At 65.2% G+C, this 94,318-nt stretch carries 83 protein-coding genes, 2 tRNA genes and 1 other RNA gene (1 of these 86 running past the window's edge); 44 read left to right on the top strand and 42 right to left on the bottom strand.

Annotated features, from left to right (window positions below):
• Positions 1-624: EF-Tu C-terminal domain-related protein (locus J6595_RS05175; protein ID WP_245197615.1), on the top strand; the 624-nt coding region annotated here is incomplete at its 5' end.
• A 277-nt stretch (positions 625-901) separates the two neighbouring features.
• Positions 902-1,792: a glycosyltransferase family 2 protein gene (locus tag J6595_RS05170; protein ID WP_342453094.1), complete on the top strand. Its 891-nt coding sequence runs from the start codon at positions 902-904 to the stop codon at positions 1,790-1,792.
• Positions 1,793-1,958: 166 nt separating this feature from the next.
• On the opposite strand, the gene J6595_RS05165 is transcribed toward J6595_RS05170, so the two are convergent.
• The 3 genes from J6595_RS05165 to J6595_RS05155 form a co-directional block, all read right to left on the bottom strand.
• Positions 1,959-2,513 carry a hypothetical protein gene (locus tag J6595_RS05165; RefSeq protein WP_209593360.1) on the bottom strand — a complete coding sequence of 185 codons (555 nt, stop codon included), beginning with the start codon at positions 2,511-2,513 and terminating at the stop codon, positions 1,959-1,961.
• 247 nt (positions 2,514-2,760) lie between these two features.
• The gene (locus tag J6595_RS05160) at positions 2,761-3,420 is read right to left on the bottom strand and encodes a hypothetical protein (protein WP_209593359.1); all 660 of its coding nucleotides are present in this window, start codon (positions 3,418-3,420) and stop codon (positions 2,761-2,763) included.
• 12 nt (positions 3,421-3,432) lie between these two features.
• Positions 3,433-4,326: a hypothetical protein gene (locus tag J6595_RS05155; RefSeq protein ID WP_209593358.1), complete on the bottom strand. Its 894-nt coding sequence runs from the start codon at positions 4,324-4,326 to the stop codon at positions 3,433-3,435.
• A 256-nt stretch (positions 4,327-4,582) separates the two neighbouring features.
• Between J6595_RS05155 and J6595_RS05150 the strand changes: the two genes are divergently transcribed.
• From J6595_RS05150 to J6595_RS05140, 3 genes are all read left to right on the top strand, one after another.
• Entirely contained in the window at positions 4,583-5,272 is a 690-nt protein-coding gene (locus tag J6595_RS05150) for a glycosyltransferase family protein (RefSeq protein WP_209593357.1), read from the top strand.
• Between the two features lie 192 nt (positions 5,273-5,464).
• A complete protein-coding gene (locus tag J6595_RS05145; RefSeq protein WP_209593356.1) occupies positions 5,465-6,298 on the top strand; it encodes a 3-deoxy-manno-octulosonate cytidylyltransferase in 834 nt (277 codons plus the stop codon).
• A 209-nt stretch (positions 6,299-6,507) separates the two neighbouring features.
• Positions 6,508-7,710 carry a DUF3095 domain-containing protein gene (locus J6595_RS05140; protein ID WP_209593355.1) on the top strand — a complete coding sequence of 401 codons (1,203 nt, stop codon included), beginning with the start codon at positions 6,508-6,510 and terminating at the stop codon, positions 7,708-7,710.
• A gap of 16 nt (positions 7,711-7,726) precedes the next feature.
• Here the strand turns inward: J6595_RS05140 and J6595_RS05135 are convergent, their stop codons facing one another.
• The gene (locus tag J6595_RS05135) at positions 7,727-8,260 is read right to left on the bottom strand and encodes a disulfide bond formation protein B (RefSeq protein WP_209593354.1); all 534 of its coding nucleotides are present in this window, start codon (positions 8,258-8,260) and stop codon (positions 7,727-7,729) included.
• Positions 8,261-8,270: 10 nt separating this feature from the next.
• A complete protein-coding gene (locus J6595_RS05130) occupies positions 8,271-8,852 on the bottom strand; it encodes a YqaA family protein (RefSeq protein WP_209593353.1) in 582 nt (193 codons plus the stop codon).
• A 254-nt stretch (positions 8,853-9,106) separates the two neighbouring features.
• Between J6595_RS05130 and J6595_RS05125 the strand changes: the two genes are divergently transcribed.
• A tRNA-Leu gene (locus J6595_RS05125) sits at positions 9,107-9,193 on the top strand.
• Positions 9,194-9,268: 75 nt separating this feature from the next.
• Here the strand turns inward: J6595_RS05125 and J6595_RS05120 are convergent.
• Together J6595_RS05120 and J6595_RS05115 are read right to left on the bottom strand one after the other, a co-directional pair.
• Entirely contained in the window at positions 9,269-9,829 is a 561-nt protein-coding gene (locus tag J6595_RS05120) for an HNH endonuclease (protein ID WP_209593352.1), read from the bottom strand.
• A gap of 95 nt (positions 9,830-9,924) precedes the next feature.
• Positions 9,925-10,689, bottom strand: coding sequence for a DNA-3-methyladenine glycosylase family protein (locus J6595_RS05115; protein WP_209593351.1), 765 nt, complete (start codon positions 10,687-10,689; stop codon positions 9,925-9,927).
• Between the two features lie 141 nt (positions 10,690-10,830).
• Between J6595_RS05115 and gluQRS the strand changes: the two genes are divergently transcribed.
• Positions 10,831-11,730, top strand: a complete 900-nt coding sequence (gene gluQRS / locus J6595_RS05110) for a tRNA glutamyl-Q(34) synthetase GluQRS (protein WP_209593350.1) — start codon at positions 10,831-10,833, stop codon at positions 11,728-11,730.
• A gap of 7 nt (positions 11,731-11,737) precedes the next feature.
• Here gluQRS and J6595_RS05105 read toward each other — a convergent pair whose 3' ends face one another.
• From J6595_RS05105 to leuB, 5 genes are all read right to left on the bottom strand, one after another.
• Positions 11,738-12,703 (bottom strand): AEC family transporter, encoded by a 966-nt coding sequence (locus tag J6595_RS05105; RefSeq protein WP_209593349.1) that lies wholly within the window; start codon positions 12,701-12,703, stop codon positions 11,738-11,740.
• Between the two features lie 217 nt (positions 12,704-12,920).
• Entirely contained in the window at positions 12,921-14,975 is a 2,055-nt protein-coding gene (gene glgX, locus J6595_RS05100) for a glycogen debranching protein GlgX (RefSeq protein ID WP_209593348.1), read from the bottom strand.
• A gap of 181 nt (positions 14,976-15,156) precedes the next feature.
• Entirely contained in the window at positions 15,157-16,332 is a 1,176-nt protein-coding gene (locus J6595_RS05095; protein ID WP_209593347.1) for a BaiN/RdsA family NAD(P)/FAD-dependent oxidoreductase, read from the bottom strand.
• Between the two features lie 61 nt (positions 16,333-16,393).
• The gene (locus J6595_RS05090) at positions 16,394-17,287 is read right to left on the bottom strand and encodes a DMT family transporter (RefSeq protein WP_209593346.1); all 894 of its coding nucleotides are present in this window, start codon (positions 17,285-17,287) and stop codon (positions 16,394-16,396) included.
• A 71-nt stretch (positions 17,288-17,358) separates the two neighbouring features.
• Positions 17,359-18,474, bottom strand: coding sequence for a 3-isopropylmalate dehydrogenase (gene leuB / locus J6595_RS05085; RefSeq protein ID WP_209593345.1), 1,116 nt, complete (start codon positions 18,472-18,474; stop codon positions 17,359-17,361).
• Between the two features lie 77 nt (positions 18,475-18,551).
• Here leuB and J6595_RS05080 point away from each other — a divergent pair, with 77 nt between their 5' ends.
• Both J6595_RS05080 and J6595_RS05075 read left to right on the top strand, forming a co-directional pair.
• The gene (locus tag J6595_RS05080; RefSeq protein ID WP_209593344.1) at positions 18,552-19,556 is read left to right on the top strand and encodes a M23 family metallopeptidase; all 1,005 of its coding nucleotides are present in this window, start codon (positions 18,552-18,554) and stop codon (positions 19,554-19,556) included.
• Positions 19,557-19,800: 244 nt separating this feature from the next.
• Entirely contained in the window at positions 19,801-20,742 is a 942-nt protein-coding gene (locus J6595_RS05075) for a mechanosensitive ion channel family protein (RefSeq protein WP_209593343.1), read from the top strand.
• Positions 20,743-20,749: 7 nt separating this feature from the next.
• On the opposite strand, the gene J6595_RS05070 is transcribed toward J6595_RS05075, so the two are convergent.
• Positions 20,750-21,238 carry a thioesterase family protein gene (locus J6595_RS05070; protein ID WP_209593342.1) on the bottom strand — a complete coding sequence of 163 codons (489 nt, stop codon included), beginning with the start codon at positions 21,236-21,238 and terminating at the stop codon, positions 20,750-20,752.
• A 286-nt stretch (positions 21,239-21,524) separates the two neighbouring features.
• Between J6595_RS05070 and J6595_RS05065 the strand changes: the two genes are divergently transcribed.
• Both J6595_RS05065 and J6595_RS05060 read left to right on the top strand, forming a co-directional pair.
• Positions 21,525-22,937, top strand: coding sequence for an FAD-binding oxidoreductase (locus J6595_RS05065; protein WP_209593341.1), 1,413 nt, complete (start codon positions 21,525-21,527; stop codon positions 22,935-22,937).
• Positions 22,938-23,161: 224 nt separating this feature from the next.
• Positions 23,162-27,046, top strand: coding sequence for an AsmA family protein (locus J6595_RS05060; protein WP_280890354.1), 3,885 nt, complete (start codon positions 23,162-23,164; stop codon positions 27,044-27,046).
• On the opposite strand, the gene J6595_RS05055 is transcribed toward J6595_RS05060, so the two are convergent.
• The 4 genes from J6595_RS05055 to ssrA form a co-directional block, all read right to left on the bottom strand.
• Positions 27,024-27,287 carry a ribbon-helix-helix domain-containing protein gene (locus tag J6595_RS05055; RefSeq protein WP_209593339.1) on the bottom strand — a complete coding sequence of 88 codons (264 nt, stop codon included), beginning with the start codon at positions 27,285-27,287 and terminating at the stop codon, positions 27,024-27,026. The two genes, J6595_RS05060 and J6595_RS05055, sit on opposite strands and share 23 nt — an antisense overlap.
• Positions 27,284-27,487 carry a DUF4169 family protein gene (locus J6595_RS05050; RefSeq protein ID WP_209593338.1) on the bottom strand — a complete coding sequence of 68 codons (204 nt, stop codon included), beginning with the start codon at positions 27,485-27,487 and terminating at the stop codon, positions 27,284-27,286. The genes J6595_RS05055 and J6595_RS05050 overlap by 4 nt, the downstream gene beginning before the upstream one ends.
• Positions 27,488-27,515: 28 nt before the next feature.
• The gene (locus J6595_RS05045) at positions 27,516-28,085 is read right to left on the bottom strand and encodes an SspB family protein (protein WP_209593337.1); all 570 of its coding nucleotides are present in this window, start codon (positions 28,083-28,085) and stop codon (positions 27,516-27,518) included.
• 71 nt (positions 28,086-28,156) lie between these two features.
• Positions 28,157-28,524, bottom strand: a transfer-messenger RNA (tmRNA) gene (ssrA, locus tag J6595_RS05040).
• A 264-nt stretch (positions 28,525-28,788) separates the two neighbouring features.
• Here ssrA and J6595_RS05035 point away from each other — a divergent pair.
• From J6595_RS05035 to J6595_RS05010, 6 genes are all read left to right on the top strand, one after another.
• A complete protein-coding gene (locus J6595_RS05035; RefSeq protein WP_209593336.1) occupies positions 28,789-29,583 on the top strand; it encodes a thymidylate synthase in 795 nt (264 codons plus the stop codon).
• A 2-nt stretch (positions 29,584-29,585) separates the two neighbouring features.
• Positions 29,586-30,107 carry a dihydrofolate reductase gene (locus J6595_RS05030; protein ID WP_342453092.1) on the top strand — a complete coding sequence of 174 codons (522 nt, stop codon included), beginning with the start codon at positions 29,586-29,588 and terminating at the stop codon, positions 30,105-30,107.
• A 190-nt stretch (positions 30,108-30,297) separates the two neighbouring features.
• Positions 30,298-31,452 carry an FtsH protease activity modulator HflK gene (hflK, locus tag J6595_RS05025; RefSeq protein ID WP_209593334.1) on the top strand — a complete coding sequence of 385 codons (1,155 nt, stop codon included), beginning with the start codon at positions 30,298-30,300 and terminating at the stop codon, positions 31,450-31,452.
• Positions 31,452-32,732 (top strand): protease modulator HflC, encoded by a 1,281-nt coding sequence (gene hflC / locus J6595_RS05020; protein WP_209593333.1) that lies wholly within the window; start codon positions 31,452-31,454, stop codon positions 32,730-32,732. The genes hflK and hflC overlap by 1 nt, the downstream gene beginning before the upstream one ends.
• 15 nt (positions 32,733-32,747) lie before the next feature.
• Positions 32,748-32,933: a DUF2065 domain-containing protein gene (locus J6595_RS05015; RefSeq protein ID WP_209593332.1), complete on the top strand. Its 186-nt coding sequence runs from the start codon at positions 32,748-32,750 to the stop codon at positions 32,931-32,933.
• A 196-nt stretch (positions 32,934-33,129) separates the two neighbouring features.
• Positions 33,130-34,824: a Do family serine endopeptidase gene (locus J6595_RS05010; protein WP_209593331.1), complete on the top strand. Its 1,695-nt coding sequence runs from the start codon at positions 33,130-33,132 to the stop codon at positions 34,822-34,824.
• Positions 34,825-34,977: 153 nt separating this feature from the next.
• Here J6595_RS05010 and J6595_RS05005 read toward each other — a convergent pair whose 3' ends face one another.
• The gene (locus J6595_RS05005; protein ID WP_209593330.1) at positions 34,978-36,018 is read right to left on the bottom strand and encodes a glutamine synthetase beta-grasp domain-containing protein; all 1,041 of its coding nucleotides are present in this window, start codon (positions 36,016-36,018) and stop codon (positions 34,978-34,980) included.
• A 379-nt stretch (positions 36,019-36,397) separates the two neighbouring features.
• Here J6595_RS05005 and J6595_RS05000 point away from each other — a divergent pair, with 379 nt between their 5' ends.
• From J6595_RS05000 to J6595_RS04985, 4 genes are all read left to right on the top strand, one after another.
• Positions 36,398-36,592: a DUF2735 domain-containing protein gene (locus J6595_RS05000; protein ID WP_209593329.1), complete on the top strand. Its 195-nt coding sequence runs from the start codon at positions 36,398-36,400 to the stop codon at positions 36,590-36,592.
• 156 nt (positions 36,593-36,748) lie between these two features.
• Positions 36,749-37,510, top strand: a complete 762-nt coding sequence (locus tag J6595_RS04995) for a TlyA family RNA methyltransferase (protein WP_209593328.1) — start codon at positions 36,749-36,751, stop codon at positions 37,508-37,510.
• Positions 37,510-38,736: a class I SAM-dependent RNA methyltransferase gene (locus J6595_RS04990; RefSeq protein ID WP_209593327.1), complete on the top strand. Its 1,227-nt coding sequence runs from the start codon at positions 37,510-37,512 to the stop codon at positions 38,734-38,736. The genes J6595_RS04995 and J6595_RS04990 overlap by 1 nt, the downstream gene beginning before the upstream one ends.
• Before the next feature lie 106 nt (positions 38,737-38,842).
• Positions 38,843-39,475, top strand: coding sequence for a DedA family protein (locus J6595_RS04985; protein ID WP_209593326.1), 633 nt, complete (start codon positions 38,843-38,845; stop codon positions 39,473-39,475).
• A gap of 46 nt (positions 39,476-39,521) precedes the next feature.
• Here the strand turns inward: J6595_RS04985 and J6595_RS04980 are convergent, their stop codons facing one another.
• From J6595_RS04980 to J6595_RS04970, 3 genes are all read right to left on the bottom strand, one after another.
• Complete coding sequence (locus J6595_RS04980; protein ID WP_209593325.1) at positions 39,522-40,559, bottom strand: YeiH family protein; 1,038 nt, start codon at positions 40,557-40,559, stop codon at positions 39,522-39,524.
• A gap of 183 nt (positions 40,560-40,742) precedes the next feature.
• Positions 40,743-41,606, bottom strand: a complete 864-nt coding sequence (locus tag J6595_RS04975; protein ID WP_245197644.1) for a bifunctional helix-turn-helix domain-containing protein/methylated-DNA--[protein]-cysteine S-methyltransferase — start codon at positions 41,604-41,606, stop codon at positions 40,743-40,745.
• Positions 41,607-41,846: 240 nt separating this feature from the next.
• On the bottom strand, positions 41,847-42,389 hold the full coding sequence (locus tag J6595_RS04970; RefSeq protein WP_209593323.1) for a DUF2244 domain-containing protein: 543 nt from the start codon (positions 42,387-42,389) through the stop codon (positions 41,847-41,849).
• A gap of 25 nt (positions 42,390-42,414) precedes the next feature.
• Between J6595_RS04970 and nth the strand changes: the two genes are divergently transcribed.
• Positions 42,415-43,227 (top strand): endonuclease III, encoded by an 813-nt coding sequence (gene nth / locus J6595_RS04965; protein WP_209593322.1) that lies wholly within the window; start codon positions 42,415-42,417, stop codon positions 43,225-43,227.
• Here the strand turns inward: nth and J6595_RS04960 are convergent.
• From J6595_RS04960 to thpR, 4 genes are all read right to left on the bottom strand, one after another.
• Positions 43,181-43,954 carry a sulfate transporter family protein gene (locus J6595_RS04960; protein WP_209593321.1) on the bottom strand — a complete coding sequence of 258 codons (774 nt, stop codon included), beginning with the start codon at positions 43,952-43,954 and terminating at the stop codon, positions 43,181-43,183. The genes nth and J6595_RS04960 overlap by 47 nt on opposite strands.
• Before the next feature lie 220 nt (positions 43,955-44,174).
• Positions 44,175-44,681: an invasion associated locus B family protein gene (locus J6595_RS04955; RefSeq protein ID WP_209593320.1), complete on the bottom strand. Its 507-nt coding sequence runs from the start codon at positions 44,679-44,681 to the stop codon at positions 44,175-44,177.
• A 341-nt stretch (positions 44,682-45,022) separates the two neighbouring features.
• Positions 45,023-45,403: a YkvA family protein gene (locus tag J6595_RS04950; protein WP_209593405.1), complete on the bottom strand. Its 381-nt coding sequence runs from the start codon at positions 45,401-45,403 to the stop codon at positions 45,023-45,025.
• Positions 45,404-45,537: 134 nt separating this feature from the next.
• Entirely contained in the window at positions 45,538-46,134 is a 597-nt protein-coding gene (thpR, locus tag J6595_RS04945; protein WP_209593319.1) for an RNA 2',3'-cyclic phosphodiesterase, read from the bottom strand.
• A 393-nt stretch (positions 46,135-46,527) separates the two neighbouring features.
• Here thpR and J6595_RS04940 point away from each other — a divergent pair, with 393 nt between their 5' ends.
• Complete coding sequence (locus tag J6595_RS04940) at positions 46,528-47,148, top strand: GNAT family N-acetyltransferase (protein ID WP_209593318.1); 621 nt, start codon at positions 46,528-46,530, stop codon at positions 47,146-47,148.
• Here J6595_RS04940 and J6595_RS04935 read toward each other — a convergent pair.
• Positions 47,123-47,818, bottom strand: coding sequence for an arylesterase (locus J6595_RS04935; protein ID WP_209593317.1), 696 nt, complete (start codon positions 47,816-47,818; stop codon positions 47,123-47,125). The genes J6595_RS04940 and J6595_RS04935 overlap by 26 nt on opposite strands.
• Before the next feature lie 98 nt (positions 47,819-47,916).
• On the opposite strand from J6595_RS04935, the gene J6595_RS04930 reads away from it, so the two are divergent.
• The 3 genes from J6595_RS04930 (at position 47,917) to J6595_RS04920 (ending at position 52,397) form a co-directional block, all read left to right on the top strand.
• Positions 47,917-48,687: an ABC transporter ATP-binding protein gene (locus tag J6595_RS04930; RefSeq protein WP_209593316.1), complete on the top strand. Its 771-nt coding sequence runs from the start codon at positions 47,917-47,919 to the stop codon at positions 48,685-48,687.
• Positions 48,684-51,281, top strand: coding sequence for an ABC transporter permease (locus tag J6595_RS04925; protein WP_209593315.1), 2,598 nt, complete (start codon positions 48,684-48,686; stop codon positions 51,279-51,281). The genes J6595_RS04930 and J6595_RS04925 overlap by 4 nt, the downstream gene beginning before the upstream one ends.
• A 342-nt stretch (positions 51,282-51,623) precedes the next feature.
• Positions 51,624-52,397: a Bax inhibitor-1/YccA family protein gene (locus J6595_RS04920; protein WP_209593314.1), complete on the top strand. Its 774-nt coding sequence runs from the start codon at positions 51,624-51,626 to the stop codon at positions 52,395-52,397.
• 119 nt (positions 52,398-52,516) lie between these two features.
• On the opposite strand, the gene fabI is transcribed toward J6595_RS04920, so the two are convergent.
• From fabI to fabA, 3 genes are all read right to left on the bottom strand, one after another.
• Positions 52,517-53,359, bottom strand: coding sequence for an enoyl-ACP reductase FabI (gene fabI, locus J6595_RS04915; protein WP_209593313.1), 843 nt, complete (start codon positions 53,357-53,359; stop codon positions 52,517-52,519).
• A 17-nt stretch (positions 53,360-53,376) separates the two neighbouring features.
• Positions 53,377-54,606 (bottom strand): beta-ketoacyl-ACP synthase I, encoded by a 1,230-nt coding sequence (gene fabB / locus J6595_RS04910; RefSeq protein WP_209593312.1) that lies wholly within the window; start codon positions 54,604-54,606, stop codon positions 53,377-53,379.
• A 120-nt stretch (positions 54,607-54,726) separates the two neighbouring features.
• Entirely contained in the window at positions 54,727-55,257 is a 531-nt protein-coding gene (fabA, locus tag J6595_RS04905) for a 3-hydroxyacyl-[acyl-carrier-protein] dehydratase FabA (RefSeq protein WP_209593311.1), read from the bottom strand.
• A 275-nt stretch (positions 55,258-55,532) separates the two neighbouring features.
• Here fabA and J6595_RS04900 point away from each other — a divergent pair, with 275 nt between their 5' ends.
• On the top strand, positions 55,533-56,006 hold the full coding sequence (locus tag J6595_RS04900; RefSeq protein ID WP_209593310.1) for a hypothetical protein: 474 nt from the start codon (positions 55,533-55,535) through the stop codon (positions 56,004-56,006).
• Between the two features lie 159 nt (positions 56,007-56,165).
• Complete coding sequence (irrA, locus tag J6595_RS04895; protein ID WP_280890314.1) at positions 56,166-56,630, top strand: iron response transcriptional regulator IrrA; 465 nt, start codon at positions 56,166-56,168, stop codon at positions 56,628-56,630.
• Positions 56,631-56,883: 253 nt separating this feature from the next.
• Here the strand turns inward: irrA and J6595_RS04890 are convergent, their stop codons facing one another.
• Together J6595_RS04890 and aceA are read right to left on the bottom strand one after the other, a co-directional pair.
• Positions 56,884-57,141: an SMc00767 family acetate metabolism repressor gene (locus J6595_RS04890; RefSeq protein ID WP_209593309.1), complete on the bottom strand. Its 258-nt coding sequence runs from the start codon at positions 57,139-57,141 to the stop codon at positions 56,884-56,886.
• Between the two features lie 202 nt (positions 57,142-57,343).
• A complete protein-coding gene (gene aceA / locus J6595_RS04885; protein ID WP_209593308.1) occupies positions 57,344-58,651 on the bottom strand; it encodes an isocitrate lyase in 1,308 nt (435 codons plus the stop codon).
• Positions 58,652-59,080: 429 nt separating this feature from the next.
• Here aceA and J6595_RS04880 point away from each other — a divergent pair, with 429 nt between their 5' ends.
• From J6595_RS04880 to J6595_RS04845, 8 genes are all read left to right on the top strand, one after another.
• Positions 59,081-59,221, top strand: a complete 141-nt coding sequence (locus J6595_RS04880; protein ID WP_209593307.1) for a hypothetical protein — start codon at positions 59,081-59,083, stop codon at positions 59,219-59,221.
• 96 nt (positions 59,222-59,317) lie between these two features.
• Positions 59,318-60,739, top strand: a complete 1,422-nt coding sequence (locus tag J6595_RS04875) for a helix-turn-helix domain-containing protein (RefSeq protein WP_209593306.1) — start codon at positions 59,318-59,320, stop codon at positions 60,737-60,739.
• Positions 60,740-60,894: 155 nt separating this feature from the next.
• Positions 60,895-61,689: an aspartyl/asparaginyl beta-hydroxylase domain-containing protein gene (locus J6595_RS04870; RefSeq protein WP_209593305.1), complete on the top strand. Its 795-nt coding sequence runs from the start codon at positions 60,895-60,897 to the stop codon at positions 61,687-61,689.
• Between the two features lie 37 nt (positions 61,690-61,726).
• On the top strand, positions 61,727-62,257 hold the full coding sequence (locus J6595_RS04865) for a GNAT family N-acetyltransferase (RefSeq protein ID WP_342453090.1): 531 nt from the start codon (positions 61,727-61,729) through the stop codon (positions 62,255-62,257).
• A gap of 123 nt (positions 62,258-62,380) precedes the next feature.
• Positions 62,381-63,487, top strand: coding sequence for a polyamine ABC transporter substrate-binding protein (locus J6595_RS04860; RefSeq protein WP_209593304.1), 1,107 nt, complete (start codon positions 62,381-62,383; stop codon positions 63,485-63,487).
• Between the two features lie 67 nt (positions 63,488-63,554).
• Positions 63,555-64,691, top strand: a complete 1,137-nt coding sequence (locus tag J6595_RS04855; RefSeq protein ID WP_209593303.1) for an ABC transporter ATP-binding protein — start codon at positions 63,555-63,557, stop codon at positions 64,689-64,691.
• Positions 64,692-64,700: 9 nt separating this feature from the next.
• Complete coding sequence (locus tag J6595_RS04850) at positions 64,701-65,660, top strand: ABC transporter permease subunit (protein WP_209593302.1); 960 nt, start codon at positions 64,701-64,703, stop codon at positions 65,658-65,660.
• Complete coding sequence (locus J6595_RS04845; RefSeq protein WP_209593301.1) at positions 65,660-66,478, top strand: ABC transporter permease; 819 nt, start codon at positions 65,660-65,662, stop codon at positions 66,476-66,478. Before J6595_RS04850 ends, J6595_RS04845 begins: the two co-directional genes overlap by 1 nt.
• A 30-nt stretch (positions 66,479-66,508) precedes the next feature.
• On the opposite strand, the gene J6595_RS04840 is transcribed toward J6595_RS04845, so the two are convergent.
• Together J6595_RS04840 and J6595_RS22825 are read right to left on the bottom strand one after the other, a co-directional pair.
• Positions 66,509-67,810 carry a hypothetical protein gene (locus tag J6595_RS04840; RefSeq protein WP_209593300.1) on the bottom strand — a complete coding sequence of 434 codons (1,302 nt, stop codon included), beginning with the start codon at positions 67,808-67,810 and terminating at the stop codon, positions 66,509-66,511.
• Between the two features lie 149 nt (positions 67,811-67,959).
• Complete coding sequence (locus tag J6595_RS22825; protein ID WP_209593299.1) at positions 67,960-69,801, bottom strand: AsmA family protein; 1,842 nt, start codon at positions 69,799-69,801, stop codon at positions 67,960-67,962.
• A 188-nt stretch (positions 69,802-69,989) separates the two neighbouring features.
• On the opposite strand from J6595_RS22825, the gene J6595_RS04830 reads away from it, so the two are divergent.
• Positions 69,990-71,942: an acetoacetate--CoA ligase gene (locus J6595_RS04830; protein ID WP_209593298.1), complete on the top strand. Its 1,953-nt coding sequence runs from the start codon at positions 69,990-69,992 to the stop codon at positions 71,940-71,942.
• 91 nt (positions 71,943-72,033) lie between these two features.
• Here J6595_RS04830 and J6595_RS04825 read toward each other — a convergent pair whose 3' ends face one another.
• The 8 genes from J6595_RS04825 to J6595_RS04790 all read right to left on the bottom strand — a co-directional run bounded on the left by J6595_RS04825 (position 72,034) and on the right by J6595_RS04790 (position 84,454).
• On the bottom strand, positions 72,034-72,798 hold the full coding sequence (locus J6595_RS04825) for a class I SAM-dependent methyltransferase (protein WP_209593297.1): 765 nt from the start codon (positions 72,796-72,798) through the stop codon (positions 72,034-72,036).
• On the bottom strand, positions 72,795-73,490 hold the full coding sequence (locus J6595_RS04820) for a YbhB/YbcL family Raf kinase inhibitor-like protein (RefSeq protein ID WP_209593296.1): 696 nt from the start codon (positions 73,488-73,490) through the stop codon (positions 72,795-72,797). Before J6595_RS04820 ends, J6595_RS04825 begins: the two co-directional genes overlap by 4 nt.
• Before the next feature lie 93 nt (positions 73,491-73,583).
• A complete protein-coding gene (locus J6595_RS04815) occupies positions 73,584-74,486 on the bottom strand; it encodes a helix-turn-helix transcriptional regulator (RefSeq protein WP_209593295.1) in 903 nt (300 codons plus the stop codon).
• A 222-nt stretch (positions 74,487-74,708) separates the two neighbouring features.
• The gene (locus J6595_RS04810) at positions 74,709-76,952 is read right to left on the bottom strand and encodes a pyrroloquinoline quinone-dependent dehydrogenase (RefSeq protein ID WP_209593294.1); all 2,244 of its coding nucleotides are present in this window, start codon (positions 76,950-76,952) and stop codon (positions 74,709-74,711) included.
• Between the two features lie 68 nt (positions 76,953-77,020).
• Positions 77,021-77,386 carry a hypothetical protein gene (locus J6595_RS04805; protein ID WP_209593293.1) on the bottom strand — a complete coding sequence of 122 codons (366 nt, stop codon included), beginning with the start codon at positions 77,384-77,386 and terminating at the stop codon, positions 77,021-77,023.
• A gap of 143 nt (positions 77,387-77,529) precedes the next feature.
• Positions 77,530-79,221, bottom strand: coding sequence for an ABC transporter permease (locus tag J6595_RS04800; protein ID WP_209593292.1), 1,692 nt, complete (start codon positions 79,219-79,221; stop codon positions 77,530-77,532).
• Positions 79,222-79,259: 38 nt separating this feature from the next.
• Positions 79,260-80,309 carry a Fe(3+) ABC transporter substrate-binding protein gene (locus J6595_RS04795; protein WP_425342122.1) on the bottom strand — a complete coding sequence of 350 codons (1,050 nt, stop codon included), beginning with the start codon at positions 80,307-80,309 and terminating at the stop codon, positions 79,260-79,262.
• A gap of 389 nt (positions 80,310-80,698) precedes the next feature.
• Positions 80,699-84,454: an ATP-binding protein gene (locus J6595_RS04790; RefSeq protein WP_209593291.1), complete on the bottom strand. Its 3,756-nt coding sequence runs from the start codon at positions 84,452-84,454 to the stop codon at positions 80,699-80,701.
• Positions 84,455-84,730: 276 nt separating this feature from the next.
• Here J6595_RS04790 and J6595_RS04785 point away from each other — a divergent pair, with 276 nt between their 5' ends.
• From J6595_RS04785 to queC, 3 genes are all read left to right on the top strand, one after another.
• On the top strand, positions 84,731-85,183 hold the full coding sequence (locus J6595_RS04785; protein ID WP_209593290.1) for a phasin: 453 nt from the start codon (positions 84,731-84,733) through the stop codon (positions 85,181-85,183).
• Between the two features lie 306 nt (positions 85,184-85,489).
• Positions 85,490-85,566: transfer RNA gene (locus tag J6595_RS04780), tRNA-His, on the top strand.
• A 183-nt stretch (positions 85,567-85,749) separates the two neighbouring features.
• Positions 85,750-86,472 (top strand): 7-cyano-7-deazaguanine synthase QueC, encoded by a 723-nt coding sequence (gene queC, locus J6595_RS04775; protein WP_245197613.1) that lies wholly within the window; start codon positions 85,750-85,752, stop codon positions 86,470-86,472.
• Positions 86,473-86,527: 55 nt separating this feature from the next.
• Here the strand turns inward: queC and J6595_RS04770 are convergent, their stop codons facing one another.
• A complete protein-coding gene (locus J6595_RS04770) occupies positions 86,528-88,351 on the bottom strand; it encodes a cyclic nucleotide-binding and patatin-like phospholipase domain-containing protein (protein ID WP_209593288.1) in 1,824 nt (607 codons plus the stop codon).
• 424 nt (positions 88,352-88,775) lie between these two features.
• Here J6595_RS04770 and J6595_RS04765 point away from each other — a divergent pair, with 424 nt between their 5' ends.
• The 4 genes from J6595_RS04765 to J6595_RS04750 all read left to right on the top strand — a co-directional run.
• Positions 88,776-90,965, top strand: a complete 2,190-nt coding sequence (locus tag J6595_RS04765; RefSeq protein ID WP_209593287.1) for an anthranilate synthase — start codon at positions 88,776-88,778, stop codon at positions 90,963-90,965.
• A gap of 23 nt (positions 90,966-90,988) precedes the next feature.
• A complete protein-coding gene (locus J6595_RS04760) occupies positions 90,989-91,891 on the top strand; it encodes a cation diffusion facilitator family transporter (RefSeq protein ID WP_209593286.1) in 903 nt (300 codons plus the stop codon).
• Positions 91,892-92,250: 359 nt separating this feature from the next.
• Positions 92,251-93,972, top strand: a complete 1,722-nt coding sequence (leuA, locus tag J6595_RS04755; protein ID WP_245197640.1) for a 2-isopropylmalate synthase — start codon at positions 92,251-92,253, stop codon at positions 93,970-93,972.
• 7 nt (positions 93,973-93,979) lie between these two features.
• Positions 93,980-94,318, top strand: the beginning of a protein-coding gene (locus J6595_RS04750) for an alpha/beta fold hydrolase (RefSeq protein WP_209593284.1). The gene runs 435 nt beyond the window's last position; only the first 339 of its 774 coding nucleotides appear in the window; the start codon lies at positions 93,980-93,982; its stop codon lies beyond the right edge, outside the window.

Below are 94,318 nucleotides of genomic sequence, written 5' to 3'. Positions count from 1 at the left end.
GCCGTCCGCGCGCTGATGAAGGAAGTCGACGCCTATATCCCGACGCCCGAGCGTCCGGTCGACCAGCCCTTCCTGATGCCGATCGAGGACGTGTTCTCGATCTCGGGCCGCGGCACGGTCGTCACCGGCCGCGTCGAGCGCGGCATCGTCAAGGTCGGCGAGGAAGTTGAGATCGTCGGCATCCGCGACACCCGCAAGACCACGGTCACGGGCGTCGAGATGTTCCGCAAGCTGCTCGACCAGGGCCAGGCCGGCGACAATATCGGCGCGCTGATCCGCGGCGTCGACCGCGAGGGCGTGGAGCGTGGCCAGGTGCTGTGCAAGCCGGGTTCGGTGAAGCCGCACACCAAGTTCAAGGCCGAGGCCTACATCCTGACCAAGGAAGAGGGCGGTCGCCACACCCCGTTCTTCACCAACTACCGCCCGCAGTTCTACTTCCGCACGACGGACGTGACCGGCGTTTGCACGCTGCCCGAGGGCACCGAGATGGTGATGCCGGGCGACAACGTGACCATGGACGTCACGCTGATCGTGCCGATCGCGATGGAAGAGCGCCTGCGCTTCGCCATCCGTGAAGGCGGCCGCACCGTCGGCGCCGGCATCGTCGCGGCGATCGTCGAGTAAGCCTGAACATTCTTCGGGCGAAAAGGCGTCTCTCGGATGCGAGGGGCGCCTTTTCTGTTCCAGTATCGCTGCCCTAAATACGACAGGCCAGCTCGATGTCTCGCCTGTTTGATTCGGATCATGGTTGGTTAGCGAAATGGAGTATCCCCTTCGAAACGCCACGGATTGGGGGCAGATCGGAAAGCTCAGGGGCTTTCGGGCTCGGCTGAGCGTTACACGGCGTACGTGGAAACGGGCGAAAAAGGCAAAGTCCTTCAAGCCCACGGACCTTCAGTTGGTGAAATCCGCGGAACGGACACTCACGCCAGACGGCGTTGTGCTTCTCTGTGTGGAGCGGAACGCCGCAAAGCTTCTGCCCTCTTTTTTGTCCCATTACCGGGCTTTGGGGATTGCCAGATTCGGATTTGTCGATGACGGGTCCGATGACGGTTCTTTGGAATTTCTCAAGGCTCAGGACGACGTCGACGTCTTCCTGTCATCGGCCGACTTCCGGCGGAGCGCGGGTGGCCTGATCTGGAGAGACATGCTGCTCCGCCACTACGGTCGCGGGCGGTGGTATGTCAGCGTCGACAGCGACGAATACCTGATCTATCCGGGTTTCGAAAACCGCAGCCTCATCAACTTTATCGCGGACCTGGAAGCGCGGAATCTCAAGCGTTGCCATGCTCCGATGATCGATATCTATCCCGATGGCCCCATCGGCAGCGTTTCATCTGATGTGACGCAGATGCCATACGATACCTCGCCGCTCTTCGACGGGGCCGGCTATGAAATCGCCGAGGAGCATCTCGGCACGGCAGTGCGAGGCGGGCCGCGCAGGCGTTTGTTCGGGACAGATATGCGCCTCAGCAAGTTTCCGCTGCTCTATGGTGATCGCTGGACACGGTTTTCGGGGGGGACTCATCACGGGCCACTGCCCTTGTGGCGAAACCACGCCCCTGTCACCGCTCTGCTTCTGCATCACAAATACCCCGCGGGCGCGGTAGAGGACTTCAAATCCGTCATCGATCGGGGCATGCATGCCGGCGGTGCGAAATTCTACAAGGCAATCGTCGGCAGTGAGGACTTCGGGCCCGAGACCGATTTTCGTCATGCCGGCTCTATTCGCTTCGAGGGCTCGATGGATCTGGTACAGCGCGGATTTATGCAGGACATCCGCTCGGTCTAGAACGTTTTCGGCGCACATTTGGCTCCCTGGAAGCGATCGACCTTCTTGGCGAGCCGGATCGTTCTGGCGCGAAAGCTATAGCGGCTTTCATCGGATCAGATTCTGTTGTTTCCCGGTGCAGCGGTTTTCATCTCACCTACGGGATCTGGCCTCGTCGCTTGCGCAATCAGTCCCCGGCGGCCGCACGATAGAGCGGTAAGCCGGTCGCTTGCGAAAGGCTGGGTTCCGTCGTCTTGACATGGGGATGCAGTGCGGCGACGGCACGCAATGCGTCGCGATCCTCCGGACCGTGTTTGCGCTCCATATTGAGATCATTGTATTCGTGCCCGGTCTGGTCGAGGGACATGCCGGCAATGACGATCTCGGGAATCTCATGCACGATCGCGAAGGCAATCATCGAGAGCGCGCTCGAAGGCCGCAAATGCTCTCCGACGCCCCGGAAGCGGGACTTCATGGCTTCGAGAACGTAATCGTCTCTTTCGTGGCTCAACAAGTCGCATTCCTGGTCCGATTGCTTGCTGGCAAGACGCGTCAAAAGAACCTTCCAGGATGACTTGTTGCGGACCCGCAGGACCAGAGAAACGTTCAGGTCGCTCCAGCGTGCCTTGTCGAAGGAAGTCGCGAGAGTCACGTCTGCGTCCGGAAAACCGTGCTGTCTTGCGCTTCGCCCGGCAAATTTGACATAGGCGTGAACGGTGTCCGCAGGGAGATCTTCGGGCATGCTCGGCTTCGGCGCGGAGCCTAGAATGAACCAGGGGCGGCCGCTCAACCCGTGAGCATCAAGCCACTTCTGGTTTGATCGAACTGTATGCCTGAATGCGGGAGAGACCTTTAAGGCGTCGAGACCTCCGAAGAGAGCGGGCAGGGAATTAATGATTTTCATTGTTCACTTCATAGCAATGGGAGCTTTGATTCTTGCAGCTGGTAGAAATCGACGCTGGCGGTGGACGCCCGTCGTTTTGTAGGGATCAACCGTCCTGTAATGAGATCCCGACATCCGCGGCAAGGTCCGCCTCGCTCGTTGCCAGTCGAGGGTTGCCTGCAAGTGCGGTGAGAACGGCACGGTCTTCTTGCACTTGTCGACGCCGACGACCGAGTTGGTCGTAAGAGTGCCCGACCTTCGACAATGACACACCAGCCAAGACGACTTTCGGAACACCCAGCAGGAGGCCATAGCAGGCAATCGCAACGCCGTTGGTGACCTTGCCAAGATCGCCGATCGATTCGAGTGAGATGCCGCTGACTTCGAGCACGATCTGTTCGCGATCGCGACGACGCAGTGGGCGGACTTTGCCGATGTGATCATAGGGCTTGCCGATCAGCAGCAGTGGAAGCAGCGGTCCAGGGACCGTATGAATCCATAGCAGAAGCCTCGTATCCGTATGGGGATGCTCCTCCCAAGACTTCTTCTTCGCGCGCACCGTTAAATCGGCGCGGCCAAGACCCATCGTCTGTGCCGTGCGTCCGGCATTGTTGACGTCAATACGCGCATGGCTGCCCAACAATTCCGTTGGGACCGTCGGGTCGGGGGCAGAGCCAAGGACCAACCAGGGTTTTTCCAGAATGCCCAGCGGCTTCAGCCACCTCTTGTGGGTGGCGACGAATTCGGAAAGATCTGGCTGAGGCATCGTGAAAGGACGTCACTTCTCTGCAAAGGCGCCGTTTACCGCACCTTTGGCGTTTATAAAAGCTTCGGAGTTCTTGCGCTGCCAGCTTTTCGCCGTCCAGATGATGGAATCATCGTCAAATTCGTGGTCGGCAAAACTCAGCGGCATCTGTGCGGTCTCAAGCTCTCCTTTGGCTTCCATAGCCTCCACGATCCGAACGATGGCAATCTGGTCGATATGATAGCGCGGGCGCATCTTCAGGATGGTCGCGATCGACCGGCCGAGACGATCGGCAAAACGCCTGCCTGCCTTTGTCGGCCGGATCGACAGCGCACTCGCCAGAACACGCCGGACCGACTTTTGACCCGGCCGCTTGATCAGGCGGACATCCTCGCTTCCCGCCAGTTCCTCGAAGCCTGCCGTAATCGAACGGCGAGCGATACCGTCGATGTCGAGGCAGAGCACGGTCGAGTTGCTGGCCTCGATGATTATTGGCGCGATCAGGAAGCGCACTGCGGCGTAGTAGATGGTCGGATAGACTGGCAAGGTGGCATTCTCTCCCTGGTCCCATGTCCAGGTTAGATCGATACTGGGAAGCGAGGCGGCCAGCACTTCGACGTCGCGCAAAGCGTCGCTCGATGGCTCGCAAAGATGCAGGTGAAAGCGCTCGGGCGCACCGATCGATTCAATCGAGCGCAGAAACGTCCGGGCGAACTCCCAGTAGTAGAGCTCATTGCAGGCCGCGTGCAGGATGGGCGGGCCGGAGCGGGAGGGAAGCGATCCTTGTACGGTGCGTCGGAAGGCCTCGAATTCAGCGGCATGGGACGTCTCTTTGCGCACGATCCGGTCGATCACGCGTTCGATCCGCCACCGGAAAAGAAACGAATGGCGCTTCTTTTTTATGACGACCGGGGGGGACTGGTTCATTCTCGGCTCTCGTGCAATCTCGACGGCGTATCGTTACCTCTGGCGGCAAGAAGGCCTAGCAGCAAAAAAAACCGGGAGCCATCGAGGATGGTCGATTTGGCGCCAGGGTGCATCGAGTTTTTCGGGTCTTGAAATCATTCGTCACGCAACGCCCCGGCGGCGCCACATCCTAAGGGCAGCCCTTTGCTAAGCCGGGCTTCAAGTCGCCTGCTCTTCTTGCTAGTGCATGCTCAAACGGAAAAGGGAAAACACGCAAATGTCCATCGATACCGCTCGCGTCTTCATCGGCTTCGACACCAAGGAGGCCGTTGCCTATCACGTCCTCTCGCAGAGCATTCTGGAGAAATCCTCGATGCCGGTGGAGTTTGCGCCGCTCGTCCTGACGAATCTCGAAGGCACCTTCACGCGCGAGCGTAATAACCTGCAGTCGACCGAGTTTTCCTTCTCCCGCTTCCTTGTCCCGGCGCTTTCGAAGTTCGAAGGCTGGAGCCTGTTCATGGATTGCGACATGCTGATGCGCACCGACATCGCCGAACTGTGGAAGCTGCGCGACGATCGTTATGCGGCCATGTGCGTCAAGCACGACTATGTGCCGAAGGTCGAGACGAAGTTCCTCGGCCAGACCCAGACCAAATACGAGAAGAAGAACTGGTCGAGCGTCATCCTGTTCAACAATGCCAAGTGCCGCGCGCTGACGCCCGACTACGTCAACACCGCCACGGGCCTTCAGCTTCACCAGTTCAAGTGGCTGGAGAACGACGATCTCATCGGCGAGCTGCCACGCGAGTGGAACTGGCTGGTCAACGAATATGAATACAATGCCGACGCCAAGAACGTCCATTACACCGATGGCGGGCCCTATTTCGACGACTACAAGGACTGTGACTACGCCGACGAGTGGTTCGCCGCCCGCGAGCGCACGCTCTTCGTCCAGCAACGCGGCTGAGAAGAGCGGAGGCGCCGCGCGTCGATCCGGACGCGCCAGGGGCGCTCGAACGCCTGAAACCTTCGCATCGTGCCTGCCGGGCTTCGTTTCGGACTGGTGCCGGAGGGGCGTGAAACGGTCCGGCGGCAACGCTCGCTTTTTCCGCCGGCTGCCGTGATATGCGGGGGCCGGCGAGGCATTTGAGGACCATCGATGTTGGAACCGACGCAAGCGCTGCCGCAGGATGCCGCCGGCTGGACCAGCTTCTTTTCGGCGTTCGAGACCGTCGTCTTCGTCGCCAACAGCGACGCTTCGGATGTCCCGGCCCTGCGCGCGCGCTTTCGCGGCCGCGTTCTCTTCGTCTTCTTCAACAAGGTCTACAAGGTCCTGAGCGAGCCCTTCGACGGGCCGAGCCTTCTCGTCGCGCGCTCGAGCCCGGCCGGGGCGAATATCGTCCATCGCCGCGAGATCGAGACCGTCTGCGGATACTTCGGCCGCCCCGGCTTCCACGGCATCCTGAACCTCAAGGCGATCGCCGCCGAGAGATTGAGCGAGGGGCGCGACTTCGGCGACAGGCCCGTCGGCCACATCGATCTTTCCGATCACTTCGCCGGCTTTTATCCGGACGACTATGCTCCGACGACGGGGTTTGCGCTGGCGGTCTGGATGTCGGAAGCCTGTCCGGGGGTGGAGCTCGTTCTCGCCGGCTTTTCCGCCGAGCGTTCCGATCGCTGGAAGCTCTTTCACGATCACGACTGGACCTTCGAGCAGATCGTCCTGCGGCTGCTTGCGCGATCGGGGCGCCTGAAGACGGCGGGAACGCGCTCAACGACGCCGCTCGACATGATCGCCCGGCGATTTCCCGACATCGATCCGCGCGAGGTGGCGCTCGTCGCGACCGAGGTGCTCGCCGCCCGTCAGGAAGGCACCAACCGCTCGGTCGATCGCCTGTTCTCGATCGTCAAGCCGCTGACGGGCCTCGACGCGGCCTTCCGCCGGCTGAAGCCGAAGACCCGCAAGCAGAAGCTCGCCGACGCCGGCAAGTGACGCCGGCGAGTGACGCCGGAAAGCGCGGCGCGCTGCGTCCTCACCGAGATCACGCAAACGTAAAGTCCCAGCCGGTCGGAACGGTCGTAGCTAAAGGACCGTCGACGCGCGATGACGTCTGATGCGGAATCGGGCGCCGGCGATGGGTCGGGCTGACACCGAGATCGGGCCGGGGGAGGGTGTTGCATGGCAGGACGGGCTGGAGCGCGATGACGACCGGGGATGACCTGCGGGCATCGGGGGCCTCGCTCGCCTTTTTCGAAGCCTTGCCGGTGGAAACCGATTTCGCCCGGCTTGCCGATCCCTCCGTCTACCACCGGCTCCCGGACGACTGGGTGGTGGGGCTTGCGGATATCGAAGGCTCGACGATCGCCATCGAGAAGGGGCTCTACAAGGCGGTGAACACCGTCGCGGCCGCCGTGATCGCCTCCGTCGCCAACCAGCTTGTCGAGCGCGACTTTCCCTTCGTGTTCGGCGGCGACGGGGCGAGCTTCGCGCTGCCGCCGCAATATGCCGGGCTATGCCGTTCGGCGCTCGCCGCAGTCGCCGGCTGGGCGCGGGACGCCTTCGGCTTCCGGCTGCGCGCGGCGATGCTGTCGGTTGCCGAGATCCGTGCGCGCGGCCACGACGTCGCGGTGGCCCGGTTCGCGGCGTCACCGGACGTTGCCTATACGATGTTTTCCGGTGGCGGGCTGGCTTTTGCCGAGGCGCGGATGAAGGCGGGCGAGTTTGCCGTCGAGCCTGCGACGGGCGAGGCGGCGCGGCCCGACCTCACAGGGCTGTCCTGCCGGTTCTCGCCGATTGGGGCGCGCCATGGCGTCATTCTCTCACTCATCGTGCTGCCCGTCGAAGGCGTCGCCCCGTCACGATTTTCTGCCGTTGCCGCCGACATCCTGGCGCTCGCGACGAGCGGCGCGGATACCGGCCGGCCGGTGCCGGAAACGGGGCCGCGACAAAGCTGGCCGACGCCGGGGCTGATGCTGGAGGCCCGCACCGCGGCGGCGCGGTCCGGGCGGCCGCTGTGGCTTTCGACCATCGCGGTCGCCATCCGCTCCCTGCTCGCTCACCTCACCTTCGTGACCGGCATGAAGGTCGGTGATTTCGAGCCGGCCCGCTATCGCGCCGAACTCGTGCGCAACACCGATTTTCGCAAGTTCGACGACGGCCTGAGGCTGACCCTAGACTGCTCGCCACAGGCTGCGGCGGAGATTTCAGAGCGCGTCGGCAAGGCGGAGGCGGACGGGATCGTCCATGCCGGCCTCCACCGGCAGGAGGCGGCGCTGATGACCTGCTTCGTGCCGGCGGCGAGCCGCTCCGATCATGTCCATTTCGTCGATGGCGCCATGGGCGGCTATGCGGCGGCGGCCGCTGCCGCATTCGCCAAACGGGGGCGAAAGGTCGCCGCCGTGTGAGCCCGGCGGGGCCGCTTCAGGCGAAGCGGTCGGCCTTGGCGAAAGCCGAGCGGAGGGCGATGGCTGCGAACAACGCCGAAACGACAGCGTTCCAGCCGGCGAAGGACAGGCCGAGAAACCGGCCCGCCGCGGCATCGCAGGAGGGCGGCTTGATGGCGTCGATGTCGGCGAGGAGATCGCCCGAGGACAGATCGCCGCCACCGACCTGCGCGCAGCCGCTCGGTCCCGGCCAGAAATGCCATTCGACACCGGCGTGATAGACGCCGAGCGCCAGCGAAACCAGCATGATGAGGCCGATGAGAAGGATCAGCCCCCGCGTCAGCGGCGCCGGCGCCCGTCCGGCCGCGGCGACGAAGGCGACAAGGGCCACCGGCACGGCGACATAGTAGGGGATCCGCTCGGTCAGGCAGAGCGCGCAGGGGATGTAGCCGCCGACATACTGGAACAGGAGGGCCGCGCCGACCGTGATTGCCATGCCGGCGAGGAGAAAACCCGAGGCCAGCACCTGACGGAAGCCGGTCGGCCGGCGGAAAAGCTCTGAAACTGCCATTGTCGATGCCTCAGAAGAGATAACGGACCGCGACGAAACCGCCGATCAGGAGGATCGTGAACAGGGTGAAGAGAAGACCGAGATTCTTCTCGATGAAGCCCTGGATCGGCGCGCCGTAACGATTGAGCAGAAAGGCGATCAGAAAAAACCGGGCGCCGCGTCCGACGATCGACACGAGGGTGAAGACGACGAGATTGAGCCCGGAGACGCCGGAGAAAATCGTGATCACCTTGTAGGGAAAAGGCGTCAAGGCCGCGAAGAGAACGGCCCATCCGCCCCATGCATTGTAGCGCGCGGTGAGTTCGTCGAAGGCCTCGGCCTTGCCGTAGAAATCGAGGATCGGCCGGCCGATCACGTCGAAGAACAGGGCACCGATCGCATAGCCGAGAAACGCGCCGAGCACCGAGCCGATGGTCGAGATCAGTGCGATTCGCACCCATTTCCGCCGCTCGGCGATCACCATCGGAATGATCAGCGCATCCGGGGGGATCGGAAAGACCGAACTCTCGATAAATGCGATGGCGGCCAGGGCTCGCTCGGCATGGCGGGTCGCGGCGAGCGACATGACCCAGTCGTAGAGGCGGCGCAGCATGGGGATGGGTCGGTCCGGGCTCTGGCGACTTCAATTGGGAAGGACGGTTGAGCCACTGCGATTAGGCGGAAGTGCCGGCAATGGCAATCCCGAAGGGTGAAAGGGCAGGCGAGGACCCGTCATGAGGCGGCGCGAAAAATCCAAGAACCGGCGGCATTATCGATCCGGGCCATCTTTACGCAGAGGCCGGCCATGTGCCATTGAGACGCCGTGGTCGTCACGGATCGCGGCACATCGACGTGCCGAATCCTCATGCGGGTGTGGCGGAACCGGTAGACGCGACGGACTCAAAATCCGTTTCTGGTGACAGAGTGTCGGTTCGAGTCCGACCACCCGCACCACATTTTCTCGAGCGCTCGTTCCCTCGACCTCCGAGAACCGTTCTCGCCATTTCGCTGGGCGCATTTCGGTTTCGCTCACTCCGGATCGAGTTCGGAATCCCAGTAGAGATAGTCGAGCCAGCTTTCGTGCAGAAAATTCGGCGGGAACAGGCGGCCGTTGTTGTGGAGATCGTGGACCGACGGCTGATAGGGCGTCTGGTGCGGGATCATGCCGGCGGCCTTCGGCATCAGGCCGCCTTTCTTCAGATTGCAGGGAGAGCAGGCGGCGACGACGTTTTCCCAGGTGGTGAGGCCCCCCTTGGAGCGGGGAATGACGTGGTCGAATGTCAGTTCATGGGGCGAGCCGCAGTACTGGCACTGGAATCTGTCGCGGAGAAAGACGTTGAACCGGGTGAAGGCGGGGTGTCGGGCGGGTTTGACGTAGGTCTTGAGGCAGACGACGGAGGGAAGGCGCATTGAGAAGGTCGGACTTCGCACCGCCCGGTCGTATTCCGCCAGGATCGTCACCCGGTCGAGGAAAACCGCCTTTATCGCGTCCTGCCAGGACCAGAGCGAAAGCGGATAGTAGCTCAGCGGCCGGAAATCGGCGTTGAGGACGAGGGTGGGGGATAAGTCCTGACTTACCGCAATCGTCACCGCATTCTCCTTCGGCTGACGCCTTCATAAGAGTTGCCTGCGTCGGCTGGGACTATCGTGCTCTATCATGTCGCCTTTGTGAAGCCTTAAGCCAGTCATGACAGGGGCTTGGCGGATCGGCGACGCTGTCCGGGCGGGGCCGGCTCCGTTTTTTGCCTGGAAACCTGCTTGGCGCCGGGCGTCTTCGCTTCGGCGGCGGGGACGATCTCCCTCCTGTGGATAGCGCTGTAATAGGCCCAGAACAGCCTTGCTGCGACCGATCGATGCGGCTGCCAGGCGAGGGCAATATCGCCGAGCTGCCTGGCCGTCGGCCGGGTTTCGTGGCCGAGCGCGTGACCGACGGCGGCCTGCAATGCGAGATCGCCGCAGGGAAACACGTCGCGATGGCCGGCGCAGAACAGGAGATAGCATTCGGCCGTCCACGGGCCGATGCCACGGACGGCGACGAGTTCGGCAATCGCCGCTTCGGCCGTCGCCGCTTCGCAGCGCGGCAGATCGACCTTGCCCGCGGCGATGGCCTCCGCGATGGCGCGCACGGTCTCATGCTTGGGCCGCGACAGGCCCGCGGTCCGAAACACCGCCTCATCGGCGGCCAGAATCGCCTCGGCCCTGGTCAGATCGACGCTGCTTGAAAGACGTGAGAAGATCGCATCGGCGCTGGCCTTCGAAACCTGCTGGGCGACCACGATCGCGATCAGCCCTTCGAGCCCCGAGCGGGACCGGCGCAGCGGCACCGTGCCGGCTGTCCGGAGCACCGGCGCCAGCCGGTGGTCCTGTTCGCTCAGCGCCTCAAGCGCTTCGAGGACGTCCGCGTCTGTTCGAATCATGCGCTTCCGCCCCGCGTCATTTTCCCCTCGCATTCGAACAATAGCACGGCCCCGACACCCCGATGAGCCACAGGCAGATTCGCTTCCTTCACCGCCGCAATCGACGACAATGATCAACCGGAACGGCGAGCATTCGGCACCGGGCCGTCCGTTCCGACGAGGACAATGCCGACCATGTCATGCAACGCCGCCGTCTTCCGCTTCGCGCCAAGCCCCAATGGCGAGCTTCATCTCGGTCACGCCTATTCGGCGATGGTCAATCACGACCTCGCGCGGTCGTCAGGCGGCACATTTCTCTTGCGCCACGAGGACATCGATACTGCACGCTGCACGCCGGCCTTCGAGCGACAGGTGGAAGAGGATCTCGGCTTTCTCGGCATCGAATGGGACGAGCCACCGCGCCGCCAGTCGGCCCATATGCACGACTATGCCGCGGCGCTCGAAGCACTGGCGGCGGAAGACCTCGTCTATCCGGGTTTCATGACGCGCGGCGAGATCAAGGCCTATGTCGAGCGATACGAGGAGGACGAGGGCAAGCCCTGGCCGCGCGATCCCGATGGCGCGCCGCTCTATCCCGGGCTTGATCGGCACGCCAGTTCGCAGGAGCGCGAGCGCCGGATGAGCGAGGGCGAGCGCTTCGCCTGGCGTCTCGACGTGGAGCGGGCGATCGAGATGGTGCCGGCGCTGACATGGGAGGAGCATGGCGCCTCGCCCCTCGGCGAGAGCGGCACCATCGTCGCGCGGCCGCTGGAATGGGGCGACGTCGTTCTCGGCCGGATGGACATCCCGACGAGCTATCACCTGTCGGTCGTCGTCGACGACGCGATCCAGAATGTGAGCGACGTCGTGCGCGGGCGCGACCTGTTCTATGCGACGAGCATCCATCGTCTGCTGCAGGCGCTGCTGGGCCTGCCGGACCCGCGCTATCATCACCACGAGCTGATTCTCGGCGACGACGGACGCAAGCTGTCCAAGAGCGCGCAGGATACCTCGCTGCGGTCGCTCCGCGAGGCGGGGATGACGGCGGAGGACATTCGCCGGATGGTCGGACTGCCGGGGCGCCCGCCCGCCTGATCCGGGCTCAGACCCCGAGGAATTTCAGCCACAGGCTGAGCGTCACCACCGAGGCGATGGTCGAGATCATGATGGTGGTCGCCGCGAGCTTTTCGCCGGCCTTGAAATAGGTCGCCAGAAGATAGGCGTTGATGCCGGCCGGTGCCGCGGCGGTCAGGACGGCGCCCTTCAGCCAGAGCGGCGGCAGCCCGGCTTCCCTGGCGAACAGCCAGACGACGAAGGGCATCACGACCAGCGACAGGACGGTGATGAGCGAGGAAGAAACGAGATCGCCGCGCAGGCCGTAGCGTGTCAACGACATGCCGAGCGCGAAGAGGGCAAGGCCACCGGCCGTGCCGCCGAGAAGCCGCGTCACTTCGTCGAGCGGGCCTTCGAGCGGCAGGGCAAATGCGCGCCAGCATAGCCCCAAGACGATGCCGACGACGATCGGGTTGGTGGCGAGATTGACCGACAGGCGCCGCATCAGCCGGCTGAGCGGGATCGGCTCGCGTACGACGTCCGCTCCGACGGCGGCGTCGAGCGAGGCGGCGCGTTCGACGAGCAGGGTCGAGGCGATCATCATGACCGGCAGGTGGATCGAGATGATGATCAGGAGCGGTTCGAGGCCTGCGTCACCAAACGCCCGCTGCAGGGTGGGGATGGCGACGAAGACGGTGTTGGCGAAGCTCGAGGAGATGCCAGCGATGACGCCCGTGCGATGGTCGGCGCCGGCGATCTTGCGGATGGCGAGGGTGCCGAGCGTCCAGGCGATCGCGACGCCGCCGAAATAGGCAAGCCACAACACGAGAGGATTGGCGTTGCCGAAACTCATCGTCGCCAGGGTGCGGAACAGGAGCGCCGGCACGGCGATGACGAAGACGAAGCGCGCGAGCCCTTCGCCGACCGCTGCCGAGAGGAGGCCCGTGCGCGCGGCGGCGTAGCCGAGCGCGATCAGGCTGAAGATCGGGACGATGATGGCGAGAATGGTTTGCATGGGAGGCGGGGCGGAAAAGCGCCCAAAACTTTGAAGCGAAATGACGGGGTCGGGCGCTTCAGGCCGCGAGGCAGACCGCGGGACGACCTGACGCGACATCGGGTGGTACGCTTCTGTGCTACGATGCGACGTCTTGCCGGGCAAGCCCCTGTCTTGCCCGGCAAGTCCCTGCGGGTCGAGACAGAAGTTCCCCGGGCGGCTCAGGATCGGCCGATGATCAGTCCGCCGGCCTCTCGATCAGTACGAATACCGCTCGTCCGGCCATTTCCAACGTTTCTCCGGCGCCGAAGTCCCGGGGCGGCGCCTGCGGCTCGTCCGAGCGAAGGGCCAGCCGAAAGCCATGGCCTGCTCGCGGCGGCGGCAGTGAGACATCGACCGCGCCGCGTCCCGCATTCAGATAGACGATCGCCCGCTGGCTTCCCTTCAATTGCGGCCGGCTCGGCGCGTAGAGGCTCATACCGAGCAGCCGGCGCGAGGGATCGTGCCACTCGGCCTCGCTCATCGGCGTTGCGGCCTCCGTCAGCCAGACGACATCCTCGATCTCGCCGTCTTCCACGATGCCGCCGGTGAGGAACCGGTCTGCCGACAGGGCCGGCTCTTCGCGCCGAAGCTTCGCCAGCGCGGCGACGAAGCCCGACAGCGTTTCGTCGGCGCTTGCCCAGTCGAGCCACAGCGTCTCGTTGTCCTGGCAATAGGCGTTGTTGTTGCCATGCTGGGTCCGGCCGATCTCGTCGCCGGCGACGATCATCAGGCTGCCGCGCGAGACGAACAGCGTCGCCAGCAAGGCGCGGATGTCGCGCCCGCGCGCCTCGATTACCGCCGGATCGTCGCTGGCGCCCTCGGCGCCGTTGTTCCAGCTGAAGTTCTCGCCGTGGCCGTCGCGGTTCTCTTCGCCGTTGGCCTCGTTGTGCTTGGCCTCGTACATGGTGATGTCGGCGAGGGCGAAGCCGTCATGGGGCGCGATCATGTTGACGCCGGTGGAGGGGCGGCGGCCCTTGCCGCCGAAGATATCCTCGGACCCCGCCAGCCGCGTCGCGAGATCGCCGATGCGATCCTCATCGCCGCGCCAGAACCGCCGGACATCGTCGCGGAACTTGTCCTGCCATTCGAAGAAGGGCTGTGGAAACGCGCCGACCTGATAGCCGCCCGGTCCGATATCCCAGGATTCGGCGACATGGATCCGGTCCTTCAGGAGCGGATCCTCGGCAATCGCCTTCAACAGCGGCGCATCGGGTGAAAATCCCGAGCCGTCCCGTCCCATGACCGGGGCGAGATCGTAGCGGAAGCCGTCGATCCCCATCGTCTTGACGTAGTGGCGAAGCGTATCGAGGATCAGCCGGATGACCGGCTCGCGGTCGCAGGCAAATGTGTTGCCGGTGCCCGTGTCGTTGATGAGCGAGCCATCCTCGGCGTGGCGATAGTAGAGTGCATTGTCGAGGCCGCGATAGGAAAGGGTCGGCCCCTCGACCGGGCCCTCGCCGGAGTGGTTGAACACGACGTCGAGGAGGACACGGATCCCGCGGGCGTGAAATGCCTCGACCACCCGGCGCATGTTGGCGAGCCCGCCCGGCGCAAGGCGCGGGTCGAGCGCCATGTGGGTGATCGGGTTGTAGCCCCAGGCATTGGTGAGGCCGAGTTCGCTGAGGTGCCGCTCGTCGATCCATGCGGCGACGGGCATCAGCTCGACCGTGTCGACGCCGAGACCCTCGATGTGATCGAGCAGCGCCGGCTCGGCCAGCGCCGCGAGCGTACCGCGGAGCCTGTCGGGCACGCCTGGATGACGCTGGGAAAAGCCCCGGACATGCAGCTCGTAGATGAATCCCGGCGCGGCGAAGGGCAAGGGTTCGCCGGCACGGCCCGGATCGCCGATGACGATCGCGCGCGGAACGAAGGGGCCGCTGTCGAGGCGCTGTTCGCGAGGGGCGACGAGCGAGGGGTGGTAGACGAAGGGCCGGTCGAGACGCAGCGCGTAAGGATCAACGAGAAGCTTGGAGGGATCGAAGCGGTGGCCGGCGGCCGGATCATACGGGCCATGCGCCCGTAGCCCGTAGCGCGCGCCGGGCTTGAGCTCCGGCACGAAGCCGTAGCGGATCCCGTTTTCTTCGCCGGGCAGGGGCAGGCGCTGAACCTCCCGCGTGCCGCTTTCGTCGAACAGGCAAAGCTCGACGCGGTCGGCATTGTGGGACGTCACGGCGAAATTGACGCCGCGTTTCCTCGATGTCGCGCCGAGCCGCTTGGGAAGGCCGCGCTCCGATGTGATCTGAAAGCTCATGGCAGCGAAGGTAGCGCGACGGGTCTTGCCTTGTCATCACGACATTCGTCGCGAAACTGTTTCGCGCCAGGACATCGCCCTCGCGGTCAGGCAGCATTTTTCAGACGGGGGAGCGGCCGGCGCAAGTCAGGTCGTTCCCGCCCCATCGTGATCGCAAGCGCACCGAATGGCAGCCAGCCGTTCAAGCCGGTTTCGACGCAGCCCCGATCGCCCGGCCGGCGGCGACGCCGGACGACCACGCCCATTGAAAATTGTAGCCGCCCAGCCAGCCGGTCACGTCGACGGCCTCGCCGATGGCGTAAAGGCCCGGCAGCTTGCGCGCTTCCATGGTCTTGGAGGAGAGCTCGGCGGTGTCGATGCCGCCGGCGGTCACCTCCGCCTTGGCGTAGCCTTCCGTGCCGGTCGGGCGGAAGGTGAGGCGGGTCAGCGTCTCGCCCGCCTGATCGAGCACGGCGTCGGGAAGATTGCCGAGTTCGGCGGTGAGACCGATCTTTTCGGCCAAAGCTTCGGCGAGGCGGTTGGGCAGATGCTCGGCGAGCGCGGCCTTCAGATGCGCCCGAGGCATTTTGCGCTTGGCGGCGCGCAGACGACTGGCGGCATCGGTAAGAACGGTGAGGGCGATTGCCTCGCCCGGCGACCAGTAGGACGAGATCTGCAGGATTGCCGGGCCGGACAGGCCCTTGTGCGTGAAAAGCGCCGCCTCTTCGAAGGAGGCACCGCCGGCCCGCGCCACGACCGGGCAGGCGACGCCGGAGATTTCCTTGAACAATCGTTCCTCGCCGCCGAGTGTCAGCGGCACGAGAGCCGGCCGGGGCGGAACGACGTTCAGGCCGAACTGTTCGGCGATGGCATAGGCTCTCCCGGTCGCCCCCATTTTGGGGATCGAGGGGCCGCCTGTTGCGATGACGAGGTTCGGCGCACTGTCCCGGCCGACCCGGAACTGCCCGTCAAAATGGCGGATGTCGCCGATCGGAGTCGACAGCCGGATCTCGACGCCGCCCCGCCGGCACTCCTCCAGCAGCATCTCGACGATCTGCCGGGCCGAGCCGTCGCAGAACAGCTGGCCGAGGGTCTTCTCATGCCAGGCGATGCCATGGGCTTCGACGAGGCCGAGAAAATCCCACTGGGTGTAGCGCTTCAGCGCGGACTTCACGAAGTGCGGGTTTTCCGACAGGAAGCAGCCCGGCTCGATGCCCATATTGGTGAAGTTGCAGCGCCCGCCGCCGGAGATCAGGATCTTCTTGCCCGGCTCGCTGGCGTGATCGACGACGAGGACGCGGGCGCCGGCCTGTCCGGCCGTCGCTGCGGCGAGAAGGCCCGCACCGCCGGCACCGAGGATGATCGCGTCATAGGTCATGAGGGTTTGAGGTTTCCGGCATTCGAAATCGCAGCCGAGCTGTAGCTGTTTTGATTTGCGGTCACACTGGGCGGGGAGCGGTCAAGCGCAATCCCACCAGGAGCAGAGCGACGCCGACGGCCAGGGTCGGAACGAGCGGTTGGTCGAAGAGGACGATCCCGATGAGGGTGCCGGAGATGACGGCGATGTAGTTTGCCTGGGTGGCATAGCCGCCGCCGATTGTTCGTGCGATCTGGAACAGGCAGAGCAGCGCCAGCACCTCGGATAGAATGATCAGCCCGAAGGCCGGGCTGCGAACGACCTCCAGCACGCCCGTCATTCCACTCCCAGTGACCAACCAGATGACGGTGAAACACAAGGCTGCGGCGAGGCCCTGACCCTGGGCGCTGCGAAGATTGTCGAGATCGGTCGGCCAGATCTTCGCGACATAGAGCATGTAGCTGGCGTAAAGCGCCGGAATTGAGAACGACGCCAGCAACCACGTGGGTTCGATGGCGATTGATTCCCCTTCGGTCTCTGGCGCCGAGGACAGGATCACGACGAGGGTCGCCACGAAGCCGATCAAGATTCCCGAGACCCTCGCCACGGTCAGCCTTTCGAGGCGAAAGGCGAGTGCGAAAAGCAGCGCCCACAGCGGCACGCTGGTCGCGATCACCACGAAAAGGACCGGAGGCAGATGCGGCGCGATGAGAATTTCAAGCAGGAACGGCAGGCCGAAACCGATGACGCCGGACAGAGCGTAAAATCGCAGGTGCGGAGCGCCGACAGGTAGCCGGCCTGACCTTGCAGCATTCAGCAGGGTCGTCAGAGCCGCTATGCCCCAGGATGCCGCAAAAGCGACGTCGATGCCGCTCGGCTGCCCGCTCGCCGTCGCCTTGATGGACAGGAGCCGGACGGACCAGCTGACGCCGAGGCCGAGAAGCAGGGCCAGCGGAACAAGGCGATAGTGTTGCATCTTTCGCCCTTCCACTGGCTTCCACCACCAGGCGATGGTCGTCGGCGAGGCCCGTCTGGCATCACATCGCGTCAGGCGGTAAGCTTCGCCCGAAAGCGCTCGGCCACCGCGTCGCCCATGCCGGTGGTGCCGACTTCAGAGCAGCCCGGCGCCATGACGTCGACGGTGCGGATGCCGGCTTCCAGCGTCTCGGCAATGGCGGCCTCCAGCGCGTCGGCTTCCCTGATCATCTCGAAGGAATAGCGAAGGCCCATGGAGAGCGAGGCGATCATGGCGAGGGGATTGGCCTTGCCGGTGCCGGCGATGTCCGGCGCCGAGCCGTGCACCGGCTCATAGAGCGCCTTGCGCTTGCCGGTCTTGGCATCCACGGCGCCGAGGGAGGCCGAGGGCAGCATGCCGAGCGAGCCGGTGAGCATCGCGGCGATGTCCGACAGCATGTCGCCGAAGAGATTGTCGGTGACGATGACGTCGAACTGCTTGGGCGCCTTGACGAGCTTCATTCCGCCGGCGTCGGCGAGTTCGTGCTCCAGCGTCATCTCCGGATACTCGTCCTTGTGGATGCGCGTGACGACCTCGTTCCAGAAGACGCCGGACTTCATCACATTGCGCTTTTCCATCGAGGTGACCTTGCCCGACCGCGTCTTGGCGAGATCGAAGGCAGCCCTTGCGATGCGCTCGATCTCGTAGGTCTCGTAGACCTGCGTGTCGATCGCCCGCTTCTGGCCGTTGGGAAGATCGATGATCTCCTTGGGCTCGCCGAAATAGACGCCGCCGGTGAGCTCGCGCAGGATCAGGATGTCGAGACCCTCGATGATCTCGCGCTTCAAAGACGAGGCGTCGGCGAGCGCCGGATAGCAGATGGCGGGCCTCAGATTGGCGAAGAGCTCCATCTCCTTGCGCAGGCGCAGAAGCCCGGCCTCGGGCCGCTTGTCGTAAGGCACGCCGTCCCATTTCGGCCCGCCGACCGAGCCGAACAGAACCGCATCGGCGGCCTGCGCGAGCGTCATGGTCGCATCCGAGACCGGCGCGCCCTCCGCGTCGTAGGCGGAACCGCCGACGAGAGCTTTCTCGGTCTCGAACCCGGCGTTCGAAACGTCGTTCAGAATCGCAATCTGCTTTTCGACCTCGACCATGATTTCAGTGCCGATGCCGTCGCCGGGAAGGAGCAGGAGCGTCTTCGATGCCATGATGGTCTCGATCGTGTAAGTTGGAATGAAGGCTGACTGACGTGCGGGAATAGGATTTGCGACAAGGCTTGGCAAGGATGATGCGGTTTCGAACGGCGGCGATCGCGTGTCTTTTGCTGGGTGGCGGGGCGTCTGGCGCCACGGCGCAGGAGGCCGGGCAGCTCGGCATCCCGCTCGATTGCGATGCGGGGCGAGACTGCTTCGTCCAGCAATATCCCGATTTCGATCCCGGGCCCGGCGCCGCCGATCCCTTCTGCGGGACCAAGACCTATGACGGCCACGACGGAACCGACATTCGCGTTCTTTCGATGGCGGATGTGACGCGCGGGGTGAAGGTTCTGGCGCTTGGCGAGGGAAGGGTCCTGCGCGCCCGCGACGGCCTCGCCGATCGTCTCCTCAAAACGCCTGATGATCGCGCCGCGGTCGCCGGGCGTGAATGCGGCAACGGGCTGGTCATCGCGCTTTCCTCCGGCCTCGAGGCGCAGTACTGCCATTTGAAACGGGGATCGATCGCCGTCAGGTCCGGCGATGTGCTGCAACAAGGCGATACGGTCGGCCTGGTCGGCGCCTCGGGCGCTGCTGCCTTCCCCCATGTCCACATCACGCTTCGAAAAGCCGGGACGGTCGTCGATCCGGCGACCGGTCGGTCGCTTTCCACTGGTTGCACGCCTACCACCGACCAGGCCGCGTCGCTCTGGAGCGCGGAAGCCCGGCAATGGCTTGCAGATGCCGATGCGCCGATCCTGGCGATCGGACTGGCGGGTGCGCCTCCGAGCTATGACGACCTCGTCGAAAGCGGTCCGCCGCCTGAGCTGAAGGCGGGCGACGGGGCGACGGTCGGATGGGGCTGGTTCGCCAATCTTCAGGCCGGCGACCAGACCCGCATCGTCATCACCGCTCCCGATGGCCGGGTCTTCAGCGACACGACGAGCGAGCAGCTGCCGCGATCGAAGGCGGCGTCGATGCAGTTCGGCGGGCGCAGCCGCGCGCCGGTGTCAGGCGTCTATAGGCTTCGCGTCGAGGTCCTGCGTGACGGCGAAGTGGCTGCCGCTCGTGATGCGAGCGTCGATGTCGGCGGCTGAGCCAGATGGCTTTCGGGCGAATGCCGGGAGGGCGGCGTGTTCGCAATCGGTTTGGCGAAGACCGGATCGCCGGATAGATGCTCGGCGGAGGCGCCAGGGCGATCGATCCTGTCGCGAAAACTCCTCCAAATGACCACATTCGGTAAAGCTCCGCTTAACCGTATCGGCGTCATATGCGGGTAAGTTCAAACCGATCTAGCCAAGCCGAGCCTTCGCCAGAGACCCCGCTCCGGGGAGTCTCGCGATGGTGGCGGGAGCTTTCGCCTTGCATTTCTTCATTCCCTCCCAGATCGCCGATAACATCACGGTCACGCTGGCGCTCTTCATCGCGCTCGTTGCCTGCCGGATGGTCGGCGAGTGGGTTTTGTCGCGCCGTTCCGACCCCGCCATGGTGCGCCGTCGCAAATTCACAATCCGCACGATCTGCAACGTCGTCTTCGCCATCGGTCTCCTGGTGATCTGGCTCTCCCAGATCCAGGACATGCTCCTGTCCCTGACGGCCGTTCTCGTCGCCTTCGTCGTTGCGGCGAAGGAGCTCATCATGTGCGCGGCGGGGTCGATGCTGCGGCTGAGCGGCCATCTCTTCAAGGTCGGCGACCGGATCGAGCTTGGCGGCATTCATGGCGAGGTGATCGACCATGGCCTGTTCTCCACGACCATCGCCGAGCTGCCCTCGGCCAGCCGCGGCGCGACGGGAACCGGGCGGACGGTCATGCTGCCGAATTCGGTGCTTCTGACCGGGATCGTGCGGGTCGAGGCGCAGCCCCGCCACTACGCGCCCCATCGCTTCACGCTGACGCTCGAACATCCGCTCGCGCCGGGCCGCGTCGTCGCTGCGATCGAGGCTGCGGCGGAAGCCGCGCTCACCGTCGATCGTGAGCTTGCCGCGCGGTTCCATCAGTTCGCCGCGCGCAAGGGCGGCTTCGATACGGCCGGGCCGGAGACCGAGGTTTCGGTCGCGACCAGCGAACTGGGCAAGCTGCAGTTTCACGTCATGATCTATTGCCTGGCCAAGGACGCGCGCGCCCTCGAACAGTCGATCGTCCTTCAGACCCTCGACGAACTCGGCATCGGCACGGACAAGACGCCGCAGGCGCGGCCGGCGGAAGCGATGCTTTCGGAACTCGCCCGCCAGATGCGCGAGATGCCGAGGAAAGACCCGAAGGACGCCGCAAGGGCGGCCTGACGGACGATCAGCCGATTGGCCGGATGTGCCGGTAGAGATCCTGTGGGCGGGCCAATGCCGCGTGAGCGTCGAAACCGGCTTTGACACGCTCGAAGGTCTCTGCCGGAAAGGCCGCCACCTTCGGGCTTTCGCCGCGCTGGTCGATCGACAGGCTGAGGCTTTCCAGTGTCGCGGCCAGCCAGCCGTCGACATGGAACATCTCCTGAAAGACATGCAGCCTCTTCGCGTCGAGGCCGACGATCCGGCTCGACACGACCACCGTCGAGCCCGGCGGCACCTCTTTGAGATATCGCACATGGGCTTCGGCCGTGTAGGTCGTGAAGCCGCTCTGTGCCCGGTATCTCTCGCCAAGCCCGATGGCATCGAAGAGTTCGTCGATGCCGCGGTCGAAGAGGACGTGGTAATAAGCGAGATTGAGATGGCCGTTATAGTCGATCCAGCCGGCCTCGACAGCGAGCTCCCGCGAGCGGAACGGGGCGGGGATGGTGTCGGGCATGCCGGCAGTCTCCTTTTCCAGAGCGCCTGAGTTCGCGCGGTCGCAGCCAAAGTCAATCGGCGCGTTTTCGCAGCTTTGCCCGGGGCCCCGAACGCGTCCCGGCGCGATCCCGCTTTGCCAGACCGTGGGCTTTGTGGCAGACCGGCGGTATCAAATGGCGGCGCGGCGCCCGATCGGCAAGGCTTTGATGTCGCTGCCCTTGCGAGGGGCATGGTCCGCCCTGGTCGGCCATCGCGCCATTTCGCCCGAACGGGCGATGCCGCGGCCCTGAAAGGAGACATCTGGCATGGCGCTTCGAGACATTCTGGCGGAGAAGAGGGCTCCGCGAGCCGGCACTTCCGCCGCGGTGGCGAGCCTCAGGGAGGCTTTCGGCGAGCGAATCGTCACGGGCGAGGACGTGCGCCGGGCCCATGCCCACACCATGACCTATCTGCCAACCCAGTCGCCGGACGCGGTGGTCTTCGCGCAGACCGAGGAGGACGTCCAGCGAGTCGTCGCCATCTGCGCGGCGAACGACACGCCGATCATTCCCTTCGGGATCGGTTCCTCGCTGGAGGGGCATGTCAACGCGCCTTTGGGCGGCATCTCGCTCGATCTCTCGCGCATGGACAAGGTGCTCGCCATCAACGCCGAAGACCTCGATTGCGTCGTCGAGCCCGGCGTCACCCGCGAGGCGCTGAACGCGCATCTGCGCGACACCGGCCTGTTCTTTCCGATCGACCCCGGCGCCAATGCCAGCCTCGGCGGCATGGCATCGACGCGGGCGTCGGGCACCAACGCCGTCAGATACGGCACGATGCGCGACAACGTCATCGCGGTGACCGCCGTCATGGCCGATGGCCGCATCATCCGCACGGCGCGGCGGGCGAAGAAGACCTCCGCGGGCTACGACATGACCCGGCTCCTGGTCGGATCTGAGGGAACGCTCGGCATCATCACCAAGCTGAACCTGAAGCTCTACGGCATTCCCGAGGCGATCCTGTCCGGCGTCTGTCCGTTCCCGAGCGTCCGCGATGCGGTCAATACGGTGATCCAGACGGTGCAGACCGGCATTCCGGTGGCGCGGATCGAGCTGCTCGACGCCCAGTCGATGGAGGCGGCCAACGCCTATGCCAAGCTGGACCTCAAGCCGCAGCCCTCGCTCTTCGTGGAATTTCACGGCTCGCCGGCCTCGGTCGCAGAACAGGCCGAGACCTTCGGCATGCTGGCGGAAGAGAATGGCGGCGGCGCGCTGGAGGCATCGACCCGGCCGGAAGAGCGCAGCAAGCTCTGGAAGGTCCGGCACGACATGTACTGGGCTTCGGTCGCCCTGCGGCCCGGCTGCCGCGCCATCGCCACCGACGTTTGCGTGCCCGTCTCGCGGCTGGCCGACTGTATCGGCGAGACCCAGGCCGATCTCGAAGCGAATGGCCTGATCGGCCCGATCATCGGCCATGTCGGCGACGGCAACTTCCACGTCACCCTCCTGCTCGACATGGAGGACACCCGCGAGATCGACGCGGCCGAGGCCTTCATGGCCCGGCTGGCGGCGCGCGCGGTGGATATGGACGGCACCTGCACCGGCGAGCACGGCGTCGGCCAGGGCAAGCGCGGCTATCTTTCGGCCGAACTGGGCGACACCGTCGATTTCATGCGGGCGATCAAGCATGCTCTCGATCCGAAGGGAATCATGAACCCCGGCAAGATCTTCATGCTGTAACGCAACATGCCCCTCGACATTCCGGGTCTGTTCTGGCCTATCCTGCCTGGGCCCGGTCTGGATCGGTACGGCCAAAAGATCACGGAGCAGACAGGCCGCTGGCGCTCGTGAATAAAATCGCAAGCAAGGCGGCGCATCTTCGGCTGGCGGATGCCGGCGGTCATGACGGGTCGCACGATGCATCCGCGCAAGGGATGGTCGTTAGACGGTAGGGAGAAAGGAAGCTGGTCAGAGCATTCGTCCTCGTCGGTGGATTGCTCGTTCTGGCGCTCCTCGCGGCGCTGGTGGCGCCTTACTTCGTCGACTGGACCGCCTACCGGGCTGATTTCGAGCGCGAGGCCTCGCAGATTCTGGGACGCAAGGTCATCGTCAGGGGCGAGGCCTCGGCGCGGCTTTTGCCGTTTCCCTCCGTCACCTTCAGCGACGTCGAGGTCGAGGACGACGACGGATCCTCGCTGATGACGATCGGCCGCTTCCGCATGGACGCGGAACTCGCGCCCTATCTCTCCGGCGAAATCTACATTTATTCCATGACGCTGGACCGGCCGGTGATGCGCCTGCCGCTGCGCTCCGACGACAGCGTGCGCTGGGTGGTCGATGATCCAAAGATCCCGACCGGCGCGAGGGTCGTTCTTCAGAACGTCGCGATCAACAATGGCACAGTGGTCATCGAGGACGAGGCGGCCGGCCGCACCAAGACCCTCACCGACCTCGAGGCGACGTTATCGGCCGGCTCGCTTGCCGGGCCGTTCGATGGCGCCGGCTCGTTCCGCGTCGACGGCGAGACCGTGGATTTCGACCTCTCGGCCGGCGTTCCCGCAGACGACGGGACGATGCCCTTGCGGGTGACCGCCAGCAATGCCGGCCTCGATGCCCAGATCGTCCTCGACGGACGGGCGACGGCCGCCGGCGATGTTCCGTCGTTTTCGGGCAATGTCAGCCTGGTCCGGCCGGCGCCGAAGCTTGCCGATGCGGCCGCCGACGACGCAAGTCCGTTCGAATCTCTCGATGTCGACGAGGAAGGCCGCTTCACGGACGCCGCCGAGGCGGCAACGGTCCCGATCCGCGCGAGCGGGACCATCGCCCTGTCGTCCGAGGAGGCGAGCGTCACGGACATGCGGGTCGAGGCCGGCGGCGGAGCGCAGCCCTATGTCCTGACCGGAAGTGGCAGTCTTGCCTATGGCGCCGAAACGCGCTTCTCGCTGACGCTCGAAGGCGAGCAGATCGATGTCGATGCCCTCGGCAAGGGGGCGAATGGCCGCTCGGCAGACGGGACGAGGGCGGGCGGCGAGCCATCGGGTACGGCGCCTCAGCAGAGCCTTGCCCGCCGCGTCGAGGCGATGCGCGCCGTTCTGGCGGACGTGCCGCGGCCGACGATCGACGGCAAGGTCACGATTTCGCTGCCCGTGGTCACCGCCGGAGACACCACGATCCGCGACGTCGCTTTCGTCGCCGAGCCCATGCCCGCCGGCTGGAAGCTCGACAGCTTCGTCGCGGAGGTGCCGGGGCGCACCCGCGTCGAAGCTTCCGGCGATCTCGGGCTCGACGAAGGCTTGGTCTTCACCGGCAATCTCCTCGTCGCCTCGCAGCAGCCTTCGGGGTTCTCCGACTGGCTGAGCGGCCGTGTCGATCCGGCCGTGAGATCGCTGTCACGGGCGGGGTTTTCCGCCCGCACGACGCTGACGCCGACACGCCAGATCTTCGATTCCCTGGAAATGGACATGGGCGGAGACGTCATCACCGGCCGCATCGCCCGGGAGGAGGCGGGCGGCGAAACCACGATGAGCGCCAGGTTGAACGGCGGCAACGTCGATTTCGACGCGCTGCTGGCGCTGTCGAGACTGTTCACCGGCCAGGATCATTCGATCGCCGATGCCGACCGCTTCGATCTCGCCCTGAAGGCGGGGCCCGTCACCTATGCCGGTGCGAAAGCCGACAGGCTCGACGCCGATCTCGCCTTCGATGGCGATTCGCTCAACGTCGATCACCTGAAGATCGACGGACTTGCCGGGGCCGACATCTCCTCGTCCGGCAAGCTTACGGACCTCAGTGGCGGCGATGCGACGGGTAAGCTCGACGTCGAACTCGGTTCCGCCGATCCGCAACGGTTTTTCGCCTTCCTCCAACGGCTGCGCCCCGGAATTCCCCTGATCGAAGTGCTGGAGCCCCGCGCCGCCCGGCTGGCGCCGCTCAAGCTTTCCGGCCAGATCGAGGTCATCAAGGGGACGACCGGCAAGAAGCCGACGCTCCTGGTGCGGCTCGACGGTTCGGCGGACGGAACCAGGATCGACGTCGATTCGGCCGTGGAGAACGGCATCTATGCGGCGGTGCAGAGCGGTCGCTTCGGCCTCGACCTGCGGCTGGAGAACGATCGCCCGACGGTGCTGATGCGCCAGCTCGGCATCGGGGCGGTCGATCTCGCGCCGCCGTCGCCGCTCGAGGTGGAGCTCTCTGTCTCCGCGGCCGAAACCGGGCCAGCGGTCGCCAGCGCGACGATCCGCGCGCCCGGCAGCGAGATCAGTCTCGACGGCAGCGTCGATGCCGCGCCCGGCGGCATCGTGGGCGCCGACCTTGCGTTCTATCTCAATAGCGGGGACGTCGCGCCCTGGCTGCGTGCGTTCGCCATCGATCTCGGCCAGTCCTTCGCGACGGTTCCCACCGATCTGAATGCCGGCCTGCGGTTCGAGAACGGAACCTGGCAAGTCTCCGGGCTGAACGGGAGCATCGCCGGGATCGACGTCGATGGCGATCTCGGCAAGCAGGCCGGCCAGCCGATAAGGGGCACGGTGACGCTTTCGGAACTGTCGCTGCCCTGGCTTGCCAATCTCGTCTACGGACGGCCGCTTCTGGGGCCGGACGGCGCCGTTTCCTGGTCGAAGGACGCCTTCGCCGCGAGCCTTCTGCCGCCCTGGAGTTCGACGCTCGACCTTTCCGCCGGCCGGTTGGATCTTGCCGGCGGCACGGCGCTTTCCAACGTATCCGCAAGCCTTGAACTGTCGCCGACATCGGCTGCGCTTCGCAACATGCGGGCGAAATTGGGGGGCGCGGAAACGACGGGCACGATGGTGATGCGCAACACCGGCGGGCTCGCCGGATTTTCGCTGGCCGCCTATGCCGACGGGGTCGACGTTTCGGCCCTTGCGCCGGGGCTCTCGGGCGGGGAGGGGCCGGCGCGTCTCGATGGCGAGATCCGGCTCGATTCCAGCGGCCAGTCCTATCAGGCGTTGATATCCGCGCTCTCCGGCGCTGGCGGCTTGACGCTGGTGAATGCGAAAATTCCAGGCGTGCCGGAGGCGATCCTGAAACCGCTGCTCGCCGCGGCGGACGCGCCGGACTTCAAGCCCCAGGGTGACACGGCGGCGACGTTCCAGGCCCTCAGTCGCGGGACGGCCTTCGAGATCCCGACGGCGTCGACGGACTTTGCCGTGACGGGCGGAACGCTGCGGCTTTCGCCGGTGGAGCTTGCCGGAAAGGATACGCAGCTCACCATCGACGCCAGTCTCGGGCTCGAGAATCTGGATCTTCGCGGCGACATGAGGCTGGCGATCGATCCGGGGCTCGACCGGGTTCAGGGCGCCGACCCGGTGGTGACCTACGATCTGCAAGGCACGCTCGAAGCGCCCCGGCTTTCGGTGGATGCGACGGCGCTCACCAATTACCTGTCCGTGCGTGCGCTGGAGCGCGAGCAGGCCAGGGTCGAGGCCATGCAGGAGAGCCTCGAGGAGAAGCTGAGGCTGCGGCGCGAGGGGCGCTTCTATCGCTGGCGCGAGGCCGCCGCAAAAGATCGCGCCGACGAGGCTGCCGCCCGGGCGAGGGCCGCGGCGGACGCGGCGCGGGCGCTGGAGGAAGAGGAGGCGCGGCGCAAGGCCGCCGAGGAACAGGCGGCGAAGGAACAGGCTGCCAGGGAGCGGGCCGCGGAAGCGGCACGGCGCGAGACGCAGCGCCAAAACAGTCGGCCGCAGCCGAGCACCCTGGCCCCTTCGAGCGCGCAGAATGAGACGGCTTCCCCGGCTTTGACATTCGAACAGCCACTGCCCGATGCCAATAGAGCCAAGCAGGCGCCGACGTTTCAGTCCCTGCCGGGTGTCAGCAATCCTCTGGATTTCTGACGCCGCTGATTGGCGTCGTCGAACAAGTCGCGCGTGCGAGGGCGTCCTCGAGCACGTAGACGCGGATCGCTGAGGAGAGATTGCCGCCCGGATCGCGCGCTCTGTCGATTTCGCCGATCAGGCGGGCGAGGGATGTCCCGTCCCGAGCCGCAATCGCTCGGAGACATTCCCAGAAGCGCTCTTCGATGCTGATCGAGGTCGAGTGGCCGCTGATCGAGACGGAGCGTTTGACGACGGTCACCTGAAATCGGGATCGGCGCTGTCGTCCCGCTCGATCCAGGCTCCATCGAGGGCTGTCTCGCTGCGCTTGCGCTCTGCCCGCTCCAGCGCTTTTTCCGCCTTATCGCGCCCGCTTCGGGCACGATTTTCGGCGGCGCTGCGCTCCTTGTCGTCGCGCAGACGTCGTTTGCGAAACTGCCGCAGATTGACGCGATCGCCCATCAGGATCTCAGGCTCGCATTGGCTGTGATCAGGTCTTCTTACGGAAGGCGTCGAGCGAAACGACCTCGGCGTCCTTACGGTCGCCCTCCGCGAGGGCGGCGTCGCTCTCGCCGCTGCCGTCCCGTGCCGCCCTTGCTTTTTCCTTGCCCGTGTCGGCGCCGAGCGCGGTGATGGGCTTGGTCATGGGAACCGGATCGTCTCCGGTCTCTTCGGCATCGGACGGCGCGTTGGCGGCCACCGCGCCCTGAACGTCGAACTCGAGTTCGAAATTCACCGCCGGATCGTAAAATCCGCGGATCGCACTGAAGGGAATCAGGAGACGCTCGGGAATGTCGGAGAAGGAGAGCCCGACTTCGAACGAAGCCTCGGTCACCTGCAGGTCCCAGAACTGGTGCTGGACGACGATCGTCATCAGTTCAGGATACTTCTCCCGCAGACGCGAGGAAATCCTGACGCCCGGGGCTGACGTCAAAAACGTGATGAAGAAATGGTGCTCGCCGGGCAGCCCGGTCTTGGCCACCTCGCTGAGCACCTTGCGGATGACGCCGCGCAGGGCCTCCTGCGCGAGAACATCGTATCGAATAAGATCCTGGCCCATTCCGGCGTTCCGATCCCCTCATTCCCCATTCCGCGCATGCGGATCTAACGACGCATCGGCGCACAGATAAAAGTGGAGGCTTCTGTTGCCAGGCGCCTCCGAGCCCCGCCTAGAAGTGCGAACCCCCAGGACTTGAATTGAAGCGTTCGCGCTGCTTACGCAGCGAGACGTGCTTCCGCATAGTTGTCGTTGGCAACTATTGTTACGGCCCGATAACGGCGGAACCATGCCGAGCAAAAATTCGCTCTTTACACCCTCGTCGATCCTATTTCGCCCCCGCCGCGTATCAGGGCCGCATGAGCTTGGCCGTGATACGTGGTGGAGGCGCCGGGTACCGCCCCCGGGTCCGAAAGGCTTATTGCAACGAACGTTTATCGCCATAGTCGGACAAATGCCCGACGGCTCGAATATAAGGATCTTGCACGCCTGTGAAAAGAGCTGCGGAGCGAGCAATGTGCATTCGGGGCAAGGTAATCGCCATGATCGGCGCCTGGGGCGGTGAAGCACTGCGCAAATGCAATCCGCGATTTCGATGACTTGAAGTTGATCGCCGGCCGCAGCAGGCTTCTTTCGAGCGGATTTCAGCGAAAAACCGGGGGAAATTGCTGCAGGCTGTCGACAGCGCGCGGACATTTCGCCATTCGAGGAAAGACAGATCGGCTCCGTGCGGAGCGAGCCTTCGACGTGCCGCCTTGGGAAAACGATGCGCCAGTATCTCGACCTTCTGGACCGGGTCCTCAACGAGGGCACCGAAAAAAGCGATCGGACCGGAACCGGGACGCGCTCGGTATTCGGCCATCAGATGCGGTTCGATCTGGCCGCCGGCTTCCCGCTCCTGACGACCAAGAAGCTCCACATCCGATCGATCGTGCATGAGCTTCTGTGGTTTCTGAAAGGCGATACCAACATCGCCTATCTGAAGGAGAACGGGGTTCGCATCTGGGACGAATGGGCCGACGAGGCGGGCGAGCTCGGCCCGGTCTATGGCGCCCAGTGGCGCTCCTGGCCGGATTATCACGGCGGCCATATCGACCAGATCGCCAATCTCCTCGACGCGATTCGCAAGACGCCGCACTCGCGCCGGCTCATCGTCTCGGCCTGGAACCCGGCGCTGGTCGACGAGATGGCGCTGCCGCCCTGCCACTGCCTGTTCCAGTTCTACGTCGCCGACGGCAGGCTCTCCTGCCAGCTCTATCAGCGATCGGCCGACATCTTTCTCGGTGTCCCGTTCAACATCGCCTCCTATGCGCTTTTGACAGCGATGGTCGCGCAGGCGACGGGGCTCGAGCCCGGCGATTTCGTCCACACGCTCGGTGACGCGCATCTTTACAACGATCACCTCGACCAGGCCCGGCTGCAGCTCGGCCGCGAGCCGCTGCCCTTGCCGACACTGAAGCTCAATCCCGCGGTCGACGATCTGTTCGCCTTCCGCTTCGAGGACATCGTCATCGAGGGCTATGAGGCCCATCCGCATATTGCCGCGAAGGTCTCGGTTTGAGCGTGGACATCCCTCTCGTGGCCGTCGTCGCGATGGGCCGCAACCGCGTCATCGGCCTCGATGGCGCAATGCCCTGGTCGCTTCCGAGCGATCTGAAACGCTATCGCCGGCTGACCATGGGCAAGCCGATGATCATGGGGCGCAAGACGCTTCAATCGATCGGGCGCGTGCTCGACGGCCGCGACAGCGTGGTCTTGAGCCGGCAGGGCAGTCTGCCCTTCGAAGGGGCAAGGCTCGCAGATTCGCCCGACGAGGCGAGGAAGATCGCCGCCGACTGTGCGAGATCACGCGGCTCGGACGAAATCGTGATCGCCGGCGGCGAGGAGATCTACCGGCTCTTCTTCGACGAACTCCAGACCCTTTATGTCACGCAGGTCATGGCCGAGCCCGAGGGCGATGCGCGCTTTCCCGAAATCGATCCGGCGCTGTTCGAACGGACGCTGTGCGAGGACGAGGCGCAAGGCGAGCGCGACAGCGCCGCCACCCGGTTCGCCGTCTATCGCAGGATCGGCCGCGCCGGTTGAGCTTGCGGCAGCGCGTCTTGCGGCCCAGACCCGCAGTCATCGCTTCGAAACCGTTTTGGCATTGTGGCCTGCGAAAAGGTCGCGGATGCGTTGAAAGCGAATTTTGCAGTTCCTATAAGGGCTGAGGACGTCTCATAGGCGGGCTCGGATCGGTTTGACGCCGGTGGCCCGGATCATTGAAAGGACATCGATGCCCTGGAGCAATCAGACCGGCAATGGCGGCTGGAAAGGCAGTGGCAGCGGCGGCCCCTGGGGCCAGCGGCCGCAAGGGCCCCGGCCGACGGGCGGGGGGAATTCGCCGGATCTGGAAGATATCCTGCGGCGCGGGCAGGATCGCCTGCGACGGGCGATGCCCGGCGGTGGCGGCGGGAGCGGCGGCAGCGCTGCCTTCGGCTGGGTCGCCCTGGTCGTGGTGGTCGGCGCGGTGCTCTGGATGTTCAAATGCGTCTACACCGTCCAGCCGGACGAGGTCGGCGTCGAGATGCTCTTCGGCAAGCCGAAGGCCGAACTGTCCGAGCCCGGCCTGCATTTCATGTTCTGGCCCTTCGAGACGGTCGACACGGTGCCGACGGTCGAAAGCCAGATCACGCTCGGCTCCAATCAGCGCGGTGACAATTCGGGCCTGATGCTGTCGGGCGACCAGAACATCGTCGATGTTCAGTTCGCGGTTCTCTATCAGGTCGACAATCCCGCAAACTTCATCTTCAATGTCGACGATCCCGTCGCGATGGTGCAGCAGGTCTCCGAAAGCGCGATCCGTGAAGTGGTCGGCCGACGGCCGGTTCAGGACGTCTTCCGTGACGATCGCGCCGGCATTGCCGAAGAGGTCCGCCAGATCACCCAGGACACGCTGAACCAGTATGGCGCCGGCGTGCGGATCAACGCCATCTCGATCGAGGATGCCGCGCCGCCCGCTCAGGTCGCCGATGCCTTCGACGAGGTGCAGCGCGCCGAGCAGGACGAGGATCGCTTCCGCGAGGAAGCCAATCGCTACCGCAATCAGCAGCTCGGTCAGGCGCAGGGCGAGGCGGCGCAGATCCGCGAAGACGCCTCGGCCTACAAGAGCCGCGTCGTTCAGGGAGCCGAGGGTGAGGCCCAGCGCTTCACCTCGATCCTCGACGAATACCGCAAAGCCCCGGAAGTCACGCGCAAGCGGCTGTTCCTGGAGACGATGGAAGGCGTGTTGCGCGATTCCGACAAGGTGATCCTGGAGCAGAACGGCCAGGGCGGCGGGGCGCAGGGCGTCATTCCCTATCTCCCGCTGAATGATCTGAACAGCAACCGACCGGCGGAACGAGGCGCGCCGAGAAACACCGGAACCGCGAGCAGGGAGACCAACAACTGATGGCCAACCGTTTTTATGGCGTTCTGATCGTCCTGGCCGTCGCCGCTCTTCTGGTGTGGAACTCGGTCTTCGTCGTCAACGAGAAGGAACAGGCTCTGGTCCTCAGATTCGGCGAGATCCGCCGGGTCATCGACGAGCCCGGCCTCAACTTCAAGCTGCCGTTCTCCTTCGTCGGAGCCGATACCGTCCAGATGCTTCCGGACCGGCTCCTGCGCTTCGACCTCGACAACATCCGCGTCCAGGTCTCGGGCGGCAAGTTCTACGAAGTGGACGCGTTCCTCGTTTACAACATCTCCGACGCGGCGAAATTCCGTCAGACCGTTTCCGGCTCGATCGTCCAGGCCGAGCAGCGGCTTCGCACCCGTCTCGACGCGGCGCTTCGCCGGGTCTACGGCCTGCGCGGCTTCGAGGCGGCTCTGTCGAACGAGCGCACGGAAATGATGCGGCAGGTGCGCGACGAGATCCGGCCCGACGCGGCAAGCCTCGGCGTCACCATCGACGACGTGCGGATCCGCAGGACCGACCTCACGCAGGAAGTCTCCCAGCAGACCTACGAGCGCATGAAGGCCGAGCGTCTCGCCGAGGCCGAAAGGCTGAGGGCGCGCGGTCAGGTGGCCGCGCGCGAGATCCGCGCGGCGGCCGATCGCGAGGTCACGGAGACGGTCGCGACCGCCCGCAAGGATTCGGAGATCATCAAGGGTCAGGGTGACGCGGAGCGAAGCAACATCTTCGCCGGCGCCTATAGGGCCGATCCGGAGTTCTTCGACTTCTACCGGTCCATGCAGGCTTATCGCACGGCCCTGGAAAATGCCGGAACGACGATGGTGTTGTCGCCCGACAGCGAGTTCTTCCGCTACTTCAAGCAGGAAGGCGGGCCGGCGGGCGCCTCGCCGTCCGGCGCCTCCAGCGGGCCGGCCGCGCCGGGCTCTTCGCAGCCGTCCGGCACCAGTTCCAGCGCCGCCGAGCCTTCGGGTGGACCGGCAGCCGCGGCAGGGCAGGCCGAAAATGGCGGTGAAGCCGCCACGCCTCGTGCCTCGGCCGAGCCGGCCTCGACCCCTCAAACCCTTGAGGGCGCCATCGACGCCGCCGAGCCTGAGGCGAATTCGTCCGCGAATGGCGCAGCTTCCTCCGCCGGGGCTGCCGGACAGAGCGACGCCGCGCCGGCACCTGCCGGTCAGGCTTCGAGCCAGCCCGCTGGGCCTTCGGGGTCCGGTTCTGAGCCGGCCACCGCCGATGGCTCGAACGTCACGCCCGGCGTGACGACATCGACGGTCCAGTAGCCGACGGCCCGAGCGATGATCGATTTCTTCGATGCCCTCGGCCTCCTTCTCGTGATCGAGGGCATCGTCTACTGCCTGTTTCCGACGTTCGCGCGGCGGCTTGCCAAGTCCGCGCTCGCGGCATCCTCGCAGCAGCTGCGCTATGGCGGTCTGTCGGCCGCGTGCCTTGGGGTCGTCATCGTATGGGTCGCCCGTCACTGATGCCGGCGGGCGCTTGCGATTGCGGACGCGCCGTTCGGTCGCACCCTTTGCCATCCACAACGCCGCCGCGATCGATCACCATTTCTCCAACTGGGCGCTATTCTCTTGATTAAGTCGAATTTCTCCGCTCCGCTCGGTGCCGGGACGTTCGACATCTCGATTGTCCGACTTGGCGCCAGATGTTTGAGGCCCTGCGATGACTTCGAAACACGTTCCAACGCTGCTGCCTGTCCTGCTGGCTGCGCTTCTCGCGAGCGTCGCGCCCTGCCGTTTCGCTGACGCTCAGACGTCGGGGGGCGCGGTGGAGGCCGAGCCGTCACCGAGCGCGCCGGGGGCTCCGATTGCCCCGGAGGGGCAGGAAGAGACGGTGCCTGCGCTTCCCGTTCCGCCGACGGAAGGCGGCGTGACGCAGAACGCGCCGCCCGCGGCCGAATCGCTGCCAGGGGCAGCATCGGCCACCCAGTCGGATGCGGGCATTTCCCGCCCGACCCGCTCGGGGCCGACATCCGTCGCCGATCTTGCCGACAAGCTCCTCGGCGCCGTCGTCAATGTCTCCACCTCCCAGGGCGTGAAGCAGCCGGGCCGCGGCGTGCCGCCTTTGAAGGCGCCCGAAGGCTCTCCGCTGCAGGACTTCTTCGACGACCTTCTGCGCGACAAGGATGGGCCGGGCGAGCGGAGCGTGCAGTCCCTCGGGTCCGGCTTCGTGATCGATCCCTCCGGGCTGATCGTGACCAACAACCACGTCGTCGGCGATGCCGACACCATCACCGTCAACTTTCCCAATGGCGACCAATATGACGCCAAGCTGATCGGCAAGGACGCCAAGACCGACATCGCGCTTCTGAAGGTCGAGGCGGGCAAGCCCCTGCCATTCGTCGGCTTCGAGGATTCGGAGGATCTGCGCATCGGCGACTGGGTGATGGCGATCGGCAATCCGTTCGGCCTTGGCGGGTCGGTCTCGATCGGCATCGTCTCGGCGCGGGGACGCAACATCAATGCCGGCCCCTACGACAACTTCATCCAGACCGACGCGGCGATCAATCGCGGCAATTCCGGCGGCCCGCTTTTCGACATGTACGGCAAGGTCGTCGGCATCAATACCGCGATCATTTCGCCGACCGGGGGGTCGATCGGCATTGGTTTCTCGATCCCGTCCAATCTGGCGGTCAACGTCATCGACCAGCTTCGCGAATATGGCGAGACGCGTCGCGGCTGGCTCGGTATCCGCCTGCAGGCCCTGAACGAGGATATCGCCAAGGGGCTCGGCATCGAGCAAAGCAGTGGCGCCGTCGTCATGGGCGTCGTGCCGGGCGGCCCGTCCGACAACGGCAGCCTGAAGGTCGGCGACGTCATCGTGTCTTTCGACGGGCGCAAGGTCGAGGGCTCGAACGATCTGCCGCGAATGGTGGCCGAGACCAAGGTCGGCAAGACCGTGAAGATCGAGATCCTGCGCAAGCCGTCGGTCTCGGCTCCCGCCGAGTCGAAGACCGTAGAGGTCACGCTCGGCCGGCTGGAGGCAGGCGAGCAGGCGATGGCCGAAAACGAGACCGAGGACAAGCCGGGCGCGAGCGACACACAGAGCGAGACGGCGGCCGTCGAGACGCTGGGCATGTCGCTGGCCGACATCGACGACGAGGCGCGCGACAAGTTCGGCCTGAAAGACGATGCCTCCGGCGCGGTGGTCACGGCCGTGCAGGCCAATTCCGCGGCGGCGGACAAGGGCGTCGAGGTCGGAATGATCATCACCGAAGTCGCGCAGGAGACGGTTTCGAGCGCCAGCGAGGTCAAGGCGAAGATCGACGAGCTCAAGGAAGAGGGGCGCCGCAACGCACTCCTCCTGCTCACAGCGAGCAATGGCGACGTGCGCTTCGTCGTCGTGCCGATCGCCTGAGCGTCCGCCGGCCCGGGCGCTGCGTCTGAAGGGTCGCGAGCTTCTGAGAAACGAAACGGCGCGGTTCCAGTCCGGAACCGCGCCGTTTTGCGTTTGATCGATCGTTGGGCAGTGTCGGGGCCGATCGTGAAAGCCGGCCCCGATCGCCTCGGATCAGGCGGCAGCCTGTGCCTTCTTGTCGGTCGGCACTTCCGAGATCGTCTTCAGGACCTGCGAGGCGATCTGGTAGGGGTCGCCCTGGGAGTTCGGGCGGCGATCCTCGAGATAGCCCTTGTAGCCGTTGTTGACGAAGGAATGCGGGACGCGGACCGAAGCGCCGCGGTCGGCGACGCCGTAGGAGAACTTGTTCCACGGTGCCGTCTCGTGCTTGCCGGTCAGACGCATGTGGTTGTCCGGGCCATAGACCGCGATATGCTCCTCGAGGTTCTTCTCGAACTGCGCCATCAGCGCCTCGAAATACTCCTTGCCGCCGACTTCCCGCATGTACTTGGTCGAGAAGTTGCAGTGCATGCCCGAGCCGTTCCAGTCGGTGTCGCCGAGCGGCTTGCAGTGATATTCGATGTCGATGCCGTACTTCTCGGTCAGGCGCTGCAGCAGGTAGCGAGCGACCCACATCTGGTCGGCGGCCTTCTTGGAGCCCTTGCCGAAGATCTGGAATTCCCACTGGCCCTTCGCCACCTCGGCGTTGATGCCCTCGTGGTTGATGCCGGCAGCGAGGCACTGGTCGAGATGAAGCTCGACGATCTCGCGCGCGACGTCGCCGACCGACGAGTAGCCGACGCCGGTGTAGTAGAGGCCCTGCGGCTCGGGATAGCCCTGCGCCGGGAAGCCGAGCGGACGGCCGTCCTTGTAGAAGAAGTACTCCTGTTCGAAGCCGAACCAGGCGTCGTCGTCATCGAGGATGGTGGCACGGGAATTCGACGAATGCGGCGTCGTGCCGTCGGGCATCATGACTTCGCACATGACGAGCGCGCCGTTGAGCCGGGCCGGGTCGGGATAGACCGCGATCGGCTTCAGGACGCAATCGGAACTCGAACCTTCGGCCTGCATCGTCGAGGAGCCGTCGAAACCCCAGAGCGGCAGCTCTTCGAGGGTCGGGAACTCCGAGAACTCCTTGATCTGCGTCTTGCCGCGCAGGTTCGGGACCGGCGTGTAGCCGTCGAGCCAGATATATTCGAGCTTATATTTCGTCATCAATCATCTTCCATCGCTGGACGCGTTTTCGCGTATCGAAACACATCGGTTGACCGTGGGCGCGTGTGGACGCGCCTGACGGACCCGCCTGTGATGATGCATGATCCGTGCCAAACGCGCCGGAGGCGGTGATCCGGCAGGGCCTTCTACTGTGACGAGTGGTCGCGGGGCGGCAGCCGCAGCTTCAGGCTCGCAAAGGCTGCTTATGCAATTGTGACGCTATCGGCAGGCCCGGCTACGGGTCTGCCAGGCATGGCGTCGTGAGCATAAAGTAGGCAAAAAACAGTCTAATATTTCATCATATTGAATAAGGAATACGCATACCCACTTGTAGCAAACCCCCTCTCGTGCGAGATAAGAGATTGGAGGAGAATGACCGATGACCACGATCGACAACCGGCCGAGTGCCGAGATCCTGCAGTTCCCGGTTGCGGCCCGTCGCGCCGCGGTCGAGGCGACCCGTCGTCCCAATCGAGGCAATCTGCCCGACTTCGTCGAGTTCGCCATGGGTGGAGCGTCCTATCACGACGAGGCGATCCGCGAAGAAGCCGAAACCCATAAGCGCGGCCACTGAGGTCGCGGTCGGGCGCTGAGCGGGGCGATCGGGTCGGGAGACAGGTTTCCCGAATTATCGGGTGTGTCCCAACCATCTGGGCTCCGCTGATACCGGTATCACGGCCCCGGCCGTTTTAGCTTGCCAAAGCGCAGTGCCCGTCGCATCACGCCGGGCATGTCAGACCCGTTCGTCAAACGCATGCGCCTCGATGCCTGTCTCGTCGACAGGGGCCTTTCGACGACAAGGTCGCGGGCCCGCGACGCGATCCTGCGCGGCCATGTCCGCGTCGATGGCCGGGTTGAGACCAAGGCTTCGCTCGGTGTCGCGACGAACGCCGTCGTCACGATCGACGATCCGGCCCAGCATTATGTCTCCCGCGCAGCGCTGAAGCTGAAAGCCGGGCTCGACCGGTTCGGCGTCGTGGCCAACGGGCGAACCGCGCTCGACGTCGGCGCGTCGACGGGAGGCTTCACCCAGGTGCTCGTCGAGAATGGCGCGGCGCATGTGGTCGCCATCGATGTCGGCCACGGGCAGATGCATCCCACCCTCGTGGGCCATCCCAAGATCACCGTCGTCGAGGGGCTGAACGCCCGCGATCTGACGCGCGATGATCTGGCCGGCCATGCGATCACGCTCGTCGTCTGCGACGTCAGCTTCATCTCGCTGACGCTCGCTTTGCCACCCGCGCTTGCGCTCGCCGAGCACGGCGCGGAAGGCGTTTTTCTGATAAAGCCGCAATTTGAGGCCGGGCGCGAGGCGATCGGCAAGGGCGGCCTGTTGCGCGACCCCAGGGAGGCGGACATGGTCTGCGAGACCCTTCGCGAGTGGCTGGACCAACAGCCGGGCTGGCAGGCGGCGGGCCTGATCGAATCGCCGATTGCCGGGGGCGACGGCAATCGCGAATTTCTCCTTTTCGGGCGCAAGGCGGTGTTTTGATGCGAGTAACCATCGACAGTCTGGGCGCGCGCGGCGACGGCGTTGCGCAAGGTGGCGAGGGGCCGATCTATCTTCCCTTCACGCTGCCCGGCGACGTCGTCGAGATCGCTGCGGATCGGCCCGCCGGCCATTCGCGCTTCGAGCTTGTCGAGCCGTCGCCCACGCGGCGCGAGCCGGCCTGTCCGCATTTCGGCACCTGCGGCGGCTGCGATCTGCAGCACGCGAATGACGAGCTTTATCGGTCGTTCAAGCATGGTCTCGTCGTCACGGCCCTTCAACGGGGCGGGATCGACGCAGAGGTGGCGCCGCTCGTCGCCTGTGCGCCGCATTCACGCCGCCGCGTGACGCTGACCGCCGTCAGAGTCGGCAACCGCATGCTTTTGGGCTACAACGCCGCCCGCTCGAACGTCGTCGTGCCAATTACGGCCTGTCCGATCACATTGCCGGCGATCGAAGCCGCGTTGCCTTTCCTGCGCAGGCTCGCCGAGCTGCTGATCGACCGCAAGCGACCGCTGAAGCTCTTGGTGACGGCGACGACGAGCGGCCTCGACATTGCTGCCAGCGATGCCGCGCGACTTGTGGAAAAGACCCGGCAGCGGGCGGTAGCGCTCGCGCTGGAGGCCGGCATCGCGCGGCTGAGCGTCAGCGGCGAGATCCTCGTCCAGGCGCGGCCGCCGGTCGTCGATTTTTCGGGCGTTGCGGTCGAATTGCCGCCCGGTGCCTTCCTTCAGGCCGTCGGCAGCGTCGAGGCGGCCATGGCGGATCTGGTTCTCGCCCATCTTGCGGGTGCCAAGCGCGTCGCCGACTTCTTCTCGGGCTGCGGCACGTTTTCGCTGCGGCTCCTGCGAAAATCGGCGGTCCATGCGGTGGAAAGCGAGGCCTCTGCCTTGGCGGCGCAGGATCGGGCGCAGCGCGCGACGAAAGGCTTGAAGCCGCTCACGACCGAGCGACGCGATCTGTTCCGGCGCCCGGTTCCGGCGAAGGAGTTGAAGCGCTTCGACGGCATCGTCTTCGACCCCCCGCGATCGGGCGCCGAGGGTCTTGCGCGTGAAATCGCCGCCTCCGGCGTGGCGCGCGTCGCAGCCGTGTCGTGCAACCCTACGACACTCGCGCGCGACCTGAAGATCCTGCTGGACGGTGGCTACAGGCTTTCCTCGATCACCCCGCTCGACCAGTTCCTGTGGTCACATCACGTGGAGGCGGTTGCGCTTCTCGATCGGGCGTGACGACGAATTGCCGAGGCAAGCCTTCTTGCCGTCAGAACCCCTTCGTGCGAGCGAGGTAGGGTGGGACGAACAGCGCGCCCGGCGCCAATAACGAGGCCGACCGACCTTGACCGAATATCTCGCGCAATACGGATGCGGCCTTTTGTTCATCGTCGTCCTTCTGGAATCGACGGGGATGCCGCTGCCGGGCGAGAGCCTCGTCGTTGCGGGCGGTCTCATGGCGGGCGATGGCTCGCTGCATATCCTGCTGGTTCTCGGAGCCGCGTTCTTCGGATCGATCATCGGCGACAACATCGGCTATCTGGTCGGCCGAAAATACGGCCGCGCGATGGTCGTGCGCTGGGGTGAGCGCTTCGGGCTGGGCGAAAAGCGCTTCAAGATGGTCGAGGAGCGGTTCGAGGACTATGGCTTCGTGGTCGTCCTCGTCGCGCGATTCATCATCATCCTGCGGCAGCTCAACGGCTTCGTCGCCGGCACGATGCGAATGAACTGGCCCCTGTTCCTTCTGTACAATTCGATCAGCGCGGCCGCCTGGTCGCTCGCCTATGGCGGCCTTGCCTTTCTCTTCGGCACGGCGTTCCAGACCTATTTCGCGGGCCACTCCACCTGGCCGCTCTATCTCGGCGCAGCCGCGATCTGCCTGATCGGCTGCTTTGGCACCTACAAGTTCCTGTTCGCCAGGGACGACGACGAGGACGACGAGACGGGCAAGAACGATTCCGCCCGGCACAAGGCCTGATCCTCGCGCCGGGCGGGCGATTGCAGGTGCCGGATGCTGCAGCCGATCAGCTGCCGGCGCCGGTCATCAGGATCAGGCCGAGCGCGAAGACGACGATGAAGATCCAGGCCGCGGCACCGAGAAGGGCAGGGCGCAGCCCCTTGGCGGCCAGCTTGCGGATGTCGGTCTCGAGCCCCATGGCGGCGAGGGCGATGGCCAGCATGAACTGCGTTGCTAAGACGACGTCCGGCATGACCGCCGCGGGCACGAGGCCACTTGAGGCAACGCCGATCATCAGGATGAAGCCCAGAACGAACCAAGGCACCGGAACGCCGGCTCCGCCGGACGCCGTCGAGACCTTCGCCCGGCGCGCGGCGACGAGACCAAGGGTGATGACCACCGGCGCCAGCATGAGCACCCGTGTCAGCTTGGCGATCGTGCCGAAATGGCCGGCCTGATCCCCGCCCTGGAACGCGGCGGCGACCACCTGCGCCACTTCGTGGATCGAGGCGCCGGCCCACAGGCCGTAGGTTTCCGGGCTCAGATGGAGGAGATTGTCGGCAAGCGGCAGCAGCACCATCGAGAGCGAGCCGAACACGGTCACGCAGGCGATCGCATAGGCGACGTCCTCGTCGCGCGCGCGGGTGACGGTGTTCGTCGCGATGACGGCGGACGCACCGCAGATCGACGTGCCGGCGGCGATCAGCTCGGCAAGCTTCGTCTCGACGCCGATGAGGCGTCCGAGCCATTTGGTGAAGGCGAAGGTCGAGGCGAGCGTGGCGACGATCACGACGACGCCGAGCCAGCCGACTTCGGCGACCTGGCTGATGGTGAGCTGTAGGCCGAGAAGCACGATGCCGGCCCTCAGCACGCGCTTCAGTCCGAACTTGACGCCCGGGATCGCGGCCGAGGGCGTCCCAACGACATTGTGCAGCGCCATCCCGAGGATGATCGACAGGATCAGCGGGCTGACGAGGCCCATGCCTGGAAGCGCGTGGAGCGCGAATGAGGCGAGGGCGATGGCGCTGGTAAGCGCGAGGCCGGGAAGGATCGAGGCGGCGCCGGATTCTGCGCTATGCGCCTCGGATGGGGTAACGGTGGTCATGGTGGATCTCGGGATGGATACTGAACACCCCAGAGACCTATAATCCGGCCATCAATCGGTCCAACCGATAGTTTTTCTCTATTTGATCGATGAAATCGAACAAATGGCGCCCGCTCCTCCGATGGGCGGAGAGCCAAGAGCGCGGTCCGCGTTCCGGCCGGGCAGTTCGCAGCGACCGTCTCGCTACTCCCGGGCGAGGACGCCGCTTTCCCAGCCGAGCATCGCGCGCTTGCGGGTGATGCCCCAGTGATAACCGGTCAGTGCGCCGCTCTTGCCGAGGACCCTGTGGCAGGGAACGACGAAGGAGACCGGATTTCGCCCGACCGCCGCGCCGACCGCGCGCGCAGCTTTCGGCGCGCCGATCCTCTCGGGGATGGTCGAATAGCTGGTGGCGCTGCCGAGCGGGATCTGCAGGAGGGTCTGCCAGACGCGGATCTCGAAGTCCGTGTCGATCAGGACAACCTGAAGGGGCTGATCCTCCTGCCAGCGGGACGGCTCGAAAATCCGCCTGGCGAAAGGCGCTGTTCGCATGGCATCGGCCGTGAAGCGGGCCTTCGGCCACCGGCGGCGCATGTCGTCGAGGGCCGTCGCCTCGCCCCCGTCGGAAGGGTCGGCAAAGCCGATGCCGGCGAGGCCGCGCTCGGTCGCGACGACGATCGACAGGCCGAAGGGCGTCGGGTGGAAGCCGTAGAAGAGATCGATGCCTTGCCCACGGGCCTTGTAATCCCCCGGCGAGACCGCCTCGTGTTTGACGAAGAGATCATGGAGCCGCGACGGGCCGGAGAAGCCGACCTCATAGGCCGCGTCCAAAAGGGACGCCCCGTCGTCGAGAAGGCGCCGGGCATTGTCGAGCGTCACCGCCTGCAGGAAACCCTTCGGCGTCAGCCCGGCCCAGCGCTTCAGGAGCGAGGTCAGCGTCTCTTCCGAGCGTCCAACGGCCTCGGCGATCTCGGCAAGGCTCGGCTGGCTGCGATATTCGGTCGAGATGAATTCGATCATCCGCCGCACGGTCTCGTAGTCGGTCAATGCAGCGCGTCCCGTGGGCATCAACTGGGGCAGGGGCACAGGCTGGCAGTCTTCGGTGGCGAATGACAACATGATCGTATCTCCTTCGCCATTATCTGCGCATGGGCAAATGATCGTCGCCACCCGTTTTCCGGGACGATCGGAGAACTTCGTCAGTCTCCAGGAGTGGACATGAAATGAGCCCGGCTCGTCATGCCGCTCCATGTTTCTGGTTTCGCATGATCTTTTTGGAAAGCCGGGGGAAAGTTTTCGGGATCGGCCCTATCCCCTCTTCGCCGTCGTCAGCGCCTTGCGAAACGCCTCGGCGAAGCTTTCCCGGTCGTCGGGATTGAGGAAGCTGCCGATCTCGGTCGAGACGTTTTTCGAATCGACGCTCATTCTGGTGATGCCGATTTCCTCGTGGCGATTGACCGAGAACCTTGCGAAGAACGGATTGTGGTGCGCCTCGCGCACGACGCCTTTGGGCGAGGTCTTGCGGATGGCGCAGTCGGTGCGCGTCACCAGAACCTCCTCGCGGGCCTTGGCCGAGCGATAGTTTGCCGAGAAGGCCCACCAGACGATCAGGACGTCCAGCCCGAAGAAACCGACTACCGGCCAGGCGCCGTTGATCAGAAACACGATCCCGGTGACGACGCTGACGAGGCAGAAGAAGCTCATCATCAGCGTGAAGCCGCCCCGCCCGAGCGAGCGGTAGGGCGTCAGGAGCGCCCGGAAGATCGCCTGGTCGCCGCCAGACCGCGCCCCACCGGCACCCGTGCGGGCCGATCCGCGTCCGCTTTCATCCTGATCGCGATTGTCATCCATCGGCCAAGCTCGCTATAGGGCGACCATGGGTGAAAAGATCGACAAGCCGGCCTCTCGGGTCAAGCGGGCAGGCGCAAAGGCCGCGGGGAAAGCACCGGCCGCCAAGCGGGCAGGGGCTGCGGCGAGACGCCGCGTGAAGATCCCTTATACGCCGGACGAGATCGCCGAGATCTTCCGGCGTTTCTCGGTCCAGCGGCCGGAGCCCGAATCCGAACTCGAACACACCAATCCCTTCACCCTGCTCGTTGCGGTCGCCCTTTCCGCCCAGGCGACGGACGCCGGCGTCAACAAGGCGACCCGGGGGCTTTTCGCCGCCGCCGACACCCCGGAAGCCATGGTCGGCCTCGGCGAGGACCTCATCCGCGAGCATATCAAGACGATCGGGCTTTTCCGCAACAAGGCCAAGAACGTCTTCGCCCTTTCGCAGGCGCTTCTCGCGCGGCATGGCGGCGAGGTGCCGCATGACCGGGCGGCGCTCGAGGCGCTGCCTGGCGTCGGGCGCAAGACGGCCAACGTCGTCCTCAACGTCGCCTTCGGCGAGGAGACGCTCGCCGTCGACACCCACATCTTTCGAATCGGAAACCGGCTCGCTCTCGCGCCGGGCAAGACCCCCGACGAGGTCGAGGCAAACCTTCTGCCGATCGTTCCCCAGCCCTATCGCCGGCATGCTCATCACTGGTTGATCCTGCATGGACGCTATGTCTGCAAGGCGCGCAAACCCGACTGTGAAGCCTGCGTCATCGCAGATCTGTGCAAGGCGGCCGTGAAGACGAGCGACAGTCCGGCCGAACTCAGGCCTCTGCCGCCCGGTCCGCCTTCGGAGCGTCCGCAACCCTGACCCTCGGGTCGTCGAGGCCGACGAGACCGCCATGCCTCGCCGAGATCCGCTGGTGGAGATGCACCATCAAGGCGGCGGCAAAGAGCGGCGTGAGAAGATTGACGATCGGGATCGCCATGAACAGGGCGACGAGGAGACCGGCGAGGAAGATCGTGGTGGAATGGCGCGAACGCAAGTCCTTGGCGTCGGCCTCGTTGCGGTATCGCATGGCGGCGAATTCGAAATATTCGCGGCCGACGAGATAGCCGTTGACGAGGAAGAAGGCGACGATGTTGACGCCCGGCACCAGAAGCAGCGCAAGGGCGATCACGTTGCCCAGGATGACGATGCCGAAGAACTTCACCGACAGGACGATGCCGCGCAAGAGCGGAACGGGCCGACCGACGGGGGCGCCGGGATAACCGTCACGCTCCACCACCTCGGCGACATCGTCGAGAAAAAAGCCCGCGATGATCGCGCTGATCGGCCCGATGAGGAACAACAGTCCGATGGCGAGAGCGAGGCCCGCGCCCCAGCCCGCGACATTGCCGGCCTGATCGACCCATTGCGGCGCGTCGGGAAAGAGGTTCGTCAGGAACGGCACGGCCAGCCATTCGAAGACCGCCTCGACGCCGAACCACAGGACGACGAGCACCACGGCGGTCAGCCCGAGCGACTTCCACAGCGTCGCGCGAAAGGGCGGCGACAGAAGGTCGGACAGAGCGAGGCGGGCGCTGGTGAAGATCATGGGCTCATCTCATCGTGATCACACGATGACATAGGCAGCCCGCACGCCGCCTGCAACGGTCCGGGGCAGGCAGCCTTGGACCCGATGCTTCGAACGAAATGGCCCCACCGAAAGGGCGGGGCCTGAGGCGGGGCGTTGAGGCTCAACGCCGGCGAGCGTGACGGAAAGGCGGCGGAGCCGTCCGGCCCCCGATCGCCAGCCTCGCCGTGTGCGCCGTTTCCTACTTGCAGGACTTGATCGAGTTCAGCGCAGCGGTGACGCCCGACAGCGAGTAGGTGTAGTTCGTGTTGGTGCCGCGCGCCGACGTCGCCGAAATGCTCAGCGACCGGCCAGCCTTCATGGCCGCGACGAGCTGCGGCTCCTCGGCGGCGTTCTCCATCCAGGCCGAATTGCCCTTGGTGAACATCAGGAACTTCTTGCCGTCGATGTCGATCGTGACCTTCGAGCCTTCCTTGAGCTCATATCCCATGACCGCCTGCGGCTCGTAGGAGACGCCTTCGCCGGGCTTCTGGGAGACGAGGAAAAAGATGTCGCCGTGATCGACGTTGGCCGGCAACAGCTTTTTCGGCGTCGACAGGATGTAGCAGACCTTACCGCCGGAGGCCGAATAGGAATAGGTCCCCCAGTCGTTGAAGGTGTTCATCCGTGACGGCGTCGGGGCGGCGACGGCCGCACTGGCCCAGATCAGCAATGCGGCCGCGGTCGTCAGGATTGTCTTGGAATTCATTGTTTCCTGCTCTCCGGTGTGCGTCTTCCGGGCGGTTGCCGCGACCTCACCGAGGCCCGGCGACCGTCGGAAAATGATGACTTGCGCCAGACTAGACCACGGCGGTTTAGCGATGGTTAACGAACGGCAAAAGACCACGAGACGATTTTAAGGGCCCATTACGGTCTGAACGGGCAATGCGGGATCATGATGGAAGCGGACAATTCCGCCGACGGCCGGCTGCGACGTTGCGGCCGGTGTCGAGAGATTTGCAGGCATCGTGAGCACGACCCCTCGTCGAACAAGGAAACGAATCGGGCAAGAGTTTGACCTGAGAGGCGATTTCTGCCCCGCCGGGACGATCAGGCCTGCTCGGAGAGTTCGTTCAGCGTGTCCTGGGCGCGGCGATAATGTTCCGGCTTGATGTTGCCGCGGACCGCGTTGAAGGCGGCCAGGAGAACCGCGATGTCGTCGGTGAAGCCGATGCCGAGCAGAACGTCGGGAATGACGTCCATGGGCAGAACGAAATAGGCGAGGGCCGCAAGCAGGATGCCCCGGGTGTAGGCCGGCGTCTCCGGGTCGATCGCACAATAATAGGAAGCGATGACGTCCTGCATGAAAGGCACGTGGCGCAGCGCCCGGCGAACGGTGTCGAAGAAGGACGAGCGGACGCGCTTCTCGCGCTGCCTTTGATCCTTCTCCGATCCGATCCTGAGGATGTCCTCGATTTTCCGCTCGTCGATCGCCATCGCCGTTTCCCAAACAGTTGTCTGATCAGAAATGGCGACCGACGTTGCTTTGCTCAACCCCCGGCGTGGCGGTTGCGCGGCAGTTTTTTGTTTTCTTCCGGAGCTTTAGGCCGGGCGCGGACCAAACCTCATCCGAAATCTGGCGCAAGCGAGCCGTATGAGTGGGACGCGGGCGGTGCGGGCTCTTCGCGAGGCGCCAGAGCGAATGCCTCTTCGAGCACATAGGGGCCGCCGCCGACCGAATCGCGCGACGAGAACAGGCCGAACCGGTCGACGTCGAAGCTGCGGCTGCGAAACCCGCCCCGCAGCGCCAGATAATGGGCGACGTCCCACGGCTTGGCATTCTTCATCCGGGCCAGTGTCACATGCGGCACGAATTTGCGCTGGTCCGGGGCAAGTCCGATCCGCTTGCAGGCCCGTTCGATGTCGGCCTGCAGAGCCGCGAGGTCCGGCGATGGGGCGACCTCGGCATAGACCGAATGGGGCTTCTTGTTGCCGAAGGCGCCGAGGCCGCTGAACGTCAGACGCAGGCTCTTCCTCTCGATCCTGTCGAGGGCCGCGACGATTTCGTCGGCGAGCCGCGGCTCGACGTCGCCGATGAAACGCAGGGTGAGGTGATAGTTCTCTGGATCGATCCACCGGGCCGAAGCCAGGCCTCCGCGCAGCATCGAGAGCGAAAGTGCGACGTCCTGTGGAATTTCGAGGGCTGTGAAGAGTCGCGGCATCGGATGACCTCCGTGCGTCGTGCTGGCCCCGGACGCGCAAGCGCCTTATCGCGTCACCCGTTTGCGAGCCGTTCGGACCGCCCCGGGGCATTGGGTTTGAAACGACGGGTCAGGCGTTTCGAAACGCCGCTTCCATGCCGTCTCGACGAGGAGAGTTTCATCAGCCGAGCCATGTTGCAAGGACAGGGCAGCCCTGCACACCGATTTTCGCGATTGTCCGTGATGCAGCGCACAACTATTTTGCGGCCGGGGAGGATACCCAAGGGAGGATCGCGCAAGCGACCTTCCAGACAGCCGGGTGCCAACGCCATGCAGACCTCCTCCATCGTCACTTCGTCCGCGAACTCGAATTCTCGTCCTCGGCCCTGCGCGGGCGCTCTGCCGGAGCGGTTGATGCCGGCGGCGGAAGACGTCTTCACACGGCGGCTGCATCCGGGTGAATGGCCGTTTCTTCAGGCGCATTTCGAACGGCTCGATCCGGCGTCCCGCCGTCTGCGCTTCGGCAACGCCGTCACAAGCGCCTTCATCGAGCGATATGCCCGCAACAGCTTCGACGCGGATGCCGTCGTGCTCGGCCTGTTCGTCGGCGGCGTCGTACGCGGCGTCGCCGAGCTGCGCTTCATCTCAGCCGATCGCGGGGAGGCGGAGATCGCCTTTTCCATCGAACGCCAGTGTCAGGGTTTCGGCTACGGAACCCGACTTTTCGCCCGCATGCGCGATGCGGCGCGCAATCGCGGTGTCCATCGCCTATGGCTCACCTGCCTTTCGGAAAACCGGCGGATTCTTGCGATCGCGAAGAAGTTCGGCGCCAAGGTCACGCTTCTCGGCAACGAGGCGACGGCGGAGATCAGCGGACAGCATCCCGGCCGCGGGAGCCTTTCACGCGAGTGGGTGGAGGAGACGCGGGCGCAGATCTTCGAGATGATCGACCAGCGCCAGCGGCGGATCGAACGGATTTTCGACCCGTTCGATTCGGTTGGCGACAGGGCTACTGGGACGCAGGCGCGGCAGTAGGGTCGTTCAGCGCCTTCTCGATCACCGGCTTCATCGCCGCGACGATCTTGGCGACGCCTTTGCCCGTCGGATGCATGCCGTCGGCCTGATTGAGATCGGGCTGAGCGGCGACGCCCTCGAGAAAGAACGGATAGAAGGTGACGGGGTATTTCTTCGCCAGCGCGGGATAGATCGCGTTGAACGCCTTGCCGTAGTCCTCGCCCATATTGGGCGGGGCGAGCATGCCGGCCAGAAGCACCTTCTGCCCGCGATCGGTCAGGCGTTTCAGGATCTCGTCGAGATTGCGCCGGGTGATTTCCGGCGAAACCCCACGCAATGCGTCGTTGGCGCCGAGTTCCACGATGACGAGGTCAGCCGAGGAGGGCACCGACCAATCGAGCCTCGAAAGACCGCCGGTCGTCGTGTCGCCCGAGACGCCGGCATTGTCGACGGTGACGTTGAGCCCGTCCTTGCGCAGCGCCGTCTGCAGCTGCTCGGGAAAGGCCTTGCCGGGCTCGACGCCATAGCCCTGGATCAGGCTGTCGCCGAAGGCAACGATCTCGATCGGCTCGCCTTTTGCCGCGCCAGTCTGCGACTGGGCGTGCGCGGCTCCCGCATTTGCGAGGAAAAGCCATGACAAGGCCGTGAGGACGAGGGCCCATCGGCCATCTGGCGGTTGGAAGCGTTGCATTCGTCACCCATATGCCACCCGGACCGGCCGAGGCGCCGCGCGGGCGATCGATGCGTCCCGCGAAAACAACTAGCGCACTGACATAGGAAGCGAACACCTTGGCGGAAACGGCGATCCGACTGCGACACGTTCAATTGACCCTCGGCTCCGGTCGCTCGACCGTGCATGTCCTCAAAGGCGTCGACCTTGAAGTCGAGCGGGGCGAATCGGTCGGCATCGTCGGACCGTCTGGATCGGGCAAATCGACGCTTCTGATGGTTCTGGCCGGTCTTGAACGGGCCGACGAGGGGCTTGTCGAGATCGCGGGGACGTCGCTCGGCGAAATGAGCGAGGACGGACTTGCGGCGTTTCGCGGCAAGAATGTCGGCATCGTCTTCCAGTCCTTCCATCTCATTCCGAACATGACCGCGCTCGAAAACGTCGCGGTTCCACTCGAGCTTGCTGGGGCGTCAAACGCGTTCGACCGGGCGCGCCAGGAGCTGGCCAATGTCGGCCTCAAGGATCGCGCGACCCACTATCCGGGCGAATTGTCCGGCGGCGAGCAGCAGCGTGTCGCCATGGCCCGCGCATTGGCGCCCGAACCCGCCATCCTGATCGCCGACGAGCCGACGGGCAATCTCGACCAGGAGACCGGCCGGCAGGTCGCCGACCTTCTCTTCGCCGAACAGGCTCGACGGCAGATGACGCTGGTCCTCGTCACCCATGATCCGGCGCTCGCCGCGCGTTGCGGCCGAACGATCGGGGTGCGCTCTGGCGTGATCCACGACGACGGTCACGGCGAGGCGAGGGGCACAGGCCAGGACGGCCCGCCTCACGCAACCGGCCCTGCAAGGCGCGCGGACGAAACGTCGCCGCAGGCCGCCCGATGACGGTCACGACCGAAGACTTCGCCGCGCGGCGCGCGGCCGCAACCGACGATGCGCTCGGATGGCGGCCGCGTCTGCGCCTGGCCCTGCGCTTCGCCTTGCGGGAAATGCGCGGCGGGCTTTCGGGCTTCTACATTTTCCTCGGCTGCCTCACCCTCGGCGTCGGTGCGATCGCCGCGGTGAACTCGGTGGCCGGCATGATGTCGGACGGCATCGCCAAGGAGGGGAAGGCGATTCTCGGGGGCGATCTTCGCTTTGCCCTGGTCCAGCGGCAGGCGACACCCGACGAGGCGAAGTTCATGAACGGCCTCGGCGAGGTCTCGGACACCCAGACCCTCAGGTCCATGGTGCGGCTCTCCGACGGGTCCGATCAGTCGCTTGCCGAGGTCAAGGCGGTCGACGGCAAATACCCGCTCTACGGGCGCATCCTGACGACGCCGGACAAGCCGCTGTCCGAACTCCTCGGCAAGACCGCGACCGGATACGGTGCGATCGCGGCGCAGGGCCTTTACGATCGGCTGGGCATCGAACCCGGCGACACGGTCAAGCTCGGCAATCTCACCCTGACGATGACCGGCGTCATCGACCGCGAGCCCGATCTCCTCGCCGAGGGGATCGCCTTTGCGCCCCGGCTGATGATTTCCGAAGCCGCGCTGGCCGGCAGCGGCCTCATCCAGCCGGGCAGCCTCATCGAATATGCCTACAAGGTCAAACTCCCGCCCGGGACGGACCCCGACAAGGCCGCCGCGCCGGCCAACGATCATTTTCCCGCATCGGGCTTTCGGGTGCGCACCGCGAAGAACGCCTCGCCTTCGTTGCAGAACAACATCGAGCGGTTTTCGCAGTTCCTGACGCTTGTCGGGCTGACGGCGCTCATCGTCGGCGGCGTCGGCGTCGCCAATGCCGTCGGAGCGTATCTCGATTCCAAGCGGGCGGTGATCGCGACCTTCAAGAGCGTCGGCGCGAGCGGACGCTTCGTCGTCGCGGTCTATCTGATCCAGATCACCGCGCTTGCCGGCCTCGGGATCCTTCTCGGCCTCGTCCTCGGCATCATCGCGCCCTTTTTGACGGCCCGCTTTCTGGAAAGCATCATTCCCATCGCGGCCGATGTCTCGGTCTATCCCCTCGCGCTTCTAACCGCCGCCGTGTTCGGCCTGTTGACCGCGCTTGCTTTCGCGTTGATCCCGCTCGGGCGCAGCCGCGACGTGCCGGCGACGGCGCTGTTCCGCGACGCGGGCAGCGGCAGCAGCGCGCGCATGCGCTGGAGTTATTTCGGCGCGGCGATCGGCCTGGCGCTCCTGATCGCCGGTCTCGCCGTCGCGATGGCGAGCGACAGGAAGGTCGCGCTGATTTTCCTCGGCGGCACGGCAGCCGCTTTCGTCATCCTGCGCCTCGTCGCGATGGGCATCATCTGGCTTGCCCGCCGCGCCCCGACGGTCCGCTCGACACCCTTGCGCCTTGCGATCGGCAACATCCATCGTCCCGGCGCGCTGACGTCCTCGGTCGTCCTCTCGCTCGGCCTCGGCCTGACGCTTCTCGTGACCCTTGCGATCATCGACTACGATCTGCGCCGCGAGATCGGCACCGGCCTTGCCAACAGGGCCCCGGATTTCTTCTTCGTCGATATCCAGAACGGCCAGATCGATCCGTTCCGGCAAAAGGTCGACGAACTCGCCCCGGGCTCGAAACTCGACGCGGTGCCCATGCTGCGCGGCCGGATCACGCGGCTGAACGACGAGGACGTCGCGACGATGAAGATCCCGGCCGAAGGCGGCTGGGTTCTGCGCGGCGACCGGGGCCTCACCTACGCCGCCACTCTTCCGGAAAATTCGCGGCTCACCGCCGGCAAGTGGTGGCCTCGGGACTATTCGGGCGAACCGCTGGTTTCCTTCGCGGCCGAAGAGGGGCGGGAGCTCGGGTTGAAAATCGGCGACACGCTGACGGTCAACGTGCTCGGGCGGAACATCACCGCGAAGATCGCCAATTTCCGCGAGATCGAGTGGGAAAATCTCGGCATCAATTTCGTCATGGTGTTCTCGCCGAACAGTTTCGCCGGCGCGCCCCACGCCTGGCTCGCGACGCTGTCGATCGACGACGATTCGGAGGCGGCGGAGAAGAAGGTCGTCAACGGCATCACCAACGCCTTTCCCGCGGTGACGACGGTGCGCGTCAAGGAAGCGCTCGATACGGTCAACGCGCTGATCGCCCAGCTGGCACTGGCGGTTCGCGTCGCTGCTGCGGTGGCCCTCGTCTCCTCGGTGCTGGTCCTCGCCGGAGCGCTTGCGGCGGGCAATCGCGGGCGCATGCACGACGCCGTCGTCCTGAAGACGCTGGGTGCGACCCGCGTCACGCTCATTCAGGCCTTTGCGACGGAATACATGCTGCTCGGGCTCGCCACGGGCGTCTTCGCCGTGGCGGCCGGGGCTGCGGCCTCCTGGTTCGTCATCGACGGGATCATGACCCTGCCATGGGTCTTCGACTGGACCATCGCCCTGACGACGCTGATCGTCTCGCTGGTTCTGACCGTCGGCTTCGGACTTGCCGGCACCTGGCGCATTCTCGGCCAGAAGGCGGCGCCGGTCCTGCGCAATCTCTAGCGTGCCATGCGTCCGGCAAGACGCAAGGAGCGGCAACCGGACGCATCGGCCGCGCCATCGTGGATCGGGAAGTGGATTGCGAAAATCGGGTCCGCCTTTCAGCTGGATGCCGAAGGGTCAGCGCGGGCCGTCGAGATAACGCAGAATTAATCTCGATCGCAGGGGTTTCAGCGCTTTTGCCCCCCGCAACCCTTGTGCGGAAAAGCGGCAATCCGCATATTACGCTCAGGACTGCTGGGCGTCCCGCCAGCGGCGCCTCCATGCCGAACCCTCGAACGGGCGTTACGCCCGTGAAGGCGAGGCGCGGACACCGGACGGGACACGCAGAAAGGAATTCGCTCCATGGCTGATTATCGGAATGCCACTGTGCGGTCCGTACCCGCTGCTGGTACCAGGACCGATATCGACCAGGGCCTTCGCACCTACATGATGAAGGTCTACAATCTCATGGCGGGCGGCCTCGCGCTGACCGGCGTCGCCGCCTATGCACTTTATGCCCTCGCCACGACCAGTGATCCGGCCCAGGCGGTCGGGCAGATCAACGGCGTCTACTTCACCGAACTCGGTGCCGTCGTCTACCAGTCGCCGCTGCGCTGGGTGCTGATGCTGGCGCCGCTGGCGATGGTGTTCTTCCTGTCGTTCCGCGTTCACAAGATGAGCGTTCAGGCCGCGCAGACGACCTTCTGGGCCTATGCCGCGATGGTCGGTCTTTCGCTGTCGACGATCTTCCTCGTCTACACGCAGGAATCGATCACCCAGGTGTTCTTCATCACCGCGGCCTCCTTCGGCGCGCTGTCGCTCTTCGGCTACACGACGAAGCGGGACCTCTCGGGCTGGGGCTCGTTCCTGTTCATGGGCGTGATCGGCATCGTCATCGCGATGATCGTCAACATCTTCCTCGGCTCCGCCGCTCTGACCTTCGCGATCTCGGTGATCGGCGTTCTGGTCTTCGCGGGCCTGACGGCCTACGACACGCAGCAGATCAAGGAAATGTACTATGAGGGCGACGGCTCGGCCGTCATGGGCCGCAAAGCCGTGATGGGCGCCCTGCGTCTCTACCTCGACTTCCTCAACATGTTCCTGTTCCTGCTGCAGCTCTTCGGCAATCGCAACTGATCTGCCAGCAAGACGACCAGTGGCCTCGGCCACAGGGATGGAATCAGAAAGGGCGGCCTGCGGGCCGCCCTTTTTCGTGTCCGGATCTGGAAGCTCTCGCGCCGGGGGGCTTCGGCCGCTCAAGCCTCGCCGTTGTCTTCGCCTTCGACGATCGCCTTGCGCTGTTCCTGCGCCTTGAGTTCGTCGAGCGAGGGCATCGACATGACGTTGTATCCGGAATCCACATAGTGGATCTCGCCGGTGACGCCGTTGGCGAGCTCGGACATGAGATAGAGAACGGCGCCGCCGACTTCCTCGATGGTGGTGTTGCGGCGCATGGGCGCGTTGCGGCGCTGATAGTTGAACATCAGCCGCGCATCCGAGACCCCGGCGCCGGCAAGCGTGCGCACCGGACCGGCCGAGACGGCGTTGACGCGGATGTTGCGCGGGCCGAAATCGGCCGCGAGATAGCGCACGGAGGCCTCCAGAGCGGCCTTGGCGACACCCATGACGTTATAGTTCGGCATGACCCGGACCGAGCCGCCATAGGACATGGTCACCATTGAGCCGCCGTTCCCCATGATTTCGGCGGCGCGCCTGGCCACCTCGGTGAAGGAGAAGCAGGAGATCAGCATGGTGCGGGTGAAATTCTCCCGCGTCGTGTCGGCGTAAAGGCCCTTCAATTCGCTCTTGTCGGAAAAGGCGATGGCGTGGAGGACGAAGTCGATCGTGCCCCATTCCTCCTTCAGCGTCGCGAAGACCGCGTCGAGCGAGGCCGTGTCCTCGACGTCGCAGGGGATGACGAGCTTCGAGCCGATTTCTTCGGCAAGCGGCTTCACCCGCCGTCCGAAAGCATCGCCCTGATAGGTGAGCGCGACCTCCGCGCCCTGCGCAGCGAGGGCCTTGGCAGCCCCCCAGGCGATCGAGTTGTGATTGGCGACGCCCATCACAAGCCCCCGCTTGCCTTGCATCAGATCGCCCATGGCCGTCTCTCTTTTCATCAGTCAGTGACCCGCTGGAACACCAGGCAGGCATTGGTTCCGCCGAAGCCGAACGAATTGGAAAGCACCCGGTCGAGCCGGGCATCGTCGATGCGTTCGCGCACGATCGGCACGTCCGCGAATTCGGGGTCGATCTCGTCGATATGCGCGCTCTTGGCGATGAAGCCGTCGCGCATCATGATCAGCGAATAGATCGCCTCGTGAACGCCGGTGGCGCCCTGGCTGTGGCCGGTGAGCGACTTGGTGCCGGAGATCGGCGGGATCTGATCGCCGAAAACCTCGCGAATGGCCTGGATCTCGATGCGGTCGCCGACCGGCGTCGAGGTGGCGTGGGGGTTGATGTAGTCGACGGAGGCGTTGCTCTTGCCGTCGAAACCCTGCAGCGCCTGGCGCATGCAGCGCACTGCGCCTTCGCCGGAAGGCGCGACCATGTCGGCGCCGTCGGAGGTCGCGCTGTAGCCGACGATCTCGGCATAGATCGTCGCGCCGCGCGCCTTGGCGCGCTCGTAGTCCTCGAGCACGACGACGCCTGCGCCGCCGGCGATCACGAAGCCGTCGCGGGTCTTGTCATAGGCCCTGGACGCGACCGCGGGTGTCTCGTTGAAGTCCGAGGACAAGGCGCCCATCGCGTCGAAAAGGTTCGACAGCGACCAGTTGAGGTCCTCGCAGCCGCCGGCGAACATCATGTCCTGCTTGCCGAGCATGATCTGCTCGGCAGCGTTGCCGATGCAGTGGCTGGAGGTCGAACAGGCCGAGGAGATCGAATAGTTGATGCCCTTGATCTTGAACCAGGTCGCGAGCGTCGCCGAGGCGGTCGAGGACATCGCCTTGGGAACGACGGTCGGCCCGATCCGCTTCGGGCCCTTCTCGCGCGTCACGTCCGCCGCCTGAACGATCGAGATGGTGGACGATCCGCCCGAGCCCATCACGATGCCCGTGCGTTCGTTGGAGATTTCGGCCTCGGTCAGGCCGGCATCCTTGATGGCCTGATCCATCGCCACGTGATTCCATGCGGTTCCGCCGCCATGAAAGCGCAAGGCACGCCTGTCGAGCAAGGTCGCCGGATCAAGACTGGGCTTGCCGTGAACATGGCTGCGAAAGCCGAGTTCCTTGTATTCCGGCGAGAACGAAATGCCCGAGCGCGCCTCTTTCAGGGAAAGGGCGACCTCTGCAACATCATTGCCTATGGGGGACACGATGCCCATGCCCGTGACGACGACCCGTCTCATCCCGTGCGTCCTTTTCTGTCTCCCTCGGAGCGATCCGGCCGCGCCGGGCTCGTCCTTTTGCGGAGATGTCTCTTCATAGGGTGGAGCGGCGACACGCCTGGTCGGCGTCGCCACGTCGCATCATGCCTCTGCGGCGGCTGCCTCTTCCTCGGTGAACAGCCCGACGCGCAGATCGCTCGCCCGATAGATCACCTGGCCATCGGCCTTCATCCAGCCATTGGCGATGCCGAGCTTGAGTTTCGAACGCATCACGCGGCGGAACTCCACGCCGTATTCCACGAGCTTCACCTTCGGGGTGACCTGACCGGAAAACTTCACTTCGCCGACCCCCAGTGCCCGGCCGCGCCCGGGCTCCCCCAGCCAGCCGAGATAAAAGCCGGTAAGCTGCCAAAGCGCATCGAGCCCCAGGCAGCCCGGCATGACCGGATCGCCCTGAAAATGGCACTGGAAAAACCAAAGGTCGGGATTCACGTCAAATTCGGCCGTGATCATGCCCTTGCCATTCTCGCCGCCGGCCTCGTCGCAGCGCGTGATTCGATCGAACATCAGCATCGGCGGAAGGGGCAGCTGGGCGTTGCCTGCACCGAACAACTCGCCTCGACCACAGGCGAGGAGATCGTCGTAGTCGAAAGAGGTTTTGCGTGCTGTCATGGCTGTCTAGATTCCGCCCTATAGAAGTGGCCGGCTCGTGGCCGGTCGTTGTCGCCTGCGCCCTTAGCATGCCGCCTGCTCGGCTGAAAACCATGCCGCGCCCGATCTTTGCTCGTTCGAGCCTGAACCGACCCGTGTCGGTGGGGCGCAACCGGCGAGGAGCCGGTGTAGAAATGTGGAGAGGAGGCCTTGTTGTAAAGGCCGGGCCGTTTGCCTCTGGTGGCTCCGGCCAGTAGGCAGGAGCGGCAATTGCCAGGTTTCGCCCCGATGTCTCGATGGTCACGATGATGCGACAAAGCCGATTTCTCCGCGCCCTTGCCATTTTGCTCGTGCTGCTCCTTTCGGCCATGCCGGCAGCCGCGGCGGCATGGCGTTTCGACGCAGGCGAAGCCGGGCTTTGGGTCGACGGCCAATTTAACGGGTTCGTCGTCGGCTGTTCCGGATCGGCCGTTACCCTCAGCTTTTTTGGCTTCCCGGCGAGGCTGGAGACAGGCATGGTCTATTCCGTCGTTGTCACCATCGACGGCACGGCGCGGCGCTTTCGAGCCAAAGCCGGCACCCGGCCTGGCGCGCCGGGCTCCGCGCTTGTCGCATCGATCTCCGGCGGGGAGGCGGCTACCCTGATCGATGCCCTCAGGCGCGGCCGTAAAGCCGAAATCGCAGCGCCGGCGGGTCGCTACGACCTGCCCCTTGCAGGCTCGTCGAAGGCGCTCGGAGCGATGGGGGCATCCTGTCCCGCAGCCTCGTGAGCGGCTTGAATGGGGCGCATGACGTTTATCTCAGCAGTAAAGTTGAGTGAAAGCATCAGGCATATGCCCATTTTTTGATGATTCCCGTCTCCCGCCATGCTATGGCATCTTGCATGGGCCGTACCGGCATTCATATGTCGGACGAACGAAAAACGAAGAATGGCACTTTCGGGAATGGAAAAGCAGACGCGGACGCAAGGTTTTTGTGTGTTCGAGCGGCTTCGCTCGGTGGGGCTGAGGCCGACCCGGCAGCGGGTTGCCCTGTGCAATCTGATGTTCGGCTCCGGCGACAGGCACCTGTCGGCCGAGGAGCTCTATGAAGAGGCGCACAAGGCAGGCGAGACGGTTTCGCTCGCCACCGTCTACAACACCCTGCACCAGTTCACCGATGCCGGCCTCGTGCGTCCGCTCTCGGCGGAAGGCCAGCGCACCTATTTCGACACCAATACGTCTGATCACCATCACTTCTTCATCGAGGAAGAGAACGAGATGGTCGACATTCCGCTCGGCGCTTTGAAGCTCGGCGAATTGCCCAAGGCCCCGGAGGGCATGGAAATCGTCAATGTCGACGTGGTCGTGCGCGTCAGGCGCACGAAGAATGCTTCGGCCGACGCAAACGGCTGAACGCCTTCGCGCATCGGGCCGATGCTTCGCTGGTAAATGGTTCAAACCCCGGCGCGAGATGCTCGCACCGGGGTTTTTCATGTTTTCGTAGCGCGCTGCAAGCGCAGTGGCGGCCTTTCACTGCACGGCCGGCCGGCTGACGGCACAGCGGACATTCCGGCTGTTAGTCGTCAGCCGGCAGTCACGATCCCCATGCACGAAGGATCGGAGCATCCCTCGCGCGTCCGGCGGGACGGGCGGCGCTCCGGCCGCATCACACCTCGCTCTTCAGAACCACCGGGATGAGCAGATCGCCCCAGTTGCCGTTGCCGCCATGGTGGCGTGCCGAGCGCACGAGCTCGACCGAGACGCCGGCCTCGACGGCCTTCATCACGGACTGATTGAGGCGATGGAGGTCGTTGGCGAGCATGCGGATCGCCTGCTGCTGCGCCTCGTCCATCGCCGAGGACTGCTCCTCGGCGCGTTCCTTGACGCGGGTGCGCGGGCGGTCTTCGTTGGCAACTGCACTCATGGTCTTTCTCCCTGTCTACCGGCGGCGGGCCTTCGCGGCAGCGCGCCGATCTGATGAGCCGCATGGCGGCGATTTCGTCTCGTCCTGACCCTTAGCGAAGCCGGTAAGGGGCCGGGCCGTCTCTTCGAGATCCGCCCGATCGCCGGCGGGAACCGTCGCTCCGGTTCCCAGCTGGCTTTGTGTGATGGTCGTCGCGTTCGGCTTACTCCGCCGCGACGTGAAGCGGCGTGTCCTTCTTAAACTGGTCGCTCTCGGTGGACTCGCCCATCGCCGTGGTCGAGGAGGCGCCGCCGGTGATCGCCATGGACACGGCGTCGAAATAGCCGGTGCCGACCTCGCGCTGGTGCTTGGTGGCGGTGTAGCCGCTCGCCTCGGCGTCGAACTCGGCCTCCTGCAGCTCCGAATAGGCCGCCATCTGCCGGGCCTTGTAGCCGCGCGCCAGCTCGAACATGCCGTAGTTCAGCTGGTGGAAGCCGGCCAGCGTGATGAACTGGAACTTGTAGCCCATGGCCCCCAGCTCGCGCTGGAACCTGGCGATGGTCGCGTCGTCGAGGTTCTTTTTCCAGTTGAAGGAGGGCGAGCAGTTATAGGCCAGAAGCTGGTTCGGATGCTCCTTCTTGACCGCCTCGGCGAAGCGCCGCGCCTGATCGAGATCGGGCTTGGAGGTCTCGCACCAGATCAGATCCGAATAGGGCGCATAGGCGATGGCGCGGGCGATGCAGGGCTCGAGGCCGTTCTTCACCCGGTAGAAGCCCTCCGGGGTGCGCCCGGCGTCGTAATCGACGAAAGGCCGGTCGCGCTCGTCGATGTCGGAGGTCAGGAGCTTGGCCGCCTCGGCGTCGGTTCTGGCGATGACGAGGGTCGGCACGCCCATCACGTCGGCGGCGAGGCGCGCGGCGGTCAGGTTGCGGATATGCGCCTGTGTCGGGATCAGCACCTTGCCACCGAGATGGCCGCACTTCTTCTCCGAGGCCAGCTGATCCTCGAAATGAACGCCGGCGGCGCCTGCCTCGATATAGGCCTTCATCAGCTCGAAGGCGTTGAGCGGCCCGCCGAAACCGGCCTCCGCATCGGCGACGATCGGCGCGAACCAGGTGTCGACGGAGAGGCCCTTGCCTTCCGATGTCTCGATCTGGTCGGCGCGCTGCAGCGTGCGGTTGATGCGGCGGCAAAGCTCCGGGCCGGCATTGGCCGGATAGAGCGACTGGTCGGGATACATCGCCGAGGCGGTGTTGGAATCCGCCGCGACCTGCCAGCCGGACAGATAGATCGCCTTCAGCCCGGCCCGGACCTGCTGCATCGCCTGATTGCCGGTCATGGCGCCGAGCGAATTGACGAAGTCTTCGGAGTGGATGAGCTGCCACAGCCGGTTGGCACCATTTTCGGCGAGCGTGTGGCGGATCTGCACCGAACCGCGCAGACGCTTGACGTCTTCGACGCCATAGGGGCGCTCGATATTGTCGTAGCGGCCTTCCGGCGCCGAAGGGACGAGGTTGTAAAAATCGGTCATGGCACGCTCTCCACTCAATGACGATCGGGGACGATCGGGGGACGATCAGGACACGGGGGGCGGTGCGCAATTGCCGCCCGCTCCGTGTCCGCCCGGCGATATCAGCCATTTCGGTCATGAGAAGCGAGACGGATCGATGCTCGGGGTGCGGTTTTTCAAGTCGCGATGTCTTGTCTTTGACAGGTCTGCTTTGTAATCTTGTGAAGATTGTAAAAGACGTGGGCGGCTTTGCTGACGGTCAGGCGGACTGTCGCCGAATTGCCGCAGCCGGGCCATTTCGGCAGCCGGCCGCCATCGCGCCCAAATTCAGCCCGACAGACGGTTATCAGATGCATCTAAGCAGCTCTTTTCATTCGCACTTTCTCAAGCTTCGGGAAGTAGTCTTGTGGTTCCATTGGGAGGTGGAGAACCGAAACCGTCGAGGGTGTCATGAACGGCACAAATCTCATTCTGTCCGTGATCAGGTCCGTCACCGAGTTCTTGCGTCCGAGCTATCGCCCGGAGCGCCATTACATGCGCGGGCCGGGTCCTGCCTGCGCCCGCAAATCGGCGCGCTCGCTGGCGCTCTGAGGCTGATCCGACAGGTCGATCCCGGTCGCGATGCGATCGGCCGTGCGTCTGCATCAAGCGTAGCTTTCTGTTTGATCATGGCTGCGATTTGACGCCATGGCCGAGAACAAGATCTTCGCCGGTCCGCGCATCCGCCGCATCCGCAACGGGCTGTCGCTGACCCAGACGGCAATGGCCGAGGAACTCGGCATCTCGCCCTCCTATCTCAATCTCATCGAGCGCAATCAGCGCCCGCTCACCGTCCAGCTGCTGCTCAAGCTGTCCGAGACCTATCAGGTCGATCTCGCCGACCTGCAGGCCGGACGCGAGAAGGGCGTCTTTTCCGAGCTGAAGGGCATCTTCTCCGATCCGTTGCTCGCCGGCGAACTGGCGGGCGATCAAGAGCTGGTCGAACTCGCCGACGCCGCGCCGAACGCCGCCGCCGGCGTGGCGAAGCTCTATCGGGCCTATCGCGAGCAGCAGGCGCGCCTCTCCGACCTGTCGCAGCTGCTCGCCCGCGAGGGCCGGATCCTCGGCTCGTCGGGCACGCGCCTGCCGATCGACGAGGTGCATGAGGTCTTCGAGACCCGGCCGAATTTCTTCGCCGCCATCGAGACGGCGGCCGAGGCGCTGCATGGCAGGCTTAGTCCCGGCGACGATCTTCTGGGCGCCATGCGCGGGTTCCTGCGCAAGGATCACGAAATCTCGGTGCGCATCCTGCCGCTGGCAACGATGCCGCTCTGGCGCCGCCGCTTCGACCGTCATTCCCGCCGTCTGTTCCTGTCCGAGCGGCTTTCGACCGCCGACCGCATCCGCGAAGTCGCCATGGAGGTCTGCCACCTCGCCATCGGCGACGTGATCGAGGCGGAAGGGCGCACCTTCACCTTCGAAAGCGACGAGGCGCGTCGGCTCGCAAGGTTCGAGCTGCTGCGCTATGCCGCACATGCGCTGATGATGCCCTATGCTGCCTTTCAGAGCGCGGCCGAGCGAGCGGCCTATGACATCGACGTCCTCAAGGGCCGTTTCCAGGCGTCCTTCGAGCAGGTGGCGAACCGGCTGACGATGCTTCAGCGCCAGGGCGCGCCGGGGGTGCCGTTCTTCATGCTCGAGGTCGACAATGCCGGCAACCGCTTCCGCCGGGCGGGCGCTCGCGGCTTTCCGGTCCAGCGCTTCGGGGGAGGCTGTCCGAAACTGCCGATCCATGCCGCCTTCGCCCAGCCCGGCCAGATCCTCGTTGAGCGGGCCGAAATGCCGGATGGGGCGGAGTTCCTGTTGATCGCGCGAACGCTCGAGGGGCTTTCGGGAGGCTTTGAGGAACGGCCGCGCCGTACGGCGATCCTCATCGGCTGCGACATCGGCTTCAAGGACGAGACCGTCTATGGCCGCCATATCGGCGAGAAACCGTCGATCGTGAAGATCGGCCCGGCCTGCCGGCTGTGCGAGCGCCAGGCCTGCCTTGCCCGCGCCGAGCCGCCGCTGACGCGCCCGCTCGGCCTCGATGAGATGGTGACGGGGCTCTCGGCGTTTGACTTCCAGTGACGTGAGGTCCAAATCGGCTCGCAAAGCGTTCGATCGAGGGAGTTCACTCCGTCACCGAACCGTCACGATGCATCGCCGGCGGCCGTCCTGTGCCGCACGGGGCATGGCCTTTCGGGCGGCGATCGGGCCCGACGTACAATGTGAAGCGTAGAGCAATGGACAAGCCAGTCAGCCAGCAGAATCTGAAGACCGAGGGCCTCGAGGATACGATGACGCGCGACGGTTTCGTCGCCCGCACGGTCCAGAAGCTCGTCGACGGCGCCGAGGCGCTCAATCTGAAGCATTCGGCGGTCGGCAACCCGCCGGTCTTCGAGACCGACGACTTCCCCTGGGCGCGCGAGGTCGAGGCCGAATGGCACCTGATCCGCGCCGAACTCGACAAGGTGCTGGTGCGCAAGGGCGATCTGCCGGCGTTTCACGAGATCTCCTCGGAGGTCCGCTCGATCTCGTCGGACAGCAACTGGAAGACCTTCTTCCTCTGCGGCTATGGCATCACCTCCGAAAACGCCATTGCCCAGTGCCCCGAGACCTGGCGGATCCTGCAGAAGATCCCGGGCCTCAAATCGGCGATGTTCTCGATCTTCGAGCCGGGCAAGCACCTGCCGCCGCATCGTGGGCCCTATAATGGCGTCCTGCGCTTCCATCTCGGCCTGATCGTGCCCGACGAGCCCGACAAGATCGGCATCCGCGTCGACGACCGCACCTGCCACTGGGAAGAGGGCAAGGCGCTGATCTTCGACGACGCCTATGAGCACGAGGCCTGGAACCACTCCGACAGTGTCCGGGTCGTGCTCTTCGTCGATTTCGAGAAGCCGCTGAAATTTCCCGCCAGGCAGACCAACAAGGCAGTTCTCAACATGGCGGTGTTCACGCCCTTCATTCGCGAGGGCTACAAGGCGCACAAGAAATGGGAAAAGCTGTTCTACGGCGAGGGAACCAAGCACCGCTGAGCTTCTCTCGGCGGTGCCGGCCCGGCCCCGAAGCGCGGTGGACGGACCTGCTGTGACGGCGGCGCCTCCATCTTGGCGGGCGATGCGCCCCGACGATCTCGCGGCGGTCTGTGTCTTGGCGGACCGTGTCCATCCGGGCCTTCGCGAAGACCCAGCGATCTTCGCCGAGCGGCTGGCGCTTTATCCCGCCGGCTGCTTCGTGCTCGAACGCCGGCAGATAATCGCGGGTTACGCGATCGCCCATCCGATCCGCTATCCTGACCCTCCCTCCTTGAACATGCGGATCGGCTCGCTGCCGCCCGACTGCGACGCCCTTTACATCCACGACGTCGCCCTTTCGCCGGAGGCGAGGGGCGAGGGACAGGCCGGGGCCGTCATCGGGCACCTGCTGCAGCTGGCGGCAGGCTTTCCCCGCGCCTGCCTCGTCTCGGTCTACGGCACGGCAGCGTTCTGGCAGCGCTTCGGCTTTTCGGACGCGGCCGCCGTCCTTCCTTCCGGCGCGCTGTCGGCCTATGGCGAGGATGCCCGATTCATGCAGCGTCTGACGCCCGATTGTGCAGCCACCTGATTTGTTTCATTTCTCGGCTTGTCGGGACTAGGCAGTCCCTGATCATTGCCGCTATGGTTGCGTTTGCGGCCTGTCAGCCGGCGGCGGCTGTTGACGAGATTGAGGACTGGGGTGGTTCCGACGATGCAAGCAATTCTGACCAGATTTCTGACGGGGCTCGGCTTCGTCGCGGCGCTTGCTTCGGGCGGGCAGGCGCTGGCCCAGGACAAGGTCGTCAACGTCTATAACTGGTCGGACTATATCGACGAGACGATCCTGACGGACTTCACCAAGGAGACCGGCATCAAGGTCGTCTACGACGTGTTCGATTCCAACGAGCTCGTAGAAACCAAGCTTCTGACCGGCGGAACCGGCTACGACGTCGTCGTGCCGACCGGCAGCTTCCTCGCCCGCCAGATCAATGCCGGCGTGTTCCAGAAGCTCGACAAGTCGAAGCTGCCGAATCTGAAGAACATGGATCCGGAGATCATGGATCGCCTCGCGACCTACGATCCCGGCAACCAGTACGCCATCAACTACATGTGGGGCACGACGGGGCTCGGGCTCAACGTCAAGGAGGTCAGGAAGCGGCTCGGCGACGACCAGCCGCTCGACACCTGGGCGCTGCTGTTCGATCCCAAGCTCGCCGAAAAGCTGGCAGATTGCGGCATCTACGTCCTCGATACCGCCGACGAGGTGGTGCCGGCGGCGCTGATCTATCTCGGCCTCGATCCCAATTCCGACAAGCCGGAGGATCTGGAGAAGGTGAAGGATCTCCTGGTCAAGATCCGCCCCTATGTGCGCAAGTTCCACTCCTCGGAAAACATCCAGGCGCTGGCCAATGGCGACATCTGCATGGCCCATGGCTGGTCCGGCGACATGCTGCAGGCGCGGGACCGGGCCAAGGAGGCGGGGCAGGGCGTCGAGATCAAATATGTCATCCCGCGCGAGGGGGCGGTGATCTGGCTCGACAACATGGCGATCCCGGCCGACGCGCCGCATCCGCAAGCCGCTCTCGAATTTATGAATTATCTGATGCGGCCGGAGGTGATCGCCAAGGCGACGAATTTCGTGAATTATGCAAGCGGAAACCTCGCCGCGAAGAAATATGTCGACGAGGCGATCCTCGATGACCCGGGCGTCTATCCGCCGGCAGAAACGCAGAAGCGGCTCACTGCGATCCTGCCAAAGGGCCCGAAGGCGCAGCGAATGCAGACGCGGCTGTGGACCAGCATCGTAACGGGGCAGTAAGGAGCAACATGCAGGTCGAGACGATGGCCGCGGCGTTGGTTGCGCGGCCGAGGAGGCCGTCGGCGTCATGAAATCGCTCGGCAGCATCCGAAGCGACTTTGCGCCCTGGCTCGATAAGTCCGCCGTTCCCTTCATCCGCTTTGAAGGGGTCACCAAGCGGTTCGGTAGCTTCGAGGCCGTGGACGACCTCAGCCTGTCGATCTACGAGGGCGAATTCTTCGCGCTGCTCGGCGCGTCTGGCTGCGGCAAGTCCACGCTTCTGCGCATGCTGGCGGGTTTCGAGGCGCCGAGCGAAGGACGCATCATCCTCGACGGCGAGGACTTGGCCGGAATTCCGCCTTATCGCCGGCCCGTCAACATGATGTTCCAGTCCTACGCGCTGTTCCCGCATATGAGCGTCGCCAAGAACATCGCCTTCGGCCTCAAGCAGGAGGGAATGGCGAAGGCCGACATCGCCGAGCGGGTCGAGCAGGTGCTGAAGCTCGTCAAGCTCGAGGATTACGCCAAGCGCAAGCCCGACCAGCTCTCCGGCGGCCAGCGCCAGCGCGTCGCGCTCGCCCGCTCGCTCGCCAAGCGCCCGAAGGTGCTGCTTCTCGACGAGCCGCTCGGCGCTCTCGACAAGAAGCTGCGTGAGGAGACCCAGTTCGAGCTCGCCGATCTGCAGAACCAGTTGGGCACCACCTTCATCATGGTCACCCACGACCAGGAAGAGGCGATGACCCTTGCTTGCCGGATCGCCGTCATGGACAAGGGGCAGATCCTCCAGGTCGCGACCCCGACCGAGATCTACGAGGCGCCGAATTCCCGCTTCGTCGCGGATTTCGTCGGCAATGTGAACGTGTTCGAGGGAACCGTGCGTTCGGTCAATGGCGAGTGCATCACCATCGAGACGACAGCGGGGCTCGACATTGCGGCGAAGAGCGAAGCCCCGGTGACGGCCGGAGACAACGTCGCCTATGTCCTGAGGCCCGAAAAGCTGAAGATCGCGGTCGAGCCGATCGGCGGGCCCAATGTGATGGAGGGCGAGGTCTGGGACATCGCCTATTTCGGCCCCGTGACCTCGTTCCACATCCGCCTCGACAACGGCATGATCGTCAAGGTCGCGATGGTCAACGCCACCCGCGAGGGGCCTCTGCAGCTGACCTGGCACGACCGCGTTTTCGTTCAGTTCGACGAGGATGCCGGCCTCGTCATGACGGTCTAGGGAACGGCGATGAGCGGGGCCCCTGGCGACGAGATCATCGGCATCAAGTCTCGCGACGCGGCCGAAGGCAAACGCGGGTGGCGTCTTCGTCCGCGCGGGGTGTTCCGCGCGGTGGTGATCGGCGTGCCTTATCTCTGGCTCGTCGCCCTGTTCCTCGTTCCGTTCCTGATCGTCGTCAAGATCTCGCTGTCGCAGGTGGTGGTGGCGATGCCTCCCTACCAGCCGACATTCGGCGACGTTGCAAGCTGGTGGGCGGGGCTGAAGCAGCTTTCGCTCGAGAACTATCGCTGGATCGCCGGCGATGACCTCTATTTCGACGCCTATGTCCTCAGCCTCGCCATCGCGGCCGGCGCGACGCTGCTGACGCTGCTGATCGCCTATCCGCTGGCCTACGGCATCGCCAAGGCTTCGCCGGCATGGCGGACCACGCTGGTGATGCTCGTCATCCTGCCGTTCTGGACGAGCTTCCTGATCCGCGTCTATGCCTGGATCGCGATCCTGAAGCCCGAGGGCCTCTTCAACCAGCTGCTGCTCTTTCTCGGCGTGATCGACCAGCCGCTGGTCATCCTCAACACGCCGGTCGCGATCTTCATCGGCATCGTCTATTCCTATCTGCCATTCATGACGCTGCCGATCTATGCCAGCCTCGAGCGCATGGATCACAGCCTGACGGAAGCCGCGGCCGATCTCGGCTCGCCGCCGCTGAAGAGCTTCTGGACGATCACCTTTCCTCTGTCGCTGCCGGGCGTCGTCGCCGGCTGCTTCCTGGTGTTCATCCCGGCGACCGGCGAATTCGTCATCCCCGACCTCCTCGGCGGATCGCGGACCCTGATGATCGGCAAGACGGTGTGGCTCGAGTTCTTCACCAATCGCGACTGGCCGGTGGCGTCGGCCGTCGCGGTCGTCCTCGTGGCGCTGCTTGTCGTTCCGATCGCGCTCTTCCAGCGCCAGCAGGCGAGGGCGGGCTGATGACCTGGCGGCTGTCGAAGTTCAATGTCGTCTCGATGGTGTTCGGCTTTACCTTCCTCTATCTGCCGATCCTGCTTCTGGTGATCTATTCCTTCAACGCCTCGCGGCTGGTGACGGTCTGGGCGGGATTCTCCACGGTCTGGTACCGGGAGTTATGGAACAATCGCGGCCTTCTCGACGCGGCCTGGGTCACGTTGAAGGTCGGGCTGCTGTCGGCGACCATCGCCACCGTCCTCGGCACCATGGCAGCCATCGCGCTGTCGCGCTACAAGCGCTTTCATGGCCGGACGCTGATGACCGGCATGGTCTACGCGCCGCTGGTCATGCCGGAAGTGATCACCGGCCTGTCGCTGCTTCTGCTCTTCGTCGCCCTCGATCTCAACCGCGGCTTCGTGACCGTCACGCTGGCCCATATCAGCTTCACCATGTGCTTCGTCACGGTGGTCGTGCAGTCGCGCCTGACCTCGTTCGACCGGTCGCTGGAGGACGCGGCCATGGATCTTGGCGCAACGCCGACGGTGACCTTCTTCAAGGTCACGCTGCCCTTGATCTGGCCGGCCGTCGCGGCCGGCTGGATGCTCGCCTTCACCCTTTCGATCGACGACCTCGTCATCGCCTCCTTCACCACCGGGCCGGGGGCGACGACGCTGCCGATGAAGATCTACAGCCAGGTCCGGCTGGGTGTGACTCCGGAAATCAACGCCGTCTGTACGATCCTGATCGCGATCGTCTCGACGGGTGTCGTCATCGCCGCGCTGATCAACAAGCGGCGGCTGGTGCGCGAAGCCCGCAACGAGCGCATGGCCGCGATGGGCTGAACGCGCCGGCCTGCTCGCTGGAGGCGCCGGTCAGTTCGACGCACAGCCGCAGGTCTTTTCATTGGCGCTGGAGATGGCGTCGAGGGTACGCCCGATCGCCGCCGGGACAGACGTCTCGTATTCCGCCGGACGGTGGTCGAGATAGTCGAGCACTTCGATCGCGGAGAAGGTGTCGATCAGCCGGCGACGGACGGAGATGTCGGTGATCGCCGGCCGTGCCCCGTAGACGAGAGGCCGCAGGGCGGCCAGTTCGTCGAGCACCGGCCGGGGATCGGCCGTCTCGTCGGTCGCGGTCACCGCGCCCGGTGTCGACAGGGCGGCCGTCTGGTTCGGTGCCCGGTCTGACGTCTCACCGAACAGCGCGCCGCTCTGGCGCGCGGCCTCCATCACCTGATCGAGGGCTGCAAGTCGATCGGCGTCGCTCGACAGCTTGATCGGTTCGGGCGCGGTCAAGGGCGGCAGGTCGGCGTTCACGACTGGCGCCGGCCCATTGCCGTTCGACGACATTGCAGCGTCGTCGCTCGAGGGGGATGTCCCGTCGCTCGCACCCTGCGGCTTGTCGGCGGGAGCGGTGACCGCGTCGGTCTGCGACAGTCCCATTGCCGGCCGCAACTCTCCGGCCGCCATCAGGCTGTCGTCGGGCTTTTCGGGCGCGGGCTTCGGCAGCGGGACGGGGCGCATCTCTTCGAGCGCGGCATTGATCTTGTTTGAGGCGATGGCGGCCTGCACTGTCTTCAAAGCATCGAGCGAGGCCGCGTCGCCGCCGGCCCGCGCGAGATAGCTGCGCATCGTCTTGAGATAATCCGGCACGCCGTAACACAGATAGGGCGTCTCGTCCTGGGCGAGATAGCGGCCCAGCTCGTTGGAGACTTCCTTGATGATCCAGCGCGAATCGCTGCTCGCCATCCAGCTCGGACGGTTCTTCGAGCGCGCGAGCTTGTTTGCCGCCATCAGCGCTTGTCGGGCTTCTCGGGTCTTCGGAGCCATGATCGGATTGAATAGCAGCCGTCCGGGCAGTCTGGCGTCCGGCTTGCCTGCCTCGTTGCGCGCATTTGCGATCGCGGCATACTCGCCTGCCCGGATGGCCGAAAGCGCGGCGTGATAGTCGGCGGTGTCACAGCCTGTCTCGGTCTTGGCGCTTGCCGTGGTTCCGGCAGATGTCGAGCCGAGCTTGATGACCGATTGGGCCGCGAGCGGCGCTTGCGAGGCGATGAGGCTGACGGCCGCAAGGGCGAGGCCGGCGATCAGGCGCCGCGCACGAGCTGTCCCTGGGCTTCTTCGGCGCGCGTCATGATCGACGATGGCGTTGATGGCAGATCCGGCGCGCAGCATGGGCCAAATTCGTTTCGTGTTCGGCATTGAAGGTTTGATCCTCTGGCGATCCCGGCGAGTTTGCGCTCTGGAGCTTGAGCGAGCCGAGATCGGCGGCGGCGCGATGTCTGGCCCGTCGCACTCGCCCGGCCTTGCACCTGACCGGCCGTTCATTCGACCGCGCTTGGCGCGGTCGTGACGGCGGGGTCCGGCCATTCGCCCCTCATCGTGAATTCGATCCGCTTGGGAGCGGCGGCCGGTGAGGGGGCGGTCGAAGCGAGAGCTGCGGTCAGAGCCTCGAAATTGCCGGCAACGTCGATGTCGTTGGTCTGCGCGAAATATCTGCCGCTGGCGCTCAGTTTGCCGCCGTCATTTGCGAGCGTCATTCGGTCGAAGTCGATCGTCGTGCCGTTCAGAGTGATTTCCGCATCGAGGGCCGAGAAGGGGATCGATCCGTCCTGCGTTCCTGCCCGGAGCGGCCGCGCGCCCGGTTCTGCGAAGACACTCGGATCGAAACCCGAAATCGCGCCGTTGTTCGCTTCCAGATGGGCGGTGACATCGAGCCCCGAAAGTATCGCGTGCCAATTCTCCGCCGGCGCCTCGAGTTTCGCCCGGATCGTCGAGGTGCCGGTGAGGGCGATCGAACGGATCGACAGAACGGACATCAGGGGTGCCGCGTCGATGCCGCTGGCGTTGACCCAGCCTTCCACCCGCGGCTCGCTGGCGCGCCCGTCGACGGTGATGGCGGCCTGCGCGCGCCCGCCGAACAGCGTTGCGTCTCCCACATCGAGCTTGGCGACGCCGTTCGCGGCGCTGATCACGGCTGCGACGTCCTGGAACGGCACGGTGCCGAGTGTGAGTTCGCTGGCCGAGAGCCTGATCTCCATCTGGATGGCGGTGGCGAAATCGACACCCAACGGGCGCTCGAAATCCAGGGCGTTGCGGGGATAGGGGGCGATCGAGCGGGCGATCGGCGTGAGATTGAGATCGTTGAAGGCGAGGGTTCCGCCGATGACGGGCGTATCGCCTTCGAAGCGAGCCTCCATCGCGCCGCGCCCTTCGGACCCGCCGATCCGCAGATCGGCCTGGCGAAGTTCGGCATTGCCGCCTTCGAGGAAGAGATCGCCCGCAAGATCGACGGCACCGAGTTCGGGGATCTGCGTTTCCGGGGCGAAGAGCCATTCGATCCCACGGCTGAAGGACTGGGTGACGAGGCTGAGCCGGCCTTGGGCCTGGCGAAAGTTCTGAAGCTGGACCACGCCGGAAAACTTGGCGGCAAGGGCCGGCGAATCGAGGCTGAAATCGACATTGCTCTGGCCGCCCTGCCGGAGCGGCCGGTCGGCTTCGACGTCGAGATCCACCGTGGTCGGTTGGCCGTTCCAGACGAAGCTGCCGGAAACGCTCAATCGGTCCGCCGAGCCCGACTGGGCGATCTTGACATTGGCATTGCTGACACCGCGCCGCTGCGCAAATCTTTGTCCGGTGGGCCGGAACAGCCCGTCGCGGATTTCGACGTCGTGAATGCCTTGCATCCGCGACAGCAATGAGTGGAGCCCGGCGAGAAGACTGCCGCCGGTTCCCGGCAAAACGCTCTCGGATTGCGGCTCGGCCTCTGAGACCCGCCATTCCGGCCGCACCAGAACGAGACGCGAAATGTCGCCATCGCCGGAAAACACGTCGAGAAGACTGAAATTGGCGACGAGGGTATCGATGGTGAACTCGCCGTCGCCGAACCGGACGTGGTCGAGGCTGAGGCGCGCGCGGGGCAGGACGGCGAAGTCGATGCGGCCGTCGATCGAAACGTGCTGGCCCGTCAGCGCCTCGAGACGATCGACGACGAGGGCGCGGGCGGCATCGGAGCCAAGGACGAGGCCGGGCAGCAGGGCCGCGAGCAGGACGAAGACGGCAAGGGCCGAGCCGACCCCGACCGTCAGCCACCGCCACAACGCGCGCCGGCGCGGTTTTCCCGGCAAATCCGCCTGGGTGGTCGGGGCTGGCCAGTCAGGTCGCACGCCGTGGGGTCTCCATCAATCTGTCCGGCAATCTGTCCGGTCCTCACTAGCCCCGCGCCGGCATCCGCGAAAGCGGCTAGCGGCCCGACTGCGCGGTTTTCCCGTCGACGCTGCCGGGGGATAGACGGCTTCGTTGCCTTTGTTACATGGGTATGGCACCAGCAAGGCGGCTGGCGGGAGTTCTGGAAATGAGTGAAAATCCCCTGTGGACGCCCTCGAAGGCGCGCATCGAAAACCATCCGATCAGCGCCTTTTCGCAGGCAGCCGGCGAGGCGACGGGACGCAGCTTTCCCGATTACGACGCCCTTCATCAGTGGTCGATCGAGGATCGCGGCGCCTTCTGGTCGCTGGTCTGGGACTTTTGCGGCATCGTCGGCGACAAGGGCGGGACCGCTCTTACCGCGGGCGGCGCAATGCGCGAGGACCGGTTTTTCCCGGAGGCGCGGCTCAACTTCGCCGAAAACCTCCTGGCCAGGGCCGGGGCGGGCGACGCCATCGTGTTTCGCGGCGAGGACAGGCGGGCGAGCCGATGGAGCTGGGACGACCTTTCCGCCATCGTCTCGAAGCTTCAGCAGGCTTTCAAGGCCGAGGGCATCGTCGCCGGCGACCGGATCGCGGCGATGATGCCGAACATGCCGGAGACCGTTGCCGTCATGCTGGCTGCGACCTCGCTCGGCGCGGTCTTCTCCTCATGCTCGCCGGACTTCGGCGAGCGCGGCGTGATCGATCGCTTCGGCCAGATCGAGCCGAAGCTCTTCGTCGCCTGCGATGGCTATTTTTACGCCTCCAAGGAAATCGACATCGCCGAGAAACTCGCGCCGATCAGCGAAAAGCTCAGCCCCCAAAGGACCATCGTCGTGCCGTATCTCGGCGACGGCGCGAAGGCCGCGTCTGGCGCCCACAACGGCGTCACGCTGGGCGAATTCCTCGCGCCCTATCATCCGGCAGAGCTGACCTTCGAGCGGCTGCCTTTCGACCATCCGCTCTACATCATGTTCTCGTCGGGAACGACCGGCGTTCCCAAATGCATCGTCCACGGCGCCGGCGGCACGCTGATCCAGCAGCGCAAGGAGCATTTCCTCCATTGCGGCAACGAGGAAGGCTCGCGGGTGTTCTACTTCACCACCTGCGGCTGGATGATGTGGAACTGGCTGGTGGCGGCGCTCGGCGGCGGCTCGACGCTGCTGCTTTACGACGGCTCGCCGTTCCATCCGCACAAGGCCATCGTCTTCGACTACATCGCCGAGGAGAAGGCCAGCTTCTTCGGCACCAGCGCGAAATACATCGATTCCGCCCGCAAGTTCGGCCTGAAGCCGGCCGAGAGCCACGATCTCTCCAGCGTCCAAACGATCACCTCCACCGGCTCGCCGCTGTCGCCGGAGGGGTTCGCCTATGTCTATTCCGACGTGAAGCCGGACGTTCACCTCGCCTCGATTTCGGGCGGCACCGACATCCTCTCCTGCTTCGTCCTCGGCATCCCGACGCGCGCCGTCTATGAGGGCGAGATCCAGGGGCCAGGCCTCGGCATGGCGGTCGACGTCTACGATCCGGACGGCAAGCCGCTCGGCAGCGGCAAGGGCGACCTCGTCTGTACGAAGGCCTTCCCGTCGATGCCGATCGAATTCTGGAACGATCCCGGCGGGGAGCGTTACACCGCTGCCTATTTCGAGACCTTCCCCGGCATCTGGGCCCATGGCGACTTCGCCGAATGGACCAGCCACGGCGGCATGATCATCCACGGCCGCTCCGACGCGACGCTGAACCCGCAAGGCGTGCGCATCGGCACCGCCGAGATCTACAACATCGTCGAGCAGTTCGAGGAAGTCACCGAGGCCATCTGCATCGGCCAGAGCTGGGAGGGGGACGTGCGCGTCGTCCTCTTCGTCAGGCTCGCGGACGGCCACGACCTCACCGACGACCTCGTCAAGCGCCTCAAGGACGCCATCCGCACCGGCGCCTCGCCCCGCCACGTCCCGGCCAAGGTGCTCGCCGTCAAGGACATCCCCCGCACCAAGAGCGGCAAGATCACCGAGCTCGCCGTCCGCGAGGTCGTCGAGGGGAGGCCGGTGAAGAACAAGGAAGCGCTGGCCAATCCGGAGGCGCTGAAGGAGTTCGAGGGGCGGGGGGAGTTGGGGAGCTGAGTTTGTGTCTCAGGCATGAGGCGGCTGTGATTAGCGGAGAGCAGTCAGGCCGCCTCCGGTTGGCAGGAGCGGAAGCAGAGCTTCACGACGCCTAGATGGCGGTCGCCCCGAACCAGGCAACATCTATTTCGAACGAGCCGTCCGGCTCGATCGCAAAGTAGGCCGTGGTCGTGGCCGCGCCGCCGGTCTGTAGCGATCGGATCGCGGCGACGGAGGCGGGCGGCGTGGCGATGCGTGTCGTCCAAGAGGCAAACTCCATGCGCAGTTTCCAGGTTTGAACCTCATTGATGCGAAAGCCGGCCTCCTCCAGCATCGCGGTCCATTCGGACGGGCGGTAGTCGCGGACGTGGGAGGGGTCTCGCAGGAGCTCCACGGCTTGCAGATGACTGTCGAGCGCGGCCACCGGCGGTCCGACGACGTCGACGAAGACGGCCGTTCCGCCGGCTTTCAGAACGCGGCGCGTTTCTCGCAGCCCGCGCGCCACATCGGCCCAATGATGCGCCGAGAAGCGACTGGCAGCGAGGTCGAACTCGGCATCTGAAAAAGGCAGTCGTTCGGCGGGCGCGACCGTTCCCGTGACATTCTGAAGGCTCCGGCGCACCGCTTCCCGCTCCACGGCTGCGACCATGTCGGAGGACAGGTCGCAGGCGACGACCGTTCCGGCATGGGGCGCGAGGACATAGGCGACGTGCCCGCCGCCGGTTCCCAGATCCAGTGCGCGGACCGGACGGTTCGCGGCGGCAAGGGCCCCGATCCGCTCAAGATCTGCGCCGGTTGCGTGCACGGGGCTGGCCACATAGGCATTGGCCTGAGGACCGAACTGGGCGTTGACGAGTTCGTGCTGGCTGCGGCTCATTTCGGACCCTCCCAACGACTGTAGGTGGTGGTGACGGAACCCTCGGCGAGGATGTGCCCCCGCATCGCGTCCGCCAGGACGTCGCCCGTGAATCCTTCGGGCAGCGCGAGTTGCTCGATGTCGAGCGCGAAGACCTTGACGGTATAGCGATGGGGTCTCTCGTCGTTGCGCGGGGGGCAAGGGCCGTCGTAGCCCCCATATGGGCCCACCATGTCGGGCTTGGAGGCGAAGAAGCTGGCATAGACGTTCGCCCCGCGCACGCCATGGCTTGTCGGCCCGGTCGGCTTGCCGCCCTTGGTGAAGCCGTCGCTGTCTTCTCCTTCCGCGAGCGATCGCCTGTCGGCCGGGATGTCAGCCAGAATCCAATGGTCGACGGCGATCCGGGGCGCGTCCCTCGCAATGACGACGCCGGGCTTCTCGATCTGGTCGAGCGCTGCGGGTACATCCTGGTCCTGCATGCGCAGGGCATAGGATCGCGTTCCCTCCGGCCCTGCGGACCACGTGACGGCAGGACTGATGTTGGCCGGGTTCGTGCCGTTCGGCGGACAGAAGGCGTGGCGGTCAGGCATGATCGTGTCCGGCGCAGCGTCGCCCATCGAAACGGTCAGATCCGCGGCCGAACATGCCGTGACGAAGAGAATGGGGGCGACGAATGCGTAAATCGAGCAGCGTATGGGGGTCGAGTAGCGCATGGGCGGGCTCCTTGTCGGTTGCGCACCGAGAAGAGCTATCTGCCGGGAGCCCCGCGAGACGGCCCGAGGCGATCGAAAATGCGCCGAAAACGATCAAGCCGGTGCTGGTGGCCCTTTATGGCGATGGCGGGCACTCGACGGCACTTCGCCATAGAGGCGGCGATAGTTCGCAGCGAAGTGCGAGCGCGAGGCAAAGCCCGTCGCGGCCAGCGTGTCGGCGACCTCGGCGCCGCGCTCGGCCAGAAGGATGCGAGCCGCCGCCAGACGTTCGGACAACAGGAGCTTTGCGAAGCTCTCGCCTTCGGCCCGCAGCCGGCGCCGCAGGGTAGCCTGCGAGCAATCGAGCCGCCGAGCGACATCGCTCACGGTCCAGGGATGGTGCAGGCGGTGCCGCAAGAGCTGACGCACGGCATCGGCGGTCGACTGACCGGCGTATTTGGGGGTCAGCGACAGGGCTCCCCTTTCGGCAAGCACGAGAACGAGTTCGAGACAGCGATGCTGGGCAAGTTGCGGGGAGACGAGACGGCGGACCGCTCGATCGTCCCCGCCGAACGCATGGAGCAGCGCATCGACCAGGGTCGGATCCACCGCAAGGGACCTCGGCCCAAACGTCGATTGACCGACGAACTGGGGCCAGCGTCGGGCAGCCTCCACAAGGAGAGGGCGCGGCAACCGGACGAAAAGGGCACGGTAGTGACCCGATGTCGGATTAGGCAGGTTGGTGACGTCCATCGTGACGCCCGCGCTGGCGACGAATGCCTCTCCCGCGCCAAAGGTCGTCTGCTCAATGCCGAACCAGACCTCTTTCGTGCCTTCGAGCAGCAGCACGAGCCCGTCGCTCGGCAGCGTCATCGCCTTGAAGTGTTCGCGTTGGCGGGCGACGAAGGCGTAGATCCACGGCACGTCGTCCTCCCGGCCGAGCGAGCGCGTGTCACGTCGCGCCAGCGGCAGGAGCCGCTTCCAGGCTTCGCCGTGCGGATCCGTTTCGATATCCATGAGCGCTGCGATCCAGCTTGTTCGCCGGATCCTACCCCATGCCAAGTGAGGGTGGAATATCCGCGTTTGGACCGGGCCGGTCAGATGACCGAGTGTCCTGCAAGGCGCGAGAGTCGTCGATCGACGTGAAACGAAGCTCTCGGCCGACAGCACACGAAAAAGGCGGGCCGGCCATATCGCCGAACCCGCCTGAGTTCCCGTCGTCAGACGTTTCGCGCCGCCCTACTTCGGCAGCGCGTAGGTCACCACCTGATCGCTCACTGTCGGCAACAGGATCGTGTTGCCGCCGGCGACGAAGGTCACGTATTGCCGGCCCTTGTAGGTGTAGACAGCCGGCATGGCGACGGCGGGGGCGTCGACGAGGGCTTTCCACAGGACCTTGCCGGTCTTCAGATCCAGCGCCCTCACGCGTGAGTCCATCGAGGCGCCGATGAAGATCAGGCCGGACTTGGTGATGACAGGCGCGCCGATCGTCACCGAGCCCCAGGATTCCGGCATGTAGAAGCCGTATTTCTGAACCTGGCCGAAGGGCTCGTTCCACAGCCGCTCGCCGGTCTTCAGGTCATAGGCCGCGATCTTGCCATAGGGGCCGTTCCAGCAGGGCATGCCGGCCCAGTTGAGGAAGGTCTCCAGCTTGAAGGCGTATTTGGCGTCGCCCTGGGCGTAATAGCCCGAGGTCTCGCCGTCCTGGCTCTTCTGCTGGAATTCCTCGCGCGGGATCAGCGTGTAGATCTGCACGACGGAGTTGGAATTGACGACGTAGATCCCCGTATTGGGATCGATGGCGCCGCCGCCCCATTGCGAGCCGCCGGTGGTCGGCGGATAGGCGATGGTGCCCTGAAGGCTCGGCGGGGTGAAGCGGCCTTCCCAGCGATACTCCTTGGCCCGCCGCGAGCATTCGCCGAAGCCGACGGCATCGGCCAGCGCCGAGACGCCTGGCCAGCCTTCGTCGATCACCGGAGCCGGCTTGTCGACGAAGGGCTGGGTCGGCGAGGCTTCCTCGCCCGGAACGTCGGAGGCGGGCACCCGCCGCTCCTCGATCGGATAGACCGGCTCGCCGGTCTCGCGGTTGAGGACGTAGATGAAGCCCTGCTTGGAGGTCTGGACGAGGGCCGGGATGGTCTTGCCGTCCTTCTTTATGTCGACCAGCGTCGGCGGGGCATCGGTGTCGTAGTCCCAGATGTCGTGATGGACGAGCTGGCGGCTCCACACCACCTTGCCGGTGTCGGTGTCGAGCGCCGTCACCGACGTCGCCAGCGGCAGCTTTTCCTTGCGGTCGCCGCCGTAATAGTTCGGGCTCGGCGAGGAGATCGGGATGTAGAGGAGCCCACGCTCGGGATCAACCGACATGGACGCCCAGACGTTTGCCGTGCCGGTCTTGGAGATGACGTCCTCGGGCAGCGCGTGGAACATCCACTTCAGCTTGCCGGTCTTGGCGTCGAGGGCAAAGACGGTGCCGGGAGGGGCGGCAGAGTTGGTCCAGTCCTTGCCGGCCCAGCCGAGAAACAGCGTGTCGTGATAGACGGTCGCGGCCTGGAGCAGCGACAGCGGCCATTTGTCGTTGACCGTGTTCCACTGGTTGACGTCGAGCATGCCGTCCTTGCCGAAGGAGGCGCAGGGCTTGCCGGTGTCGGCGTCGACGCCGTAGAGCTTGGCGTCCATGGTGCCGATATAGACCATCTTCTGGCAGGCTTCGCCTTGCTTGGGCTCTTCGGCCTGCCAGTAGGCGACGCCACGATTCTTCATCGCCGGCTGGGTCAGCGCCTCGAGCTTGGCGTGGGGGTTGAACCGCCACTTCTCCTTGCCGGTGTCCGGCTCCAGCGCGATGATGTTGTAGAAGGGCGTGCCGAGATAGAGCGTGTCGTTGACGAACAGCGGCGTCGCCGACCAGACGGTGGTCGGGACGTCGCCCGAGCCATCCGAGACGTCGCCGGTGTGATACTCCCAGACCTTTTCGAGATTTTCGACATTGTCGGGCGTGATCTGGTCGGCCGGGGAATATTTCTGCGCCCTGATGTCGCCATTGAAGGTCGCCCAGCTGTTGGTGTCCTCCATCCAGGCGTCGGGCTTCTGCGGCTTGCGGGCCTCGGTGGTCGCGCTTTGGCTCTCGCCGCCGGCGGTCTCGCCTGCGCTGCCCTCGGTCGCATCAGCCGCGCCGGCCGGACGCTCGACGCTGCCGCCGCCCTTGGTCGGCTCGGTGGTCGTCTGCGTTGCGCTGGCATTTGCGTCCGGCGCCGCGGTCGCGGCCGCATTGCTGCCCGTCTCCTGATTGCCCGCCTGGTCGGGCGCTGCCTGATCTGCAGGCGCGTCGGCCGGGGATTGTGCATCGGCGGAGCTGTCGCCCGCGGGCTCTGTGGCCTGCGGCTGCGCGTCGGGCGAAGCGGCGTCCTGAGCCAATGCGGGAAGGGAGAGCCCGAGGAGAAGGGCGAAGGCGGCAGTCGAAGCTGCCAGTCTGGCTGTGTTCATGGGTATGTCGTCCCGTCGAGTGATGTTCGGGGCGGGCGGCGTGATGCCTTGCTCTGCCCGATCGGGTTTTAGTCGAGTGGTGACGGATCGACCGTCACATGAATGAGCCAGCCGACCAGCGCGACGCCCATGGCGACGACGAGGATCCAGGCGAGAAGGAAATAGGCGGCGACCCCCGTGCCGACGATCCCGAGCAGGATCAGAACCGCGAGAAGACCGCGCATGCCGCGCGACAAAGCCAGATGCAGGGCCAGGATCAGGCCGGCGCCGAGAACCAGGAGGCTCGATACGAAAACCAGCCAGGCACCAAAGGTGAAAGCGATGCCGTTGCCGAGATTGACGACGTTGAATGCGGCGATGAGTGCGCCGATGGCGCTCGCGGCGACGATCAGCCAGGCGCCCCCGGCGGTTTTCGGCTCGGAAATTTCGGACATGGACAGAGCACCCCTCTTGACGATTGCAGACCCGCCGATCGCGCCGGAAACGGCGGGCGTCACTGACGCGTGAGCTAGGGCTTGCAGCCTTCTTTGGGAGAGGGGAGCGGGGGATTGCTTTGCAAACGCCCGAAAACTTTCGCCTAGCTGCGGGTCGTTTCGGCCAGAATCGAACGATTGAGGATCGCAACGGGCAGGATTCCGACCAGCACGATGAGCAAGGCCGCGACCGCGCCGTCCTCGAACGCCGAACGCGAGGTCTGGGCATAGACGAAGGTCGCCAGCGTCTCGAAGTCGAAGGGTCTCAGCAGGATCGTCGCCGAAAGCTCCTTCGAGGCCTCGACGAAGACCAAGAGGAAGGCCGTCAGCAGCGCCGGGCGCATCAGCGGCAGGAGAACTTCGAGCAGCGTCGCACCGGGTGTCCTGCCGAGGGTGCGCGAGGCCATGTCGAGATGCGGCGAGACCTTGGCAAAGCCGCTCTCGAGCGAGCCGTGCCCCATCGCCATGAAGCGCACGAAGCCGGCATAGACGATGGCAAAGCCCGAACCGGACAGGACGAGGCCGGTGGAAACATCGAAGCCGGCCCGCATGTGCGCATCGACGAAGTTGTCGAGGCCCGCGAGCGGAATGAGAATGCCGATGGCGAGCACCGTCCCGGGAACGGCATAGCCGATGACCGCAAGACGGGTCATCAGGACGAGGCGCCTCGAACCCGTCAGCCGGACGCCATAGGCCAGCATGAAGCCGGCCAGAACGGTGGCGAGACTGGTGATCGAGGCGAGGGCAACGGTGTGGCGCAGGGCCCGCCAGAGCTGCGGGTCGGCGAGTTGATCGAGGCGTCGCACCGCATAGTCGCCAAGGACGAGAAACGGGATCGCGAAGCCGAGGATGATCGGCATGGCGCAGGCAAGCGAGGCGAGCGCGGCCTTGCCGCCGGTGAGCCTTTCCGATCCCGGCTGCGGGCGGTCGGCTCTGCCGAGAGTGAAACGCTGGCGGCGCCGGGCGAGTCGCTCGACGGCGACGAGCACGAGGATCACCGCGAGCATCAAAAGCGCAATCTGGGTTGCGCCGTAGAGATCGCCGCGGTTGAGCCAGGTGGAATAGATCGCGAAGGTCAGCGTCCTCACGCCGAGAAACTCCACCGCGCCGATGTCGTTCACCGCCTCCATCAGCGCCAGCGTCACACCGACGGCAATGGCCGGCCGGGCCAGCGGCAGCAGGATCTTGGCGAAGATCGCCGCCTGCGAGGCGCCGAGCGTGCGTGCGACTTCCGCCGCCTTCCGCCCCTGCATCAGAAAGACCATGCGGACGGTCAGATAAACGTAGGGGTAAAGGACCGAGGACAGGATCAGCACCGCACCCGGGAGGGAGCGGATTTCCGGAAACCAGTAGTCCCGGCTCGACTTGTAGCCGAAAACCGCGCGGATCGCCGACTGGACGGGTCCTGCGAAATGCAGGAACTCCACGAAGCAATAGGCGGCGATGTAGGTGGGGACGGCGAGCGGCAGGACCAGGGCCCAGGAAAAGAACCGCCTTCCCGGGAACTCGAAGCTCGCGACGAGCCAGGCCGTAACGGCGCCGACCGTGCCCGTGACAAGCGCGACGCCGAGCATCAGCTGTGCCGTGACGATGCTGGCTTCCGGCAGGATGGTCGTGGCGAGATGCGACCAGTTCGAGGAACTGCCCGACAGGGCCAGCCAGACCAGCGCCACGAAGGGCATCGCGACGAGAGCCGCAAGGGCGAAAGCGGTGGCGAGATAGCCACCGTCGCCCTTGCCCCGTCGGCGAATACGCGCTGGTATGCGTAGAGTTCCTACGGGACGCACCGCGGACATCGAAGCGGCAGCCGTCTTTGCGCGATCGTATCGAAGTGTCAGCTCTGCGGCCCGCCGTCGTAATTCACCTCGTCGACGATTTCCGACGCCTTGGCACGATGTCTGGCGATCTCGTCGAGGCCGAGCGTATCGGGTTTCAGTTCACCGAAGGACTGGACGAGCTCCGACGTCTCGATACCCGGCTCGACGGGATATTCGTAGTTGAGCTCGGCATAGATCTTCTGGGCCTCGTCGCTCGACAAGAACTCCATCAGCTTGATGGCATTGTCCTTGTGCGGCGCATTCGAGGCCAGCGAAACGCCGGAAATGTTCACATGGGTGAGGCCGTTGTCGAAGGTCGGCATGATCACCTTGATCGCGGCGGCCCATTCCTTCTGCTCGGGCTCCTTCTCGTCGGTCGCCATCTTGCCGACATAGTAGGTGTTGCCCAGAGCGATGTCGCATTCGCCGGCATAGATCGCCTTGGCCTGGTCGCGGTCACCGCCTTCCGGGCGACGGGCGAGATTGTCGCGAAGGCCGGCGACCCATTCGCGCGCGGCGTCCTCGCCATGATGGGCGATGTAGGCGGCGATCAGCGCGATGTTGTACTGGTGCTGGCCGGAGCGCGTGCAAAGACGGCCTTTCCACTTGGGATCGGCGAGGTCCTTGTAGCTGATCGCGTCGATATCGACCCGCTCCCTGGAGGCGTATACGACGCGGGCCCGGCTCGTCAGTGCGAACCATTCCTCATCGCCGTCCCGAAATCTCTGCGGGATGTTGTTTTCGAGGACGTCACTCGTGACGGGCTGGACGACGCCGGCCTGCTTGGCGGCGTCGAGACGCCCGATGTCGACTGTCATGATCAGGTCGGCCGGCGAATTCGCTCCCTCGGCCTTGATCCTCTCTTCGAGGCCCTTGTCGATGAAGATCGTCGCGGTGGAAAGCCCGGTCTCCTTCGTGAAGGCATCGAGCACGGGCTGGATCAGATCGGGCTGTCGGGAGGTGTAGATGTTGACGTCCGCCGCCAGGGCGGCGCCCGAAACGACAGAAGAGCCGAGCATCGCGATCGAGCAGATCGCCGTGTTGATGGCGGTGCGCATGGTCGTCATCGAACTCTTCCTCCCGTGTCGCCCCAGCCGCGCGACGTCCGTCGGCAAGGTCGATCTGTTTTGACGTTTCAGCTTCGCGTGGCGGTCCCGCGATTTGGAACACTTTGCAACCCGAAAGAGGACGGGCCGCGAGTATGCCGAATGCCATAGCATCATCTCTTTCGCCAGTACAATCAATGACTTGGAAGGGTTCTAAACTGGCTTTGCGGCCTCGCGGCCATCGAACCGAGCGGTTTCAGGCTGTTAGCGGTCATAAACGTTGCGCGGGAAAACCGGACATTCACGATCACATATTCGTGGCCTCAGGTCGCCTCGCGACGAATCGCTGCTATCGAGGTGGCCGGCTCTCGGAAGAAGGCGTTCGGAGGGGGGCTGACGTCCCGGCGCTCTCAGTCGAGCAGCACCCGTGCGGGCGGAAAGCGCACCTCGACCAGCGTTCCCTCGCCGGGGGTGGAGGCGATGGAAAATTCCGCGCGGTTTGCTTCCGCAAGCGCTTTCGTGAGCGGCAGGCCGAGGCGGCTGGTCTCGGCGGCGGCGCTGGTGCGGCCGGTGCCCGGCCCGCGCAGGGCGGTCTCTATCTCGTCCTGGCGCATGCCGACGCCGGTGTCGCGAAAGCGCAGGGAAACGCCCAGTTCCGGCTCATATTTCAGCGAAACGATCAACTGTCCGCCGGCCGGCGTCGAGCGGATCGAATTGGCCACGAGATTGGTCGTGATCTGGCGAATGGTGTCGTGATCGCCAACGACGGGCGGGACCGAGGAGGGCAGATGGGTGCGCACGATCACCCGTTGCCGGTTTGCCTTCGGCGCCATGACCGCCGTGACCTCCGCGACGATCTCGGCGAGCGAGACCGCTTCGAAGGACACGGTCTTCTCGCCGGATTCCACCTGTGCAAGGTCGTGCAGGATGGTGACGAGGTCGATGACCTGATGTCCCGAGCGCTTGATGTCCTCGAGATATTCCAGATACCGCTCGTTGCCGACGGAGCCGAGACTCTCGGTCACGATCAGGTCGGCAAAGCCGATGATCGCATCGACCGGATCGCGGATCTCCTGGGCCACCTCGGACAGGAAGGTGCTTTTTTGCAGGTTCGACGCTTCGGCGTGGGCCCGGGCCCTGACCGCCGTTTCCTCGGCGCGTTTCCAGCGGGTGATGTCGTGGATGACGGCGCAATATCCGCGGCTGCCCGGAACCTGGCCGAGCGACACTGCAAGCGGCAGAAAGCCACCGCCCGCGACGCGGCCGATGACATCGATCCGCGAGAACCACTTGGCCTCGCGCTCCACGACCTTGGCCGGCGTGTCCTGCCCGCGACCCTTGTCGGTCAGAAGCACCTTGATGGCTTTCTGGCTCTCATGGGCAAACAGCGTCACGAAGGGGCGCCCGGCGACGTCCGCCGGAGCAATGTCGAAAAGCTCACGGGCCGCACCGCTCATCGCCGTTGTCATGCCGGCATCGTCGACGAGGACGATGCCATCGGCGGCGAGATCGAGAATGGGGTCCGCAAGGCTTTCGGCAGAAGGCCCGGGGAGAGAGCCCTCCGCGGTATCGAACTTTTCGTGCGAAATGAACGCAAGGCGCGGCGATGCGAAGAAGGAGAAGATGAGACAGCCGACGCCCTCGACGCTCGTTCGCTGCATACGGGCGCGGATGGCGACGCTCGTTCCGTTGGCCCGGCGTAGCCGCAGGCGGTCGGCATCGCCCTCCATGCGGTCGAGAACCAGGCCGTCGAGCCCGCCTGCCGAGCGAAGTCCGGCGAGATCGTCATGGCCGGTCAGATCGAGAAACTCGCGATTGGCATAGACGAGATCGGTGCCCGCCTGGGCCAGGATCGGCAGTGGCAGCGTGCCATAGACCTGATCGAGCACGGATGCGAGATCGCGCGATCCGGCCCGAGGCTCGCCGGAGGGTTCGGTGGCGGTGAGCGCCGGGTCCGCGCCCTGGTCCTCGGCGGACGAGGCATCCGGCGCGTCCGCTTCGCCGCTCTGCCGGCTCTCGAACTCCTCGATCCGTTCCGATGCGGCACGCACGGCCTCGACGAGGTCGCGCGGATCGGAGCCCTGTGCCAGCGTCTCGCCGATCGCGCGGAAGGCGGCTTCCTCGGTCTGGCTCAGGCCGGCATTGGCGGGGCGGCGTCGTTCCTCGAGGCGGATCACCTTTTCGTCGCGGCGCTCCTCCTGCGGCATGTCATGCCGGGCAGCGCCCTCGGCCTGTGAGGGCTGAGGGGCTTCCGGCCGCCGCTCCGGCTCGCGCCGACCGAAATTGACGGGCGGCGAGGCACCGATGGTGCGGATGAAGGCCGGCAGGGTCTCGCTGTCGCTCTCACTCTCACCGGTGACCGCCTCGGGTTCCGCCAGCGTTTCGAACGCCGCGTTCGGGTCGAGACCGATCGCGGCGGGATCGTCCTCGGCATCGGCGAGACGAACGATCCCGAAGCCGCGAAAGCCGTCGAAGGAGCGGTCGCGCGCATAGACGGGCAGGGCCGCGAGATCGACCGGCACTGTCTTGGCGGTCTTTTCCAGCGGCCACATCACCGTGCGCCCCGACCAGGTCTCCCGCCGCGACAAAAGCCGGCGAAGCGCGCCGTCCCCGTCGAGGCCATAGGCGCGCGCCACCTCGTCGACGCTGCGGTCGAGGATCGCGGCGGAGACGGGGCCGACGGCGGCGGCAAATTCCGGCGACAGCGAGCGAAACCGCCCCTCGCTGTCGATGCGCCAGACGAAGCGAACCGGCTCGCCGCCGAGTTGGGGCGAAAATGCCTCGCTCTTTGCCGGTTCGTCGCCGGCATCGGCAGAGGGTTCGAAATCCGAAGCGGCGAGAGGCCGGACGCCATCGACGGGCTCCTCGGTCTCGGGAGCCGGATCCTCCTTATGGCCGTCTTCCGGCGGGTCGGCGTCTTCGCGGACGGAGCTCTCGCTCTCTTCCGGCCTCGAACCGTCTTGATCCTCCGCCGCGCCACTTGCCTCCGGTTCGGCGACCGGCTCGACGCTGTCGTCGTCGTCGTCGTCTTCGTCGTCGGCTGGCTGCGCTGTGGCGGTCTCGGCCGACAGGCCCTGCGGCGGGCCTTGATCCGCCCCCGCAGGGGAGGGGGGCGCCTCTTCCTTCGGCTCTGACGAGGCGTCTTCGGGTTCGCCAGCTAGAGGCTTCGGCGGCGAGGGCATTTCCTTCCCAGCCTCAGCGGAAACATCATCGGTCGCCGCGCCATCTTCATCCGGCGCTTGCGGCAAATCGTCATCTGCGGGATCCCCGGACTGCGCAGGCGCCGCCATGTCCCGTTCTGCGGCATACTCCCCGGATGCGATTGCGGCCGCGGATGGTTCGTCCGTTTCCGGTTTTGCTGAGACGGGAGCGGGAGCGGCGCTGCCCCAGACGGAATGCAGACGGCGAACGCGCCGTGCGGCGGGCTTGGCAGGTGCTGACTGAGAGGAAACCAGCTCCTCCGCAGCGGGAACAGCTGCGTCAGCTTCGGCTTCGGCTTCGGCAACGGGCGGGAGCTCATCTGCCGGCTCGTCGATCGGCAGGATCAGCAGGCGATCTGCCGCGATCCGTGCCATCAGGGCGCGGCCGCCGGAGGCGGGTTCGAACTCCGCAAGGTCACTTTCGCTCGAAACGAAGCTTGCCGCTTTGGCGCTCGCCGCGAGATCGTCTCCACCAGACAGCTCGCCGGCGGCCGTTTCCGTCGGCAGGAGGCGCGCCTCCGCCGTGTCCGAAAGCCCGGCTTCGGTCAAAAGCGCAGCGTCGCGCTCCGCCGGGCCATAGGCGGCGCGGGAGGCGGGGACGGTCAAAAGCGCGACGTCTCGGTCGCCGTCCCCGTCCGGATCGTTCCAGGCGATCAGGCGCAATTCACCCGGAATGCTCGCCGCCCGAAACCCGCCGCCGATGCGCAGCAAAAGGGACGCGCGGCCCTTGCGGGCAAAAATCCCGCGTGATCCGGCCAGCTGATCGCGGATCCTGGCGGGTGTTTCGGCGTGGTCTTGCGGGCCTGTCGAAGCAAGGCCGAACGTCTCTGCGCCCGCGCTGTTGGCCCAGACGATGGCCGACAGATCCGCAGACAGGACGACAAGCGCAGTGAGCCCGTCATTCGCATCGCGAATGGCGGGGCTTGCCATGAGGGCCAGCGTCTGTCGCATCAAGATCGTCGCCATGGGTTCGTTCGTTGCCTCTGCCACACGCGCATCGTCGGTGAGGCCCGTTCAATCCGTATCGTTTTAAGCTTTCATTCATAGTGTTCCGACGGTTCGGAATAAAGGAGCACTTCCCGTCACGCACCACGGACTTTCGAAACGGTTAACGATTGAGCAATTGCGAAAAAATCTATCGACTTATGTTGCAGCGCAGCATAATCGGTGTTACCTCAGGAACCGAAGGGGATGAAGAGGCTTTCCCCGACACCAAGAACAAGACCCTGAGGAGATAGCCAGATGGCCGCAGCCAACAGCGATCCGTTCGCCATGCCGAACCCGCAGTCGATGCTCGGGATGGATCCGAGCCAGATGAACGAGACCTTCCGCGCCATGACCCAGAAGTCGATGGAGCAGTCGAAGGAAGCCTACGGCCGGATGAAGGCCGCGGCCGACGAGGCGACGAAGGCTCTCGAGACGACGATGGAAAGCGCCCATCAGGGCTCGCTTCAGCTCTCGAAGAAGGCCATCGACGCGATGCGCACCAATGCCGAGCTCGGCTTTGCCCATCTCGACTCGATGATGTCGGCCAAGTCCTTCGCGGAAGTCATCGAGATGCAGACCGCCTATGTGCGCAAGCAGGTCGAGATGGCGACCGATCAGGCCAAGGAAATGCAGTCCCTGTCCCAGTCCGTCGCCAAGGACATGATGAAGCCGGGCCGCGAGGCTTTCCAGAAGGCGACCAAGAGCTGAGCCGAACCGGCTTGCAGCGTCGCTGCGTCTCCCCCTCGCGGTAAGACGCGGCGAAGGTTTCATGGGGCGCGCCTGCCGCGGCCCTTTTGTTTTTGGGCGCCACGGCCGCTCAAAGACCGCTTGCGGCGTCTCGATGAAACGCGGGAGCCGGGACGGTTGGCCGGATGGCGGCGGCGTCTTTCCTCGGATCGGTGAAAACCAGTCCGGCGATGCGACGAGCGGGCTTGCATCGCCCGGCGAAAATCACTATCCGGTCTTTTGCGGAACGGGGTGCGCGACATTCGATCGAACGCCGCGTTCCCGTGTGCGGTTGTAGCTCAGTTGGTTAGAGCGTCGGATTGTGGCTCCGGAGGTCGGTGGTTCGAGACCACCCAACCGTACCATCGCCTTTTTGCAGGTTCTCTTGATCGCATGGATGGGCGACCCGATGGCGAAGAAGCAGCGCCTGGACGCTCGGCTCGTCTCCCGTCGATCGACGCGCTTCCCTTTCGGTGTCCGCTCGGCGTTTCTGGCGATTGCGACGATGCGCCGTCACGAAGTCCACCCTTCGACCGATGAGGATTGCCATGGCCGATGAAACGCGGGCGCTCGTCCTGTTCTCCGGCGGGCAGGATTCCACCACATGCCTCGCCTACGCGCTCGAGCGATTCGATCACGTCGAGACGATCGGCTTCGATTATGGCCAGCGCCATCATGTGGAACTGGATGTTCGGCCGGTGATCCTGGCGCAGTTGCGGGCCGGCTTTCCCGACTGGGCGGCGCGGCTCGGCGAGGATCACATGATCGACATGGGCGTCCTCGGCCAGATCAGCGAGACGGCGCTGACGCGGGACGCGGCGATCGCGATGGAGGAAGGCGGCCTGCCCAACACCTTCGTGCCCGGTCGCAATCTTCTGTTCCTCGGCTTTGCCGGCGCGCTGGCCTATCGGCGCGGGCTCAAGCACATCGTGACCGGCGTTTGCGAGACGGATTTCTCCGGCTATCCCGACTGCCGCGACGACACGATCAAGGCGATGCAGCTCGCGCTCAATCTCGGCATGGAGGCGCGCTTCGTTATCGACACGCCGCTGATGTGGATCGACAAGGCGGCGACTTGGGAGATGGCCGAAAGGCTGGGCGGCACCGCGCTGGTCGATCTCGTTTGTGAGGAAACCCACACCTGTTACCACGGCGACCGCAGCCATCGCCACGACTGGGGCTATGGCTGCGGGAGCTGCCCGGCCTGCGAGCTGCGGGCGGCCGGCTTCGAGCGGTTCAAGAAGGGCAGGGCGGCAACGGCACCGGCCTGACGGCCGGTTCTGCACATCCGGCACTCGCCGACCTTCGCAAGTCTCCGGTCAGTGCTCAAAGAGCGTCCGGACTTTCGCATCCGTTCCGCGCCTCGGCCAGCAGCGCTTCGAAGCCGCCGGCCGCTTCCAGACGCCGAGCGGCATGGTCGTAGGCGGCGGCCTCCTGCTCGCGCACGAGGCGCCAGTCGAGAATGCCCATCCCGGGCACCGACTTCGGTTCGATGAGAACGTCCTCCGACAGTTTCATGACCCGGGCGACACGACTGCTCGACACCGTCATGGCGCGGGTGACGGTCTCGATGATCCGCGGAAAATCCTTGCTGTCGTGCCGGCGGAGCGCCAGCTGCCGGGCCAGCGTGCCGCGCGGCGGCAGCGCGTCGTAGCGGGTCTCCACGGTCCAGTCGCTCTCGACCGACAGGGCGATGACGACGTTCGGGCCAGGTTTCAGCGAGCGCATCACGTCGAGCGGCAGGTTATCGAGAATGCCGCCGTCGACCAGCACCTCGCCGGTCTCCGTGACGAAGGGCGGCAGCGCGGCGGGGATCGAACTCGAAGCCCGGATCGCATGCCAGGCAAGCCCCCGGCGATGCAGCTCGAGCTTTGCGCTCGACAGGTTCGTCGAGACGGCAAAGACGCTGGTGGGGCAGTCCTCGAGCGCGAGGTCGCCATAGCGCCTGACGAGCGCGGCATCGAAATGGCGATGGTCGAAGACGCTGTAGATCGGCACCGTCAGGCGGCTGAGGGCGCGTTCGCGCAGGAAGAACGCCTCGAAATGATCCATGAAATCCTGCCTGTCCCGGCCGCTGGCATATTCGACCGCGACGCTGGAGCCGATGCTCGCGCCGCCATACATGTCGAATGTCGCGCCTGCTTCCAGAAGTGCACGCATCACGCCGAGATGGCCCGAACCGAGCGCGCCGCCGCCTCCGAACACGATCCCGAGCGCGCGTCCCGTCAGGAAGCGCAGGAGGCGATCGATATCGGCAGGCCGGTCGATCGCGAGGTGATGATGGAGCTGGACCGAGCGGTCCGCGAGCCAGTCCCTGGTCGAATGAATCGCCTCGCCGGCTCGCTTCCGCCAGAGCGCGAGGCCGGTGTTTCGCGCCGGAAACAGGCTGAGCGCATAGGTCTCCAGTTCGCCCTTCGGCACGGGGCCGTTGCCCGCAATCCGACCTTCGCCGAGAAGCAGGAGAAAGTCCGACTGGCGCAGCGCCGCGCGGTCGAAGGCCGGGTCGCCGTCGCCGGTCAACAGGACGAGGCGATCGCACTGGGTTTCGCGCGACAGCATCCACGTCGCGAAGGCGCCTTCGTCGCCGATGTCGATCCCGCTCGGCACGTCTTTTCGCCTCACGACGTCGGCGCCCGTGGCCGCGAGCTTTTCGCAAAGGTCGAAAACGAGGTCGGCGGGCGGCGGTGTCGGCCCGGCGGCACAGATTCCGATATGGCCGGGCACGCGCGGCGACAGGGCAGGCGCCGTCGTCGCGGCGGCGGCGAGCCGGCGCCCGAAGGCGCGCAGCACGGCCTGTCCGAAGGCCGGCACCCGCGCCGACACCGCCTCGTATGCGCTTCGCGACAAAGAGAGGAGCTCGCTGTCGCGCGATGCCCTGACGTCGGCGGTGCGGCGCTCCCCGGCAAAGAACGCAATCTCGCCGATCGGTTCGCCGGCCCCGATCTCCGCCACGAGCTGCCCGCCGCTGCGCAAGACCTCGAACCGCCCGCGGAGGACGAAATACAGAACGTCGGCTTCTTCGCCGAGCCGGATCAGATAGCGGCCGCGGGGCACGCGCAGATGTTCGACTTCGCTGAGGATCTCGCTGCGCTCTTCCGGCGAGAGCGAACCGAAGATCTCCAGGTCGGCCAGGATCGGTCCATGCTCCACTGTCACAGCATCCCACAACGATAATTGCTAGGGCGTCAGTATCCCATCGCGTTCCATAGCGTAACCATGGCAAAAGATCAGAAGCACAAATATTGTTGCGGCGGCAGGCGCCGCTCGGCTTTGACGTCCTGTTCGCGATGACTGTTTGCTCTGGCGATCCGGCGAGGGTCCGCGATAGCCGCCGCTCGTCCGCCACGCCGTCTGTTGCCCGAAAGCGGCTTTCGGCCCATTGCCCTTTGTCCCGCCAGCGGCTATCGATCAGCCATGGAACACACGATCGTCACGATGAAGAACTGGTGGTGGGCGCTCTAAAGAGCGGCCGGGCCGACGCATGTCGTGATCTCGAATATAGGCCGCCTCGAAATCCGGGCGGCCTTTTTGCTTGTGGCGTCCGGACCAACGGGCAAAACCCGGGAGACTTGGGATGGTGAGCGAGCATCTTCAGGACGGCGCCGAGCGCTACACCACGCAAGGCGGCGTGGTCGTGACGCGGCGGCGCGAGAAGGTCGATTACGAAGGCGCGATCGACCCGTATTTCGACAAGCTCGACAATCGCCGCGGGGCGATTCTGTTTTCCAACTATGAATATCCCGGCCGCTACACCCGCCAGGACGTCGCCTTCGTCGATCCGCCGCTCGCCATTGCGTCGCGCGGTCGCGATCTCTGGATCGAGGCGCTGAACGAGCGGGGGCGGGTGCTTGCCGGCTTTATCGCCGAAGCTCTGCGAGGCTGCGATGATGTCGCATCGCTGGCCGTGGATGACGCGCGGATCGACGTCACGATCGCCTCGCCGAAGGGCGCGGTGACCGAAGAGGAACGCTCGCGCATCCCGACGGTCTTCTCGGTCCTTCGCACTATCGTCTCCCTGTTTCGTTCGCCGGAAGATCCGGCGATCGGCCTTTACGGTGCGTTCGGCTACGACCTCGCCTTCCAGTTCGACCCGGTGACGGAATCGCAGGCTCGCGACCCCGCCCGCCGGGACCTCGTGCTCTATCTTCCCGACGAGATTCTCGAGGTCGACCACTACTCCGCTTCCGCCTTCCTCACCCGCTACGACTTTGCCGTCGACGGGGCGTCGACCGAAGGGCTCGAGCGCGGCGGCCCGGAGGCGGCTTTCGCCGCCTCTGACAAGATCCCGGCGCGGGGGGACCACAATCCCGGCGAATATTCCGAGCTTGTGCGCGCCGCCAAGGAAGAGTTTCGCCGCGGCAATCTGTTCGAGGTCGTTCCCGGCCAGGTCTTCTACGAGCGGGCCGAGCATATGCCCTCGGAGATCTCGCGCCGGCTGAAGGCGGTGAACCCGTCGCCCTATTCCTTCTTCATCAATCTCGGCGACAACGAATTCCTGATCGGCGCCTCGCCGGAAATGTTCGTCCGGGTCAATGGCCGCCGGGTCGAGACCTGCCCGATCTCCGGCACGATCAAGCGCGGCGAGGACGCGATCTCGGATTCGGAGCAGATCCTCAAGCTGCTCAACTCGAAAAAGGACGAGTCGGAGCTCACCATGTGCTCCGACGTCGATCGCAACGACAAGAGCCGGGTCTGCGAGCCGGGCTCGGTCAAGGTGATCGGCCGCCGGCAGATCGAGATGTATTCGCGGCTGATCCACACGGTCGACCACATCGAGGGCCGGCTGCGGGACGGCATGGACGCCTTCGACGCCTTCCTCTCCCACGCCTGGGCGGTAACTGTGACCGGCGCGCCGAAGCTCTGGGCCATGCGCTTCATCGAAAGACACGAGAAGAGCCCGCGCGCCTGGTATGGCGGCGCCGTCGGCATGGTCCATTTCAACGGCGACATGAACACCGGCCTGACGCTGAGGACCATTCGGCTGAAGGACGGCATCGCCGAAGTGCGCGCCGGCGCGACGCTGCTCTATGATTCCAACCCCGAGGAAGAAGAGGCCGAGACCGAACTCAAGGCCTCCGCCCTTCTCGGCGCGATCCGCGAGGCGGGCGCCGCCAACGCCACGTCCGGGGCGCGGGAGGCCGCGAAGGTGGGCGAGGGCCTGCGGGTTCTTCTCGTCGACCACGAGGATTCCTTCGTCCATACCCTGGCGAACTACTTCCGCCAGACTGGCGCAACGGTCGCCACCGTGAGAACCCCCGTCGCGCCCGAAATCTTCGAGCGGATCGACCCGGATCTCGTCGTCCTCTCGCCTGGTCCCGGCATGCCGTCGGACTTCGACTGCAAGGGCACGATCGCCGCGGCGCGCGAGCGCGGGGCGGCGATCTTCGGCGTCTGCCTCGGGCTTCAGGCTCTCGCCGAGTCCTATGGCGGTGCGCTGAGGACGCTGCATGTTCCGATGCATGGCAAACCCTCGCGCATAAGGATCGACAAGCCGGGCATCATCTTTTCCGGCCTGCCTGCCGAGATCACCGTCGGCCGCTATCATTCGATCTTTGCCGATCCGGTGCGCCTGCCGCGCGACTTCGAGGTCACGGCCGAGACCGAGGACGGCATCGTCATGGCCTTCGAACACCGCAGCGAACCCGTCGCGGCCGTGCAGTTCCACCCTGAAAGCATCATGACGCTGGGTGGAGATGCCGGTATGCGGATGATCGAGAACATCGTCGCCCATCTGCCCCGCCGTGCCAGGGAGAAGGCCGCCTAGCTCGGGCGGTCGAGTTTTTCAGAATGCCTGAAGCCAATGCCCCGATCGCCAAGCGCGTAGCGGCCGCGAGCGTCGTGATCGCGCTCGTCGTGCTCGCGATCAAATACGTCGCCTATATCCTGACCGGCTCGGTGGCGCTGTTTTCGGACGCCTTGGAATCGATCGTCAACGTCGTCGCCGGGCTAATCGCCTTGTGGGCCGTGACGGTCAGCTACAAGCCGGCCGACAACGACCATCCCTTCGGCCACACCAAGGCGGAGTATTTTTCCGCCGTCGTCGAGGGCGTCCTGATCGTCTTGGCGGCGCTCCTGATCCTTCGAGAGGCCTGGGGCGCCTATCTCGAGCCGCGCGCCATCGACGCGCCGGTCGAGGGGCTTCTCATCAGCGGCGTGGCGACGGTCATCAACGCCGTCTGGGCGGTCTATCTCATCCGCTTCGGAAGGGGGCACCGCTCGCCGGCCATCGCTGCCGACGGACGGCATATCATGACCGACGTCGTCACCTCGACAGGCGTCGTCTTCGGCCTCGTCGTCGCGACGCTGACCGGCTGGACGATCCTCGATCCACTGCTGGCCGCTGTCGTCGCCCTGAATATTCTCTGGGAGGGCGCACGCGTCGTCACCAGTTCGCTTTCCGGCCTGATGGACGAGGCGATCGACACCGATTCCGAAGCGAAGGTGCGCGAAACGATCTCCTGCAACGCCGAAGGCGCGCTGGAAGTGCATGACTTGAGGACACGGCTTGCCGGCCGGGCGATGTTCATCGAGTTCCATCTGGTGGTGCCGGGCAAGATGACCGTCGCTGACTCCCACAGGATCTGCGACCGGATCGAGGATGCGCTGCAGGAGCTGTTCACCGGCGCCCGCGTGCTGATCCATGTCGAGCCCGAGGACGAGGCCAAGCAGACCGGCGTGCCGGTTTTGTAAGACCGCTCTGCCGAAGGATGGGCTGGCGATCGATCAAAGCGCTTGCATTGCGAAAGCTGTCGGCTATTTTGCGCACCATGGAATTTTCGAGGACCCCGCTGAATGAGACCAGCCTGCCGCGTTGCGGCGGGGCGGCTCTGCGCGCGTCCTCCAAGCTACTGCTCCTCCTTCTTAGCGGCGACCGTCGGGCCCGGTAGCAAGGGGCGTCCGGCGGTCGAGCGGGCTCGGCGCGATGCCGGCCACAGTCCCTTGGTCTTCACAAATCCATCGAAATATCGGATGCGTCCGCCATCTGCGCCGCTCGTGACAGCGCGCCGCGGCCGTCCGTGAGACCGAAAGGTTCAAAACCCATGTCCGCCATGCCCCAGGCTTCCTCCGTCGCCCGAGAGACCGCCGAGCCCGATCGCCGCACCATGCCCGACGCGCCGAAGAAATACCGGCCCTACGGCACCATCGATCTGCCCGACCGCACATGGCCGTCAAAGACCATCACCGAACCGCCGATCTGGTGCTCGGTCGATCTGCGCGACGGCAACCAGGCGCTCGTCGACCCGATGGGCCACGACCGCAAGGCCCGCTTCTTCGCGATGCTGCTGGCCATGAACTTCAAGGAAATCGAGATCGGCTTTCCGTCGGCCTCGCAGACCGATTTCGACTTTGCCCGCTGGTGCATCGAACGGGGCGGCACGCCGGACGACGTCTCGCTGCAGGTTCTGGTCCAGTGCCGGCCGGAGCTGATCCAGAGGACCTTTGAATCGCTCGAGGGCTCGGTCCGGCCGATCGTCCATTTCTACAACTCCACCAGCGAATTGCAGCGCCGCGTGGTGTTCCAGAAGGACCGCGCGGGGATCCGGCAGATCGCCGTCGACGCTGCGAAGATGATCGCCGACATGGCGGCCAAGGCCGGTGGCGGCTACCGCTTCGAATATTCGCCCGAGAGCTTCACCGGTACAGAGCTCGATTTCGCCGTGGAGATCTGCAATGCGGTCGCCGAGGTGATCCAGCCGACGCCCGACGACAAGCTGATCTTCAACCTGCCGGCCACCGTCGAGATGTCGACGCCGAACGTCCATGCCGACCAGATCGAATGGATGTGCCGCAATCTCGACAATCGCGACAGCCTGATCGTCTCGCTGCACCCCCACAACGACCGCGGCACGGCGATCGCCGCCACCGAACTCGGCCTGATGGCCGGCGCCGACCGCGTGGAAGGCACCTTGTTCGGCAATGGCGAGCGCACCGGCAATGTCGATCTCGTGACGCTGGCGCTCAACATGTACACGCAAGGGATCGACCCCGGCCTCGACGTCCGTGACATCAACGCGATCAAGGACGTCTACGAGTACTGCAACAAGCTGGCGATCCCCGAGCGCCACCCCTATGTCGGCGAACTCGTCTACACCGCCTTTTCCGGCTCGCATCAGGACGCGATCAACAAGGGCATGAAGGCGAGGCGGGCGGCCAACTCGGAAGTCTGGGAAGTGCCCTATCTGCCGATCAATCCGAAGGATGTCGGCCGCAGCTACGAGGCGATCATCCGCATCAACTCGCAGTCGGGCAAGGGCGGTATCGCCTATATCCTGCAGGCCGACTACGGCCTCAACCTGCCGCGCAATCTGCAGATCGAGTTCCGCGAGGACATCCAGCACATCACCGACGAGACCGGCGTCGAATTGCCGGCCAAGGCGATCTACGAGCGCTTCATCGAGCGCTATGTCGAGCAGCCCGCCGGGCGCATCAAGTTCGTCGACCACTTCACCCGGCCGAACCAGAATGTGAAGGGCGAGCGCATCGTCGAGGCGATGATCGTCGATGGCGGCCAGGAGATCACCATCGAGGGCAACGGCACCGGGCCGATCGACGGCTTCATCGATGCGTTGAAGCGCCATCTCGGCATCGAGTTCTCGGTCTTCGACTATTCCGAGCACTCGCTCGGCGCGGGCTCCGATGCCCGGGCGATCTGCTACATGGAAATCGCCCATGCGAACGGCCGACTGTTCGGCGCGGCGATCAACAAGAACATCGTCTCGGCCTCGCTCGAGGCGATCGTCTCGGCGGTGAACCGCATCCTTTCCGAGTGAGGGGCCGGTGAGCGAGGCGGCGCGGCTTCATGCGATCGAGAGGGGTGGCGGCGAGAAGCCGCCGCTCGTCTTCCTGCACGGCTTCGACGGGCAGGCGGAAGCCTTCAGGGACATCGTCCAGGTCTTTGCCGAAGAGGGCCGGCGATGCCTCGCCTTCGACCTGCCCGGTCATGGCCGGTCGCGGGAGTTTCCCGGCTTCGGCCCACCGAAGGTCGCGGCGCGGGCCGTGCTCGCCGAGCTCGCGGCGCGCAAGATCGCGAAGGCGCATTTCGTCGGTCATTCGATGGGCGGCGCGGTCGCCTGCCTGAGCGCCTTGTTCGAGCCGGCGCGCGCGCTCTCGCTGACG

Origin of the sequence: Jiella mangrovi (assembly GCF_017815135.1) — a bacterium.
Classification (GTDB): Bacteria; Pseudomonadota; Alphaproteobacteria; order Rhizobiales; family Rhizobiaceae; genus Jiella; species Jiella mangrovi.
This window is presented reverse-complemented; position numbering and strand designations above follow the sequence as displayed.

Coding starts and splice junctions, on each gene's coding strand:
- nth (WP_209593322.1), top strand. CDS start 42,415: ATGGGTGAAAAGATCGACAAGCCGGCCTCTCGGGTCAAGCGGGCAGGC.
- J6595_RS04790 (WP_209593291.1), bottom strand. CDS start 84,454: ATGGCGACGATCTTGATGCGACAGACGCTGGCCCTCATGGCAAGCCCC.
- J6595_RS04845 (WP_209593301.1), top strand. CDS start 65,660: ATGACCTGGCGGCTGTCGAAGTTCAATGTCGTCTCGATGGTGTTCGGC.
- leuA (WP_245197640.1), top strand. CDS start 92,251: ATGCCCCAGGCTTCCTCCGTCGCCCGAGAGACCGCCGAGCCCGATCGC.
- J6595_RS05140 (WP_209593355.1), top strand. CDS start 6,508: ATGACGACCGGGGATGACCTGCGGGCATCGGGGGCCTCGCTCGCCTTT.
- J6595_RS04805 (WP_209593293.1), bottom strand. CDS start 77,386: ATGTCCGAAATTTCCGAGCCGAAAACCGCCGGGGGCGCCTGGCTGATC.
- J6595_RS04795 (WP_425342122.1), bottom strand. CDS start 80,309: ATGACGACCATGCGCACCGCCATCAACACGGCGATCTGCTCGATCGCG.
- J6595_RS05135 (WP_209593354.1), bottom strand. CDS start 8,260: ATGGCAGTTTCAGAGCTTTTCCGCCGGCCGACCGGCTTCCGTCAGGTG.
- J6595_RS05010 (WP_209593331.1), top strand. CDS start 33,130: ATGACTTCGAAACACGTTCCAACGCTGCTGCCTGTCCTGCTGGCTGCG.
- glgX (WP_209593348.1), bottom strand. CDS start 14,975: ATGAGCTTTCAGATCACATCGGAGCGCGGCCTTCCCAAGCGGCTCGGC.
- J6595_RS04860 (WP_209593304.1), top strand. CDS start 62,381: ATGCAAGCAATTCTGACCAGATTTCTGACGGGGCTCGGCTTCGTCGCG.
- J6595_RS05065 (WP_209593341.1), top strand. CDS start 21,525: ATGGCGCTTCGAGACATTCTGGCGGAGAAGAGGGCTCCGCGAGCCGGC.
- J6595_RS05150 (WP_209593357.1), top strand. CDS start 4,583: ATGTCCATCGATACCGCTCGCGTCTTCATCGGCTTCGACACCAAGGAG.
- irrA (WP_280890314.1), top strand. CDS start 56,166: ATGGCACTTTCGGGAATGGAAAAGCAGACGCGGACGCAAGGTTTTTGT.
- J6595_RS04830 (WP_209593298.1), top strand. CDS start 69,990: ATGAGTGAAAATCCCCTGTGGACGCCCTCGAAGGCGCGCATCGAAAAC.
- J6595_RS04920 (WP_209593314.1), top strand. CDS start 51,624: ATGGCTGATTATCGGAATGCCACTGTGCGGTCCGTACCCGCTGCTGGT.
- J6595_RS04935 (WP_209593317.1), bottom strand. CDS start 47,818: ATGCAACGCTTCCAACCGCCAGATGGCCGATGGGCCCTCGTCCTCACG.
- J6595_RS04980 (WP_209593325.1), bottom strand. CDS start 40,559: ATGACCACCGTTACCCCATCCGAGGCGCATAGCGCAGAATCCGGCGCC.
- leuB (WP_209593345.1), bottom strand. CDS start 18,474: ATGGCATCGAAGACGCTCCTGCTCCTTCCCGGCGACGGCATCGGCACT.
- aceA (WP_209593308.1), bottom strand. CDS start 58,651: ATGACCGATTTTTACAACCTCGTCCCTTCGGCGCCGGAAGGCCGCTAC.
- J6595_RS04940 (WP_209593318.1), top strand. CDS start 46,528: ATGCCGGCGGCGGAAGACGTCTTCACACGGCGGCTGCATCCGGGTGAA.
- J6595_RS05165 (WP_209593360.1), bottom strand. CDS start 2,513: ATGCCCGAAGATCTCCCTGCGGACACCGTTCACGCCTATGTCAAATTT.
- J6595_RS05000 (WP_209593329.1), top strand. CDS start 36,398: ATGACCACGATCGACAACCGGCCGAGTGCCGAGATCCTGCAGTTCCCG.
- J6595_RS04890 (WP_209593309.1), bottom strand. CDS start 57,141: ATGAGTGCAGTTGCCAACGAAGACCGCCCGCGCACCCGCGTCAAGGAA.
- J6595_RS05005 (WP_209593330.1), bottom strand. CDS start 36,018: ATGACGAAATATAAGCTCGAATATATCTGGCTCGACGGCTACACGCCG.
- J6595_RS05045 (WP_209593337.1), bottom strand. CDS start 28,085: ATGGGCCAGGATCTTATTCGATACGATGTTCTCGCGCAGGAGGCCCTG.
- J6595_RS05090 (WP_209593346.1), bottom strand. CDS start 17,287: ATGCAACACTATCGCCTTGTTCCGCTGGCCCTGCTTCTCGGCCTCGGC.
- J6595_RS04855 (WP_209593303.1), top strand. CDS start 63,555: ATGAAATCGCTCGGCAGCATCCGAAGCGACTTTGCGCCCTGGCTCGAT.
- thpR (WP_209593319.1), bottom strand. CDS start 46,134: ATGCCGCGACTCTTCACAGCCCTCGAAATTCCACAGGACGTCGCACTT.
- J6595_RS04800 (WP_209593292.1), bottom strand. CDS start 79,221: ATGTCCGCGGTGCGTCCCGTAGGAACTCTACGCATACCAGCGCGTATT.
- J6595_RS05015 (WP_209593332.1), top strand. CDS start 32,748: ATGATCGATTTCTTCGATGCCCTCGGCCTCCTTCTCGTGATCGAGGGC.
- J6595_RS04810 (WP_209593294.1), bottom strand. CDS start 76,952: ATGAACACAGCCAGACTGGCAGCTTCGACTGCCGCCTTCGCCCTTCTC.
- J6595_RS05155 (WP_209593358.1), bottom strand. CDS start 4,326: ATGAACCAGTCCCCCCCGGTCGTCATAAAAAAGAAGCGCCATTCGTTT.
- J6595_RS05095 (WP_209593347.1), bottom strand. CDS start 16,332: ATGACCTATGACGCGATCATCCTCGGTGCCGGCGGTGCGGGCCTTCTC.
- J6595_RS04995 (WP_209593328.1), top strand. CDS start 36,749: ATGTCAGACCCGTTCGTCAAACGCATGCGCCTCGATGCCTGTCTCGTC.
- J6595_RS04760 (WP_209593286.1), top strand. CDS start 90,989: ATGCCTGAAGCCAATGCCCCGATCGCCAAGCGCGTAGCGGCCGCGAGC.
- J6595_RS05080 (WP_209593344.1), top strand. CDS start 18,552: ATGATGCGGTTTCGAACGGCGGCGATCGCGTGTCTTTTGCTGGGTGGC.
- J6595_RS04970 (WP_209593323.1), bottom strand. CDS start 42,389: ATGGATGACAATCGCGATCAGGATGAAAGCGGACGCGGATCGGCCCGC.
- gluQRS (WP_209593350.1), top strand. CDS start 10,831: ATGTCATGCAACGCCGCCGTCTTCCGCTTCGCGCCAAGCCCCAATGGC.
- J6595_RS04840 (WP_209593300.1), bottom strand. CDS start 67,810: ATGCTGCGCGCCGGATCTGCCATCAACGCCATCGTCGATCATGACGCG.
- J6595_RS04955 (WP_209593320.1), bottom strand. CDS start 44,681: ATGAATTCCAAGACAATCCTGACGACCGCGGCCGCATTGCTGATCTGG.
- J6595_RS04875 (WP_209593306.1), top strand. CDS start 59,318: ATGGCCGAGAACAAGATCTTCGCCGGTCCGCGCATCCGCCGCATCCGC.
- J6595_RS04815 (WP_209593295.1), bottom strand. CDS start 74,486: ATGGATATCGAAACGGATCCGCACGGCGAAGCCTGGAAGCGGCTCCTG.
- hflK (WP_209593334.1), top strand. CDS start 30,298: ATGCCCTGGAGCAATCAGACCGGCAATGGCGGCTGGAAAGGCAGTGGC.
- J6595_RS05070 (WP_209593342.1), bottom strand. CDS start 21,238: ATGCCCGACACCATCCCCGCCCCGTTCCGCTCGCGGGAGCTCGCTGTC.
- queC (WP_245197613.1), top strand. CDS start 85,750: ATGGCCGATGAAACGCGGGCGCTCGTCCTGTTCTCCGGCGGGCAGGAT.
- J6595_RS04850 (WP_209593302.1), top strand. CDS start 64,701: ATGAGCGGGGCCCCTGGCGACGAGATCATCGGCATCAAGTCTCGCGAC.
- hflC (WP_209593333.1), top strand. CDS start 31,452: ATGGCCAACCGTTTTTATGGCGTTCTGATCGTCCTGGCCGTCGCCGCT.
- J6595_RS05105 (WP_209593349.1), bottom strand. CDS start 12,703: ATGCAAACCATTCTCGCCATCATCGTCCCGATCTTCAGCCTGATCGCG.
- J6595_RS04870 (WP_209593305.1), top strand. CDS start 60,895: ATGGACAAGCCAGTCAGCCAGCAGAATCTGAAGACCGAGGGCCTCGAG.
- fabA (WP_209593311.1), bottom strand. CDS start 55,257: ATGACAGCACGCAAAACCTCTTTCGACTACGACGATCTCCTCGCCTGT.
- J6595_RS04825 (WP_209593297.1), bottom strand. CDS start 72,798: ATGAGCCGCAGCCAGCACGAACTCGTCAACGCCCAGTTCGGTCCTCAG.
- fabI (WP_209593313.1), bottom strand. CDS start 53,359: ATGGGCGATCTGATGCAAGGCAAGCGGGGGCTTGTGATGGGCGTCGCC.
- J6595_RS05145 (WP_209593356.1), top strand. CDS start 5,465: ATGTTGGAACCGACGCAAGCGCTGCCGCAGGATGCCGCCGGCTGGACC.
- J6595_RS05050 (WP_209593338.1), bottom strand. CDS start 27,487: ATGGGCGATCGCGTCAATCTGCGGCAGTTTCGCAAACGACGTCTGCGC.
- fabB (WP_209593312.1), bottom strand. CDS start 54,606: ATGAGACGGGTCGTCGTCACGGGCATGGGCATCGTGTCCCCCATAGGC.
- J6595_RS05035 (WP_209593336.1), top strand. CDS start 28,789: ATGCGCCAGTATCTCGACCTTCTGGACCGGGTCCTCAACGAGGGCACC.
- J6595_RS04960 (WP_209593321.1), bottom strand. CDS start 43,954: ATGATCTTCACCAGCGCCCGCCTCGCTCTGTCCGACCTTCTGTCGCCG.
- J6595_RS04765 (WP_209593287.1), top strand. CDS start 88,776: ATGGTGAGCGAGCATCTTCAGGACGGCGCCGAGCGCTACACCACGCAA.
- J6595_RS05075 (WP_209593343.1), top strand. CDS start 19,801: ATGGTGGCGGGAGCTTTCGCCTTGCATTTCTTCATTCCCTCCCAGATC.
- J6595_RS05130 (WP_209593353.1), bottom strand. CDS start 8,852: ATGCTGCGCCGCCTCTACGACTGGGTCATGTCGCTCGCCGCGACCCGC.
- J6595_RS04990 (WP_209593327.1), top strand. CDS start 37,510: ATGCGAGTAACCATCGACAGTCTGGGCGCGCGCGGCGACGGCGTTGCG.
- J6595_RS04925 (WP_209593315.1), top strand. CDS start 48,684: ATGACGGTCACGACCGAAGACTTCGCCGCGCGGCGCGCGGCCGCAACC.
- J6595_RS04975 (WP_245197644.1), bottom strand. CDS start 41,606: ATGCCCACGGGACGCGCTGCATTGACCGACTACGAGACCGTGCGGCGG.
- J6595_RS04900 (WP_209593310.1), top strand. CDS start 55,533: ATGGTCACGATGATGCGACAAAGCCGATTTCTCCGCGCCCTTGCCATT.
- J6595_RS04880 (WP_209593307.1), top strand. CDS start 59,081: ATGAACGGCACAAATCTCATTCTGTCCGTGATCAGGTCCGTCACCGAG.
- J6595_RS04785 (WP_209593290.1), top strand. CDS start 84,731: ATGGCCGCAGCCAACAGCGATCCGTTCGCCATGCCGAACCCGCAGTCG.
- J6595_RS05160 (WP_209593359.1), bottom strand. CDS start 3,420: ATGCCTCAGCCAGATCTTTCCGAATTCGTCGCCACCCACAAGAGGTGG.
- J6595_RS05115 (WP_209593351.1), bottom strand. CDS start 10,689: ATGCGAGGGGAAAATGACGCGGGGCGGAAGCGCATGATTCGAACAGAC.
- J6595_RS04820 (WP_209593296.1), bottom strand. CDS start 73,490: ATGCGCTACTCGACCCCCATACGCTGCTCGATTTACGCATTCGTCGCC.